Consider the following 115,343-nt stretch of genomic DNA (forward strand, 5'->3'; position numbering starts at 1 on the left):
TCTTCGGCCCGGGTCTGCGCGTCCACGTAGCGCCAACCGCCGCTGATGGCCACCAGGGTGTCGCGCACGCCAGCGTCCGGAACAAAGACCCCGCCGGACGCCGCAAACGAGACCCAGCGGCCCAAGCCGCGTGAGGCCTGCATGCCGTCAAGCGTGCCCGACTGGTAGATCAGCCGCTTGTGCAGGTTGCTCTCCACCAGCAGGCCAAAGGACGCCAGCGCGGTGTTCGGATACACCAGGTCCGGGTTATCGCTGGGCAGCTTCCTGCGCATGTCGTAGCGCAGCTTCAGGCCGCCAAGGCCCGCGTCAAGGTCGACGTCGTAGCTGCTTGAACCGATCAACGGGTAGATCGGGTCTCCCACTCCGAACAGGCTTGCCTTCTTGCCGGGGCAGGAAGGGGGCTTGTCGTGATAAATAGTTGGGCCAGGCACGCACAGAACGGCATGCGAATCGGGAACTAGATCCGAGGTCGACTGATACCCATCCCGACAGTTTGAGCTATAATCAAGCAATCGCGGGGTATATCCATACTCATGCGGGAAATTGGGGCAGTAGCTTGTGATCGAAACATATGGCCACGGGAGAGGGTCCCCCGCTGCGGCAAACTGAAGCATCGACGTTAGACGGCCATCGTTTATCCGTTCGCCATCCTCGCCTGTAAACAGGTTACAGTTAGTTTTCGTATCGATATCAAAGACTCCAGCCACGGGAGCCGGATTGTCTGTTGGAATGCACGCCCTAGTTCCGCCATACTGAACACAATCCGAAACCCAATAGGCAAACGAGTTATTCGATAGAAACAACGCAACACCAAAAGCGACCGCGGCTGAGATATTTTCAAAGGGGAATTTCGGACCGGATTTCAAATATTTCGTCGGGCATTCCCTACGCAAATAGTTTCCAATAAGCTGCGCCAATGCAACTTGCAGTGGCATGCGCCTTCGTCGAGGCGACAGATGCGTAAAACCGTTTGCAACGCGCCCGCCACGCCACTGACTTGCTGACTCAACATTGGCTTTATTTGTCATTGGATTCCTCCGCATGTGATTGTTGGGGCGGCTCATTGCAGGCCCGAGACGCTCTGCAGGCGGCCCAGTGCGTCGTAGCGTCGCGTGACCGTTCGCACCAGCGTGCGGGTGGCCAGGTCGGTGCCCTTGCAGTCGCTCTCGGTTGTCCGGTTGCCAACGTTGTCGAGCTCATAGTGTTCGCTGTTGCCGTCCAACCCCTTGCCATGGCTTGGCTCACCTAGCGTGGCCCTTGCTGTGCCATATGAACCGCGCTGCTCCTCGCGCTCCAATATGCCAGCCCAATATCCATGCGCTTCGGAAGCATCTCGCTGGCGTTGGAACATGGACAAAGAGTCATCGGCTCGATGCCTCGCATTCATCAGACACCTCATTGGCCCTTCCCAGAGCCAATGCAGATTGCGTCCGAGCGGTGATGGTTCTCATGTCGCGAACCATGCTCGCGCAGCCTTGGACGAAGCTCTGCTCCGTCTTGCTGCGCACCGCACACCCCTCCCTGCGAAGACCCTTATTGTTCGTTGGTGTCGGTGGCTATTCGAGCAGACTTCGCGGCGGGAATCAACCGCCAACTTTGACAAGATCACGGCCGACTCTCGAGACGCGACAATGCGTGTTCGCGCAGGAACCGGGCGTGATGGGCAATCCGCTCAGGCGAACTCGGCCATCAGCTCACAGGCCGCGTCATACAGCACGAGATCGTCGGCATTGCTGGCTTCCAGCAGGGCGTAGACCTCATCGCCCAGGGTCTCGCGCAGCTGCGCCAGGCGGGCGGCCAGATCCAGGTCGGCGCCGCGTGAGCTGTTTTCCATCACCGAGAAGCTGCGGAATTCGGGAAAGGCCGGCGCAATCAGCTGGGTCAGCTGCGCCATCGAGGCATCGAAGTGCTCGACGATGCCGACGAAGGGCAGGCGCTGAAGCGCGGCCACCGCGCGCTCGCGCTCACTGCCAGCCTCCGCGGCATACATCGGGGCCAGGCGGGCCGTCTGGAAATTGCGGCATTGGCGGTCCTGCGGCATGGTCAGCCGGGTCCGGATGTAGCCGGCCAGCGAGGTGCTTTGGGCCAGCGCGGCGCCAAAGCCGTGGTCGCCCAGCTGCTTGCGCTCGAAGCTGTAGGCCGACGCAATGCGGTCCAGCGGATGGCGCAGGAAGACCAGCGGAAAGACCTGCAGGCCGGGCTGCCGAGGCGGCGGCAGTAGCGCGGTGTGCGAAGAAAAGGCCAGCGCGTCGGGTGACGCTTCCAGCCAGTCCTGCACTTCCTGCGCATGCTCTTCTGCCGGCCTGTCCTCGAACTCGCGGGTCAGCCAGCGGCTGCCGAAGTTCTCGTGCAGGACCTTGTCAAGCGAGGTGCCTGCGTTCTTGAACAGGTGGTAGTGAAACAGGACCAGGCGGGGGCGCATACAGCGGGCAAACCTTCCCTCAAAGGCAATGGAATGCCGGATGCGCTGCGTTGTGCTGCCGGCCGGCAGGCGCTCCTCTCACGGCGCCACCTGCGTCCGGATCTTCAACGGGGTTCCCGTCTGCAGGCGAAGCCGAACTTGTATGCCGAGCATACCCGTCGGAAACCTGTCCGTTACGACGCCAAGCCGACAGATACCTTCTGTTTCAGCTGGATTGCGGGTTTACCGCCTCAGGCCCTTCCCGCTTGACTTTCGTCCGACGCTGGCACGGGTGCCGCAGGGGCTTCATCGACGGCTTCAGGGCCGCCTTCGGCAGCGGCGGCTGCCACCCCGCGCCGGCCGCGTTCGGTGGCGGCCTGGTGCAGCAGCAGGTCGTCGGTGTTGGCGGCGATCAGCTGGTCGTAGACCTCGTCGCCCAGTTCAGCCTGCAGCTCGGAAACCCGTTGCGCCAGGCTGCGGCTCACGCCGCGGCTGACGTTGGCAGCCACCTGGGCGCCGCGGAAATCCGGAAAGTCCAGCTGCAGCAGCGCGGCCAGCTTGTCCATCGAGACATCGAAGTCTTCGACCACGCCGACAAACGGCAGCGTGCGCACCGCCTTCAGCGAGCGCTCCAGCTCGCTGCCCTGTTCGTGGGCGAACATGCGCGAGAAGCGCGAAGCCTGGAAGTTGCGGCACTGGCGGTCGCGCGGCATCGACAGTCGCACCTCGCAATAGCCGCCCAGCGTGGTGTGACGCGCCAGCACCGAGCCAAAGCCCTTGCCGCCCTGCTTGCGCTCGAAGCTGTAGGCCGAGGCCACGCGGTCGATCGGGTGGCGCACGAAGATCAGCGGCACGATCTTGACGCCCGGCATCTCGGGCGGCGGCAACTCCATGGTGTGCGAGGAAAACGCCACCGCGTCGGGGTTGGCCTTGATCCACTGCGCGACTTCCTGCGCATGCGTTGCGGCATTCGCCCTGGCCTCGAATTCGCGCGTGACCCAGCGCGTGCCGAAGTTCTGCTTCAGCACCTGGTCCAGCGAAGTGCCGGCGTTCTTGAACAGGTGGTAGTGGAGGATGACGGTGCGGGACATGGCGCAAAAGGAAAACAGGAGCTCAGGCAGGAATGGCCAGCGCGGCCTGGATGGCGTGGTCGACCGCATCGTTGCTGTAGGCGGTGCTCATCATCGCCTGGCCCGCCTTGGCAGCCGCCGCCACCCGGTCCGGCTGGCTGTGCAGCAGCACGATCAGCCGCGCGAGGCCGGCAGCGTCTTCGGCCACCAGGCCTCGCAGGTTGGGCGTCAGCAGCACGCCTTCGGCGGCAGTCGGTGTCATCACACAGGGCACGCCGGCGGCAAACGCCTCCAGCACCTTGCCCTTGACACCGGCACCGTAGCGCAGTGGCGCAACCGAGATCAGGGCCGACTCGTAGACCTCGGCCACGTCTGGCACATAGCCGACTGCCTGCACGCGCGGGCCGGCCAGCTGCTTGACCTCGTCGGGCATGTTGCTGCCGACCAGCACGCAGGGCACGTCCGGCAGCGTCTGCCAGACCAGCGGCATGATCTCGCGCACCAGCCACAGCGCGGCGTCCACGTTGGGCGTGTGGCGGTAGCCGCCAACGAAGACCACGCCGCGGCGCTGGGCCGCCGGCGTCTGCACCGGTCGCAGCGGGTAGGCCCAGGGCACGACGTACACCGGCGCGCCGGGCAAGGCCTCGGCCAGCACTTCCTGTTCGGTGGCCGAATGCACGATGGTTGCGTCCACCGCAGCAATGGCCGCCAGCTCCTGCCGCTTGACGGCCTCGGCCTTGAAGGCCAGCGCGCTGTCGCAGGTGATCTGCGACTCGCGCTCCATGCGCAGGTAGTGCAGGTCGGCCACGTTGTAGAGCACCCGGGCCAGCGGCTGGTGGCGGCGGATCAGGCCGGTGTACTTGGTGCCGTTGTTGAAGCGGTGCAGGTAGACCAGGTCGATCGGCGCGGTGTTCTTGCGGAAGAACTCCTCCACGCTCCAGTAGTGCGGGTGGTACAGGCACTCCACACCCAGCGACTGCAGGGCCTCGGTATAGGGCGCGATGCGGGCCAGGTTGTCGGCCGGGATGAAGGTGACCTTGTAGCCCAGGCGCAGCAGCGACTTGATGTGCTGGATCGCGGCGTTCGAGCCGGCATCCTGGTCCGGCGTGGGCACGCTGTCGTCGATGAAGGCCGCGCGCTTCTTCACCGTGCGCTCGCACTCCAGCTCGGGCTGCTGGCCGTTGAAACGGTGCGTGGCCAGCACGGCTTTCCAGCGGTCGTAGAACTTGCGGTGGTTGACGGCCTGGAAGCGCTTCATGCCGCTGCCGGTCACGCTGGTGCCCGAGGTCTGGCCTTCCAGGTGGACGATGATCGAGGCTGGCTGCACGACGACACGCCTGCCCGCCTGGCGCACGCGGAAGCACAGGTCGGTGTCCTCGTAATAGGCCGGTGCGAAGTGCAGGTCGAAGCCGCCCAGTTCATTGAACAGCGCGGCCGGAATCATCAGCGCGGCGCCGGAGACGTAATCCGCGTCGCGCAGGTAGGAAAAGCGCGGCTCGTCCGGGTTGGCATTGCGGCCCCAGTTCCAGCCGTCACCCATGCGCCAGATGATGCCGCCGACTTCCTGCAGCGTGCCGTCGCCGAACAGCAGCTTGGAACCGGCAATGCCGACATCCGGCACATCGCGGAAGGTGCGCGTCAGCGTGTCCAGCCAGCCAGGGTGCACCAGCGTGTCGTTGTTCAGGAAGAACAGGTACTCGCCGCGGGCCAGCTCGGCGCCGCGGTTGCAACCCTTGACGAAGCCGAGATTGGTCTCATTGCGCACCACGCGCACCGTGCCGCCGAAGACCAGCGGCGCCAGCAGCGTCTCGTCCTTCGAGCAGTCATCCACCACGATGACTTCGAAGCTGTCTTCCGGCAGGTGCTGCTGGATCGAGCGGATGCAGTCGTAGGTCAGCTGGAACTTGCCGTAGACCGGGATGATGACCGAGACCTTGGGCTTTTCGAAGCTGGGCAGCAGCACGGCAGGGTAGCGCTGCGACATGGCCAGCTGGGTGGCGCCCATCCACTGCGCCGGCGCGGCCTGGTCCAGCAGTTCGCCCAGCACGCCCAGGTCCGGGCCCTGGCCAAGGGACTGGCCCAGTTCCAGCTGACGGCTGGTGACCACGCCCATCTGCTCGGCCAGCAGCGCCAGCGCGAAGCTCAGGTCCTCGGGCGTGCGGGCCACCGCGACCTCGGCCTGCATCAGCTGCTCGATGTAGATGCGGGTGCTGCGATCCAGCGCACCTCCGTCGCGCTCCAGCACCCGTGGCGAGCCGCTGAGGTCGCTGCCGTCGGACAGCCGGCGCACGCGCAGCGTGTGGCGGGCCAGCGGCAGGATGGTCGGGCCGAAGTTGAACGAGAAGCCGTGCCGGCCATTGCCCATGCCCAGCTTCTGCAGGTCGGGCCGGTAGAGCTCGGCCTGCACCACGGCCAGCTGGGTGTCGCCGTCCAGCACCTCGATCTGCACCGGCTCGTCGGGGCAGTCAGGGTTCCAGACCCAGCCGCTGATGTGGTTGAAGCTGATCGCGTCGACGATGCCCAGCCCGTGCTGGGCGGCCACGGCATGCGGTGCAACGGTGGGAGAGGTGCTCATTGAAAGCCGTGTTCAGGAAATGAAGGGCAGCCGCAGCCTGGTGCCGGCTGCCGGTGTCAGCCGAGCTGCAAGGTGATGCTTTGCATCGCCACGCCCAGGCGGCGCCGGTCCTCGCCCAGTTCCAGCTGCTCGGGCGAGGCCGACAGCGGCATCGTCAGCACCAGCACGTTGTGGCGCGGCTCCAGCCAGCTGTGGCGGATCGGCATGGCGACATCGAAGTTGTCGGCCGCGTCGAACATGCCGCAGTACAGGCCGTTCAGGTGCACCCAGACCTGCTGGCGCGGCAGCTTGCCGTTGCCCAGGAAGGGGATGCCCGTCAGCTGCAGCGTGATCGGCGAGGTGGTGGCCTGGGCGGTGAATTCGAGCTTGGCCTCCAGCGCCTGCGTCCAGCTCAGCGAGGCATTGCCTTCGTCCAGCGACCAGCCGCTGAGCGCGTAGTCGCGCACATTGCCTTCGCTGCCGAAGCGGATGGGTTCGTTGAAGCGCAGCAGTTTCATGTCGAGTCCTTCTTGACTACAGATCCCTCAGCGACCCCGCCGCGGCGTCCTTGCCGGAGAGCTGCGGCGGGCCGCCGACATCGGGCCAGGCGATCGCCAGGTCCGGGTCGTCCCAGCGCACCGCGCCCTCGGCCTGCGGGGCGTAATAGTCGGTGGTCTTGTACAGAAAGTCGGCCGTTTCGCTCAGCACCAGAAAGCCGTGCGCCAAGCCTGGCGGCACCCACATCTGGCGGTGGTTCTCGGCATTCAGCTCGGCGCCAACCCAGCGGCCGAAGGTCGGGCTGCCCTTGCGGATGTCGACCGCCACGTCGAACACCGCGCCGGCCGCCGCGCGCACCAGCTTGCCCTGGGCGTGCGGGGCGTGCTGGAAGTGCAGGCCACGGAGCACGCCGCGTGCCGAGCGCGAATGGTTGTCCTGCACGAAGCTGAAACCGCCGCCTGTGGCGTCGTCGAAGACCTTCTGGTTGAAGCTCTCGTAGAAGAAGCCGCGGCTGTCGCCGAACACCCTGGGTTCGAAGATCAACACGCCTTCGATTTCGGTCTGGATGACCTTCATGCTCAAAACACCTTGTCGGTCATGATTTGCTGCAAATACTTGCCGTAGCCGCTCTTGGCCAGCGGCGCGGCCAGCGCGGCAAGCTGTTCATCGCTGATCCAGCCATTGCGCCAGCAGATCTCCTCCGGGCAGCAGGCCTTCAGGCCCTGACGCTTTTCCAGCGTCTGCACAAAGGCGCTGGCTTCCAGCAGGCTGTCGTGGGTGCCGGTGTCCAGCCAGGCGTCGCCGCGGCCAAACAGCTGCACGTCCAGCTGGCCGGCTTCCAGGTAGCGCCGGTTCAGGTCGGTGATCTCCAGCTCGCCGCGCGGGCTGGGTGCCAAGGCCTTGGCATGGTCCACCACCTGCTTGTCGTAGAAGTACAGCCCGGTGACGGCGTAGCGGCTCTTGGGCTGCAGCGGCTTTTCTTCCAGGCTGATGGCGCGGCCCTGGTCGTCGAACTCGACCACGCCGTAGCGCTCGGGGTCGGTCACCGGATAGGCGAACACCGTGGCGCCGTCTTCGCGCGCCGAAGCGGCTTCCAGGCGGCGGCCCAGGTCATGGCCGTAGAAGATGTTGTCGCCCAGCACCAGCGCGCTGGGCGCGCCGGCCAGGAACTGCTCACCGATCAGGAAGGCCTGGGCCAGGCCGTCCGGGCTGGGCTGCACGGCGTACTGGATGTTCAGGCCCCAGCGGCTGCCGTCGCCCAGCAGCTGCTCGAAGCGCGGCGTGTCCTGCGGCGTGCTGATCAGCAGGATCTCGCGGATGCCGGCCAGCAGCAGTGCGCTCAAGGGGTAATACACCATCGGCTTGTCGTACACCGGGATCAGCTGCTTGCTGATCGCCAGCGTGGCGGGGTGCAGCCGGGTGCCGCTGCCGCCGGCCAGGATGATGCCTTTGCGTTGTTGCTTCATGGGAAGAGCCCTGTGAGGTGGGCAAAAGGAACAGAGGGGGCCGGCGCAAGAGGGCTGGCTTTTCAATCCAGTCGATGGTAGCGGCGAAACCAGGCCACGAACCGGGCAATGCCCTCGGCCAGCGGAGTCGCGGGACGCTCGCCAGTCCATTCGGTCAAGGACGTCACATCCGCATGCGTGGCCACCACGTCGCCCGGCTGCATCGGCAGGTAGACCTTGTTCGCCTCTCGGCCCAGCGCGGCCTCGATGGTGGCGATGAACTCGCCCAGCGGCACCGGGTCCTGGTTGCCGATGTTGAACACGCGGTACGGCGCCTTGCTGCGGCCCGGGTGCGGCGCCATCGCATCGAACGCCGGGTCGGGCTCTGCCGGGCGGTCCAGCACCGCCACCACGCCGCGCACGATGTCGTCGATGTAGGTGAAGTCGCGCTGCAGCTGGCCCTGGTTGAAGACCTGGATCGGCCGGCCTTCGAGGATGGCCTTGGTGAAGCTGAAGTAGGCCATGTCCGGCCGGCCCCAGGGCCCGTAGACGGTGAAGAAGCGCAGCCCGGTGGTCGGCAGCCCGTAGAGGTGGCTGTAGGTGTGGGCCATCAGCTCGTTGGCCTTCTTGGTCGCCGCGTAAAGGCTGACGGGGTGGTCCACCTCATCGGCTTCCGAGAACGGCGTCTTCAGGTTGCCGCCGTAGACGCTGGAGCTGCTGGCATAGACCAGGTGCGCGACAGGGTGCTGGCGGCAGGCCTCCAGCATGTTCAGGAAGCCGACCAGGTTGGCCTCGCCGTAGGCGTGCGGATGCGTGATGGAGTAGCGCACCCCCGCCTGCGCGGCCAGGTGCACCACGCGATCGAAACGCTCGCCGGCGAACAGCGCCATCAACTCGTCGCGGTCGGCAATGTCCAGCTGCTGGAAGCGGAAGCCGGGCAGCGGCGTGAGCAAGGCCAGCCGGTCACGCTTCAGCTGCACCGCGTAGTAGTCGTTCAGGTTGTCTATGCCGACCACCGCATCGCCACGCGCCAGCAGCGCCTGCGCGACGTGCATGCCGATGAAACCGGCCGCGCCGGTCACCAGGACTTTCATGCCGCCGGCTTGACGGCGGCGGGCCGGCCGATGGCCTCGTAATCCAGCCCGAACTCGCGCACCAGCGCCGGCTCGTAGAGGTTGCGGCCGTCGAAGATCACCGGCGTCTTCAGCGCGGCCTTCAGGCCTTCGAAGTCCGGGCTGCGGAATTCCTTCCACTCTGTGACGATGAGTAGCGCCTCGGCGCCGGCGGCGGCCTGCATCGGCCCGCTGGCATAGGCAATGCGGGGCTCGTCGCCGAAGATGCGCCTGGCCTCGTCCATCGCCACCGGGTCGTAGACACTGACCGTGGCGCCCCGCGCCAGCAGCTCGGCGATCACCACGCGGCTGGTCGCCTCGCGCATGTCGTCGGTCTGCGGCTTGAAGGCCAGGCCCCAGATGGCAAAGCGCTTGCCGTTCAAGTCGGCGCCGAAACGGGCCACGACCTTGTCGACCAGCACCCGCTTCTGCGCGTCGTTCGCGTCTTCCACCGCCTGCAGCACCTTCAGGCCCTGGCCCTGGTCGGCAGCGGTGCGGATCAGGGCCTTCACGTCCTTGGGGAAACACGAGCCGCCATAGCCTGCACCGGCATAGAGGAAGTGGTAGCCGATGCGCGGGTCCGAGCCAATGCCTTGCCGCACCAGTTCGATGTCCGCGCCCATCTTCTCGGCCAGCAGCGCCAGCTCGTTCATGAACGAGATGCGGGTGGCCAGCATCGCGTTGGCGGCGTACTTGGTCAGTTCGGCCGAACGCAGGTCCATCACGACCAGCTTGTCGCGCGTGCGCTGGAACGGCGCGTACAGCGCACGCATCAAGTTAACGGCGCGCTCGTCCTCGGCACCAACGACGATGCGGTCCGGCCGCATGAAGTCTTCCACCGCGGCGCCTTCCTTCAGGAACTCCGGGTTGGATGCGACCGAAAACGCCAGGTCCAGGCCGCGCCTGGCGAGTTCATCGGCAATGGCGGCCTTGACCTTGTCGGCCGTGCCCACCGGCACCGTGCTCTTGTCGACCACCAGCTTGTAGTCGGTCGCGAGGCGCCCGATGTTGCGCGCGGCCGCCAGCACGTACTGCAGGTCGGCCGAGCCGTCCTCGTCCGGCGGCGTGCCCACGGCGATGAACTGGATCGTGCCGTGTGACACCGCGGCGGGGATGTCGGTCGTGAACTGCAGCCGGCCGGCGGCGGCATTGCGTCGCACCACCTCGTCCAGCCCCGGCTCGTGGATGGGAATGCCGCCACTGTTGAGGATCTCGATCTTGCGGGCGTCCACATCCAGGCACATCACGTGATTGCCCATGTCGGCCAGGCAGGCCCCGGTCACCAGGCCCACATAGCCGGTGCCAACGACGGTTACTTTCATGGAATTCTCCTTGGGGCCTCAGGGCGAAACCGGAATTGTCGCGCAGCGTTTTCGGGCCACTGCACTGGCGACGGCACCGGCAGGGGCAATGCGGGCATCAGTGAGGCACTGCGTAGCGGGCAATGTCGTCTGCGTACAGCGCGCTCAAGCGCTCGCGGGCCAGCGGCGTCAGCAATTGACGCGGCCAGGGGCCGAACTTGGCATGCGCAGCGGTCAGCTCCACACGGTCGGCCGGCCGCCCGTCATCCACCCGGTTCGGCACGCGCGTGCTCTGCAGTTCATGCAGCCAGCGCAGCGCGGCAAAGTCGGTCACCGGCATGCCCTGGCGGCGCTCGAAGGCATTCAACTCGGTGTAAAGATCCTGCTGACTGACGTTGATCAGCACATCGGGCGCACGCATCCGCTCCAGCGCATGGCACTGGCGTCGATGGTGGCCATCACAGCGATCCAAGTCTTCCAGCACCAGGAAGTCAATGAACTGCTGGAACGACAGGCCCTGCGCCGCGATGTCGCGCCCCAATCGGGCGCGGATCTGGGCGCGGGCATAGCCAGTGCCCAGTGCATGGCGGAAGCTGGAAACGGCGCGCTCCAGCGGGTCGCGCACCAAGCGCAGCACCGTCAGTTGCTCGGGTGGGAGGCGCCGCGTCGCACGCTGGGCGTCGCTCTGCATGAGTTCGTGGATGCGGTACTGGTGCGGCCATTCATGGTACGCACGCGCCTGCTCGGCCAGGCCCAGCGTGTGCAGGAACCAGATCACCGCGCTGGAGCAGGCTGACTTCGGCGAGAACAGCAACACAAAACGGTGCTCGGGATGGATCAGCGCCGGCTCACTGCTGTTGCAGGCCTGGCGCCAGGCCCGCTGGCCGGGCGACAGCGGCACGGCGTCTGCGGCAGCCAGGGAGCGCACAGCCTGGCCTCCGGCCTGCGGGATGAAGCGCCAGCCTTGCCCCGGCGGCCCCACGCGCCGGAAGCGACCCAGAGCCGGCACCTGCACCGGCTCATCGACCGCGTCGGGCTGAGCAAGCAAGCCTTCCCGCAACTCACGCAGCGCGGCGCGCACCAGCCGCTGCGCCGTGCCCGCTGGCAGCCCGGCCAACGCCTCGGGTTCGCTGGCCTGGATGCGTGCCAGCAGGTCTTCCAGTGTCATGATTCAGACCTCCGGCATGCGCCATTCGCCCAGCAGCTGACCGGTTTCGGCCACTGCAACGCGCACGCTGTCGCCCGGCTGCAGCGGCTTGGCGAACCGGTGCTCGAAGCCGACACAGCCTTCTCGCGGCGCATTCAGCAGGCGCAGCCGGGCCAGGTGTTGCGTGGCCAGCAGGTTCACCACCGGTTGGCTGTTGCGCTGCAGCTCAAGCGCCACCGGCCGCGTTTGTTCGGCCCAAAACGCGAAGCCGGACACCTGCTGCGCCGAGCATTCGCTGACAGCGCCGTTGGCAAAGGGCTGGCCGGCATCCAGGATTGCAAGCCGGCTGTCCAGCAGGCGGTTGGCGCGTGCGTAGAGCTGGCGCTCATCGCGCAACAGCGCGTCCACCTGCGCAGCCTGGCCAGGCGGGAGTTCGTAGAGCGGCTGCGTGACGCTTTCGCGCTGCGGGTTCTGGTTCAGCTGCTGCGGCTGCAGGTCCAACCCCAGGCTGGCGTTGAGCACCCGCAGGCTGTCGTCGTAGCGCTCGGTGATGCCGATCACGCCCAGCGCCTCCAGCGGCACGTTGGTCAACATGCGAGCCTGCAGGCCCGCACCTTGCGGCCGGCGCATGAATTCCTCGAAGGGCCGCGGCGTCTGCTCGCGGTTGATGTGCGCATGGTGCGACAGCAGCTGCGCCAGCGGCTCGCGCAGGAAGCTGACGATGCGCGTGGCCGGGAACAGCGGTGCATAACGCGGCAGCGGCACATGGCCAGCCAGCATCGCCACCTGGTCCTGCTGCAGCCGCTCGCGCAGACGGAACAGGTCATTGGCCTGGTGCGACAGCTCGGCCACACGCGCGGTGGTGTGCGGGTTGCCGACGCCATAGTCGAACTCGCAACCGTCTTCACCAAAGGCCTGCAGCGCCGCCTGGGTCAGACTGGTGCCGGCCGTCTTCGGCACGTGCACGAACAGCCACGGCGCCACCTTGCGCTCGCTCACGCCAGGATCTCGGCCAGCATGCGATCCACGCCCACCTGCCAGCGCGGCAGGCGCAGGCCGAAGGCGGTTTGCAGCTTGGTGGTGTCCAGCCGCGAGTTCAGCGGACGGGGCGCGGGCAACGGAAATTCCTGGGTGGGGATGGCCAGCACTTGGTCCGGCGCGACACGGATCGCCTTGCCATGCCGTCGCGCCCATTCGATGACGTGCGCGGCATAGCCATGCCAGCTGGTTTCGCCGCTGGCGCACAGGTGGTACAGGCCGGGCAGATCGGGCTGGTGTGCCAGCCGGCGCAAGGCATGGGCGCTGATGTCGGCCAGCAGCTCGGCACCGGTTGGCGCGCCAACCTGATCAGCCACCACCTTCAGCTGATCGCGCTCGGCAGCCAGCCGCAGCATGGTCTTGGCGAAGTTGCCGCCGCGCGCGGCGTAGACCCAGCTGGTGCGGAAGATCAGGTGGCGGCAGCCGCTGGCCTGGATGGCCTGTTCGCCGGCCAGCTTGGTGGCGCCGTAGACGCTGAGCGGACCGGTCGCCGAGGTTTCGTCCCGCGGCTGGTCGCCGCTGCCGTCGAAGACGTAATCGGTGCTGTAGTGGACCAGTGTGGCGCCCAGCGCTAGCGCCAGCTCGGCCAGCTGGGCCGGCGCCTGGGCATTCAGCCGACTGGCCAGCGCGGGTTCGCTCTCGGCCTTGTCGACGGCAGTGTGTGCGGCGGCATTGACGATCACGTCGGGCCTGAGTTCACGCACCGTGGCAGCCAAGGCATCGGCATCTGCAAGGTCGCCGCCTTGATGGCGGTCGCGCAGGTGCAGTTCGCCCAATGGCGCCAAAGCGCGTTGCAGCTCCCAGCCAACCTGGCCGTTCGGCCCCAGCAGCAAGATGCGGTTCATTCGCTGCGTCCGGTGTAGTTGGTCGCCAGCCAGTCGCGGTAGCTGCCACTTTGCACCTGCGCCACCCATTCGGGGTGATCCAGGTACCACTGCACCGTCTTGCGAATGCCGGTGTCGAAGGTTTCGGCCGGTCGCCAGCCGAGTTCACGTTCGATCTTGCGGGCGTCGATGGCGTAGCGGCGGTCGTGGCCGGGGCGGTCGGTGACGTAGGTGATCAGGCGGCTGTAGGGGCCGGCCGGGTCGGGACGCAGCTCGTCGAGCAGCGCGCAGACGGTCTTCACGATGTCGAGGTTGGCCTTCTCGTTCCATCCGCCAATGTTGTAGGTCTCACCCAGCCTGCCGCCGGCCAGCACCGCGCGGATGCCCGAGCAGTGGTCTTCGACGTACAGCCAGTCGCGGATCTGCTGGCCGTCGCCATAGACGGGCAGCGGCTTGCCGGCCAGTGCGTTGACGATCATCAGCGGGATCAGCTTCTCGGGGAAGTGATAGGGGCCGTAGTTGTTCGAGCAGTTGGTCGTGACCACCGGCAGGCCGTAGGTGTGGTGCCAGGCGCGCACCAGGTGGTCGCTGGCGGCCTTGCTGGCCGAGTACGGGCTGTTGGGCTCGTAGGCGTTCGTCTCGGCAAACGGCGGGTCGCTGGGCTTGAGGGAACCGTAGACCTCGTCGGTGCTGACGTGGTGGAAACGGAAAGCCGCCTTCTCGTCGCCCTGCAGGCTGCTCCAGTGGGCACGCGCGGCTTCCAGCAGCGTGAAGGTGCCGTCAACATTGGTCTTCATGAACGCGCCGGGGCCGTGGATGGAGCGGTCCACATGGCTCTCCGCGGCGAAATGCACGATGGCCCGCGGCCGGTGCGAGGCCAGCAGCTGGTCCATCAAGGCACGGTCGCAGATGTCGCCCTGCACAAAGGTGTGGCGCGCATCGCCTTGCAGCGAGGCCAGGTTGGCCAGGTTGCCGGCGTAGGTCAGCGCGTCCAGGTTGAGCACTGGCTCCTGGCTTTGTGCCAGCCAGGTGAGGACGAAATTGCTGCCGATGAAGCCGGCGCCGCCGGTCACAAGAATCATGGAATCTCCCGTTGCATGCTGCGAGTGCGCCCAGCCGGCGCCGCCCCGCGTCAGACCGCGATTGTCGCCAGAAACCGGTGGCCGACGCGACAATGCCACCGTGCCTGCCCCGCAAGACCTCACACCGCCTGCCATTCGTTTCCAGCGCTACACCGCGGCCGACGCCGCGCGCTGGAATGCCACCGTGGCCGCCAGCCCGACACAGAGCTTCCTGTTCGACCGCGGCTACATGGAGTACCACGCCGAGCGTTTCGACGAACACTCGCTGCTGGCCTGGCAGGGCGAGACGCTGCTGGCACTGCTGCCGGCGCACCGCGTGGGCGAACGGCTCGTCAGCCACGGGGGCCTGAGCTACGGCGGCTGGCTGCTGGCGCGGCCGCTGGGTGCCGCCAAGGTGCTGGCGCTGATGCAGGCGCTGCAGCGCTGGCTGCCCTCGCAAGGCATTTCGTCCCTGCTCTACAAGACCCTGCCGCACATCTACCAGCGCCAGCCCAGCGAGGCCGACCGCTACGCGCTGTTCCGCTGTGGCGCCGAACGGGTGCGCTGCGACGTGATGAGCGCGATTGGCCCGACCGCCGCGCACTGGCCCAAGGCCCAGCGCCGGCAGATCACGCAGGCGATGCGCCAGCGGCCCGAGCTGAGCTTTGACGCGCTGCGCGGCGGCGAAGGCACCGGCTGGACCGAGTTCTGGGCGGTGCTGCAGGCCGAGCTGCAGGCCCGTCACGCCAGCCGGCCCACGCACAACGAGGCCGAACTGCGGCTGCTGGCCAGCCGTTTCCCTGCGGAGATCAGCCTGCAGCTGGCGCGCTGGTCAGGCGTGGTCTGCGCCGGGCTGGTGATGTTCGAGACCGCCACGGTCTGCCACCTGCAGTACATGGCGGCCGATGCGCAATCCCGGCGCTGCGCGGCGCTGGATCAGCTGGTGGAACGTGCCATCGTGCACGCACAGACACGTGGCAAGTGGTTCGACTTCGGCCATTCGAACGAAGATGGCGGATGGGTGCTGAACGAAGGCCTGGCTTTCTACAAGGAAAGCTTCGGCGCCACTGCGGTGGTGCACGAGCACTACCTGCTAACCTGCCCTGCGCCCCCCGAAACACACAACGGAGACTGATGCTTTGGCCCATGTGGACGACTGCCGCTTGGTGCAAATCCGCACCATCCACGACGAGCGGGGCTCCATCTCGTTTGCCGAAACCGGCGTCGACTTCGACTTCCCCATCCTGCGCGCCTATTGGACCTATGGCGTGCCGCCGGGCGCCTCGCGCGCCGGCCACGCCCACCTGCAGTTGCACCAGCTCTACGTGGCCGTCACGGGGGCCTTCGACGTCTCGATGGACGACGGCACGCACCAGCGCACCGTGCGCCTGACCCACCCCGGCGAAGGCCTGCTGATGACGCCCGGCATCTGGCGCGAGCTGCACCACTTCACGCCTGGCGCCGGCCTGCTGGTGCTGGCCTCGGCCTTGTTCGACGAGGCCGACTACATCCGCGAGCACGCGGACTTCATGCGCTGGGTGAACCGCTAGCGGCCGGAGCCGTCTCTTTCGGCGGGCCCAGTTCGCGCGCCGCCGCCATCAGCTCCTGCAGCCACACGGGCCGCGGCTGCGGATGCGGTTGCCACCAGGCCTGGTGCAAATGATTCACCAGCTTGCGCGCCTGGTGCACCGTGGCCTGCGGCTGCATCAGCTGTTCGCGCAGCGCGTCCCCACCTGGAAAGCTCAAGCCATGTTCGACGCAGAGCGCATCAATGCGCCAGGCCAGGTGCTGCAGCAGCGAGGGCCCGTGCGTCAGCGCCGCAGCGCAGTCGCCGCAGGCCTCGTGCGTCAGGCCGGCGGCCAGGTCTTCCCGGAACTGCCAGTAGCCAGCGCCGTTGTACAGGTCCAGCATGGACTGCTTGTCCATGTCGTGCAGGTCGTAGCGCGCGGCCAGCTCGGTGTTGGCCGCCTCGCTCATGTAGCAGCACAGCGTCGTGTGCCAGGCGGCCCCCATCTTGCGGATGCCGGGCGCCTGGGTCCACGGATACTGGCACTGGCGCACATGCGGCAGCGTCAGCTCGCCATCCGGCGAGCGGCGCCGCACGCCCACGCCGAGCTTGGCGACTTTCTCCTCGAAGGCCAGCGAAGGGCCGGCCTGCGGTTCGGTCGATTTTTCCTCCTCTTTCGGGCGCGGATACAGCCCGTCGGACGCCGCCACTTCCAGCCCCAGCTCGCGCCCCAGCGCCACCGCCTCGTCCACCCAGCGGGTGCGCTCGGCCGGGTCCATGTGGTCCAGGTGCAGGTGGCCGATGGCGTCGCGGATCGGCGCGATGTTCATCTCCATCGGCTGCGCGTAGACGGAGTTCACGCCCCAGGACTTGCCCAGGCGCACGACCTCTGGAAGCTGGTGCAGATTCATCGCGCAGGCAGTGAAGCAGAGCTGGATCTCTGCTGGCCGGCCGGTCTGGTCGCGCAGCGCAACCACGTCCTTGACTGTCTGCACAAAGCGTTCGAACGAGGCGCCCACGCGCACCGCCTCGAAGACCTCGGCAGTGGCACCATCGATCGACAGGCCGATGCTGTCCAGCCGCGCATAAGCGTCGCGGTACTTGCCGCGCACGGGAATCGTGCCGTTGGACACCACCGAGACAACGGCCTTGGGATGCAGCTCGTGGCAGATGTCGATCACCTCGCTCAGTTGCGGGTGCAGCAGCGGCTCGCCGCTGGTCAGGTCGATCTCGCTGAAGCTGGCCTGGCCGGCGCTGGCGCTGAGCAGCCGCCGCACATCGGCCGGCGCCAGGTATTCCTTGCGGAAGCCGGTGATGACGTCGTCGCAGCCGATGCAGCGCAGGTTGCAGTTTTCGCTGACCGGCAGCCAGAAGATTTCCGGATGCAGCCGCAGATGACCTGCCCGGCCGGCCGCGATGTTGCCGGCCACGGCCTGCTGGAAGGCCGCGGCAAACAGCGGGTCCACGGCCTCGGCCTGGTGCTTGCGCTGGGGCGCTTCCGGCAGGGGTGCTGCGGCGGCTGCATCCATGGGACTTGCTCAGCGCTTGCGTGCCACCAGGCAGATCTCGGCTGCCTGGTCCGGGAACTGGCGGCCCAGCTCGATCAGGCCTTGCAGCCCGGCCTGGCCCAGCTGCGGCATCAGCGGCGCCATCTGCGCATGCGTGAACGGCTTGAAGAGATAGCCCTCGAAGCCGGCTTCCTCCAGGCCCAGCCCCAGCACCAGCGCGCGCAGCTCGGCCGCGCCATAGACCATGGGCTGGCCCAGCAGGCGGTTGCGCTCGCCCAGCGTGTTGGCCGCCGGGATCAGCCCGATCTGCACCGCCAGCAACCGGTGGAACGAACCGGCATTCGGCACGCTGACCAGCAGGTGGCCGCCCGGCCTCAGCAGCGCCAGCGCGGCGCGCAGCAAGGCCTCAGGCTCGGCAGTTTCGTGGATCACGCCGGACACCAGCACTAGGTCGACTTCCGGTGTGCCGCCGCGCAGTGCGGCCAGCGTCCGCAGCGACTGGGCCGCGTTTTCGATGTAGTCCTGCACCACGCTGATGCGGTCGTCGCGCGCCGCGGCGCCGCGCGCCACCTCGGCCCAGCGCGCGGCGGGTTCAACCACGGCCCAGCGGCTGTCGGCCGGCTGCGTGGCCAGCCAATCGGGCGCCAGCAGCAGCGGGCCGCAACCCACTTCCAGCACCTGGCGCGGCTGCAGCCTGTCCAGCCAGCGGCGGTTGCATTGCTGGCGCGCCAGCAGGCAGACCGACTCGAAGTCGGCCGCCGCGGCGTCCATTTGCGCGTCGTGACGGCTGGCGTATTCGTCGGCGTCCAGCGGTTTGCCAAGCGGTTGAGTCATGCCTGCCCCTCGCCCCGCGAATACGCCGGCCGATCCCCCAAGGGGATGCGGGCCGGCTTGGGAGCGGCCCGGCGCTCGGCTCGCGGAAGGCCTGTCGTCTTCCAACCGTTCATCGCAGCGCCTCCGCCACACGGCGCACCGCTTCGACCACCTGCTCGACCTGGCCGTCGCTGAGGTGCGGGCCGATCGGCAGGCTCAGCACCTCGTCGCAAATCTGGTCGCTGAGGCTTCGCGTGGCTGGCGCCATCGCTGCAAACGGCGGGAACCGGTACACGGGTTTCGGGTAGTGGATCAAGGTTTCGATGCCTTCGGCCGCCAGGGCGGCCTGCAGCGCGTCGCGCCGGGCGCAGCGCAGCACGTAGAGGTGCCAGACCGGTTCGTTGCCGGCGGCAACCTGCGGCGTCTCAATGCCCGGCAGATCGGCCAGGCGCTGCTGGTAGAACGCGGCAATCTCGCGACGGCGCTGGTTGTGCGCCGGCAGCTTCTGCAGCCGGATGCGCAGCCAGGCGGCCTGCAGTTCATCGAGCCGGCTGTTCACGCCAACCGATGCGTGCTGGTAGCGCGCCAGGCTGCCGTAGTTGCGCCGTTCGCGCAGCGCCTGGGCAAGTGCCGGGTCGCGGGTCACGACGGCACCTGCGTCGCCGAAGGCACCGAGGTTCTTGCCGGGGTAGAAGCTGAAGCCGGCCAAGGCGCCGAAGCTGCCGGCCGGGCGGCCGTCGTGCAGCGCACCGTGGGCCTGCGCGGCGTCCTCGATCAGCAGCAGGCCGCGCTGGGCACACAAGGCCGCGATGGCCGCCGGGTCTGCCGGCTCGCCGTAGAGGTGCACCGGCATCACCGCGCGGGTGCGCGGCGTGATCGCAGCGGCCAGGCCTTCTGCGTCGACATTGAAGCTGCCGCCAGCCGGCTCGACCGGAACCGGCGTGGCGCCGCTTTGCTGCACCGCCAGCCAGGTGGCGATGAAGGTGTGCGCCGGCACCAGCACTTCGTCGCCCGCACCAATGCCGGCAACCTGCAGCGACAGCGTCAGCGCGTCCAGCCCGTTGCCCACGCCAACGGCATGCGGTGTACCGCAAAAGGCCGCGAACTCGGCTTCGAACGCGGCCAGCTCCGGGCCGAGGATCCATCGGCCACTGTCCATCACGCGGCGATAGGCGGCGTCGTAGGCTTCGGCGTCCTGCTGGTAGATCGCACGCAGGTCGAGAAAAGGGATCATGTCAGCCCCTCGTCCGACGGGTACGTCGGCCGGTCCCCCGAGGGGAGCGCGGGCCGGCTTGGGGCGGCCCGGCGCTCGGCCCGCCACGCGTCCACAGCGGTGCTCATGCGCCGGCCACCCAGGCCAGCTCGCGCTGCGTGAGTTCCAGCGACACGCTGAACGGCGCCGCGACGACACGTGTGCGATCAAAGCCAGGCAGGTTGTGGCCGAGCAGCCAGCGGTGTTGCTGGCCGCGCTGGACCGAGATGTCGACAAAGGTCGGCAAGTTGACTTCTTCCTTGAAGATGGACAGCACGCGGGTGCCGGGCTGGCACCAGCTGAGGTTGGTGTAGGCAGCACCGGGCGGGCCGGCGATGCCACGTGCGTTGGCAAACAAGCGCACCTGCTCCAGCAGGCTCAGCGTTTCCGGCGCCAGCAGCTCGAAGCCCAGCGCCTTGGCCTGCGCCATGATGGTTTCTTCGTGGACCAGCGGCCGACGGTGCGCGCTCAGGCGCGAAATGTAAAGCAGGCGCTGCGGCGCTGGCGGCTGGTCAGGGTCCAGCCCGGCTGCGCGCCACAGGTGGCGGCACAGGTCGTCCATCAGCGGGCGGCAGGCGTACTCCAGCGGCGAGAGCAGCAGCGCATCGGCCAGTTGCAGGGTCTCGCCGTCGGCGTATTCGACCAGTTGCTCCGGGCGCACGCCGATGTCCTGCAGCGAGCTGCGCATCCAGCCCGAGAGCTCGCGCGGCATCAGCAGTGGGCGCCGGTCCAGCCAGCCTTCAGCCTGCAGCCAGCGCACGCGCGACAGGATCAGCACCATCCAGTGGTAGTAGTTACGGTGGTAGGTGGCGTCCAGGTTGGCCAGCACCAGCACCGGCTCGGTGATGCGGCGGGTCTCGCCCGAGGGCTGCAGCGAACAGGCCAGGCGGCCACGGTTGAGCACCTGCAGGTGCTCGTAGGGGTAGTCGCCCATCGACAGGTGCCAGGGCTCGGGCAGCAGCATGCCGCCCTCGCGGGCGATCAGCAGGTACGAATTGCGCACCCGCAGCTCGCGCAGGGCCACCAGCGACAGCCGGGTGGCCACGGTGGCGTGCGGGAAGCGTTGCACCACGCCATCGGCCCGCACCGATTCGAAGTGGCCGGGCACCGCGGGCGCTTCCAGCACGCGCTGCTCGGCCGCGCCTTCGGCCGCCAGCCATGCGGGCCATGGCCTCAGCCTTTGCAGCTCGGCTTCGCGGCCCCAGCGCAGACCGGCCCTCAGTTCGGCCGCCGTGGCCAGGTCGCCCTCGGCCAGTGCGCAGCGTTCGCGCAAGGCCTGCAGGTAGGCCTCGGCCATCGTGCCAATGCGCTCGGCCAGCCGGTTCACGCTGGCCAGCGCGTCGGCCGGCCGGTCTTGCGACAGCGCGCCTTCGCAGCGCAAGCGCAGCAGCTCGATCAGCTGTCGCAAGCGCCCGCCGCCGCCGTGCAGCGGCGCCGGCCCGCGCAGCACATGGTCGGCCAATGCCACCAGGTGGCCACACAAGGCCTCTTGCAGCGCCAGGTAGCGCAACGGGTCGACCCGGCCGTACGCCGGCTCGAATTCGAACGGGAAGCTCTGCTGCCACATCGCGGCACTGGCGTGGGCCCGCTCCAGCAGGCGCAGCTGGCGCACGGCCACCAGCACATCGCCGACCAGCTGCGGCGGCAACGCGGCCAGCACCTGCGCAAAGGCCGGCAGGCTGGCGGCGCAGCGGCTGGCCCAGGCCTCTCGGCTGAGCGCGGGGTTGTGGAACGGGTCTTCGCCCAGCAGCGCGACCAGGCCGGCCAGCGCTTGCTGCAGCACCGGCGTCACGCCTTCGTCGAACAGCGGCGACTCGGGCGCGGCCTGGGTGTTCGGGTCATGCCTCGCCTGCAACTGGGCCAGGCGCAACTGGTCCAGGCTGCTGAGTGGCGCAACCGCCTCGATGCGGCGGTACCAGTCCATCGCCTGCGCTTCGGCGCCGGCCTGGGCCAGCTGGGAGGCGAACCAGCTGCAGGCCGCGTGGTAGCCGGGCAGGCCGGGGTCCATCGGCTCGAAGAAGGGCAACAGCGCCAACTCGTCCAGGCCGTCCAGCAGCGCACGCTTGGCTCGCTCCAGCGCCAGCACCGGGTGGCGTGGCAGCCTTGACGCGGCCAGCGCCAGCAGCGCTTCGGCGTCCTGCGCGGCGTCGAACTGGGCCAGCCGGCCCAGCATGTCGACCAGCATCGGCACGCAGATCGTGGGCAGCTGCGGGCGCCGGCAGAGCAACTCGCTGAGCTGGCGCAGCACCGGCAGGTCCAGCGTGCACAGGGCGATCACGGCCAGGTCGCGGTGCAGCAGCCAGTGCGGGGGCGGCGCGTCAGGGTCTGCGGCAGCGGGAGGGGGCGTCTCGGCCAGACGCGCCAGCAGCTTCGGCAGCAGGCGCGGCAGCCAGGCCTGGGCCCAGTGCAGCGTGTCCAGCGATTCGGCACCGCGCGCCACGGCAGCGATGCCGCCGGCCAGCTCCGCAGGCCAGTCGGCCATGGGCGGGTCCACCTGCCCGGCCGGCACGCTGGCCAGCCAGGTGCCCAGGTGTTCGACCAGGGCCTGGCAAGCCTGCAGGCGCTGCAGCCGCTTGAGCATGCGCAGCAGCACCAGCGCCGCGGCGGGCTGCTCGCCCGCTCGCCAGGCCTGCGCATGCGGCGTGACCTGCTGGTCCAGCCATTCGGTGTGCTGCAGTTCCCCGGCGCAGCGCAGCGCCTGTGGGTACAGGCCGTGCGCGCGGCGTTGGTCCTCGCTCAGGCCCACCCAGGCCAGCGCCAGCACTTCGAGGAAGGCCTGGCACCAGTGGGCTTCGGGGTGCGGCTTGCCGCGCAGCGGTCCGCCGTTGAGCGCATGCGCCAGGCGCATCCAGACCGGCGGCGCGGGCTTGGGCACCTGCAGGCGCTGCAGCAGCTCCAGGCCGCCCGGGAAGTCCTTGGGCGCGATGGCACCGGACTGCCTCAGGGCCACCTTCAGCGCGGGTGGCAGCGCCTCGGGCAGCCAGGCCGGGTCCGTCAGCGGCAGGCCAGGTTCGGCAGGATCGGCCAGTGACATGCGGCGCGGGCTCTCCAGAATCCTCCGCGGCCTGCACGAGGCGACCGGCCGGAGGATGCTCGGCACCGGCGCGACAGGCGCCGGGCGAGCGCAGCTTATTCAGCCGCGGGTTCGGCTTCAGCAGCCGCCTTGGGCTTGGGCGCCACATAGATCACGCGGCGGGTCGGCACCTTCTCGCCCTTGACGACCTTGTCGACATTGCGCACGGCAAAGCGGCCCAGGCCTTCGATCTGCACGTTGTCTTCGGCCTCGGCGACCGCGCTGCGGACCTGAACCAGCGCAATGCGCAGCAGGCGCTCCAGCGCCTTGTCGGCCAGCTTGCCAACGGCGGCGGGGTTCTTTTCCTTGATCTGGGCAGCGAGTTCAGCGATTTTCATGAGGGTACTCCGTCAGTGGGTAGGGCAAGACAAGCGCCCTGCTGGTGCCACGCAGTGGCCGGGCGCGATCGAATTCGGGTTCGCATCATCCCATCGAAACGGGCAAAGCCAATCCCATGTTGTGGCAACTCGGCCGCTAACGCAGGGCCGTGCCGGCCGAGGTCCAGCGACTCAGCGCCGGGTGCAGCCGGATGGCGGCCGTCATCTGTGGCCGCCAGCGGGCTTCCAGCGCGTCGCGTTCGTAGTTGGCGCGGCGCTGCTTGTCCAGGTCCTCGAAGTCGAAGCCGCGGCTCTTGGATTCAAGGTGGATCAGGCTGATGGCCGGCGCGTACAGGATGCAGGCTGCCGCCGAGGCATCCTGCGCCCGCAGGCACCACTGCACGTCGTTGAAGGTCACGGTCAGCTGGGTTTCGTCGAAACCGCCCACGGCCTCAAAGGTTTCTCGGGTACAGCCGATGAATGCGCCGGTGACGGCCTGGACGCGGCGCGTGAGCTGGGTGTTGAGCAGGTTGTCGGGTGCGTCCACCGCGGCGCCCATGTGTTCGTGGGCGACAAAATCCTCGGTGCCGAAGACCACGCCGGCGTGCTGCAGCGTCATGTCCTCGTACAGCAGCCGGGCACCGACCGCGCGCACCTCGGGCCGCGACAGGTAGCCGCGCAGCAGGTCGTCCCAGTGCCGGGTGAGCATGCGGGTGTCGTTGTTCAGGAACAGCAGCAGCGGGCCGCGCGCGGCGGCGGCCATCTGGTTGTTCAGCCGGCTCCAGTTGAACGGCTCGTCAATGCGCAACACGCGCAACTCGCCAGCCGCTTCGGCCTGGGCCAGGTAGGCCAGCGTGTCCGGGTCGGTGCTGCCGTTGTCGGCGATCAGGATCTCTAGCGCGTCCGGGTGACGCGCGAAGCTGCGCAGGCTGTCGACGCAGTCGCGCACCAGCTCGCCGTAGTCGCGGGTCGGGATCAGCACGCTGATCACCGCCTGCGGCTGCGTGGCCTGCCAGTGCACCAGCGGCTTGGCGCCCGGGCGCTGGGCCGCCAGCAGCGGGTCGGGCAAGCGGGTCCAGTTGCGCTCGCGCCAGCCAGGCGGCAGCAGCGGTGCGAGCGCCTGCGGTGTGGCACGGGCGATCAGGCGCGTCAGGTCCGGGCTGCTGTCTTCGGCCCGGCCGGCCAGCGGGCGACTGAGCAGCGGCTGCGCAATGTGCACCATCGGTCCGGTCAAGGCGATGGCCCAGACCAGGCGCTCGCGTTCGGCCAGCGCCAGGCCGGCCTCGGGTTCGGCCACATCGCCGCCCGGCGCCTTGGCGACCGCGCCCAGCGCGGCTTCCAGCGCGTCGACGCGCACCGCGAAGCTGGTGCCCACGACATTGAGCTCCAGCATCGCATCCGGGTCGAATGGCGCGCGCAGGATGGGGTTGACATGCCGAGGCACGCGCCGCGGCAGGCGGCCGCCCAGGTATTCGAGCTGGTCCTCGTCCCAGTACAGCGCCAGCGCGTCGCTGCGCTGCACCGTCTGCACCAGCCATGGCAAGGCCTGGCTGTTCAGCAGTTCGCCCGCTTCCAGCAGGACCGCCCAATGGTCGGGTTCGGCGGCGCGGCGATGCAGCAGGCCACGCAAGGCTTCACCGTCCGGCACGCGCTGCAGCCGGCGGTCGGCGGCACCAAGCAGGGCCACGACCTGGTCGATCAGGCTGTCACCGCCCAGGATCCAGGCCTGCCAGTTCGGCCAGCCCTGGTTGCGCAGCGCGTCCACGCTCTGGCGCACGGCGATCGGGTCGTTGGCACTGGCGTCCAGCAGCACGGTGAAGGCAGTGCGCCAGCCGGGCTTGCGCCCACCGGGCTGCTCGGCAGCCACGCGCCAGGGCGGCGGCGGCACGCGGTGGGTGCGGCGGTAGAGGTCGTAGTGTTCCAGCGGGAAGGCGCTGTAGCTCAGCGCTTGCGGCACCATGCCGGCCAGCGTGTCGAGCCGGCGCTTGATCTCTTCGAGTTCCTTGGCCAGCAGTTCGCCCACGCTGAGCTGGTCGACAAAGCTGTTCTTGAACTTGTAGGGCAGACCGACCGGCACGCCGGTGCTGGCTTCGTGCAGGCGCAGCTCCAGCGGCCGGCCGGCCGGGTGGCTGCCCGGGTGCCAGCGCACGCGAAAGCCCACCATGCCGTCGCCGCCATGGTGCTGGTGGATGTCGGCGCGGTAGCTGTGGGCACTGCCGGCGGCAATGAGCTTGCCGTCCAGGCGGATCTCCAGCGGCAGCTGGCCTTGGCCACTGTGGCGGTCCATCAGCCAGCCGGCAATGAACTCGCGGTTGGCAAACTCGATCTTGCCGGTCAGGTCCCGGTGGCCAGCCTGGACCAGCAGCGCGAGGTCCTCCAGCGCCTGGGTGTGCAGCCCGCCATGGGCCAGCAGCATGTGCGGCGCCACCTGCGGCAACTGATAGAGCGCCAGCAGCAGCGCCGGCAGGCTGCGTGGCGCTGCGTCCGCCGCGGGCTCCAGGCCCAGGCGGTCCGCCAGCCAGGCCTCCAGCGCAGCCAGGGCCTCGGTCGACAACAAGCGGTGCGGCAGCGGGCGTTGTTGCACCAGCGCATGCAGCACCTGCTGGTTGACCTCGGCACTGGCTGCCATTTCTCGCACCAACCCGCGCAGCGGCCGCGTGCCGCCGCGCTTGATCAGCTGCGCTTCTGGATCGCGCCCGAGGAATGCGCGGTAGAGCTGGCGCAGGTCTTCGCCGGTGGCCAGGGCTTCGAGCGAGGGCGGCGGGCTGCCCGCAGCGGCGGAAGCCGGACTCGCAGCGTCTGGCAGCGGTGCAGCAGAGCTCAGGTCGGCAGGTCCCGGCTCATTCATAGCTGATCGATGAAGTGCAGGTACGCCGCGGCCGAGTGCTGCACCGAGCAGTGGTGCCGCATGTACTGCTCGGCCCGCCGGCCTCGGGCGGCCCGCAGCTCGGCGCTGTGCATCAGCATTTCCAGCGTGGCCGCCAGTTGGCGCGGCTCGCCGAGTTCCAGCGGCACTTTCAGCACCACGTCATCCGGAAATTCGGAGGACGGGCCGAAGTTGTGGACCACCGCCGGCAAGCCCAGCGCCAACGCACGCGCCAGCGTGCCGGAGCTTTCGCCGACCGTGGGGTGGCGCAGGTTGACCAGGCAGTCGGCAGCGACGATGTACTGGAAAAACGCCGATTCCGGCACATAGCCGGTGACGACGACACGCTCTTCGAGCCGGTGCTGCCGGATGACGGCGTCGATGTCGAAGCCGGCATTGCGTTCTCCGGCAATGACGAAAAAGAAGTTCAGGCCCTGATCACGCAGGCGGGCCAGCGCAGCCAGCGTGGCCTGGATCTGCTTGGGCGGCGTGATGAAGCCCAGCGAGAGCACCATGAAGCCTTGCCCGGGCAGCTGGAGCTGAGCCCGGGCCTGGGCGCGCTCCAGGCCTTCGACCTCGATCACCAGCGGCGAGAAGTGGTGCGGGATGACCAGCGTGCGGGCCTTCACCTCGTTTGGCAGCCGGTCATAAACCCAGTGGTTGTGCACGATCACACCGGTGGCCAGGTGCAGCAGGTGGCGGTTGACTGGCAGTGTCTGCTTCTGCGCCTCGGAGAACACGCCGATGCGGCGCAGGTCGGCCAGCACGGCGCCCGGTTCGCCGTATTCCTCGCGCAGCACATCGCGATAGCCCACGGCATCGCCGCGCGCCAGCGTCGCGTCCTCGACCAGGTAGTGCAGGTTGAAGTCGTGCTGGACCAGCACGCCGGGGCGCTTCTTGAAGGCTTCGTAGGCGAAGACGTGATCGCGGTTGTTGCCGATCTGGTAGACGTGCGGCAGCGCGGCCAGGCTGCTGTCGGCTTCGTATTCGGCTGGCGAGATCACGCGCAGCGCGTCGCCGCAATACGGCAGCTCGGCCTGCACTTCGGGTGTCAGGCCTTCCTCGTTGACCAGCACCACGCGGCGCTTCAGGCACAACGAAGGCAACAGCTCGGCGGTGTAGGCCGCGATGCCGGACTTGCGCGGCGGCAGCGGCGAGAACATGACCAGGGTGTCAGTCTGCGCGGTGGTCGGGGGGTTAGAGGACATCGTCCACTTTCTGCGGGCTGGCGCCAGGGAAACCAGGCGGATCGAAGGTGGTGGCGTTGGCATGGGCCAGCACCAGCGCGTTGACGTAGTCCGCCAGGTGGCGCTTCAGGTCCACCGTGGTGAACTGGTGCAGCGGCATCAGGACGTTGCGCAGGTCGGCGAGATCGCCTTCCAGCCGGCCGATCTGCGGCACGCTGGCCTGAGGCGCAGCAGCGTCAGGCGCGCCAGCCGGGGACACCACGCCGCCCTGCTGCTCCAGCATGTGCAGCCGCCGGCCCAGCCTGAGCACCTCGTGCCGCAGCCAGGCCCGCTCGGGATCATCGCCACCCGCGAGCGCCGCCGGCGCCACCCGCGCTTCGGGCGATTCCCCGATGGCCGCCCCGGTCACCACCTGGCGCAGCGCAGCCACGTCGGCTTCGGCTTGGGCAATGCGGGAGTCCATCTGCGCAAGCGAAGCCATGGCCGTTTCGACCACCAGCTGGACTGCCTCCGAAATGCCTTCCAGCGTGATGCGCGACACCGCTTCGCGCAGGTCGCGCGCGTCGTGGATGACATGCAGCAACTGCAGCTTCTGCGTCACGCGCAGGTAGGTGCTCAGGTCGTTGTTGGCCGGGTCGTAAGGCAGGTCCGGCGGCAGGTCGTCTTCCAGCTCGGTGCCGATGCGCTTGGCACTGGTGGACAAAGCCAGTTCGCGCAGCACCCGCGGGCGGGCCTCGGGCTGGGTGACCAGCAGGTAGTGGTAGTGGCGAAAGCCGCCCTCGTCCGGCCACTGGTGCTGGATCGCCAGGTAGGCATTGATGATGAAGCCGTTGATGTCGCCGTGAAGCAGCTCACTCAAGGTGAAGCGCTTCACGCGTTCCGGCAAGCGTTGTGGTTTCAAAGCCAGGATCCTGTGCAAGCGTGTTGCCGTTGCCGGCCGGCGGGCCCGGCAGGTCGGCACAGGCGAAGGGCCAGCCTCAGCTGGTACGGCCGTACGTATCTTCGAAGCGCACGATGTCGTCTTCGCCCAGATAGCTGCCGGACTGGACCTCGATGATTTCCAGATCGACCTTGCCAGGGTTGGCCAGCCGGTGCACCTCACCCAAGGGGATGTAGGTGCTTTGATTCTCTGTCAGCAACACTTTTTTGTCACCGCAGGTAACTTCTGCTGTGCCGGTCACGACGATCCAGTGCTCGGCGCGGTGGTGGTGCATCTGCAGGCTCAGCGAAGCGCCCGGGTGCACCATGATGCGCTTGACCTGGAAACGGCCGCCGTTGTCGATGCTGTCGTACCAGCCCCAGGGCCGGTGCACCTTGCGGTGCAGCGTGTGCTCGCCGCGGCCTTTTTCGGTCAGCCTGTTGACGATGCGCTTGACGTCCTGGCTGCGCGAGCGGTCGGCCACCAGCACGGCGTCCGGCGTCTCGACGACGACGATGTTGGACAGGCCCACGGTGCTGACCAGCCGGCTGGTGGCATGCACCAGCGTGTTGCGGGTATCTTCCAGCATCACGTCGCCGGTGGTGGTGTTGCCGGCCGCGTCCTTGGTACCGGCCTGCCAGACGGCGTCCCAGGCACCCAGGTCGTTCCAGCCGGCGTCGAGTGCGACCATGCGGATGTCGAACTCGCTGCCCGGGCATTGCTCCATCACCGCATAGTCGACCGATTCGGACGGCACGTGGGCGAACTCTGCCTTGCCGGGGCGCACAAAACAGGCGTCGTGCTGGCGCACGGCCCAGGCGGCGCGGGTGGTCGTGGCGATGTCGGGGCGGAACTTGTCCAGCGCCTTCATCCAGGTCGAGGCGCGCAACACGAACATGCCGCTGTTCCAGGTGTAGTCGCCTTCGGCCAGGTAGCGGCGGGCGGTTTCCTCGTCCGGCTTCTCGACGAAACGCGCCACCTTGTGCAGGCCATCGGCACACGCCTCGGCGCGAATGTAGCCATAGCCGGTTTCAGGCCGGTCCGGCGTGATGCCCAGGATGACGATGGCGCCATCGGCCGCAGCGCGCACCGCGTCTTGCAGTGCAACGGTGAAGGCGGCGCCATCGGCCACGGTCTGGTCGGCCGGCGTGACAACCAGAACCGGGTCGACGCCCCCTTCCAGTGCCTGCAGCGCACCCAGCGTCAACGCGGGTGCGGTGTTGCGGCCAGACGGTTCCAGCAGCACGGCGGTCGGCTCGTGGCCGATCTCACGCAATTGCTCCAGCGTCAGGAAACGGTGCTCGGCGTTGCCGACCACCACCAGCGGCGCCACGGCGATGTCATCTGCTGCCAGGCCGGCCAGGCGCTGCGCCGCTTGCTGGAAAAGACTGTCGTCTCCCGAGAGCACCAGAAACTGCTTGGGAAAGCCTGCTCGCGACAGCGGCCACAGCCGCGTGCCGCTGCCGCCAGCCATGATCACGGGCAGGACAGGAATGGGAGATGACATGAAAAAACTCGCTGTGGATTTATGTACACGGCCGGCATGGGCTCGCACGACCTGGCCGGCAGCACGCCGGCGGGAGAAAACTATCGAACAAATCAAAGCCGCGCGCCATCCCTTTGGACGCTGAATAACAGCCGATGTTGTCGAGTATGGCGCAGACTTGACCATACCATGAGGCCCCCTCGCATCCGCAGCGAGCCCCTGCCCTGCCGCGCTTGGGCCGCGCAACTTCGTGGACACCAGCCCACAAGAAGGGACAGCGACGGGCAGCGGTCGCGAGCATCCGTCCTGTCCTGTTCTGTTCGCAAGCGCGCGTTTTTCACGGAACCTGCCTGCAGCGGCCAGCACATGCCTGCCGCAGGGGAAGCCACACGCCCACCCGCGGCTCGCTCACGTATAGTCACCATGTGGCCCCTGCCGGCGGTCCGCGTGTCAATCTCTTGTTGCAGCTGAATTCTCCATGTCCGACATCATTTTGCACATCGGCCTGAACAAGACGGGCACCTCGTCGATTCAGGATTTCATGAACATGAATGCGGCCAAGCTGCTGCGTCATGGCATGTGCTATCCGACCACCGGCCGCGATGGCACGGCCCATCACGCGCTGTCACGCTGGATCAAGGTCAACAAGGACGATCCGGCGGCGCTTGAGAGCGAAATGGTGAAGTCGCTTCGCAAGGAAATCGAGGGCACCAGAATCACCGTGCTGTCGTCAGAAGATTTCCATACCTTGACGGACCGTGGCGTGGAAATGATGAAGGAGATCCTGAAGGATCATCGCGTGAAGGTCGTTGTGTACCTGCGCGAGCATTTGAATTACCTGGCGAGCTGGTATCAGCAGAACGTGCAGGGTACTCATCTTTCATGCGCCTTTGACACCTTCTGCTATTTCAACAAAAAACCCTTGCACGCCATCGTCGAACGTTGGGCCGCGGTTTTTGGAAAGCAGCATGTTTCGGTGCGCGTCTATGACCGTGCGCAATTGCTGGGCGGTGACATCGTCCAGGACTTTCTCGAACAAGTTAATCCACGGCTGGACGTCGCGAAATTGAAGAGAAAGCCGTATGAAAGCAATCCGTCGGTCTCCGGCAACCTGCTGTTTGCCAAGCGCCTGATCAACAACTTCTGCGACAAGTCGCAGGCTGCCTCGTATGTCCACGAGGTGTCGGCGCTGTCCAAGCTGAAGCCCACTTTTGCTGGCCACATGCTGGTCGCAGGTGATGTGGTCGACGCGGTGGTGCAGAGCTACAAGCAGGACCGCCGGATCCTGGCGCACAAATACGGTGCAAAGATTCCCGAACTCAGCGGCGTGCGCGCAGGCCATGCCACCCCGGACCTGGACGCTTTCGCCGAAGACTGGGCCTTGATCATGCATACCGCGGAAGTTCGCGGCTTCGGCTTTGCCACGGCCGCCAGGGTGCTGTCCAAGGGTGTGGCGCTGAAGGCGCCCATGCATGTGCCAGGACTCAGCCATCCCGGCAGCCTGCACGCACCCAATCCGATGTCCCTGTCCTGAGTCCCCATGGCTGACGTTTATTTGCACATTGGCCTGAACAAGACCGGCACCTCGTCGATCCAGGATTTCTTCTTCCTCAACATCGAGGCCATGGCGCAGGAGGGCATCTGCTATCCGCGCGCAGGCCTGGATGGCGCCGCCCATCACGCGCTGTCTTATTGGCTGGGCACACCTGAGCCGGACCGAAACTTCGAGCAATCGCCCATGGTGCTGGCGATGCGCAAGGAGATCGCAGGCGCCAGCAAGGTGGTCATTTCTTCCGAGGACCTGCATACCCATGGCGCGCGGGGAGCGCGCATCCTCAAACGCCTGTTTGCGGGTCATCAGGTCAAAGTGGTGTTCTATGTGCGCGAACACCTGAGCTACCTGGCAAGCTGGTACCAACAGAATGTGCAGGCCTCGCACTTGTCATGCAGCTTTGATACGTTTTGCCACTTGACGCGAAAGCCGCTGCACACGCTGGCCGACGCCTGGACCGAGTCCATGGGTCGCGAGAACATGTTCTTGCGCCTCTATGACCGAAAGGCCCTCACCGGTGGTGATGTATTGCTGGATTTCGTGCGAATCGTCGGCGTGCCGGGCGATCTCGAACGCTTCCAGCGCAAGCGTTATGAAAACAACCCGTCCGTCACCGGCAATCTGCTGTTCATCAAGCGCCTGCTGAACAATCTGCTGGACAAGGCCACGGCCTCCAACATGGTCAACGAGACCACCGAACTGGCCAAGCTCAAGCCGGAATTTCTCGGCGCGATGCAGGTCGATGCCCCGCTGGTGGCCTATGTGGCGGGCATGTACAAGGGGGATCGCAAAGTCCTGCTGGACCGATATGGCGTCGAGATTCCAGAGCGCAGCGGCGCCATGGCGGGCTCGCTTTTTCCCGATTTCGCCACCCTGCGGGAAGATTACGACCTGATCCTCGACACCGCCGCGGCGCGCGACTACGACATCGCCAAGGCGATGCGCATGATCACGCTGGGTGATTTGAGCTACCTGAACGGCAAGCACTGAGCGCTGCGAAGCAGCATTTCCCGCTGCGGTGCTCCATGCAGCCGCCTGTCACCCTGGTGCGGTTCAAAATCACAAGCTGTGGTATGGCCAGCCAAATTGCTGCCATATGCCACGAAATCGTGTCAAGCCCCGTTTTGTCCTTTGTTCAAGGACTGATAAGCTGACACTTTTAACGTTAACGCCTGCGCGTGGCCGGGTACCAGGCACCCGCTGCGCCAGACTTGCTGCGAAGCCACCACCGGTCAGAAGGTGAGAGCGCGACGCACATCGTGTGAATCAAGGGACGTAGGAATGAGGACTTTGCAGGACATCCGCGCCTGGGCTGTTCATGCGCAGCCGGTATTTATTTGCGGGCTGGAGCGCTCGGGCACTTCGATCTTGCAGGTGTCGTTTTCGCGTCATCCGCAACTGTTCCCGGTGAAGGATGTCTACGAGACCTTCATCTTCGCGAATCCGCGCTCGGCACTGGAAGTGCGTGCACCGGCGATGACCAAAGCCTATCTCCAGGGCGATGAACATGCCAAGCGCTTCCGCGAACTGTGCGCCGGTTTGCGCGTGGGCAACGCGGAGTTGTCCGAGGCGGACATCATCCGGGCCTTCTTCTGGTACTGCGCCCACCAGGTCTACCCGGGGCGGCAGCCGCTGGAAAAGACGCCTTCCCACGTCAGAAGGCTGGCCCGGATGCTGGAGATCTTCCCGAGAGCTCGGGTGATTGTCTGCACGCGCGACCCAGTGGACGTCGTGGCCAGCTATCGCAAGCGCCTGAAAAAGGAACAGTCCCTCGGCCGCTCGCGCGATGAGTGGGGCTGGCTGGACCGAACGGCCGAACAATTGCTGGCCCATTTCCACACCGTGTCCGAACACATCAGTGCCGCCCGGCAGCGCTGGCCCGAACAAGTGTTTGTGGCACCTTATGCCTGGATCACCAACGATCCGGAAACCGCCATGCGGCGGCTTTGCGAGTTCGCCGGCCTGCCTTTTGTGGACGCAGTCCTGAAGCCCCAGGAGGTACCGGACCGCAAGGTGGACGAAATGCTCTCCAGGCCCATCTCCAAGCGGGCTTCAGAAAGCGATCAATTTGTCGATGCACAAACGCAGGCCATGATTCGGCAGCAGATGGCAAAACAGATGCCGCTGTGGGACACACCTGGCACAAGCACCGGGATTGCCGCCCCTGGCGCGATAATTGCAGGAGGCGGTTAACGCGCTATGTGAGCTGTTTGCGCCATGATCCTCTCCCTGAATCGTCGTTTCGTCTTTGTCCACGTCCACAAGTGTGCGGGCACCAGCATCGAGGTAGCCCTGGCGCCGCTGTTGGCAGCCAATGACCTGATCATTGGCTCCACCTCAGAAGGGGAAAAGCACAAGAAGCTGCTTGGGGAAATGGTAGGGCTTCACAAGCACTCGGGCGCGGCAGCAGCGCGCGCGCTGATCGGTGCCGAGCGCTGGAAGAACTTCTACACCTTCGGCTTCGTCCGCCATCCGATCGATCGCTTGTATTCGCTCTACACCTATGCGCTGGGCCAGCTTGAACGCAAGCCGATGACCCTGACCGAGGCCGAGGCCTACGCACTCAACGGCGCGTTGCCAGACCGTCCGCCGTATTGCTTCAAGGCCGCTCAGGCTGCCTTCGCCAGCAAAAATTTCGACGCGTTCCTGCGCGATCCTCGCTGTTGGCAGGACGACGGCGCCAAACCGCAGTGGCAGAGCCTGTGCGACGAGCACGGCCAGCGCCTGGTCAAGTTCGTGGGCCATGTCGAGCGCATCGACAAGGACTGGCAAAAGGTTCAGAACCGCATGGGCATCACGGCGCCCATCGGTGTCCAGAACAAGAGCCTGGGCACGGGCCAGGAAGCGGCCCCGCAACCGATCAAGGTCGCCGCGCCGCGCCGCGGCTGGCATGAGGACGACCTCTCGTCGCTGGCCTGGGCCATGATCAAGCGCCACTGCCTGCGGGATTTCCGGATCTTCGGCTACACCCTGCCTGCGCCCCTGCAACGCCACGTTGACCGCAAGTCTGCCGTGCAGCAGGAAGCGGCTGCTGCCCTGCAATCCGCGCAATTGCTCATCAGTACGTCCACCGAAATTGCTGCCCCCATCGCCGCGTCTGTGGTTTGATGAGTCATGGCCGTCTACTCAGCCAAGCGCAACTACCTTTTTCTCGCCAGCCCGCAAACCGGCAGCAAGGCCATCGCCAAGACCTTGCTGGAGAAGCTCGACGGTCAACAAATCCCCTCGCAAGGCATTTTGCGCAACGGCAAGATCGTGTTGAGCAAGCATCACACGACGACCAAGATGCTGATCCACCACAAGCTGCTGACCGAGTCGCAAGTGCAGCAGGCCTTCAAGTTTTGCGGCGTACGCAATCCGTTCGACCTGCTGGTCAGCCGTTACGAGAAACTGCGCGGCCGGCACACCGAAGCCAGCAAGATTTCGGGCCACATCCGCAAGAACACCCGTGCCCGCGAGGTTGTCGGTCTTGCAGCCGAGCTGGCCTTCCCTGAATGGGTGCGCCAAGCACACGAACAATACCTGGCGGCGGACAAGCCCGTCATGGGGCCGATGGTCTTCGTCGACAGCGTCGATCATGTGATCCGCTTCGAGGCCCTGACCCAGGGCTTTCAAGAGGCATTGGCGCGACTCGGCATCACGGAGGACATCCCGGTGGCCGAGCACAACGTCACTGCGCAAAGACTCGACGGCGGCCAGAAGCGCGACTACCGAAGCTACTATGACGATGCAACGGTGGCGTTGGTGCAAAAGCTGTATGCGCCGGTGATCGAACGCTTCGGTTACGGGTTCGACCCCAACTGAGCCACCGGCAGCGGACACGCTGCCGCCGCCATTTCTGCCGCAGCGCCCAGCTGCGGCCCCGCCCTCTCTGCACGCCGCCTTTTTTCATGCGCACCTGCTACCTTCACATTGGCATGCCCAAGACCGGCACGATGTCGATCCAGGCCTCGCTGGGCCGGGCGACTTCGCTGGGTGACAAGTTCAAGTACATCGTGCTGGACAAGCAGGTCAACTGCAGTGCCGCCTTGCTGGAGATCTTTGCCGGTGAAGTCACCCAGCGTGAGCAGGAACTGCGGACCGGCTGGACGCCCGAGCAGGGGCTCGCCAACAGGAACCGTTTGCTGGCTCAACTGCACAGCAGCTTCGATGACCAGCACGAGGTGTTCATCCTGTCAGGCGAGCGACTGCACAACCTGACGGTGCCTCAGCTGCAGGAGCTGCGCAAGGCGCTGTCTCGGCATGTCGACCAGGTCAAGGTCCTTGCCTATGTGCGCGGCGCGGCCAGCTGGATCGAAAGCGCTTTCCAGCAGCGCCTGAAGACCGGCTCGCCGGCCAACTTCAACAACCTGCGCAACGTGCTGCCGAAGTACCAAGCCAAGTTCCTGCGCTTCGACCGGGCCTTTGACCGCGAAAACGTGGTGCTGTGGCCGTTCAATCCGGCAGAATTTCCGGGCAAGGACGTGGTGCTGGACTTCTGCCACCGCCTGGCCATTCCGTTCGACGCCTCGCGGGTCATCATCGACAACGAGGGCGTGTCGGTCGATGGTCTGGCCTTGCTCTACCTGTATCGCCGACTGGCCAAGCAGGGCAAGCTGAGCCCGCAGGACAAGCTGGACGTTCGCCTGCTGACACGGCAGTTGCGAGACATCGAGGGCGACAAGATGCGCCTGGCGCCCTCGGTGCTGAAACCCTACCTGGAACTCACCGCGGCCGACATGGCCTGGATGGAAGAGCGTCTGGGCAGCTCGATCTCGGCACTGCCGCCCGAACGGCCAGGCGCGCTGCGCACCGAAGCCGACCTGCTGCAGCTCACGCCGCGCGCGCTGATCTGGCTGCAGCGCACGCTGGGTGATGCCTTGCCCGACTCGCCCACCCACGAGCAGGTGGTCGTAGCAATGGACATCTGGCTGGCCGGACTGCGCAGCAAGGCTGCCAGGGCGGGTGCCGCCGGTGGCCAACCCGCGGCCAAGACGGCTCGCGCCAACCGCCTTGCTGCCGCACGCGCCACGCCCAAGGCCTGAACTCGCCCCCGTCGACGAAAAAGGCCGGCATCACTGCCGGCCCTTTTCATGTCCAGCGGCCAGGCCGCTTCAAGCTCACTGCTTGACGGCTTCGACCTGGATCACGACGCGAACGGCGTCGGGGAAGCCGTAGTTCAGGCCGTAGTTGACGCCGAACTGGCTGCGAGTGACCGTGGTCTCGAAGTCACCGCCGCACACTTCGCGCTTGTTCATCGGGTTGACGTAGCAGTTGAAGTTGGTGGCCTTCAGCGTGACCGGGTTGGTCTTGCCCAGCAGCGTCAGCGAGCCGCCGATTTCGGTGACCTTGTCACCAGCGAAGGTGAACTTGTCGCCGACGAACTTGGCGGTCGGGAAGGCTTCGGCGTTGAAGATCTCGGCGCTCTTCAGGTGCTTGTTGAAGGCCTCGAAGCCGGAGTTGACCGAGCTCATGTCGATGGTCAGGTCGACCTTGCCGGTCTTGGCTGCCTTGTCCAGCGTGACCGAGCCCTCCTTCTTGTCGAAGCGGGCGCGGTTGGTCGAGGTGCCGAAGTGGGTGATCTCGAAGGTTGCGTAGGTGTGCGCGGGGTCGATCGCGTAGGTGGCCGATTCGGCTTGGGCAGCGGTGGAGGCCAGCAGGGCGATGGCGGCAGCGATCAGGGCGGTTTTCATTCGGAAACTCCGTGGGATGACAGGTGAGGGAAAAGGATGGTGGCGGGCGCCAGGCTCACAACGGCGCAACGCCGGTGACCGCCAGCTTGAACTTCACGACCACGTCGTTGGCGACCATGGACGTGTCCGCCCATTCGCCTTCGCCGATCTTGAAGTCCAGGCGCTTGATGGTGAAACTGCCGGCGGCCGTGGTGGTGGCGCCGGCCTGGGTCAGGGTGACGGGCACGACCACGTCATGCACGGCACCCTTGATGCTCAGCTTGCCGGTGACTTCGACCTTGCCCGGGCCGGCGGCCTTGATGGCGCTGGACTGGAATGTGGCTTGCGGGAACTTGGGCACGTTGAACCAGGCAGCCTTGGGCACTTCGGCATCGGTCTCGGCGGCGCCGAAAGTGGCGCTGCCGGTGTCGATCGTGAAGCTGACCTTGCCGGTCTCGGGCTTCTTCGGATCAAAGGCGATCTGCGCGTCCCACTTCTTGAACTTGCCGTCCACCGGCACGCCCATCTGGCGCGAGGTGAAGCTGATGTCGCTCTGGGCCGGGACGATCTTCTGGTCGGCCAGCGCGGCGCCAGCGCCCAGCACGAGCAGGCCGGCAGCCAGGGTCTTGAAGAACTTGGAGGAGACGGAGGCGGTGTTCATGATGCTTGGTGAGGTCCGGAGTCTTGCGAAGTGCCGCGATTGGACGGCGCAACAGAGAGTCTTGGTTGGCATGAGGGCTTTCAGCCGCGGCCGGGGCGCATGCGGTTGATCAACCCGTCGCGGTCGATGAACTGGTGCTTCAGCGCGGCGGCAATGTGCAGCCCGGCCAGCACGATCAGCGCCCAGGCCAGCGCGCCATGCCAGGGCTCGATCATCTCGGCCAGCGCCTTGTCCTTGGGCACGAAATCCGGCAGCTGCAGCACGCCGAACCAGACGATGGGGAAACCCGCCGCCGAGCTGTAGGCCCAGCCGACCAGCGGCACCGCGAAGAACAGCGCATACATCAGCCAGTGGGTCAGGTGCGCCACCGTCAGCTGCCACTGGGGCGCTGGCAAGTCGGCGGGCGGCCGGTGCGTGGCACGCCACAGCAGGCGCAGGATGGACAGCGCGAGGATGGTCATGCCGGCCCACTTGTGCCAGTTGAACAGCTTCAGCCGGGTCATGGAGAACGGCAGGTCGGCCATGTAGAAACCCACGCCGAACACGCCAAGAATCAACAGCGCCAGCAGCCAGTGAAGGCCGATGGCCACACCGCTGTAGCGTTCTGACTGATTGAATGATGACCGGGTCATGTTGCTCTCTCTGTCGGCCCGGTGCGGGCCATGTGGCGTGATGCAAGGACTGCAGTGTCCGCAGCGCGAGCCACGGCGCGGTTCAGGCCGATTGAAGGCAGCACTTCAGTTTTTCTGAATGACGATTCGTTACCAACTTCATCGCCAGCCTTCTCAAAGCCTGGTTTTCAGACGGGCGGATCGAACCGCGCCGCATGTTCGGGCGAAACCAGCAAGGTCGCCAGTGGCTCCGCCAGCCGCTCGGCCTGGTCCGCAGGCAGCAAGCGGTGGCGCAGCGCGAAGTCCAGCGTGCACAAGGCCGCGTCCACCGTCATCTCGCCATTTGCGGCCCGGGCCAGGGCCTCGGCCACCGACATCAGGCTGAACTCGGCCACCTCGCCGTCCTGGTTCCGCGGCTGCAGGCCACGCGGCATTGCAAGATCGTAGACATGCAGCCATTCGACCTGCCGGCCCTCGGGCAGGTCGCAGTCCAGCGCCAGCACCCGACCAGGGCGCAGCACCGCCATCTGCGCCGGCAACAAGCCTGCTTCTTCCCAAGCTTCGCGCAGCAAGGCCTCGCGTGGCGTCTGGCCCAGCGGCACGCCGCCACCGATCAGGTTGTCCAACATGCCGGGGTCGGTGGCCTTGTCGAAAGAGCGGCGGGCGATCCACAGCTGCGCCGGCCGGCCGGTGGCATCGGCCACGAAACCATTGCAATGCGCACCAAAGGTCCGCGTGCCCCAGAAGCGCGCCGAGGCACGTTCGATGGTCGCGCAAAGCCTGTCCTCGTCGTCGAGCAGCGGATACGGCTCGTCGCGCCAGGCGCGGATCAGGCCTTGCGCCCGCAGTGCATGGTTGACCTCGGCCAGCACCACGCTGAGCGCTTCGGCCGGTGCGGTCAGCGCCACGCCTTGCGCGTCCACCTGCAGCCACTGCGGCCAGGCAGCGAGCGCGGCAAGGTCCGCTTGCGCGACCGATCCGGCCACCACGCCATCCACCCACAACGGCGCCCGCGGCCGGCCTGTCCGGGCGCGCGCTTGGGCGATGCAGGTCCAGTCGGCGGACCACCAACGGGCAGCAGCAGGGGCGGTGTGCTTGGGCATGTGGCGGCGATCTTAGACTGCCTCGCCAGGCAACCGGCATCGCCATCCGGCTCCTGCCTGGCCCAATCCGAATGGGAGTGGCGCGACAAGCATGGCCTGTGTCAGAGTCGCCCCGCTGCCCCATCCATTTGCCCCACCCCACAGCCCACCGGAGCCCGACCGTGACCACTGCCTCGCCCCCATCGCCCCAGGCCTGCGCCGCGTTGCGCAAGGCCTTGCTGCACCTGCACCGCACGCTGGTCGAGCAAGAGCGCATTGCCTACGAAAAGCGCCACGGCCGGCAGTCCGCCGGCGAGTTCCTGCAGGTGATGGCCTATGCCGACGAGATGCGCTGGCTGGAACCGCTGAGCCGCTTGATCGTGATGTTGGACGAGGCGATGGATGCCGACGGCGACGCCGCGCTGGCGCCGCAGGCCGTGGCCGAGCGTGCACGTGCACTGCTGCGACTGGACCGCGACAGCAGCGACGCTTTCGCAACCCGCTACGCCATGTATTTCGATGCATCGCCGGACCTCGCCCACGCACATGCCGCTGCACTGGCGGCCTTGAAAGTCCAGGACTAGACCCGCTCGACCTGGCGCTGATTCAAACGCTGCCGCAGGCGCGCCCACCAACCCGCCGGTCGCTCGAAAGCCGCCTTGCACGGCCAGCACAACCAGACCTCGGTGCCCTGCCCGGCCTCGCTGCGGATGTGCAAACGCCCGCCGGATTTCTCGGCCCGCTCGCGCATGCCGACCAGTCCCCAATGGCCGGGCCGGCTGCCGCGGCCGAGCGTGTCGGCGTCCAGGCCTTTGCCGTCGTCACGCACGCGCAGGTGGAGGTGGCGCAGGTCGTGGCGCAGCTCAAGCTGCACCGTCCTGGCCTGGGCATGGCGGAAGGCATTGGTAAGCGCCTCTCGGCCCGCCATGAAAGCCTCGCCCAGCATCTCGGGGCGCAGCGCCGGCAAGGCCTCGTCGGCCTGCACCTCGAAGCGCACGGCGCTGGCCGCACTGGCCGCCGCCAGGTCTTCGCCAACGGCCGTCAGCGCGCACACCAGGTCCTGTTCGGACGGGTCCGGGTTGCGCAGGTCGTGCACCCGGTCGCGCGCCTCGGCAACGACAAGGTCGGCGCGGTCCAGGATGGTTTCCATCTCCTGGCGCCGCGGGTCGGTGCGCGGCAGCTTGCCGGCCGCGAGCTGGAAGCTCAGCACCAGGCCTTGGGTGCCTTGCAGCAAGGTGTCGTGCAGCTCGCGGGCAATGCGCTCGCGCTCGCGCAACCGCTCCTCGAAACGCATGCGGACCCGGCGCGTCAGCGTGCCCAGCCGCAGGCGGTACAGGCTCCAGGCCATCAGTGCCACGGCCAGTGCACACAGCGCCATGAACCAACCGGTCTGCCAGAAGCTGGGCGGGATCTCGAAGCTGACGGTGGCATCCGTCGCAGCCGGCACGCCGTCCTCGTTGGTCGCGGCCACGTGGAACTGGTAGCGGCCGGGCTGCAGGTTGGTGTAGAAGGCCTGGCGCCTCGCACCGGCGACCTGCCAGTCGGCGTCCACGCCGTCGAGCCGGTAGCGGAAGCGCACCAGCTCGGGCACGCTGAGGCTGGTGGCCGTGTAGTCGATCTGCAGCGTGTGCGTACCGGCGGCCAGGGACAGCTTGGCTTGCAGCGCCTGCGTCTGGCCGTCGGCCGCCAGCGCCAGCACATGCACCTGCGGCGCCACGCGGTTGCGCGGGATGTGGCGCGGCTCGATCCAGAACAGCCCGCTGGTGGTCGCAAACCAGAGTCGGCCGTCCGGCGTTTCGGCGGCCGTGGGCATGGGCCGCAGGTTCTCCGGCAGACCTTCGACACCGGCATGCGCGCCGAAGGTCTCGGCTTCCAGCGCAACACTGCCGCCGCCCGCGGCCACACGCCTCAGTGCGTCAGCCGACACGCGCATCACACCCGAAGCAGCGTTCAGCCACAGCTCACCATCGGCGCTGTGCACCAGGCCCGAGACGCCCGCAATGGGCTCGCCGCTGGCGCTGGTGACCATGCGGAAACGCCCTGCCTGGTACAGCGCCAGGCCGGTTGCGCCGGCCACCCAGGTGCCCGGGCCATCCTGCAAAAAGGCCAGCACGTTGCCGACCGCCAGACCGTCGGCCGCGCCCCAGCGCCGCACGCGGCCGCCCTGCAGCTGCGCCACCTCGCTGCCGGGATAGCCCAGCCACAGGCCCTGCCCTTCGTCGGACGCCAGCGACAGCGGCGGCTGGTCCGGCAGCCCGGCCAGCCCGCCATTGCGCAGCCATCGGCCGTCCTTCCGGCGGTACAGCCCGCTCAGCGCGGCCGAGACCCAGAAGCCACCATCGCGGTCCTCGGCCATGGCCTGGACTTCGTAGTTCTCACCCGCGGCCAGGAAGGGCTCGCGCTCGTAGCCACGCGGGCCGCTGCGATGCAACTCGCCGTCGCCGCCCACCCACAGCGTGCCGTCTCGGGCGCGGTAGAGGCTGGTGATGAAGTTGTCGTCGGCCTTGCCAAACGGCTCGCGGAGGGTGCCGGCCGCGCCGGTGCTGAACAGGCCCGAGGCGTGTGTGCCGGCCATCAGGCGGCCATCCGGGCCGGTCGCGATGGCCACGTCCGCCAGCGGCATGCCATCGGCCAGCGCGCGCTTGAACTTGTGCGGGCGGAAGCGGTCCAGCCCGCCATTGGTGCCAATCCACAGGTTGCCTTCGCGGTCCTCGAAGAAGCTGAGGAACTGGCTGCCGCTCAGCTCGCGGTCGCGCGGCCATCGCTTCAGCGCCAGCGGGCCCGGCGTGCCGTCGCCCGCACAGGCGGCGCATGGCAGGCGCAGCAGGCGGCCGTCGCTGTGGCCCCAGAGCACGCTGTCGCCGTCCAGGAAGCGCAGCACCGAGGTCGCCTGCCGGCCACTGCCCAGGCGCGCCAGCGAGCGCTGCGCAATGCCGCGTGGTGGGCCGCTCAACGCGGCCACGCCCATGTCGTCGGCAATCCATGCGGCGCCGGTCTTGTCCAGCAGCAGGTTGCCGCTGACTTCGCTGGCCGCTCGCTGCTTGACGAAGGCGTTGGCGCCGGGTTCGAGGGAAAACACCCCGGCCTCCGAGGCCACGGCCCAGAGTCGGCCCTCGCCATCAGCCAGGAAGGCACGGAAGCCCAGCACCTGCAAGGTCGCGCCGTTGGCCGCCTTCACTTCGTGCCAGCGTTCACCGTCCAGGTAGAACACGCCAAAGCTGGTGGCGGCCCAGATGCGGCCGCGTGGATCCGTGGCGAGGCCGAAGATCGAATGCGCAGGCAGCCCGGAGGCCGGGCCGTATTGCTTCAGTTGGCCATCGCGAATGGCATAGACGTTGCCGAAGCGTGTGCCAGCCCACAGTTCGCCCGAAGGCAGGGCCAGCAGGTTCATCACGTCGGCGTCCGGCAGCGCCTGGCCACCGGGCGCGCGGTACGGCAGGAAGCGCTGGCCGTCGAAGCGGAACAGGCCTTCGGAGGTGCCCAGCCAGAGGAAACCGTCGGGTGTCTGGGCCAGCGCATTGACGTTGCCCGGCGCCCCCTGGCGCGGCGTGTACATCGTGTGGCCGAGGTCGTCGAAACCGGCAGTGTCTGCCGGCTGGGCCTGCACGACGCAGGCCACACAGGCGAGCAGCCAGGCCAGGCACAACAGCGCAAATCGGGCAGTCGCACGGCGGCCGGGCGACCGCAGCAAGACCAACAACATGGGAGGCGCGGCAACGGCAGGGTGACGGTCCGCGGCCAGGGCCACGGGAGGCAGCCGGCAGCATAGTCAAACCCACGCGCAGCGAGCGTCGCGCCCCCCACCTGCAGCAGGCCCACATCGCCCAAACGGGAGAGGCTCAACCCCTCCCTTCGGCTGTCACTGTTGCGCCCCGGCGACCGCGCTTTTCGCCGGGGAAGCCGCGCAACTCAGGCCGGCCGCGAGATGTGGCGCCAGACGAACCAGCTCTGCAGCTCGTGCAGCCGGATCAACTGGCTGACGATCAGGTCGTTGGTGCCGTCATCGCCCAGCTCGGCCGCGGCGCGCGCCAGCGGCCGAGCCTCGCCGAGCACGAACTCGTGCGCATCCAGCAGTCGTTCGAGCTGATGGTGCGCGGTCTCGATGCCACGCGGCGCACGCGACAGGCGCGACTCGCTGACCACATCACCGGCCAGCGCATGCGCCACGCCGCCCAGGGTCTGCACGCGCTCTGCGAGTGCGTCCATCAGCACGACCTGCTCTTCGTAGTGCTTGTCGAACAGCTGGTGCAGTTCGAAGAAGACCAGGCCGGCGGTCTGCCAGTGCGACTTCTTGTACAGGTCGCGCAAGGCCATGGTGTGCGCCAGCAGGCGATTGAGCGCGGCCACGCTGGCATGGCGTACGTCGGCCGACAGGCCGATGCGCACGTCTGCGAGGCTGCCAAAGGCTTGGGACACTGGTGCGGTTTCGGGCGTGAGGGGGTGGGACATGTGGATCCTTTCTGCGAGAAGCCCATTGGAGGGCCGGCGCGCCGCGGCGGCATCGGGCGGGCAGCCGAGCCCCGTTCACCCATCCGGGACAGCGCGGCCTCTGCCATCTGGCCAGGGCCTCACGGCCCTACCTCTTTTTGGATATCGCTTTTCCGGCACGGCTGCCTACAGTGGCCACATCCTGCGACCTCCATTTCCATGCCCCAAGAAAGACACGGTCCGGCGAGCCGATCCCGATCGCCCCGACCACGGCTTTCCCAGCGCCTGGTCGCTTGCGCCCTGCTGCCTGGCCAGGCCTTTGGTGCTGCCATGCAGACTGCGCCCTTGTCCGCCCCCCGCGATGCGCCGGCCAGCGTGCAACTGCTGGCATGGAGCGCCGTGGTGCTGGCCGTGGTCGGCCTGGCCTGGGCCTGGCACGTCCGGCAGCGGAACCGGCGCAGGCGCGCCCGCACCGAGGACAGGCTGCGCGAGCGCGACCGGGTCGCCCTGGCGCTTTACGACGACCTGTTGCAGAGCACGCAGGGCCTGGTGCTGAACCTGCAGGTCATCGCCAGCCGCCTGCCGCCGGCCGAGGCCCCGCGCCACCAGCTGGAGGCTTTGCTCGACGACGCCGACGCCATCATTGCCGGCGCACGCGACCGGCTACCCGAGCTGGGCGACCTCGGCGCCGACGAGCCGGACCTGGTCCAGGCCCTGGTGCGCCTGGGCGCGGACCTCGCGCTGCGCCACGGCGTGCAGTTCAGCTTCCACGGCGACCCACGCCTGCCGCCGCTGCGCCCGGCCATGCGCCGCGAGGTCTTCTACATCGCCCGCGAGGCCCTGGCCAATGCCTGCCGGCATGCGCGCGCAGGCACAGTCGAGCTTGAAGTTCGCCACCGGCGACATTCACTGGTGTTCGAGGTGCGCGACGATGGCCGCGGCATCGACGAACTCGCACTGGCCGGCCCCGCCCGGCTCGGCCACTGCGGCATCATCCGCATGACGGAACGCACGGCGCGCATCCACGGCCAGCTGCTCATCCGCCGCCGCGAGACGGGTGGCACCGAGGTCTGCCTGCAACTGCGGCCGCAGCGCGTCTTCCGCCACACCCTCCCGCGCTGGCTGGCGGCGCCGCTGCAGCGGCTGCGCAAACGGCTCGCCGCGCACAGCGCCAGCCACCACCAGAAAGACAGTCCATGAACCCTGCCCCGCAGCCCGCTGCGCCCATCCGCCTGCTGGTGGCCGATGACCACATGGTCGTGCGCACCGGTATCGTCGGCCTGGTGGACGCCGAGGACGACATGACCGTGATCGCCCAGGCCGACGACGGCCACGCCGCGGTGGACGCCTTCCGCCAGCACCGGCCCGACGTCACGCTGATGGACCTGCAGATGCCCGGCATGGACGGCATCGAGGCCATCACCGCGATCCGAGCCGAGGCGCCGGACGCCCGCATCGTCGTGCTGACCACCTATGGCGGCGATGCGCAGGCAGTGCGGGCGCTGCGCGCAGGCGCAAAGGGCTACCTGCTCAAGACGATGATCCGCAGCGAGATGCTGAGCGCGATCCGCGCGGCGCACCAGGGCCAGGACTTCATCCCGCCGGCGATGGCCGCCGCCATCGGTGCACACGCCGGCCAGCAAGCGCTTTCGCCACGCGAGATCGAAGTGCTGCGCATGGTGGCCAACAGCGGCCGCAACAAGCTCGCCGCGGCCGAGATGGGCATCACCGAAGGCACCATCAAGGTCCACATGAAAAACATCCTGGCCAAGCTCGAGGCCAAGGACAGGGTGCAGGCCGTGATGATCGCGCTGCGCCGCGGCATCATCGACCTGGATACCTGACCCCGCCTGCGCACCTTGGGAGCACCGCTACCTCTTTTTGTGTACAGCCTTGAGACGACACAGTCCCTACGATCCTGATCAAGGACTCAGACATCTCATCACTGTTCAGGAAAAAGCCATGCCCCAATTCGCCGCCCTCGCCCAACGTGTCATCGTCAAGCACACCGAACCCATCCTCGCGATGGGCCTGATGTCCGCGCTGGGCCAGGTGCCGGAATTCGAGGTGTCGGTGGACACCACGGGCTCCGCGCAGATCGAACACGGCCGCGGCGCACGCGTGATCGTCTGCGACCACCAAGCCGCCATGCAGCTCGACAATCCCGGCCGCGCCGGCATCGTCGCCATGGCCGGCAAGCCGCGCGAATTCGAGATCCAGCGGGCGATGGAGAAAGGCGTGCTCGGCTATGTCGCCAGCGGCTGCAGCCTGGCCGAGCTGCAATGCGCCGTGCGCGCCGCGGCCCAAGGCCGGCGCTACCTCTGCCCGGTCGCTGCTCAGGAACTGGCCAACAGCCTCAGCACCGAAGCCCTCACCTCGCGCGAACACGACGTGCTGACCCTGCTGGCCCAGGGCTGCTGCAACAAGACCATCGGCAACCGCCTGGCCATCGCCGCCGGCACCGTCAAAGCCCACGTGCGCGCCATCCTGGCCAAGCTCGACGCCAGCACCCGCACCGAAGCCGCCAACATCGCCATCGCCCGCGGCTTGCTGCCGGAACCGACGGTGGCTTCGGCGGACACCGGCGCGTGGCGTGTGCCGGCGTTCATGCCGACGCGACAGGCTACCCCACATCGGATCATGGCGGCCTGAGGAGAAGCCTGAAGCTGGACGCGCACGGCCCTTTTCGTCCGTCGGCCACCTGGAGGGTCTTCGATGCCAAGCCCCACTGGCAGTTCTCGCAAGGATCGGTGGGCAACCACTTTTTGGATCTCGTTGCCCCTGCTTGTCCTGACGATAGACGTTTGCCTGGCGCCGCAACTCTTCGAAACTCGTTTGGTGGTCGGCCAAGTCAACGTGAACGATCTGCTCGCCGATCCTCCCTACCTGATGGGTACCCTCAAAGGCCACGAGGTCTTGGTGTCGATTGACGATTTCGAAGAAGCGCTGCCTCTCGGCGACTGGGACAAAAGAGAAACCGGTCTGGCGATTTCGGCTTTTGTCGACAACGGGAAAATCAAGCCTGCCGCACTGGCGCGCGCGGTTCTTCTTAAGCTGCAGCAGGTTTCGCCGCAAGATGCACAGGCGCTGCTCACGTTGCTCGGGCGGAAGCACGCTGCAGGTGAAGTGATCGCCTTCAGAGTGCCCCCTGGCCCGGAAATCGACAAGAGGTTCCCATTTCTCGGCCTCTACATCGCGCTTTTCGAGGAAGGTGAACACGTATCGACGGACGCTTTGGACAAGGTTCTGCCAAAACTCGTTTTGAAGGCAGGCGACGACGGCATTGAAAACCTTTTCATTCCGGCCATCGGAACGACCTGGAACAAACGGCAGGAGCTCGAGATCGGGGACTTCTACAAATCCTTCTTCTCCACACTTCCGCAATCTTCTCGCCCTTCACGCATCGACCTGTCTCTGTACAAACGGTGGCCGTCGTTCGAGATCGAAGGCGCTGCTCAATCCATCAACCTGTCCTGGCAAGACGCGTTTTCCCTGGGCAAACAACGAACATCTCTTGTTCACCACGACATTCGCACCTTGCTGTTGTTCATCGCGGTCGCCCTGTGGGCTTCATCCCGCAAGGTGCATTTGGGCACCAAGACCTTCTTGGTCATCACGTTCTTCTTTGGCGGCATTGGCTTGGCAGTGAATGCCGCCATCAGATCGGTCGCTGCCACATATCCCTCGGTCGAGTTGCCGGCCAACCTGTTCGTCCTGACCGTTGCCGCACTCGTCTACCCGATGGTCGTCACGTGGAACCCGAAGGACATCTTCGGCGCCTCTGCGCCGTGACTGCCAATCGCCGCCTCACGGCCCTCGATGGGTTGCCGGTGCAACTCGGCATTCGGCTGGCATTTGACGTGGTCTCGTACAGCAACGCATTGCCACCTTGGGTCGATCCTCTCGTGATCGACTACGGCGAGCGCGAACAAGCCATCGTCAGGCGCCTGAGGGATCTCTCACGAGGTCTGGTGGTTCCCAAACCATTCAGCATCCCGGTCCCCAAGCGTTCAGGGCAACTGAAAATTTGGAGCCAGCCATCGGTCAACGAGCAGATCATGCTGCAGACATGCGTGTCGGCGTTAGCGCCCGCCCTTGCGGCCGGGTGCCTTGATCCACGCGTCCACAGCTACCGCTACAACCGGGACCCTGACCTGCTGGCACTGATCGAGCCACAGCTGTTGGCCTGGGCCAGATTTCAAGGTGCAACCGATGCGCGCTGCAGGGCGGGTGATTGCCTGCTGCAGATCGATTTGCACGATGCTTTCGGTAGCATTGATCGCGCTCGATTTGCGCAATTCGTTTTCGCCAGAATCGGCCCCTCGCCAGCCGCGCACTTGCTCATGTCCTTGATCAACTCATTTTCGCCAGGGCCGGGCATTCCTTTGATAAACGATGCCGTCTTCTTCTTGGGCAATTGCTACCTCGGCGAGGTGGACAAGATCGTGGCCCGTTACGCCGGCGACTACATCCGCTTCGTCGACGACTACCGCATCTTTGGCTCCTCGACCGGTGCACTGGAGGCCGCACTCATCCAGATCAATCGCGATCTCGCCGAGCTCGGACTGCTAACCAACATCGCAAAGACCAAACTCGGTTCGGGCGAGGACTACTTGAACGCGACGCGCGGCACCAAGACGGCCAAGACCTCCGATGAGAACGGCTACATCAGTGCGGTCGTCCTGAGCGACGTGCCCACGCCCGAAGTCATGGCGGGCCTGTTGAACAAGGTCGTCCGCGACCCTGACGCCCAATTGACCGAAGGGATGGGCAGATACATCGTCGGGCTTCTGCGGCGCATGCTGAGCAATGAAGTAATCGCAAGGGACTCAGCTTACATGTCCAGTCCGCTGGCGGAGTTGCGCGAACTCCTGAGTGAAGATGGCAACTTCATGGATCTCTTCACAAGCCTGCTGCGTTCCTACGCAAATGGAGATCAGGACTGCCGAGCCATTTGGTTGCTGTACGTCAAACACGCCTGCCTCAGCCAAATCGACAACAAGCGCGTGCAAGCCAACGTCAATGAGGCTGCCCACGCCATCGCAATCGCATCCGCCGTCAGCGCTACGGTGAAGAACTGGGCTCGCGGGGTCTGCAGCAGCTTCACAGATGACCAGCTTGGCGCATTGCATGACTTGGACTATGCACGGCAGGGTGCGTCGTGCTGTGGAGGACGCCTTGCATAGAAGAACTGTCGTTCAGTCCGGCATCGCGATCTGCAGCGCCACCATCCTGGGCTCATTCGGGCCCCGCGGAGCGCACGCATTGAACCTGTCCTTCTATCTGGCCGGCGTCCGCTTCCACGCGATTGATGCATGCAACTTGCCGCACAGGCTCGACCCCGTCGTCTTGACCAGGGAAGATTGGCATCGAACACCTGCCTTTTCGGTGTCAACGGTCACCGGGAGCAGGCTGGGCCATGTGCCAATGGCGATCGCGCTTCGATTGCAAGGACGACCGATCGCTGAGGCGCATTTGACGGACGTTGATGTGCATGCGGTCACCTGGAAGCGCTACACGGTGGCCCTGCGCGCCTTGGCCGAAGGTTGATCGGCTTCCCCTCAAGCCCCCATGGGCGTGAGTTCCGCCGGCGCCTCGCCCCTGCAATCCGGCCTTGGCGTTGGTGTCGCATGCCAGGCAAGCTCGTTTCGGAATTTAAGGCGCGAGGCCGTCAGAGTCTGGGATTCGGTGTGAATTTCGGAATTTAGTGAACTACCGCGCCACCAAAGCCGAGTCATGGCACTATTTCGGAATTCCAGAAATTCCTCCTCCGGCCGCAAACCTGAGGCCATCATCCCGGGAATTCCGAAATGACTTCGAGCCTCACCGACCCCGCGCTCCTGCACATTACCGACGCGAGCACCCTTGGCCCAGCCATCCGAGCACGGCGTCGAGCACAGTCGCTCCGCATTGACGATGCGGCCTCCTTGAGCGGCGTTTCCGTCGACCTGCTCTCCCGCCTCGAAAACGGCAAGGGTTCCGTGCGACTGGACAAGCTGCTGGCGGTCTTGGACAGCCTGGGGCTCGCACTCGTGCTCGGCCCCAAGGACCATCCGATGATGCAGTCCGTCTTGCATCCCAGAGTCGAGCTTCCGGGGCAGCCATGAACTCGGCCACCGACGCCCCCATTGCGCCGCATGCGCTCACCCTCTGGGCGGATGACCAGAAGGTGGCGACGCTCGGCTACGAGGCCTTGAACGACCGGTGGTCACTGGACTACGACGCGGACTGGGTCGCGGCGCCGGGTGCGTTTCCACTGTCGCCCGCGCTGCCCTTCCAGCCCTCGGCCGACGGCCATGCCATCGGCGCAGTGAAGCGCTTTGTGGAGAACTTGCTCCCCGAAGGCCGCGCACTCGACATCACGGCCACGACCTACCGCGTATCGAAGTCGAACATCTACGCGCTCATCAGCGCACTGGGGACCGAGACCACCGGGGCGTTCCGCTTCTGGCGCTCGGATGAAGTGCCGCCCGTCGTCGCCGCCAAGCCGCCGCGTGAAGTGACCCGCGAAGAACTGGACAGACGAATCGCCGAGCGCGACCAGATTCCGCTGGCGGTTTGGGATGGCAAGGTCCGCATGTCGATTGCGGGCGTGCAAGACAAGTTGATGGTCTACCTGGACCGCCCGCTGAGCGACGGAGGACGCCTGTTGCTGGTCGAGCCGCCCCTGGCGTCGACCCACATCCTCAAGCCAGACCCTGCGCGTCAGGCAACGCCGCATCTGGTCGTCAACGAACACTTCTGCATGTCCTTGGCTAGTCGCATGCAGTTGCCGGTCGCCGAGGTCAGCATCTATCGGACACCAAGGCCGGTACTCGTCGTTCGCCGGTTCGACCGGCTTGTCGTTCAAGGCGTCGTGGAAGGTGCCGCGCATGGCGCCAACGAGCCCACCGTGAAGCGCCTGCACATCATCGACGCCTGCCAGGCCTCGGACCTGCCCGAGAGCTACAAGTACGAGCGGAACTTGGGGAGTGGCGAGCACGTGCGCAACATCCGGGAGGGCGTGAGCTTCGAAATGCTGTTCGAGCGCGTCGAGCAAACCGTCAACAAGGCCGCGGCGAGCATGACCTTGCTGAGGTGGGCCTTGTTCCAGTTCCTCATCGGCAACTCCGACGCGCATGGCAAGAACTTCTCATTCTTCGTGCGCCGCGAGGGACTGGACCCGGCGCCTTGGTACGACCTGGTCAGTGTGGTGCAGTACCCAGGCATCGCCCACGAGTTGGCCATGGCCTGGGGCGATGCCTTCTCGCTCAATGAGGTGAGTGCGTTTCAGCTGGCCGACTTTGCAAAGCGATGCGGGCTCGACAGGAACCTGCTCAAACGCGAGGCCGTGCGGCTGGCCAAGCTTGTGATGGCGCACGCGCCGACACAGGCCATGGCGGATGACTACATCGACGACGATGAGCGCGCCTTCGCAGGGCAACTCAGAGATTTCGTGGTGGGACAGGCCACCCGTTTAACCAGGCTTGCCGCCGAGTCGGCCAAGATAAAGCCAGAGTTTCTGTGACGCCTTGGTGCCCGTTGTACCCGCTCAAGCAGGTCAGGCATGCGCCGGAAAGCAAAAGCCCCTGCGCCCCACTGACGCTGGCAGCGCCGGCCCCGAAGGCAAACCGGACAGCCGCTGATGCCCGCCGAACTCCGTCGGCTCCAGCAGTTGGACAGGCATCTGCAGAAACAGCCCACAAGCAGTAGATTGCAAATACAGCTTTTAGCACGTAAGCTCCATTCACGCATCAAAGACTGTATGGCCCAGTTCACCGTACGCACCGCCGAGCAACTGCCATCGCTGCTGCAGGCCTTCCGAAAGGAAGCCGACCTGACCCAGGGCGAGGTTGCGTTGCGCCTGGGTGTCTCCCAGCAGACTTACTCGGCGATGGAGCGCAACGCCGACAAGGTGGGCGCCGCGCGGTTGCTGAAGTTGCTCAACATCCTGGGCGTCGAATTGGCGCTCGGGAAGCCCTCCCCCACGCCGGCACCCGACCCACCTGGTCAGCGCACCGCTACCGACAAGCCGGCTTGGTAGCCATGGGGCGCCGCTCTCACACCCGAACACTGGGCCTCTGGATGAACGGGGCCTACGTCGGCAACTGGAGCCTCGCGCCGAACGCGCCAGACACCCTCCAGTACGACGCGGCCTGGACCCAGTCCGAGCAAGGGCGCCCGCTGTCCCTGTCCTTGCCTTTCACGCCGGGCAATGCGCCGCATCGTGGCGACAAGGTCCGCGCCTATTTCGAGAACCTGCTGCCCGACAGCAAGGACATCCGGGAACGGCTGGCACGCCGCTTCAACACCGGATCCACCAGGGCGTTCGAGTTGCTGGCCGAGATCGGTCGGGACTGCGTTGGTGCGCTCGAAATCCTCCCTGAGGGCACAAGATCCACCGGCACCGCGCCCCTGCAGGCCGAGTCCTTGAGCGAAGCGCAAGTGGCCCAGGTCCTGCGCGGGACGACGACCCTGAATGCCATGGGCTGGGGCGGCGATGACGACGACTTCCGCATCTCGATTGCCGGCGCCCAGGAGAAGACGGCCCTGCTGCTGCGAGACGGCCAGTGGTGCCTTCCGCGTGGCAGCACGCCCACGACGCACATCTTCAAGCTGCCGCTGGGCCTCATCGGCGGAATGAAGCTCGACATGCGCGACTCGGTCGAGAACGAGTGGCTGTGCGCCTTGATCCTGCGCGAGTTCGGGCTGCCCGTTGCGACCTGTCACCCGCTGCAGTTCGAGGACGTGAAAGCCTTGGTCATCGAGCGCTTCGACCGCGCCTGGTGGACGCATCCTTCCGGGGAGAACCGCCTCGTCCGGCTGCCGCAGGAGGACATGTGCCAAGCCACCGGCGTGCCGCCCGAAGCGAAGTACGAAGCCGACGGCGGGCCGGGCATGGACCGCATCCTCGATGTGCTCGATGGCTCGACGACCCGCGAACAAGACCGCCGCGACTTCTTCAAGGCGCAACTGCTCTTCTGGATGCTGTGCGCCACCGACGGCCACGCCAAGAACTTCAGCCTGTTCCTGCGCCCCGGCGGCCGCTACCAACTGACACCGCTGTACGACGTGCTGTCAGCGTACCCGGTGCCGGGCAAGGGGCCATCGAACCTCCCACCGCTCAAGGCCAGGATGGCCATGGCCGTGCGGTCAACAAACGCGCACTGGAAGATGCGGGACATCCTGCGCCGGCACTGGCTGGCGCTCGGCAAACGGCATGGTGTGCTGACGGAAGATGGGCGGGAGATTGATTACCTGATTGAACAGATCGTCTCGCGAACACCGGAGGTCATCGCCAAGGTCGGCGCGGGGCTGCCGCAGGGATGGGACACCCAGGTGACCAACGCCATCTTTGCAGGGTTGCAAGACGCCGCGAAACGCCTCGCAGGCTGAATGCAAAAAGCCCTTGATCCGTTCGGAATCAAGGGCTTGCGATTTGGTGGCCTGGGGCGGAATCGAACCACCGACACGGCACCTCAGGAAGCTAACCCTATGAATTGGCAGAGTTTTTAAGTCTAGCGAACGGAGTTAAGTGTACCAAAAGAGGGTATCAATCAGGCCACCTCGCGCCAGTAGAGCCCTGTTGTCATCGGCGCGAAGACAGGGATCGAGCTGCTCAGACGCGCTCATCTCGGAACAATCCGGCGAAACGTCAGGTTGACCCGTGGGCCACAAGGCTTCGACTGCTTGTCGATGCCGTGCTTCCAGTTCTTCTGCGTGAGCCCCTTCATCAGCAGCAGGCTTCCCGAAGGCAGTTCCAAGCGGACGGGGCTCAGCTCAGGCCGAGTCTTGTGCTTGAGCACAAAAGTGCGAGTTGCGCCCAGGCTGACTGACGCAATAACCGGAGTCGGGCCCAACTCTTTCTCATCGTCGCTGTGAAAGCCCATGCTATCTCGATGATCGCGGTAGTAGTTCAACAGAACGCTGTTGAATCGCTCATTGACGAGGTCTTGCACGATGTCCCGCAACTTGGCGAGGGTGTCGGTCCAGAGCAGCGGCTCCAATGAGATGCCCGAGTACGAGTAAGTCCGCCCAACATCGCCATACCACGCGACCAGTCGAGGCTGCAGGTGCTTCTTCCCGTAGATAGTCACCGCCTCCTGCCGCCATGGGGTGCTGTCAATGAGCTCTCGCAGCACCTCATCAGTAGGCTCACCTAGATCAATCTGTCGGGCGAAACTGATCTCCGCATCCTCGATCTGAAGACGCTCAAGAGCCGGCTCGCTTGCGAACAGATCAAGAGTCATGGCTTGCGAAGGATGCGATAGCTCAGCGTGCTCTGAACCTTGGGAATCGCGTTGAACTTGGCGGTGTAGAAAGCGAGCTCGGACTTCTGCTCTGAACTGCGCGGGTACCACCGAACGTTCGATTCTTGCGAGAGGAGTTGCAACCCCGCAGTCTTCCACTGGTAGTCAAAGTAATTGTTGAAGGTGTCGCTACCGTTGTCGTCGTACAGAAAGATCGCACCCGACTTCGCCTCCTTAAACAAGCGCTGCCAGAACTGGGTGACGACACCGCTTCCGTCAAGCGCGTATACCTCAGATACGAAGTAGCTGAGGGTGAACACGTCAGCTTCAAGGAATTTGCGCTGTGACGTCCAGTCGGGATTGAGTACATCCATTTGCTGGAACGCCGTGTGGAGCTGAACGGTTGAGGAAGACAGCTTCATGTTTAGCTCGCTCCACGAGTCCGCCCAAGCCTGCTCCTTGTCGAGCAGATAGACCATCAACTTGTTGACAGCTTCCTTGCCAGCCGAGTCGGCAAGATACTTGACGACAGCTATGACGTCGCTCCCCGGCCCACCCCCGATGCAACTCACTCGCCCCACATCGGACTGGAAAATTTTACCACCGAGCGCCTGCGCTAGGATCGCCAGCAACTGAACAACGTAGTCTCCGTGACTTGCGGTGTACTTATAGACATACGCAAACCTAATCGCCGGATCTTTGTAGTCGATTGGAGCCCGTGTGGTCGACGAGAGCTGGGTGTAGCTCGTTGTCAGGTAAAGAAACCGGGACTTAATCTCGTCATCGACTTTAACCCCATATAGCTGGACCGCCTCCTTATAGAGTTCATCGAGCGTGATTTTGACCAACTGAAAAAGCGTCATCAGCAACCTCCCTTTAGTACCCAAGGATTGTCCACGAACACGGAGGACACTGAGGGAAAAATCAGAAAACCCTTGCTGCAAGAGAGCCGGCGACAGACCTAGCCAATCAGAGCTTGGTAACGGCAAGAAGCTCTTGTCGCAGCATCGCCAGCAACTGATCAATTTCCCCCCGTTCGCCTAGAGGCAGACAGTAGGCGAGGGCGAGGACCGCTAAAGGATGCAAGCCCATCCGCGCGGCTAGCTCGTCAACCTTGGGGAGGGTCGGCTGCTTGATCTTTCGTTCCAGCGCGCTGACATAGACCCGGCTGGACACCTCATCGAAGTCCTCCTGAGTGAGGCCCTGCGCCTTCCTGGCGAACAGAAACGCGGCGCCGAAGTCTGACTTGTTGTTGATGCTCACCAGCACAGTGGACCAATCCGCAACCTATAGGACTACAACCTAAAGGATTCATTGGTAGACTTGCTGTGCCCGCTTTTTTAGGAGCAGCCATGCGCGTCACAGCAATGTCCATGTTCGTGGACCTCGTCTTCTTCGGCATCCCTGGCATTGCTACAGGGGGCCTGGCCTACCGCAAGAACCGCAGCGCTCTCGCTTGGGGGACCCTTGGCTTTCTATCTCTCGGAATGGCGCTCATCGTCTTGGCGTTCATGCCCTTCAGATGCGAGCGGTGCTCCAACCCTCTGAGCAACAAACAGCGCCGGGAGAAAACATGCCCCGCTTGCGAGGAACTGGACCAGGAGGTGTACGCCTTCATAGACCCGATTCCGGATTACATCCCTGAGAGCACAAGAAAGCTCGCCTGAGTCGGCAACGGAAGCCCCCCGATTGGGCAACAAGGTCAGCCACTCTTATCCACCCAGATGGACTTCAGCAAAATGTTCGGACTCTTCAAGAAGAAGCAGCAGCCAGCCATGTCGCCGGGCGCTGTGTTGGGGCGATTCATATCGGGCGCCGCAGACACGCTCAGCGTGCAACTGGCCTTCTGCAGCCTCGACGCAAGCAGGTACCAAACATTCCTGCATGAGAAATTTGCACGCGGATACCTCACAGGGTTCTTCGACGCCGCGATCCAACTCAGCGGAATTCCAATAATGGACGGCGAAGACTATGCCCAACTCATCGCCGCGGGGCATGTTCGCCTGATGGGTGGCAGCAGGGCGAAGGCTGTGCCCTTCACCGTTGAATCACTGGATCTGCAGGGCGACCCTGACTTCGACTTGGGGCGACAGCATGGAGGAAGGGAATACTTTGACTTCATGGGAGAGAAAGTCAACCCAATGGGCTTAGCGAGGGTATACCACGCAAGCCAAGCCGAAGGCTGAGGCTGATACGCAGCGCCCCTGAAATTTCAAAAAAATTGTGGACTTAGGCGAGAGGGGATGTGACTCAATCGAGACGCCATATCCCCCCTGCCCGCCTGGACGAACCCATGCCCGATGGTTGTCGGAAATAGGGGCCTGCAATTCGGTACCCTACTAACAGAGAGAACCGAGTAAATCGAATAAAAGCACATCGCGCATCTATGTGCACTGTCCCCAGTGCAAAGCCTAATGAAGGCCTCTAAGAGCTTGATAGCCTGCCCGAGGCCAAGCGAGTAGCGCAGAAGCCTAGAAGTCCCTGAGCCCTTGAGAGTTCGAGAGTTCCAGAGTGTCCTCGTCCCCCGACTGCCAGAGGCCGTCCGGCTGGAAGCTCCGTAGTCTCAGATGTCCTTGAGTCTGCCCCGAGGCCCGCAGGCTTGGAAGAAGGCCCCGCAGGAAAGGGGCCTGTGCTCCGCGTAGGCCTTCAAGAAGCCTTCCTCTTGTTAGGCGCGCGCCTGCTGTGTAAGCAATGGCGGTTCAGACGGTTGGAGCTTCCGGGTACTTGGCGAGTTCTTCAGCCATCCGCCGCAGCGTCATAGAACCATAGTCCCGTGCAATGCCTCCGGTTCCCGCATGGCCTGTGATCGCGTCATGCACGTCTTCAGGGATGCCAACATCGCGGGATAGCGTCTTGAAGGTGTGGCGGAATCCGTGAATGGGACTGACTGAGCTATCCAGCTTCACAGTCTCTTTCAGGTATACCGCCCACCGTTTGCCGAAGTTCGCACCAAAGTAGCCACTAGGGCTTGGCTTCAAGTCTGGGAAGAGTTGCCCCTTTGTCGGCAACGACGATGCATAGTCAAGGAACCCTCGCTTGACCAAGTCCGGGTGTAGCGGAAGCAGACGCCGGCTGCCTTCAGTCTTGACCCCGCGGCTACCGTCCTCCTCGTCTTCTGCCGCAAGGATGTTCAGGTGCCAGATGCCATCAGGCGACTTCTTGACATCGGATGCCTTCAGCTGCGCAAGCTCTTCCCTGCGTGCTCCGGTGTAGTACAGCAACAGCGGCAGCCAGTACCAAGCCTTGCCGAACGCAGCACGCGGCGGTGCCCAATCTGTCTCCGTAAAGGCAGGGCTAGTGAAGATGGCCCGCAGTTCATCAGGCGAATAGTCCTTGCGCCGCCTGATCCCGGCCACTCGGCGTGTGGCAGCCTTGGCCGCACTACGACCGACGCCGCCAGCAATGATTGGGTTCTCGGGAAGCCGCTGCAGCCGCACACCATGACTCAGCACCGCCGACACCGCTCGAATGTGGTTGAGGATCGTCGGCTCAGACAGACGCGGCAGCCCCTCCTTCTCGGCCTTTGCTATCAGCTGAGAAGCATTGAGTCCCCGAGTCCCCTCCCCCTTGGCAGGCAAGCGAGCAAGCTCGGCACGATACCGGGCTACAACCTCGCGGTTGATGGCAGTGATGTCCAAGTCGCCCATCAACTCTGTGAAGCGCTGCACCGTCGCCTGAAAGCTCGCCAGGGTCTTGCGAGTTGCTCGCGTGTCGCCATCGTTGAGGGTCTTATCGGTGCTGTACTCATCGAACAGTGCCATGAGCTTCACCGCTTTCGACATGGACGGCTTGGGTCCCTCCGAGCGCAAGTGCTGTACAGGGGCCACGCCAAGCCCGAGCGCCAAATACCGCCCCTCGTATCGGCTCATGGCCCAATCAGAGAGCTTATGCAGATGCTCCAAGAATGCTGCGCTCAGATGTTCGGCTGCACGACTACCGGGCGCCGGTCGGGGCAACTTGTGCTTGCTGAGGGCCTTGGCAATGTGGGGAGCGACCACCGCAGCCCAATCGTCATTCGGCGGGCCATTCCCCTCCTCTGCAGCCGCTTCAAACGTGGAGTAGCTGGTAGCCCATTCACCCACCTCATCGCCACGCCCAGAGGCCGTTCTAGAGCCCTCCGCGAGCATTTCAGTGAACGCACCTTCCCGCTCAACGCGCGCCTGCTCCTCGCGAAACCATCTTGCGGCCAATTGATGCGCATCGCCGACGCCGATTGCTTCGACTCCGGCGAGCTGAGCCCGAGCGGCAGCAAAGGCAGCCTCAGCCTGCGCCCAGGCTTCTGCAAAACGGGCCTTGGCCTCCGCGGGCTCGCGGGTCTTCAGTGACTGCTTGAACTCACGCCCGAGAGACGCCCTCAATTCGGGTGGCACTTTGCGGCGCAGGTAGTAGATGCCGGAGGCGGGATGCTTGAACGGCTGAGCCATGAACGAACGACGACGCGGGATGCGGGTGCCAGCGAGTCTAGACGCAGTGGGAATTGATGCCACGGTGTACCTGCCTGGTGTACCAATCCAAGCGGGTTAGGCGTATGCCGGAAAGCAAAAAGCCCCTGATCCTGTTAAGAATCAAGGGCTTAGCGTTCCTGGTGGCCTGGGGCGGAATCGAACCACCGACACGCGGATTTTCAATCCGCTGCTCTACCAACTGAGCTACCAGGCCAATCACTTTGCTGTGCTGCAATCAAGCGTGTTGATGTGCGATCAGCGAAGTCAAACACTATAGCATGGTTTCAGGCGATGCTGCCGCGTTTGTTGCGGGTCAGGTCGACGCCAAGCTGCTTGAGCTTGCGGTAGAGGTGGGTGCGCTCCAGGCCGGTTTTTTCGGCGACGCGGGTCATCGAGCCATTCTCGCGGGCGAGGTGGAATTCGAAGTAGCTTTTCTCGAAGGCGTCGCGGGCTTCGCGCAGCGGGCGGTCGAGGTCGAAGCTTTGTTCGGGTTGCGGGCCGAGGTCCACCGGCAGCGCGGGCAGGCCGACGCCGCCAGTCATCGCGGATTCGACCGTCAACCCGATTTCGCCGCGGTAGGCGGTGGGCGCGCCCATCGGGGCCGGCGGGCGTGCAGGCGTGCGAGCCAGCGACTGCTCGACGGCACGCAGCAGCTTTTGCAACGTGATGGGCTTTTCGAGGAAGGCGATGGCGCCGTATTTGGTGGCCTCGACCGCGGTGTCTATCGTGCCGTGGCCACTCATCATGACCACCGGCATGGTCAGCTGGCCGCTGGCACCCCACTCCTTGAGCAAGGTGATGCCATCGACATCGGGCATCCAGATGTCGAGCAGCACCAGGTCCGGCCGCAGGCGCTCGCGCACCGCACGGGCCTGAGCGGCGTTTTCGGCCAGCTCGATGGCGTGACCTTCATCGGTGAGGATTTCCGACAGCAGGGCACGGATGCCCATCTCGTCGTCGACTACAAGTATCGTTGCCATGGATGTCCGAGACAGCGTTCAGGCGCCGGGTGGGTGGGCCGGGCCATTCACTGGAGGATCCTTCTGTTCAATGAAGCTGGAAAATGATAGCGAAACCTGCGCGCCCGACGGCGCATCGCTGCCTGCATTCTGGGGGGGCAGGTTGACGATGCGAACGCGCGCGCCGTGTTCGTCGGCAATTTTCTTCACCACCGCAAGTCCCAGGCCAGTGCCTTTGCTCTTGGTGGTGACGTAGGGTTCGAACGCACGTTTGAGCACCTTGTCGCTGAACCCAGGGCCATTGTCTGCCACTTTCAGGCGCACGGCCCGCACGCGGCCGTCTTCATGGCGCGCGATCTCGGTCTCGACGCAGACCTTGCCGTCTTCACGGCCGGCCAGCGCCTGCAAGGCGTTCTGTACCAGGTTGTGAATGACCTGGCGCAACTGGGTCGGGTCGCCCCGCACCAGCGGCAGCGCGGGAACGCAACGGGCCTGCAGCCGGCCGCGCTCCTGGTCGTCGCCATACAGGCCCAGTACTTCGGCGACCAGCTCGTTCAGGTCGGTGTCCTGCAGGCGCACCGCGGGCAGCCGCGCGTAATCGCGGAACTCATTGACCAACTGTTTCATCGCCTGCACCTGGTTGACGATGGTGGCCACCGAGCGCACCAGCATGGCCTGGTCGGTTGGCGATTCGAGCTTGGCTTCGAGCTTGTGCTGCAGGCGCTCGGCCGAGAGCTGGATCGGCGTCAGCGGGTTCTTGATCTCGTGGGCCAGCCGGCGTGCGACCTCGGCCCAGGCCTCGCTGCGCTGCGCCGAGACGACCTCGGTGATGTCGTCGAACACCACCAGGCGCGCACCGCCAACCAGCAGCGCGCCGCGCACCAGCAGCGTGATGCCGCCTTCGCGCTCGCTCTGGCGCAGCTCGAAGGACTCCTGCCAATGGTCGCGCTCGCCGTCTTCCGGGCTGCTCTGGTGCTGCGCGAAGCGCTGGTGGATCGCGGCGGCGAAGTCGGTCATGCCGGGCACCTCGCCCAGCCCGCGGCCCACGAAGACGGACAGCGGCGCGCGCAGGATGCGGGTGGCGCCAGGGTTCACGGTGTCGATCAGGTGGTCGCGGTCGAACACGATGACGCCAGCCGTCAGGCTGTCGAGGATGGTCTGCAGCCGCAGGCGTGCGCCTTCGAGCTGGCGCAGGCTGGCGTCGGCCTGCTGGCGGGCGCTGCCGAGCTGCTCGGTCATGTGGGCGAAGTTGCGTGTCAGCTCGCCGATCTCGTCGTTGGAGGTGAAGATCTGCTTGGCGGTCAGGTCGCCACGCGCGACCTGGCGCATGCCGTCGGCCAGCAGCAGCAGCGGCCGCGCCAGCTGGTTGCCCAGCACGACAGCCAGCAGCACCGCGCCGAAGACCGACAGCACCAGCGCCAGCGTCAGCGTGCCGATGTACATGCGGCGCAGGCCGTCGCGCGCGATGTGGCGCTGCTGGTATTCGCGGTAGGCGGCCTGCACGATCAGCGCATTGCTGGTCAGCGCGGTGGGCAGCGGCTGCAGCACCATGAGGTAACGGTCGGACTCGCCGGAGAGCTTGATGCGCGCATCCGGGATCAGCGCCAGCGCGCGAACCTGGGCCGGCTGCAGGCCGGCGGCGGCCGTGCCATCGTCCTCCAGGCCCTCCACCTGGCTGACCGACTGCACCGCCTTGGCCTGGCGCAGCAGTGCCGGTGCCGGCCGCTCGATGCCCAGGTCGGCCGTGGCGCTGGCATTGCTCTGCACCTGGCCATTGCCGTTGACGACCGCCACCTGCGTGGCGCCCAGTTGCTCGCGCAGGCGCTCCAGTTGCAGCAGGGCCGGGTCGCTGCTGCGCACCTCGGCCAGCCGGTCGGCCGCGGCGCGGGTCTTGTTGACCAGGTCCGAGGCCAGCGCTTCCAGCGTGCCCTTGCCCAGCGCCAGGCCGGCGTCCAGCGCGCTTTCGACGCTGGCATCGAACCATGCCTCGATGCTGCGGGAGACGAACTGGTAGCTGACGGTGTAGATGAGTGCGCCCGGCAGCACGCCGACCAGCGCGAAGATGCCCGCCAGCTTGATCAGCAGCCGGCTGCCGAACTTGCCGGCCTTGAGCCGGAACACCAGCCGGATGGCCGCCGCCAGCAGCACCAGCGCCAGCACGCCGGCCACGCCCACATTGACCCAGAACAACCAGACGAAGTGGCCGCCGTAGCCCAGCGGGCCCTGCACCACCAGCGACAGCACGACCGCCAGCACCAGGCCCAGGCCCGCTGCCACCAGCGTGGCAAGGCCCCAGCCCAGGCGCACGGAGTTTTTCATCGCGGGTCGGGTGGCAAGGCGCGTGGCGGGGGGCTGGATCAAAGGCTCAGTCGAGCTTCAGTGTGCGCTCGACGGACAGCCGCCAGTCGGACTGCACCGCCAGGTCCAGCTGCAGCGGGCGCGGCAGCATGCTGCTGTCCAGCCGGTAACTGAACTCGACGTAGTAGCGCTCGCTGGGGTCGATCTGCTCGGGTTCTGCAATGCGCCAGCGGGTGGCGCGCGAGATCATCGCCAGCGCGGCCTCGGCGCTGGGGTAGTTCTGGCTCAGCGCACCGAAGCTGACGCGCCAGCTGGAGGTGAGCGGCTGGTAGGAGATGCGCCAGGTGCGGGTGGCGCGGGCCACGCGCTCGTCGCGCCAATACCAGCGGGGGTGAAAGACCTGCGCGGAGGCGGTGAAATAAAGCGGCACGCCGCGCTGCAGCGCATCTTCGGTGGCACGGCTGAGCGCCAGCTTGACTTCAAAGTCCAGCGTCAGCCCGCCCTCCTGCCGGCTCAGCGAAAGCTGCGGCAGCTCGATGCCTTGCGCCCGCACCCCTGCCGTGTGGCCCAGCACGCCCAACCAAGCGGCCAGCAGCAGCCCGCGCACGCAGGCCGCAGCCGCGCAAGTCGCGCCGCGGCCAGTCGGGCCGGACATCCTCATGAGGAAACGCAGGGCCGCCCCAAGTTCCCTCACCCCCCACGGGGGGCGGACTGGGCGCAGCCCGGTCCTGGGGGCGCTTTCAAAACCCATCGGCATTCAGTCAGAGGCAGCAGCGGGCCGTTGCAGCAAGGCATAGTAAAAACCGTCGGCCAGCGAGGCTGACGGGAGATGCCTTGCATTGTCCGGCAGCGGCAGCAGGTGGCCGGGCGACTGGGCTGCGATGACCCCGGGTGCCAGCGAATGGCGTTGCAAAAATGCGTCGATCTGCCGAATGCCTTCGTCCTTGAACAAGGAACAGGTTGCATAAACCAGGCGGCCACCGGGCTTGAGCAGCGGCCACAGCGCGTCCAGCAGTTCGGCCTGGATGCGGGCCAGCGCCTGGATGTCGTCGGCACGGCGCAGCCAGCGGATGTCCGGGTGGCGCCGCACGATGCCCGACGCGCTGCAGGGTGCGTCCAGCAGGATCGCGTCGAACGGCCGGCCGTCCCACCACTGGCTGACCTGGCGCGCATCGGCCGCGCGGGTGCGCGCCTGCAAGCCCAGGCGGCGCAGCCCGTCGTCCACGCGGGCCAGGCGGCTGGCGTCGGTGTCCAGCGCCAGCAGGTCCAGCTCGGCCAGCTCCAGCAGGTGCGCCGTCTTGCCGCCGGGCGCGGCGCAGGCGTCCAGCACGTGGGCCCCGGCGGGCAAACCGCCAGCCCAGTCCCGCAGCAGCAGTGGCGCCGCACGTTGGGCCGACAGGTCCTGCACCGACACCAGCCCTTGTGCAAAGCCCGGCAGGCGGTCCACCGGACAGGGCTGGCGCAGCACCAGCGCCTGTTCCAGCCCGGGTCCTTCGACCGGGTCGGCTGCGATGCCGGCCTCCTGCAGTTGCTGAAGGTAGGCCTCGCGGCTGCTGCGGCGGGCGTTGACGCGCAGCGTCATCGGCGGGTGGCGCTGGGCTTCGCCCAGCAGCGCCTGCCAGTCGGCCGGCCAGTCGTGGCGCACTTTCTGGATCCACCAGGCGGGATGGTTCCACGCGCCTTCGGGCTGCTGCTCGGCCTGCGCCACCACTGCGGCACGCTCGCGGATGAAGCGGCGCAGCACGGCGTTGATGAAACCTGCGGCAGCCGGCACCTTGTGGCGTGCCGCGGTCACGGCCTGGTCGACCAGCGTGTGGTCCGGGTAGGGTGGTGCGTCGTCAGGCCACAGCAGCGCCAGCGCGCAGACCAGCAAGGCGTCCACCACCGGCGGCGGGTTGCGCGGGGCGAGCACGGCACGCGCCGCAGTGGCCGCGCCCAGCCTGCGCAGCACCGCAAAGGCCAGCGCCTGGGTGCCCGGCCGCGCGGCCGGCTGCACGCCGGCCAGCACATCGGTCAGGGAACGGCCGGCACGCACGGCCTGGACCGCGTCGGCACACAGTTCGAGCAGGCGGGACAGCGGAGGAGAGGGGTGGGCTGGGTTCACCCGCGGCAGTCTAACCACCCAACCCATCCAGAAGATTGCGACGGGCCGACCCCGCACGCGCAATGCGGCAGCCGCTGGCCGACAATGCGCTGGTCATAGAACCAGGCAAGGACCCCCCGGCATGGCCGAACCCAAGAGCCCGCGCGTTGCTGCGCCCATCCTGCAAGACGAAGCGCTGGCGGCGCTGCCGGTGTCGGAACGGGTGCGCTATCGCCTGGTCCAGGCCAGGCGGCGTTACCACGCCAACGACAACATTGCCGACTTCCTGCGCGAGGGTGAGTTGCAGGAACTGAAGGACGAGGTCAGCGCCAAGATGGCCGAGGTGCTGAAGGCGCTGGTGATCGACACCGAGAGCGACCACAACACCCAGGACACGGCGCGCCGCGTGGCCAAGATGTACCTGGAGGAAGTCTTCCGCGGCCGCTACCAGCCGATGCCGCCGGTCACCGAATTCCCGAATGCCTCCCGCCTGAACGAGCTGATGATCGTCGGCCCGATCACGGTGCGCTCGGCCTGCTCGCACCACATGTGCCCCATCCTCGGCAAGATCTGGGTGGGCGTGCTGCCCAATGAACACTCGAACCTGATCGGGCTGTCGAAATACGCCCGCATTGCCGACTGGATCATGACCCGGCCGCAGATCCAGGAAGAGGCGGTGATCATGCTGGCAGACGCCTTGCAGGAACGCGTCAAGCCCGATGGCTTGGCCATCGTCATGGAGGCGGACCATTTCTGCATGCATTGGCGCGGTGTGAAAGACAATGACACCGCGATGACCAACAGCGTCATGCGGGGCGCGTTCCTGAAGGACCCGAACCTGCGGCGCGAATTCCTGTCCCTGTTGTCCAAGAAGAGGTGAACCCCCGATGCTTGTGCGACTGATGTATGCCAGCCGGGCCACGGCAGAGATGGACCAGGATGCGCTGACCGGCATCCTGCAGCAGGCCCGCGCCACCAACCCGACGCAAGGCATCACCGGTGCGCTGTGCTTTGCGCACGGCACCTTCGTGCAGACGCTGGAAGGCGGCCGCGACGCGGTCAACAAGCTGTACCACCGCATCGCGGCGGATCCGCGCCACCAGCAGGTCGTGCTGCTGAACTATGCCGAGATCGCCGAGCGGCATTTCGCCGGCTGGGCCATGGGCATGGTGAACCTGACCCGGCTGAACCCTGGTCTGCTGCTCAAGTACTCCGAAACCGCGACGCTGAACCCCTACGCCGTGTCCGGCGCCGCGATGGCCGCGCTGTTCGACGAGATGGTCGCCACCGCGGCCATGATGGGCCAGGCCTGACGCGCAGGCACCGGCCCGGTGGCATTCAGAGCTTGGCCGCGGCGCGAAAACCGAACAGGCGGGTCAGCAGCCGGGTCGGAAACTCGGTCAAGGCCTGGTTGTAGGCCGCTGCAGCGTCGCTGAAGGACTGGCGCGCATAGACCAGCCGGGCGGCGAGCTCTGTCAGTTGCTGCCGCGAGGCATGCACGCCGGGCTGCTCGTCCAGCGTCGGCTGCTGCTCCAGCAGGGCATGCAGCCGCGCCATCGGCGAGGCCATGTCACGCTCGGCGGCCACCCAGGCCGCCACCAGCAAGGCACGGTATGGCCTGGGCCGCATGGCCAGGGCCGCCTGGCGCTGGCGCTCCTGCGCCTGCATCAGCACCTGCAGGCTGCCAGCCTCGTCGGCCAGCGGCTCGCGCACGGCGGCCAGCAACATGTCCAGGGCGGCGGCACGGCGCACCAGCAATTCATCGATCTGCACCCAGGCCTGGCCCAGCGCATTGCGCAGTCGCATCAGCCGGTTGTAGGCCCCCACCATCCAGAAGGCGATCACCAGGATCAGCGCGAGCTCCAGCAGCCAGCCGCCCACATGGCCAACATGCGTCAGCTGCAGCCAGCTCGGCCAGGCGGCACTGGTCGCCGGTTCGCTGGCCGGATCCGATGCCGCCAACGCGCCTTGCCAGATTTCCGGCGCGAACAGGCTCATGCGAACGCGCCCTGGCCGCCTTTGCTGGCGCGCCAGGCGGCAAAGCCCTGGGCCCGCAGCTCGCAGGCAGGGCACTGGCCGCAGCCGTAGCCCCATGCGTGGCGCTGGCTGCGGTCGCCGAGGTAGCAGGTGTGCGTGTGCTCGACGATCAAGTCGTTCAGCCTCTCGCCGCCCAGTTGCTCGCTCAGTTCCCAGGTCTGGGCCTTGGTCAGGAACATCAGCGGGGTTTCCAGCGTCATCGGCGTGTCCAGCCCCAGGCTGAGCGCGACCTGCATCGCCTTGAGCGTGTTGTCGCGGCAGTCCGGGTAGCCGGAGTAATCGGTCTCGCACATGCCGCCCACCAGCACCGAGGCGCCGCGCCGGTAGGCCAGCGCCGCAGCAAAGGTCAGGAACAGCAGGTTGCGGCCGGGCACGAAGGTGTTGGGCAAACCGTTGGCCTGCAGCTCGATGGCACGCGCATCGGTCAGTGCGGTGTCGGAAATCTGGCCCAGCAGCGCCAGGTCCAGCAGGTGGTCGTCGCCCAGCTTGCCAGCCCACTGCGGGAACTGTTCGGCGATCTCGCGCCGCACCACCTGCCGGCATTCGAGCTCGACCTTGTGGCGCTGGCCATAGTCGAAGCCCAGCGTCTCGACACGCGCAAAACGCGACAGCGCCCAGGCCAGGCAGGCGGTGGAATCCTGGCCGCCGGAAAACAGCACCAGGGCATGGCGGGAAGACGGCTCGCTCATGTCATCAGCCTCTGATTTCGCCCTGGCCCAGCACCACCCATTTCATGGACGTGAGGCCTTCGAGGCCGACCGGGCCGCGGGCGTGGAACTTGTCGGTCGAGATGCCGATCTCGGCCCCCAGGCCGTATTCGAAACCGTCGGCAAAGCGGGTGCTGGCGTTGACCATCACGCTGGCCGAGTCGACCTCGCGCAGGAAGCGCATCGCGTTCGGGTGGTTCGTCGTCAGGATTGCGTCGGTGTGGTGGGAACCGTAGCGGTTGATGTGGGCGATGGCCTCGTCCAGGCCCTGCACCACCTTCACGCTGACGATGGGCGCCAGGTATTCCTCGGCCCAGTCGGCCTCGGTCGCGTCCGCCAGCCTGGCGCCAGGCACGGCAGCGAGGATCGCCTTGGCGGCCGAGTCACAGCGCATCTCCACGCCCTTGGCCGCGAAGATCGCGCCGATCTGCGGCAGGAAGGCTGGCGCCGAAGCTGCATGCACCAGCAGCGATTCGGCCGCGTTGCAGGGGCTGTACTTCTGGGTCTTGGCGTTGTCGGTGACGACCAGCGCCTGCGCAATGTCGACCTCGGCGTCCACATAGACGTGGCAGTTGCCGTCCAGGTGCTTGATGACCGGCACCTTGGCCTCGGCGCTGATGCGCGCGATCAGGCCCTTGCCGCCGCGCGGGATGATCACGTCCACGTATTCAGGCATCGCAATCAGGCGGCCCACGGCGGCGCGGTCCGTCGTCTCGACGAGTTGCACCGCTTCGGGCGGCAGGCCGGCTTCGGACAGCGCGCGCTGCACCAGTTGCCAAAGCGCCAGGTTGGAATGGATGGCCTCCGAGCCGCCGCGCAGGATGCAGGCATTGCCGCTCTTGATCGCCAGCGACGCGGCCTCGATGGTCACGTTCGGCCGGCTCTCGTAAATCATGCCGAACACGCCCAGCGGCACGCGCATCTGCCCCACGCTGATGCCGGTGGGCCGGCGCTTCACGCCGGTGATCTCGCCGACCGGGTCCGGCATCGCCGCCAGTTGCTCGCAACCTTCGGCGACCGTGGCGATGACCTTGGGCGTCAGGCGCAGGCGGTCGACCATGGGCGCGGCCAGGCCAGCAGCTTCGGCGGCGGCGATGTCCTTGGCGTTGGCCGCGGCCAGCGGCTCGCCAGCTTCGCGCAGCAGCCGGGCCAGCGCGCTCAGCGCATCGTTCTTCACGCGGGTGCCGGCGCTGGCCATCGCGGTCGCGGCGGCGCGCGCCGCCACGCCCAGGTGGTCCATGTAGGCAGGAATGTCGTGCGGGGTCATACCGGGATTATCCCCGGCCGGGGCCGCTCGCGTTCAGCCCAGCCAGGCCAGCAGCGCCAGCCACAGCGGCGCGGTGCCCACGAAGGCAAGCGTGGACAGCACGTTGACCGCGGTGGTCTCGGCTTCCAGCGTGCGGTAGCGCTGGGCGAACATCATCGAATTGCTGCCGGCCGGCAAGGCCGCCAGCAGCACCAGCACCGCCAGCGGCGTACCGGTCAGGCCAAAGCCCCAGTGGGCGACGCCCAGCACCAGCGCAGGCTGCAGCCCCAGCTTCAGCGCGCTGACGGCGATGGCGCCATCCAGGCGCTTGGGCAGGCCCAGGTAGGCCAGTGACATGCCGATCAGCGTCAGGCACAGCGGTACCACGGCCGAGCCCAGCATGCGCAGCACTTCGTCGACCGCTTCGGGCAGCGGCCAGCCGATGAGGTTCCAGGCCAGGCCAGCCAGCACCGGCAGCACGACCGGGTGGATCACCGCGTTGCGCAGCGTGCCCAGCAGCACATGGCCGAGGTGCGCGTCGGGTGCAGCGTGGGCACGCGCCAGGTCCAGTTCGACCAGCGTGGTGCAGACCAGCAGCAGGATCAGCGCATGCACGCTGACCAGCGTCAAATGCAGGCCCAGGCCAGCTTCGCCGAGCACGCCGGCGGCCAGCGGAATGCCGATCTGCACCGAGTTGCCGAAGGTCACGGTGACGGCCCGCACCGCGGGCGCCGCAACGGCCTGGTCGCTGCGGTCGCGCCGGGCGCGCTGCACGCCGTAGACGGCCAGCATCAGCCCGGTCACCGGCACGAAAAACGCGGCCAGCATGGCCCAGGGCAGGTGCGCCAGGTCCACCCGCGCGGTGGTGCGAAAGAACAGCGCAGGCGCGAACAGGTAGAAGGCCGCGGCGGACAGGATGCGCGCCGGATCGTTGTCGGCCGTGCCTTCGCCCAGCCAGCGCAGGCGCCCCACGATCCAGCCCAGCGCCACCACCAGCACGATGGCCAGCAGCTTGTAGAGGATCGCCAGCGTCATGCCGCCGGCGTCATGCCTTGGCGGCGGCCTTCTTCGCCGGCGGCTTGGCTGCGCGCGGCTCGAACTCGAAGCTGACCTTGCCTTCCTTCTTGTCGTAGGCCAGGAAGGCCTTGAACTTGCGGCGGGTCTTGTTCGAGACGAAGTTCTCCAGCAGGTCGGTCTTGCCGGTCGTCAGCAGCTTGTGCACCTGCTCGCGCGCGACCGGCTGGGTCAGGATGACCTTGCCGGTCTTGAAGTCGCAGGTCACCGGCGCGCTGACCGCGTGTTCGCAGACATAGTTGCTGCCGTGCTCATAGACCTTGCCCTGGCACTTCGGGCAGGAACCCAGCGGCTCCTGGTCGCTGAAGTCCACCGCTTCGCCTTCTTCGGCCGCCTTGGCGTCTTCACCGAAGTCGAACTCCAGCTTCCAGTTCTTGGTCTCGTCGTCGAAGGCCAGCTTCAGCTCGGCAGTGAACGGCCAGCCGGCCTTGGAGCGGAAGCCTTCCAGCGGGCCGATCTTCTTGTCGGCCAGGAACTGCTCGACCTCGGCCAGCTCGAAGCTGCGGCCACCGGGGATCTTGGTGATGGAGAAACCGCAGCCTTCGCTGTCACCAGAGGCACCTGTGCAGGTGAAGCGGCGGTAGTTTTCCTTCACCACGCCGCCGCAGTTCGGGCACGGCGTCTTCAGCGTCGCATAGTCGCCAGGAATCGTGTCGCGGTCGTATTCCTTGGCCTTCTTGACGATGCGCTCGGCCATGTCGGCAATCGCCTTCATGAACTGTTCGCGCGAGAGCTTGCCCTGCTCCATCTCGGCCAGCTGGAACTCCCAGTTGCCGGTCAGCTCGGGCTTGGTCAGGTCTTCCACGCCCAGGCCGCGCAGCAGCGTCATCAGCTGGAAGGCCTTGGCGGTGGGCACCAGCTCGCGGCCTTCGCGCAGCATGTACTTCTCCAGGATCAGGCCTTCGATGGTCTGCGCGCGCGTGGCTGGCGTGCCCAGGCCCTTCTCGGCCATGGCCTCGCGCAACTCGTCGTCGTCGATCATCTTGCCTGCCCCTTCCATCGCGCTCAGCAGCGTGGCCTCGGTGTAGCGCGCCGGCGGCTTGGTGCGCAGCGCGACGACGTTCACGCCTTCGTTGCTGACCGTCTCGCCCGGCTGCACCGCGACCAGGTTGGCGTCCTCGTCCTGGGCTTCCTTGCCATAGACGGCCAGCCAGCCCGGGTTCACCAGCACCTTGCCGTTGGTCTGGAACGCATGCTCGGGGCCGGCGGCGGTCTTGACCTTGGTGATGCGGGTCGTGACCATGTATTCGGCCGCCGGATAGAAGACCGCGAGGAAGCGCTTGACGACCATGTCGTAGAGCTTGGCCTCGGCTTCGGTCAGCGCCTTGGGGGCCTGCAGCGTCGGGATGATGGCGAAGTGGTCCGAGACCTTGGTGTTGTCGAACACGCGCTTGAGCGGCTTGACGTAGCCTTCCTTCAGACCCTTCTTCGCATGCTGGGCCAGCGCCTGCAGCGGGCCCGGCAGGTCCTCGGTGGCGATCATCTCGAAGGTCTGCTTGACCACCGGCACATAGTCCTCGGGCAGGTAGCGCGAGTCGGTCCGCGGGTAGGTCAACACCTTGTGCTTTTCATACAGCGCCTGCGCCAGGCCCAGCGTGGTCTTGGCGCTGAAGCCGAAGCGCGAGTTGGCCTCGCGCTGCAGCGTGGTCAAATCGTACAGGCCCGGGCTGCTCTGGGTGCTGGGCTTGGCTTCCTCGGTGACCACGCCGGGCTGGCCGCGCACCGCATCGGCAATCGCCCTGGCCTCGGCTTCGTTCCAGAGCCGGTCAGGCCGGCGGTCGGACACGGGAATGTCGGCCAACGCGCCGCCACCGGCAGGGTCGTCCTTCTTGTACTTGGGGTCGAACCACTTGCCCTCGTAGTCGCCCGCAGCAGCGCCGAAGCCGGCCTTGATTTCCCAGTAGTCGCGCGCCACGTGCTTGCGGATCTTCTCTTCGCGCTCCACCACGATGGACAGCGTGGGCGTCTGCACCCGGCCGACCGTCGTCAGGAAGAAGCCGCCGTCGCGCGAGTTGAAGGCCGTCATCGCGCGGGTGCCGTTGATGCCCACCAGCCAGTCGGCCTCGGAGCGGCTGCGTGCGGCGTCGGCCAGACCCATCATCTGCTGGTCGCTGCGCAGCTTGTCGAAGCCGTCGCGGATGGCTTGCGGCGTCATGCTCTGCAGCCACAGGCGCTGGATGGGCTTGTTGATCGGCGCCTTGGCAGTGCCGGCGTATTGCACGATGAGCCGGAAGATCAGCTCGCCCTCGCGGCCCGCGTCGCATGCGTTGATCAGCGAGGTCACGTCCTTGCGCTTGACCAGCTTGACGACGGCCTGCAGCCGCGCCTTGGCCTTGTCGATCGGAGCGAGGTCGAAGTGCGGCGGCACGACAGGCAGGTTGGCAAAGCTCCACTTGCCACGCTTGACGTCGTATTCCTCAGGCGCCTTGATCTCCACCAGGTGGCCGACCGCCGAGGTGACGACGTACTGCTCGTTCTCGAAGTGGTCGGCGGCTTTTTCGAACTTGCCGGAGACCGGCGTCAACGCGCGCACGATGTCCTGCGCGACGCTGGGCTTTTCCGCAATGATCAGTGACTTGCTCATGTGTTCTTCGATTTCCACTCGGGCCGGATTCGGCCATGCCTACAATCCGGCGACTCGCGCGCCTGTGTGTACATGCGTATGCACGTGTACACGCGCGCACGCCCATGATTCCAATGTACCCAATGAAGCCACGCACGCAAGCCAAGCCCGCCAACAACCCTGCCGCCAAGCCGAAGGGCCGCTCGCAAACGGCCGCGAAGGCGACGGCAGGGCCCTCCGCGAAGAGCAGCGGCAGGCGCATCCAGGTGCGCCGCAGTGGCGTGCATGGCAAAGGGGTCTTCGCGCTGCAGCCCATTGAACCGGGCGAGCGCCTGATCGAATACACCGGCCAGGTGATCGACTGGCCAGAGGCGCTGCGCCGCCACCCGCACGACCCGTCCAACCCCGAGCACACCTTCTACTTCCAGATCGAAGGCGGCAACGTGATCGACGCGCTGTACGGCGGCAATGCCGCGCGCTGGATCAACCATGCCTGCGATCCGAACTGCGAGGCCGACGAGCAGGATGGCCGCGTCTTCATCAAGGCCTTGCGGCCGATCGCGCCCGGCGAGGAACTGTTCTACGACTACGGCCTCACCATTGACGAGCGCTACACCCCGAAGCTGAAAAAACGCTACGAATGCCGCTGCGGCGCAGCCGATTGCCGTGGCACGATGCTGAGCCCGAAGACGCGCCAGAAGGCGTCCCGCCCATGAACGACGCCCCGCTGATTCCGCCGCCTCCTGCGCCCAACCCGGCCGACCGCCACAGCCTGTGGGGCATCCACGCGCTGTGGGAACAGCTGCTGCCGATGCTGCCTGAGCTGTCGATCGAGGTGGTGGACCACATCGAGTCGACCAACCAGGCGCTGATGGACCGGCTGCGCCACGCCGCACTGAAGGCCCAGGGCCGCGAGCTGCGGGCAGATGACCTGGCGCCTTCGCTGCTGGTGGCCGTGCAGCAGACCCAGGGCAAGGGCCGGCTGGGCCGCAGCTGGGAATCGGCACCGGGCAGTTCCCTCACCTTCTCGCTCAGCCTGCCGATCCACCGCGCCGACTGGTCAGGCCTGTCGCTGGCAGTGGGCGTGGCAGCGGCCGAGGCGCTGGACCCGAACGGCCACGAGATCGGCCTGAAGTGGCCGAACGACCTGTGGCGCGTGGACGGCCCGGGCCGTGGCCGCAAGCTGGGTGGCGTGCTGATCGAGGCCTTGCAGGTCGGCGAACAGCGCTTCGCGGTGATCGGCATCGGCATCAACCTGCGGCCGCTGCACCTGCCGCAAAACGTGCAGGAAGCGATTGCCTCGGTCAGCGAATTCGAGCCGGACCTCTCGGCCCCGCAGGCACTGGCGCGCATCTGCCCCAGGCTGGCGCAACGCCTGCAGGACTTCGAGCGCGGCGGTTTCGCCGGCATCGCCGCCGCCTATGCGCAGCGCGACCTGCTGCGCGGCCATGCGGTGACGACCACCGATGCGGCATGCCCCGAAGGCGAATCGCTGGGCGTGGCGGAGGACGGCGCGCTGCTGGTGCGCTGCAACGGCGAAGTGCAGCGCATCGTCAGCGGCGAAGTCAGCGTGCGCCCGCTGGCCGCCGCGCCGCGCTGAGCGGCCGCCCCGGCGATGTTGCGCTGGCTGCTGGTCCTGCTTGTCGTGGCCAACCTGGCCGTCTGGGCCTGGACCCAACCGGTGATTGCCGAGAAGCTGGGCCTGCACGCACTGGACCCGCAGCGCGAGCCCGAGCGGCTGGCGCGCCAGGTCAATGCACAGGCGCTGCAGCTGTTGTCCAACGGCGCGGCCTCGGCCCCGGCACCCGCTGCGTCAACGGCGCCCGAAACGATTGCTGCGTCAGCGGCAACCATCGCCAGCGAACCGGCCAGCGCCAATGCGGTGTCGACTGCCGCGGCGGGCGCTGCCTGCCTGCAGGCCGGCCCGCTGAGCGACCAGGCCTATGGCGAGATGACGCGCCAGCTGCAGCAGCTCGGGCTGCGCAGCGACGGCTGGGTCGACATCCGACGCGAGCTGCCCGGCCGCTGGGCGGTCTACATGGGCCGCTTTGCCGACGCCGACGCGCTGCAGAAGAAACTGGAGGAAGTGCGCCGGCTGCGGCTGCCGCACGAGGAACTGGTCAACCACGCGACGCTGAGCCCGGGGCTGACGCTGGGCCAGTTCAACAGCCAGGCAGAAGCCGAGGGCCGGTTGAACCAGCTGCAGCAGCGCGGCGTGCGCACTGCGCGCGTGGTCGCGCTGATCGAACCCGTCGTGCAGCACCAGCTGCGCGTGGAGACGCTGACGGCCGAGCAGGTCGGCAAGCTCAAGACCCAGAAGGCGGCGACGCCCTGGAGCGCTTGCGCGCCGGCTTGAGCCGCTGCCCAAGCGCCTGCAGCAAGAGCAGCGCCGCGAGCGCCGCCAGCTCGAAACCGTCCAACGAACCGCCACCGGCCGAAGAACTGCCGGCGCTGTTGCCGGTGCCGCCACTGGTCGCGCCGTCTTCGCTGGTCGCGGCCTCGCGGTCCTGGCCCAGTGCCACCGCGGCGCGCAGCTCGCTGGTGTCGATCTGCACCGCGGCCCAGTTCGGCGCCTGGTAGGCCTGTGATTGGGTGGTGAGCTGGGCGTAGCGCAACGCCTGGTCGGCATCCAGGATGCCGGCGCCGCAGGTCGCGGTGGAGCAAACGCAGCGGCCCGGATTGGCCGCGCTGCAGACGGCCATCAGCGCCGAGCCCACGTGTGGCCGGGCGCTCGCGCTCAGGCCTTGCAGCAGGCCGGCCGCGTCCAGGCCGGGTGCCAGCGACAGCATCTGCGCCGCCACGCCCGCCACCACCGGCGCGGCAAAGCTGGTGCCGGTGTGCCGGCCGTAGCCGGGCAGGCCAGGCGTGGTGCTGCCGCCGTTGCCCAGCGTCAGCAGGCCGCCGTCGGTCAGCAGTGGGCCCCAACGGCCGCTCGTGTCGTCGCCGCCCACGGTGGCCAGCGCCAGCGCGCTGCCGAAGTTGGAATAGCTGGCCTTGAAGCCGTCGCGGTTCAGCGCGGCCACGCCCAGCACATGCTGGCAGTTGGCTGGCCGGCTGGGGCTGGCGTGGTCGTTGCCCCCGGCCGCGACCACCAGCACGCCCAGCGCCCAGAGTTCGTCGATGGCGCTTTGGTAGGCCGCGTTGCAGGCCGAAGCACCGCCGAAGCTGATGTTGACGACACGCGCTGGCGTCGGGTTGACCGGCGCCCATTCGGCGCAACCGCTGGCCATGTTGCCATCGGTCCAGCGTTTGCAGACCTGCAGGCCAGCGGCCCAGCGCATGCCGTCGACGATGTCGCTGACGGTCGCGCCGCACTTGCCGGCCACGCGCACCGGCAGGATGCGCACGCCCCAGTTCAGCCCGGCCACGCCCAGCGCGTTGTTGCTGCTCGCGGCAATGATGCCGGTCACCGTCGTGCCGTGCCAGCTGCTGCCTTGCAGGCTGCAGCTGCCAAAGCGGCCGGCGTCGGCCGATTGGTCCGCGCTGTCCACCCAGTCGCCTGGGTCGGACGGGTCGGCGTCGCGACCGTCGCCGTCATTGGCGTAACCGCGGCCGGCGCTGGCGTCCCAGTCCGAAACCATGTCGTAGCCAGGCAGCAAGCGGGCGCTGTCGAATTCGGGATGGGCCGTGAGGCCGGTGTCCAGCACCGCCACCACCGGGCCGGCGTCGCCGGTGCTGCGCGACCAGGCGGTCTGCACGCCCGGCACGCCGCGCAGCCGGGCACTGAGCGGCAGGCTGTTGCTGCCGCTGACGGGCTGCAGCCACCACTGCTGGTCCTGGCCGCCGAACAAAGGATCGTCCGGCATGGTCAACTCGGCCTGCAGCCGCGGCTCCAGGGTGTCCGGCACGACCCAGGCGACCTCCGGCCGGGCGGCCAGCGAGGTTTGCCAGCGCGCCAGCGTGGCCGCGTCAGGCGGCGTGTCCCAGCGCAGGCGCTGCGCCGCGCGGCCCACCGGCTGCAGGCTGGGCGCACTGCCCTGTCGCGTCAGCCCGGTTGCGCCCATCAGCCTGGCCCAGCGCAGGCCATCGGCGCGCTTGAGTTCGGCCGCGCTCGGTCCGCCAGCCGAGTTGGCGACCTGGGCATCCGGCACGTCCAGCATCGCCTGGTGCGCAGGCGCGTCGCGCAACTGCACGATCAGACCGCGCACCGGCAGCGCCGTATTGGCGGCTTGCGCCCCGGCAGACAAACCCATCAGCAGCAGCCCGGCCAGGGCCCAGCCCGCCGCACAGCGTCGACTTCCACTCATGCACAACCCCGACATCGTGTTTTTTGACAGATGTCGGGATATCGGCCGGCCGCGGCCAAAACAAAGGGGCGGCGCGACCTGCCCGGCCACGCCGCCCCTGAAGGCTTGTATTTCGTGAGTTCAGCCGCGGGTGCGGCGGCGCGGCAGGCCCAGGCCGATCAGCAGCAGCAGCGCTGCCCAGATCGGCGAGCCGGCAGCGCCGCCACCGCCGCCACCCGACGAGCTGGCCTTGGCAAAGGTCACTGTGCGGGTGGTGGTGCCTGTGAGGCCATTGCTGTCCGTCACCGTCAGCTGCACCGTGGCAGAACCCACCGCATTGCCCTGCAGGTCCACCTGGAGGCCGGTGCTGCCCTGCAGTGTGGCGATGGTCGAACCACCGACCAGCGACCAGGCATATGACACGATGGTCGCGTTGCCGGCGGCTGTCGAGCCGACTCCGTTCAGCGTCACCGCGTCACCCACCTCGGGGCTGCTGATGTCCGCGGCAATCGCCGCCGTGGGCGCCACGGCCGACACCGCCAGGGTCTGCGCCGCCGAAGCGGAAGCGCCCGAGCTGTCGGTCACGGTCAGCTGGACGGTGGTTTCACCTTCGTCCAATGCCGTCAGCGTCACGCTGGCATTGGTCGAGGTGGTGGCCTGGGCCCGGGCGCGACCGGTCGCCGAAGCGATGCTGGCCGACCCATCGGTAACTTGCCACAGATAGCTGGCAATCGAACGGCCAGCAGGCACCAACGTCCCGTTGGCCGTCAGTGTCACGGTCGAGCCCATCGCTGCCGAGACCTCGGATGGGAGCACCACTGGCACAGGGCGCGAACTCGCGTTCTGGGCGGCCAGCACGGCGGCGCCTGCGTCCAGCATGCCAGCGCCGCAAGTGCCGGTCGTGCAGGCGCACTCGGTCTGCTCGGTCGAGGTCGGCTGGGTGCAGGCTGCCACGCCGCTTTCAGTGGCCGTCGGGAAAGTCCGGGCCGAACTGCGGATCAGCGAGCGGATGGCTGCCGGCGTCAGGCTGGGGTTGATGGACACCATCAAGGCCGCAGTGCCGGCCACCAGCGGTGCCGAGAAGCTGGTGCCAAGCGCGTAGTTGTACGCGTCCGAATAGGTGTTGGTGCCCGGCCCCTGGGTACCCGAATTGGTCGTGCTCAGCATCGAATACAGGCAGGCGCCGGACGCGTTGACGCAGTTGCCAGCGGGCGCCGCGATGGAGACTTCCGGTCCCAGGTCCGAGAAGCCGGACTTGGTGCCGGCGTGTCGCAGGCCGGCGACGGCGATCACGCCCGCGCAGTTGGCTGGCGTGCCGACGGCGAGGCCGTCGTTGCCGGCAGCGACCACGATGGTCGCGCCCTTTGCAGTGACGTCAGCAATCGCGTCCTCATAGGCGGCCGTGCAACTGCCGGAGCTGCCGAGGCTCATGTTGATCACCTTGGCAGGGTGCGTGTTGTCCGCCACACCGCTGACCGAGATGCCTGCTGCCCAGCGCATCGCGTCGATGATGTCGGAGTCATAGCCGCCACACTTGCCCAGCACGCGCAGCGGCAACAGCAGCACGTTCGGCGCCATGCCGGCCATGCCGGTCGAATTGTTGGTCGCTGCGCCGATCAGGCCGGCCGTCTGCGTGCCGTGCCAGGAGCTGGTTTCGGCGCCGCAGCCCTTGAAGGTGCCGGAAGCGTCTTCCGCCGAGGTGATCCAGTCGCCAGGGTCGCTGGGGTCGCTGTCGCGGCCGTCGCCGTCATTGCCCGTGGCCGCGTCGCTGACGAAGTCGTAGCCGCTCAGCAGCTTGCCGGCAAAGTCCGGGTGGTCCGGGCGCACCCCGGTGTCCAGCACGGCCACGACCACGCTGCTGCTGCCCTGCGTGAGCGCCCAGGCGTTTTCGGCGTTGACCGCGGATTTGACGCTGCTGTCCGGCGCGTGCAGGTACCACTGCCCGGCGGCCAGAGAATTGACGTTGGCCGGCAGGCCGCTGGGGTACAGCGGGTCGTTCGGTGCAGCCAGCGCGCTGCGGCGACCGTCCACCACGGCCCATTCGACCTCCGAATCCGCCGCCAGCCTGGCCGCCAGCGCAGCGCTGCCCAGCGCGCTCGAGGTCATGATCTGCATGCGCTCGCTCATGACCCTGCCGTCAGCGAGCGAGGCAATGCCAAGGCGAGTGGCCAGCGTGGACGCGGCCTGCGGGCCGGCCTTGGCCGTCGCGCTGGCCGACAGGATGCCGCTGCGCGCCAGCACGCTGGCGCCGCTCTTGAACTTGACGATCACCCGGCCGGTGTCGGCCAGCGCTGCCGCGCCGACGCCGCGCGGCACACCCTGCTCGGCCGCGCGGGCCGGCAGCGTCGCCACCGCCGCCAGCAGCACCGCCGCGGAGCAGGCCAGCCAGGCCTTGTGTGTCCAGTTCGTCCAACCCGTGTGGTTCATGGCAGTCATCCGGCAAAGGGCAGCAGCGTGCCGCGGCAAAAGAGGGTGAAGTCTAGACGTTTCGAAGTAAACGACTCGTTGCTGATTGCGTCTACGGCGCCCACAAAAAAACCCCTCGCAAGGGGCTTTTTGACTTACAGCCGACATCATCGACGCAAGGCGGACCGCGGGGCCAGCGCCGGGCCGCTCCCAAGCGGCCCCGCTACCCGCCCGGCGGGTGGCTTCGCGTATTCGCGAAGCCGGGTGCTCAAGCCACCACGCGGACCATTTCGAGGCACTTGTTCGAGTAGCCCCATTCGTTGTCGTACCAGGCCACGACCTTGACGAAGGTCTTGTCCAGCGCAATGCCGGCGTCGGCATCGAAGACCGAGGTCATCGGCTCGCCGCGGAAGTCGGTCGAGACGACCTTGTCCTCGGTGTAGCCGAGCACGCCCTTCATCGCGCCTTGCGACGCGGCCTTCATCGCGTTGCAGATGTCTTCGTAGCTGGCTTCCTTGACCAGCTCGACGGTCAGGTCGATCACCGAGACGTCCGAGGTCGGCACGCGGAAGGACATGCCGGTCAGCTTCTTGTTCAGCTCGGGGATCACCACGCCCACGGCCTTGGCAGCGCCAGTGCTGGAAGGAATGATGTTTTCCAGGATGCCGCGGCCACCGCGCCAGTCCTTGTTCGACGGGCCGTCCACGGTCTTCTGCGTGGCGGTGGTGGCATGCACCGTGGTCATCAGGCCGCGCTTGATGCCGAAGCTATCGTTCAGCACCTTGGCGACCGGCGCCAGGCAGTTCGTCGTGCACGAGGCGTTCGAGATGATGGCCTGGCCGGCGTAGGTCTTGTCGTTGACGCCGTAGACGAACATCGGCGTGTCGTCCTTCGAAGGTGCCGACAGGATGACCTTCTTCGCGCCGGCCTTCAGGTGTGCCTCGGCGGTTTCCTTGGTCAGGAACAGGCCGGTGGATTCGATGATGACGTCGGCACCGACCTCGTCCCACTTCAGTTCGGCCGGGTTCTTCACCGCAGTCAGGCGGATCTTCTTGCCGTTGACGATCAGCGTGTTGCCGTCGACCGCGACCTCGCCCTTGAAGCGGCCGTGCACGCTGTCGTGCTTCAGCATGTAGGCCAGATAGTCGGGTTCGAGCAGATCGTTGATGGCAACGATTTCGATGTCACTGGCGAAGTTCTGCACCGCAGCGCGGAACACCATGCGGCCGATGCGGCCGAAGCCGTTGATACCTACCTTGATGGTCATGAGATGCCTCTTGATCTGAGTTGTGAAGAAGTGAACGTGAACGCAATGGGCAGCCCACCCCTGCCGGCTCGGGCAGGGGATGCTGCCGGTGTCACTTGCCCAGCACCTTGCGCACCGTCAGCGCAAGGTTGTCGGCGGTGAAGCCGAACAGCTTGAACAGCACGCCGGCCGGGGCGGATTCGCCGAAGCGGTCCAGGCCGACAACCGCGGCGCAGCCGTATTTCCACCATCCGTCGGTCACGCCGGCTTCGACGGCGATGCGCGGCAGCTTGGCCGGCAGCACCGAGAGCTTGTAGGCCATGGGCTGGCGGTCGAAGACGGTGGTGGACGGCATCGAGACCACACGCACCGCGATCTTGGCCTTGGCCAGCTCGGCCTGCGCGGCCATCGCCAGCTGCACTTCGGAGCCGGTGGCGATGATGACGGCCTGGGCGGCCTTCTTCATGCCGATGTCTGACGGCTCGGACAGCACATAGGCGCCCTGGGTGATGACGTCGGCGTCGACCTTCTGCGTGTACTGCAGGTTCTGGCGCGACAGCAGCAGCGCGCTCGGGCGGTGCTTGTTGGCCAGCGCCATGGTCCAGGCGACGGCGGTTTCCATCGTGTCGGCCGGGCGCCAGACGTCCAGGTTGGGGATCAGGCGCAGGCTGGCGGCGTGTTCGACCGACTGATGCGTCGGGCCGTCTTCGCCCAGGCCGATGGAGTCGTGGGTGAACACGTGCACCACGCGCAGCTTCATCAGCGCGGCCATGCGGATGGCGTTGCGGCTGTAGTCGCTGAAGGTCAGGAAGGTGCCGCCGTAGGGGATGTAGCCACCGTGCAGCGCCACGCCGTTCATGATCGCGGCCATGCCGAACTCACGCACGCCGTAGTTGATGTGGCGGCCCAGCTGGCCGGCTTCGTTGCGCGCCGGCTGGCCGTCCTTGCCAAAGCGCAGCGCGGGCGTGCTCTTGGTGTTGGTGAGGTTGGAGCCGGTCAGGTCGGCCGAGCCGCCCAGCAGTTCAGGCAATGCGGCGGTGAAGAATTCCAGCGCGATCTGGCTGGCCTTGCGGCTGGCCACGGTTTCGGCCTTGTCGTGGGCGGAGGCGACGGCGTCGACCGCGGTCTCGGCGAAGTTCTCCGGCAGCTCGCCGGCCATGCGGCGGGTGAACTCTGCCGCGGCTTCGGGGTAGGCGGTGGCGTAGGCCGCGAAACGCGCATCCCAGACGGCGTTGGCAGCAGCACCGGTTTCGGTGGCGTCCCAGGCGGCGCGCACGTCTTCGGGCACGCTGAAGGGCTCGTGGGGCCAACCCAGCGCTTCGCGGGTCAGCTTGATCTCGTCGCCGCCCAGCGGTTCGCCGTGGGCCTTGGCGGTGCCGGCGCGGTTGGGCGAGCCCTTGCCGATGGCGGTCTTGCAGATGACCAGCGTGGGCTTGTCGCTGCTGGCCTTGGCAGTGGCAATCGCCTTGTCGACCGCGCCGACGTCATGGCCGTCCACCGGGCCGACGACGTTCCAGCCGCAGGCCTTGAAGCGCTGGGCGGTGTTGTCGATGAACCAGGGCGCGACCGGGCCGTCGATCGAGATGCCGTTGTCGTCGTACAGCGCGACCAGCTTGTTCAGCTTCCAGGCGCCGGCCAAGGCCACGGCTTCATGGCTGATGCCTTCCATCAGGCAGCCATCACCCATGAAGACATAGGTGTGGTGGTCGACGATTTTCAGCTCGTCCTTGTTGAACTCGGCCGCCAGCAGCTTCTCGGCCAGCGCCATGCCCACCGCGTTGGTGATGCCCTGGCCCAGCGGGCCGGTGGTGGTTTCCACGCCTGGCGTCACGTCGACTTCCGGGTGGCCCGGGGTCAGGCTGTGCAGCTGGCGGAAGTTCTTCAGCTCTTCGATGGACAGCGCGTAGCCGGTCAGGTTCAGCAGCGCGTACAGCAGCATCGAGCCGTGGCCGTTGGACAGCACGAAGCGGTCGCGGTCGGCCCACTTCGGCGCCTTCGGGTTGTGCTTCAGGTGGCGGCCCCACAGGGCCTGGGCCATCTCGGCCATGCCCATCGGCGCGCCGGGGTGGCCGGAATTGGCCTGCTGCACCGCGTCCATCGCCAGCGCGCGGATCGCGTTGGCCATCTGGGGGTGCTCGGTACGGGCGCTGACGGGGGAGGTGTCGAGGGGCATGCTGGGTCCGTGTCGGGGGAAGGGCCGGGAAAATGCGAGGAGCGCCGGTATCAGCGGCGGGCCGCCTGGCGCCTTGGTGAGCGCGCTGATGGGCCTGTAAACGACGCGCTGGACTCCCGGATCTGTCGGGAGCGCCGAGCCGTGCAGCGGTGGATTTTAGCGGGGCCGGATAATCCCGACCCCATGCACGGCCTGCACCTGACCGCCGACCTGCGCGGCTGCCCCGCCAGCGCAGCCGCGATGACCGATCCCGACACCCTGCGCGCGCATTGCCGCGCCGCGGTGCTGGCGGCCGGTCTGCAGCCGGTCGGCGAGCTGTTCCACCGCTTCACGCCACTGCCGGAAAGCACGGCACCGCCTGGTGTCACCGGCGTGGTGCTGCTGGCCGAATCCCACCTCGCGGTGCACACCTGGCCCGAACTCGGCGCGGTGACGCTGGACGTCTACGTCTGCAACCTCGGGCAGGACAACAGCGCCCGCGCCGAGGCCTTGATGGCGGCGTTGATCGTGGTGTTCCAGCCGGCGCAGCAGGCGCTGCAACGCCTGCACCGAGGCGACGCCCGCTGACGCACAAGGCGCAAGTGCGCCGTCGTCCGACACGCGCGGGCCTGTTGGCCGCCTAGACTGGCGGATGGTGGCGCAGCAGTCAGGCGCCGGCTTCCCAATTGCGCTTCAGGAGTTGCCATGACGCTTTCGCCCCGTACCGCCTTCCGCCAGCTGCTGCCGCTGGCCTTGAGCGGCCTGTTCGCCGTGCAAGGCAGCGCGGCCCTGGCCGCCCAGGCCGAGGCCAGCTTCGACTTCGGCCAGTCCCACCCCTACCTCGGCTTTGGCGCGCAGGTCTGGCTGAACGACAACAAGCCCGAGCAAAGCACGCAGATGCTGCGCGACCTGCATGCGCGCTACGTGCGGGTGGGCCTGGCACCGAAGATCCTGCTGAATCAGCTGCGCCCCGGCATGTCGGTGCAGGATGCGCTGACGCTGATCAAGGCCAACGACAGCGAACAGCAGCGCCAGCGACTGACGCGTTTCGGCGAGCAGATGAAGCAGCTGGGCATCCAGATCCACCTGATCTTCTGGCGCATGCCCGAGCCCTGGGCCCGTTACGACACACAGCGCAAGAGCGGCTCCAAGGACCGCTCGACCTTTGCGGACCCGGCGCGGGTGGCGGACTACGCCAACCTGGTCACCGCGCAAATGGTCTACCTGCGCGGCCTGGGCATCACGGCCGACGCGGTGGAGCTGACCAACGAACCGCACGGCGCCTGGAGCACGCTCTACACCCGCGAGGACTATGCACGCCTGGTGCAGGCGGCCAGGGCCGCGATGCAGCAGAACGGCCTGGGCGAGGTCAAGATCGCCGGGCCGGGCGTGAACCTGAAGCAGTTCGACCACTACATCGGCGCGCTGCAGCAGGCCAAGGCGACCGACGACCTGGGCTACATCTCGGCCCACGTCTACGAGAACCCCGAGTTGCTCAGCGACCCGCGCCAGCCCGGCATGGCCAGCTTCCTGGGCCGCGGCCATTTCGGGCCCATCGTCATCACCGAATTCGGCGCGCAGGACGGCAAGGCCAAGGTCGGCGCGCGCAGCTTCGCGGTCACCGAGCCGGCCTACGGCCTGAGCGCCATCGCGCAGGCCGGGCTGCTGCTGAACAATGGCGCCAGCGCGCTGATCTACTGGCAGCTGAAGGACTTCAACTGGGGCACGCAAGGCCACGGCCTGCTCAGCGAAGACGGCCAGCGCCGGCCGGTGGCGCAGGCGCTGCAGACCATCGTCGCGCCGCTGCCGGCAGGGGCGAAGATCGCCGCGGTGCAAGGCCGAATGCCCGCCGGCCTGGTGGCCACCGCATTCCAGACCCCGCAAAACAGCTACCTGATGATCAGCAACAGCAGCGACGAACCCCACCAGCTCAATGCCCGCCTGCAGGGCGGCAGCGGCCACTGCGGCAAGATCGCGCAGACGCAGGTCTGGCGGACCGGTGGTGAAGGCGGCGGCGCGGTGAAGGCACCCGAGGTCAGCGACTGCACCGTCAAGGCCGGCATCGGGCCGGGCAGCGCGGTGCTCGTGGTGCTGCAGTGAGTTCGACGGCAAGCGCGCCCCGCGCCCTGATCCTCGCCGCCGGCCGAGGTGAACGCATGCGGCCCCTGACCGATGCCACCCCCAAGCCGCTGCTGCTGGTGCGCGGCAAGCCGCTGATCGAATGGCACCTGGCAGCGCTGGCCGCGGCCGGCGTGCGCGAGGTGGCCATCAACACCGCCTGGCTGGAGGACCAGTTCCCGGCCGCCCTGGGCGACGGCAGCCGCTGGGGCCTCAGGCTGCACTATTCGATGGAAGGCCGTGACCACGGCGGCGCGCTGGAGACCGCCGGCGGCATTGCCAAGGCCTTGCCGCTGCTGGCGCCGCAGGGCAACGAGCCCTTCTGGGTCGTCTCCGGGGACGTGTTCCTGCCCGGCTTTCCGTTCGACGCGGCCGATGCGGCGGCCTTCGCCGCCAGCGCGCTGTCCGCCCAGCTCTGGCTGGTGCCCAACGCGCCGCACCATCCGCGCGGCGACTTCGGCATCAGCCCCGAAGGCCTGGCAGTGGCCGATGCGCCGGAGCGCCACACCTGGGCCAGCGTCGGCCTGTTCCGGCCAGCCATGTTCACCGACATCCCGCCCGGCACCAGGCTGGCGCTGCGACCCAAGCTGGACGCCGCCATCGCAGACGGCCGCGTCGGCGCCCGGTTGTGGCCGGGGCCGTGGACCGATGTTGGCACGATCGAGCGGCTGGACGCGCTGAACCGCTGAGTTTGCGCGGCCGGCACCGGGCCGCCCGGCAGGTGGTCTTGCGTACCCGCGAGACCGGGTGCCCCAGTCACGCTCAGTCCGCCAGCTTGCCGGTGATTTCCTCGATGCGCGCCATCACCTCAGGCGTCAGCTTGTCGGCAATCGCCAGCGCACCCAGGTTGCTCTGCAGCTGCGAGACCTTGGACGCGCCGGTGATCACCGAGCTGACGTGCGGATTTTTCGTCGCCCAGGCGATGGCCAGTTGCGCGGTGGTGCCCCCGAGCTCGGCGGCAATCGGCGCGAGCTGCTGCACCGCGGCGTTCTTGGCGGCATCGGTCAGGCCCTCACGCAGGAAACCCATGTCCTGCAGCGCGCCGCGCGAATCGGCCGGTACGCCGGCGCTGTACTTGCCGGTGAGCAGGCCCGAAGCCAGCGGGCTCCAGGTCGTCAGGCCCAGGCCGATGTCGTCGTAGAGCCGGGCGTACTCATGCTCCACCTTGCGGCGGTGGAACAGGTGGTACTGCGGCTGCTCGACCACCGGCTTGTGCAGGTGATGGCGCTCGGCAATGTCCCAGGCGGCGCGGATCTCGGCCGCGCTCCACTCGCTGGTGCCCCAGTACAGCGCTTTGCCCTGGGTGATCATGTCGCTCATCGCGTGCACGGTCTCCTCGATCGGCGTGTTCGGGTCCGGCCGGTGGCAGTAGACGAGGTCCAGGTGCGCCAGGCCGAAGCGCTGCAGCGAGCCGTCGATGGCCTGCATCAGGTACTTGCGGTTCAGCGTGTTCTTGCGGTTCACCGGCCCATGCTGGCCCGGCAGGCCCCAGAAGAACTTGGTCGAGACGACATAGTCCAGCCGGTTCCAGCCCAGCTTCTTCAGCGCCTGCCCCATCACGGTTTCGCTCTCGCCGGCGGCATAGGCCTCGGCGTTGTCGAAGAAGTTGACGCCGGCATCAAAGGCCGCGGCCATCATCTCGACGGCGGCATTGACATTGACCTGGTTGTGGTACGTGACCCACGAACCCAGCGACAGCTCGCTGACTTGCAGGCCGGCGCGGCCCAGGCGGCGATAACGCATGAGGATCTCCTGATGGATTTGGAATGAGCTGCGCAGCTTATCCAGCCGCGCCAACCTTGTTCACTCCAGTGGCACCGAGAAAAACCGGTAGCCGCCCTCGCCAGCGGTCTTGGTGGCATACATCGCGCGGTCGGCATTGGCCATGATGTCGCTGGCGGTTTCGCCGTCATGCGGGTAGCGGGCGATGCCGATGCTGGCGTCGACCTGCAGCTGCTTGCAGCCGTGCGGCACCGGCAGGCGGATCTCGTCGAGCAGCTTCTCTGCGATCAGGGCCACGTGCAGCGGGTGGGCCGAGGTGTCCAGCAGCACGACGAACTCGTCGCCGCCCAGGCGGGCCACGGTGTCGGCCTGGCGCATCGCGGCGTGCAGCCGCTGGGCGATGATTTGCAGCACCACGTCGCCGGCATCGTGGCCGTGCTGGTCGTTGACCTGCTTGAAGTTGTTCAGGTCGATGAACAGCAGGCAGACCGCTTCGCCATTGCGCCTGGCCTGGGCCAACGCGTGCGCCAGCCGGTCCTGGAACAGCCGGCGGTTCGGCAGGCCGGTCAGCATGTCGTGGTGCGACAGGTGCTCCAGTTCCTGCTGCTTGGTCGTCAGGTCGGCCAGCTGGCGCGTGATCTGCACCTGCATCTGCTGGAAACGGCGCGCCAGCGAACCGATCTCGTCATTGCGGCGCAGCGGCAGGTCGCCCGGCGTCTCGCCGGCCGCGAAACGCCGCGCGGCCTCCGACACGGCATTGATCGGCCGGGTCAGCGCCTGCGCCAGCGCCGCAGCCACCAGCAATGACACCAGCCCCAGCCCCAGCACGATGCGGGTGATGGCCTGGCCCAGCGGCTGCGACTGGGCCAGCACCTGCGCCAGCGGCTGGGCCAGGCCCAGCACCAGCCGGTTCTCGTTGGCCGGGGACTCCAGCGGCAGCGCGACAAAGGCCGCGACCAGACCGGCCTGCGGCGGGCCGCCGGGCTCGGCGTCGCCATCGACATCGAACACCACATGCTCGCTGCGCCCGTTGACCACCGGCGCGGTGGCTGCAAACTCGTCCTGCAGCAGCACGCGGCGGCCGCGGTCGAAGCCGAAGGTCTTGCTGCTGTCGGGATGGATCAGGATGTCGCCGCCGCCATTGGCCAGGTACAGCGCGAAGGCCTCGGGCAGGTCGGCTGCCAGCAGCGCGAACATGCTGTTCAGGTCCACGTTGACGACGACCACGCCAATCGCCTTGCCGGCCGCATCGATCACCGGCATGGCCTGCTGCAGCGCCGGCTGGTCGAAGCCGGCCGCGGTGCCGCTCTCGTGGTTGATGGTGATGCGCGACAGGTAGGTCGCGCCGGCCGGCATCTGCAGGGTTTCGGCGACGTAGGCGTAATGGCCCTTCTCCTGCAGCGCATCGCCCAGCACGCGAACGGGCGATGCGCCGCGGCGGTCCATGCGCACCCGCTCCAGCCCATGCTCGCTGGCGGAAATGAGCCGCAGCTGCAGGTAGGACGGGTTGGCCGTCATCACGCCGCCGAACAGCGAGGCCAGGCGGTCGGCATCGGCCGCGTCGCCGCGCTGCAGCACGGTCAGCGTGGCCGGGTGGTTGACCAGAACCTGCAGGTTGCGCGTGATTTCTTCGCGCGTCTGCGTGATGCGGCGCGCCAGCACCTGGGTGGACGTGAGCAGTTCGTTGCGCGCCGAGACCACCTGCAGGTTGCGGCTGGCCTGGTAGGCGTAGAACCCGGTCAGGCCCGCGGCGCAGAGCCCCACCAGCGCGAGCACCAGCGCCAGCCGGCCGGCGATGCCCAGCCGCAGGCGCGATCGCCGTGGCGGCGCGGTGGCGGACGGTGGCGACGCGGCCGCGCCGAGCCCCGATGGCAGACCCGGCGGCTGCAGCACCGCGGGCGACGCCAGCGCCGCCGTCTCGCTTTGCGGTGACGGGTCTGCCGTCATGGGGCGAGCACCCGGGACGCCCGGTCGCCCGAGACGATGCGCGCCCACAAGGCATTGCGGCGCTCCTCGTTTTCCACGGGCTCCAGCCAAAGCAGCTTGTCGCCCGGCCGCTCCACCGGCGAGGCCTGCACGGTGCAGCCCAGGCCCTGGCGCGTCATCAGCAGGCGCGACGGTTCGGGCTCCAGCAGGTGGTCGATCCAGGCATGGGCCAGCGCCGGGTCGCGTGCGCCACGGGTCACGGCCCAGCAATCCAGCCAGGCCAGTGCGCCTTCCTTCGGAATGACGTAGCCCACGTCCAGCCCGGCCTGCCGCACCAGCTGCAGCTGCTGGCTGCCGTAATTGGCGAACATCAGCCAGGCCTGGCGGCGCTTGAACATGGCCACGGACTCCTCGGGCTGGGTGTAGAACCCGGCCACGTTGCGGCGCAGCGCGATCAGCCTGTCCACCGCCCTGGGCCACTGCGCCTCGCTGAGGTGGAACGGGGTCTTCAGGCCCAGCGCCTGCGCGGCCAGCGAGAAGTTGTGCGAGCCGTCGTTGTAGGCCAGCACCCTGCCCTGGTAGCGCTCGTCCCACAGCGCGGTGATGGAGCTGGGCGGGTCCAGCACGCGCACCCGGTCATAGATCAGGCCCATCTCGGCATAGGCATAGGGCACGCCGTAGAGCCGGCCGCCCTGCACCAGCCCGGGCAGCGAAGCGGCGTCGCGAAAGCGCGGCAACTGGCGGCGGCGGTTGGGCAGCGCGTTGGTGTCCAGCGGCAACACCAGTTCCTGGCGGATGTAGCGCTGCAGCTCGGCAGTGTTGGCGGCAAAGACGTCGAAGTCCTGCGCGTGGTTGTGGGTCAGGCGCTGCCACAGCACGGTATCGGAATCGACCACGCTCACCTCGACCCTGGCGCCGCTGCGCTGCTCGAAGGCTGCGACCACTTCCGGTTCGGCGTAGCCAGGCCATGCCAGCACCCGAAGCTGCCTGCCAGCGGCGCGGACCCGCGGCGACACGGCGGCGCCTAGCACCGCACCCGCCACACAGATCTGCCGACGACTCCACCCGCGCTTCGCCATGTGCACCTCGCCCGCATCCTACTGCTGGCGGATGCCGCTGCGTTTAGCCGACTTGCGCACTGCGCGATTCCGTGAACCACTCGCCTCTCTTCAATGCGTCACCGGGGTGACGCAAGGCGCGCGGCCGTCACCAACCCCCGCCCCGCCTGCCAGCCCAGCGTGAAGGCTTCCTCGAACACGGAGTAGCCGGCCAGGTCGGCATGGGCGAAGCGCAGGCGGCCGGCGGCCTGGCGCAGCGCCTCGCGGGCCGGCTGGCTGCGGGTGCCGGGCACGGGGATGCTCATCGCGTGGCCCCAGCGCATCAGGTCGGCCTGCTGAAGCTTGGACGCCAGGTCCGGGTGCGGCGGTGCGAGCTGGCGCACGATCTCTGCCGTCCAGTGCTCGGCACTGCCGGCCAGCATTTCGGGGCGACGGGTCTCGGGCAGCGCGCAGTAGGCTGTGAGCAGTTGCGGGCCGGCCAGGCCGGTGTCGGGACGCAGGCTCTGGTGCTGCGCGTCCACGTAGCCCAGCGACAGGCTGCTGCCGGCCGGCGCGAAAGCCACGTTGTCCCATGAAGACGGGGCGCCGAGGCGGTTCAGCAGTGGCGCTTTCAGCAACAGATTGGCCACCAGCCAGGGCGCGTAGCGGGTACCCGCCGCGGCCTGCTGCAGCGCGCTGACGAGCGGCGCGTCCAGCCCGGCCACGATGCGGCTGGCGATGAACAGCGGCAGCGCCAGCACCACCGCGTCGGCCGTCCAGGCTTCGGCCTGGCCTGCAGTTTCGTCCCAGGCCAGCACCTGCACGCCATGCTTCTGCAGCTCGACCCGCAGCACGGTGCGGCCGGTGCACAGCCGCGGCTTCAGCGGCTCGGCCAGTTCGCGCACCAGCCAGGCGTTGCCTTCAGGCCAGGTGAACACGGCGTCGCGCTCGGCACTGTCGTCGCCCGGCGCATGGAAGCCGTGGCGGCTGGCGAAGTAGTGCAGGCCGGCCCAGGCGGAGACGGTGTGGATGCCGGCGCCGTAGTCGTCGCGGCAGCAGTAGTCCAGGTAGCCGAGCAGGCGGGTGTCATCCAGTCCGTTGGCCGCAAGCCAGGCGTCGAAGCGTTGCTCGTCCAAGGCCGCGTGGCCGGGCGACCAGCGCACGCGGTGCGTGGGCAGCGCAAAGCCGAGTTCGCGCTGCGCGTGGTCCACCAGTGCGGCAAAGCGGCGGTATTGCGCCAGCGTCGCCGGCCGGCCTTGCGCGGAGGGCAGCAGGCCGTCCTGCCAGGCGCCGTCGATGAACAGCCGCTCCTGCGGGCTGTGGCAAAGGTATCGCTCGTTGGCATGCACCCCCGCCGAATCCGAGCGCAGCAGGCCGATGTCGTGCAGCCAGGCGCTGACCTCGTAGGTGCTCTCTCCCGGCACCGGCAGGTAATGCGCGCCCAGCGGGCAAGCGAGGCCGGCGACGATGTGTCCGCGGCTGTTGCCACCGGCCTGGTCTTCCAGCTCCAGCAGCTGCGCGTCCGCATGGCCGGCATGGTCCAGCGCGTGCAGCGCCGACAGCCCGGCCACGCCACCGCCGATCACCAGCACGCCTGCGCGGCGCTGCACCGCTGCCACCGGGAGCGAGCCGGACTTCAGCGTTCTCAAGCGGTGGCCACGCTCGAAGGACGCGCCGACCCAGCGGCTGACGGGCGCCTCTTGCGCGCGTTCGCAGCCTTGGAGCCACGGCAAGGCCGCGGCACCAGCCAACACCGCGCGACGCCGCATCAATGCACCTGCCCCCACTCTTCCTCGAAGGTCTGCACCAGCACCTGGTTGGACAGCCGGTTTGGTTCAGCTGGCACGCGCGCCATGTCGGGCGGGAAGTCGAACAGCGCGGGCAGGCCGGGCAGTGTCAGGAAACGCAGGCCGGCGGGCAGCGCGGTGGGCGTGTGCCACGGCCGGCGGCTGGCCAGGATGTAGCCCCATTCGCCGAAGCTGGGCACGTGGGCGTGGTACGGCGTGATGGTCAGGCCCGCTGCCTCCAGCGTGCTGGCCACCGTCCAGAAGCTCTTGCGCGCGATCAGCGGCGAGGTGGTCTGCACCACGGCGTAGCCGCCCGCGGCCAGGTGCTGGTCCACCAGCTCGTAGAAGCTGGTGGTGTAGAGCTTGCCGAGCGCGAAGTTGCTGGGGTCGGGGAAGTCGATGACGATGACGTCGAAGCTCTCATCATGCGCGGCCAGCCAGCCGAAGGCGTCGTCGTTGACGACCTTGAGCTTGGGCGAATTGAGGGCGTTGTGGTTCAGCGCAGTCAGCAGCGGCTCGGTGCGGAACAGCTGCGTCATCTTCGGGTCCAGGTCCACCAGCGTGACCTGCTCGACCGAGGGGTACTTCAGGATCTCGCGCGCGGCCATGCCGTCGCCCCCGCCCAGCACCAGCACGCGCCTGGGCGCACCCTGCGCGGCCATGGCCGGGTGCACCAGTGCCTCGTGGTAGCGGTACTCGTCCTTGGAGTGGAACTGCAGGTTGCCGTTGAGGAACAGCCGGATGCCGGCGCGACTGCGGGTGACGACCACGCGCTGGTAGGCGCTGGTCTCGCGCAGCAGGATGGCCTCACCGTAGAAGCGGTCCTCGGCCCAGGTGGTCAGCTGCTCGGCGCCGGCCATGGCCGCGAGCAGCGCCAGCAGCACGCCGGCACAGGCCAGCGCATGCGCGCGCCAGGCCCGCAGCTGGGCGCGGAACATCCACAGCGCCCAGACGGCCACCACCGCGTTCAGCAGGCCGAAGAAGATGCCCGTGCGGATCAGCCCCAGGTGCGGCACCAGCAGCAGCGGGAAGGCCACGGCGACGACCAGCGCGCCCAGGTAATCGAAGGTCAGCACCTGCGAGACCAGGTCCTTCAGGCCGTAGCGCTGGCTGAACTGGCGCTTCAGGATGCGCATGACCAGCGGGATCTCCAGCCCGACCAGCACGCCCACCAGCCCGACCAGGCCGTACAGCAGCACGCGGAACGAGGCGCCGGCCGTGGGCGGCAGGCTGGCATGCGAGGCGAACAGCGCCGCCGGCATCAGCCCGCCAACCAGGCCCACCAGCAGCTCCACGCGCAGGAAGTTCGCCACCAGCTGGCGCTCCACGTACCGGCTCAGCCACGAGCCCAGCCCCATCGCGAACAGGTAGCCGCCAATGATGGTGGAGAACTGCAGCACCGAGTCGCCGAGCAGGTAGCTGGCGAGCGCACCAGCGGCGAGTTCATAGACAAGACCGCAGGCCGCGATGACAAAAACGGATGCGAGCAGCAGCACTTCGGCCGGCTGCACACGGCCCGATTCAGGCACCTCTTCGTGCAGAGGCTCCAGAACGTTCATCCGTGGATGGCGGCGGCCACGATTTGCCCGATCGCGATGAACATGCCCGCCACGACGATGCCCAGCGCCACGTTCTTGTGCTCGACGATCTCTTCCCACAGCTTGTACGGGGTGAGCTTGTCGATGACGGCAAAGCTGATCCACAGCACCAGCACGCCGATCACCGCGTACAGCACCGAGCCCAGCACCACGTCCGGGTGCAGCCATTCGAGGTTCATCGTGTTTTCTCCAAGGAAGTGAGGACGGCAGTGGTCATTTGTGACCGCCTCCGCCGCTGGAATAACCGCCAAACGAACCGCCCCCGCCGCCGACGAACACGCCGCCATGGCTGCGCTGGTTCTGCCGGCATTGCTGGTACTCGGCACTGGCCTCGCCAAAGGTGGCGCGCTGCTGGGCGCAATCGTCGCTGCTGCTGCAGCGGGTCATCAGCAGGATCACGACGATCACCACCACCAGGATGATCACGCCCTGGCTGAGCCCGCCAACGCCTTTGCTGCCGGTGAGGCTGGACAGCGGCGAGGCATCGCTGCGCAGCGCCGCGGCCTGCGGGCCGGTCAGCCCAAAGGCCTTGGCGACCGCATCCGCCGGCAAGGCCTTGCCCAGCGACCAGACGACCTCGTTGGCCGTGCGCTCGCTCGAGAGCATGGCGCCACCGGGGCCGTCGTAATCGGTGACCTCGGCGCGCTCCTCGCGCTGCACGCGCCAATAGAACTCGCCCAGCACCCAGGTGACCTTGGCCTGGTAGCGGTAACGCTGCTTGAAGCGCGTCGCTTCCAGACGGGCGGTGCTGCCCTGCACCACCGGCGCGCCGGTCAGCGGTCGCACCCAGCTCCAGCCGTCTTCGGCATCGACCAGGAAGGCGAAGCCTGCCGTGCGGTGATAGAGCAGGTACTCGCGCCAGAAGGTCTGCTCGTCGTCGTCGCCCGGCGCGGGCAGGTCGCAGCGCTCCTGGTAGCCGACGACCTGCCAGTCCAGTTCGCCCTCGGCGCCCAAGGCCAGCTTGCCGATGCGGCCCAGCGGGATCTGCGGCTGCAGGTTGCCGGGGCCGCTGTTGTTCTGCGCGTAGAAGGCCAGGTCGGCACCCGGCCCCTTGGACACGTCCACCACGGCCTTGCACTGCGGACAGCTCACGCTTTGCGTGGTCGACAGGCTCAGCGTGATCGCAAAGCCGCAGCTGGGGCAGCTGAAGCCCTTGCTGCCGAGCGTCTTCTCGTTTTCCTCGCGCAGGCCGCGCAGCTTCAGCTCGGACAGCGCGACCGAGCGGCCGATGGACCATTGCAGCTGGCCGGCCTCGGCGTCGTCCAGCGTGCCGACCTCGCCGCGCTCGCTGCGCAGGTCGGCGACCGTGAATTCGCCTTCGAGCTTGGGCGGCCGCGGCAGCTCACCCTGCGCGGCCAGCAGCGACGCGCGCTGCACCGAGGCCACGCTCCATGCCTGGCCGGCCAGCAGCCGGCGCTCGCCGGGGTAGAGCTCGTTCAGTTGGGGAGTGTCGGGCGGCAGCGGCTGATCGAAAGCCAGCACGTAGGCGCCGTTGTCCTCGCTGAGCCAGGCCACACGCGGCGTCGCATCGGCGCCCGCATCGAACAGCGCATGCCACTCGTTCCAGGTGCCGGCTTCATAGCGGTACTGCAGCCGCCCGACCAGCGTGAACGGCACGCCCTGGTACTGGCCGCAGGCGCCGAGCTGAAGGGGAGAGTGGTCGTCGAACAGCTCGGCGCTGACGCCGATGCGGCGCAGCGCCTCGCCGTCGCGCACCAGCGTGCTGCGGCAGAAGCTGCAAACCGCGCTGGCCGACGCGGCCGACGCAAACTCGACCGGCGCACCGCAATTCGGGCACGCGGCACGGTAGACGCGCTGGGACCGCCCAGGCGCCGCGGGAGGACTGCCGGTTGCCACGAACTCAGGTCAGCTTTTTGAGCAGTTCCGTCTTCTTGGCAAGGAACTCTTCGTCTGTCAGGATGCCCTTGGCCTTCAGGTCGCCCAGTCTTTCCAGCAGCGCCATCACGTCGTCTGCCGAAGCCGCGACGGCAGGCGATGCCGCGGCCACCGCTGGCGCCCCGGTGACCGCAGGGCCAACGCCGCCCAGGCCCTGGCCCAACTGCTGCGCCAGCACCTGGCCCAGCGCCACGCCGGCGCCCAGGCCCATCGCGTCGCCAGCAATGCCGCCGCCCTGGCCGGCGCCTTCGGCAAATTTCGGAATCGCCTGCGCCGTCTGGTACTGCATGAACTTGCCCATGTCGTTGCCGACCATGCCCATGCCGATCTTCTGGTCCAGGATCTTCTGCAGCTCCTCGGGCAGCGACACGCTTTGCAGCGTCACGCCTTCCAGCTTCAGGCCCAGCGCCTCGAAGGACGGAGCGGTTGCATCTCGCAGTTGCTTGGCAAACTCGATCTGGTTGGCCGCCAGGTCCAGGAAGGGGATGCCGCTTTGCGCCACCGCGTCGCTGATGTGCTGCAGCATCAGGCCGCGCAGCTGACCATCCAGGTCTTCAACCGTGTAGCGGTCGCGCGTGCCGGAGATCTCGGTGTGGAACAGCTTCGGGTCCGCGATGCGGTAGGCGTAGTTGCCGAAGGCGCGCAGGCGCACCGCGCCGAAGTCCTTGTCGCGGATCGTGATCGGCTGGCTGGTGCCCCAGCGCTGGTCGATCTGCTGGCGGGTGCTGAAGAAGTAGACGTCGCTCTTGAACGGGCTCTGGAACAGCTTGTCCCAGTTCTTCAGGTAGGTCAGCACCGGCAGCGTCTGCGTGGTCAGCTTGTGCATGCCGGGGCCGAAGACGTCGGCGATCTTGCCTTCGTTGACGAACACCGCCATCTGGCTCTCGCGCACCGTCAGCGAGCCGCCGTACTGGATTTCGTTGCCCGCCATCGGGTAGCGCCAGGCCAGCGTGCCGTCGCCGGACTCGGTCCACTCCAGGATGTCAATGAACTGTTTCTTGATGAAATCCATCAAACCCATGACAGCACCCCCTTCTGGCTTCGCAGCACGGCCCGATTGCCGGCGCGGCGAATAATACGCGCGAGGGCGCTGCCGTCCAGCGCCCTCGCTCGATTGCCTGTTGTTCGCTTGACCTGATTGACCCGCCGCTCATGCACGACCCCGCCGAAACCGCCCCCCTCGAAGCACTGAGCCCCACATCGCCGCAAACGGTACCTTCCCAGCCTGTGCGCCTGGCGGTGATCGGCGCCGGGCCGGCCGGGCTGACGCTGGCCTTGCTCGCCAGCACGCGCTGGCCGGAGGTGCAGGTCACGGTGTTCGATGCCCGAGCAGCCGACAAGGACGTCTCGGCCGATCCGCGCACGCTGGCGCTGTCGCTGGGCAGCGTGCAGCTGCTGCAGCAGCTTTGCACCTGGCCGGCCGAGCTGGCGCAGCCGATCACGCAGGTGCATGTCTCGCAGGCGGCGCCCAACCTGCTGCGCGGCCTGCTGCCCAAGCTGAACCTGCCCCAGGCCGAGGTGCGCATTCGCGCCGACGAGCAGGCCGTGCCGATGCTGGGCGCGGTGCTGGCCTATGGCCAACTGGTGGCACCGCTGCAGGCGGCGTGGGCGGCACGCTGCGCGGCCGAGCCTGCCCGCCACCGCATGTGCTTTGGCACACCGGTGCAGGCGCTGAAGGATGTGGCCGGCGGCGTGGAGGTGGACGCTGGCACGGCAGAGACCTTCGACCTGGCGGTGGTGGCCGAAGGCGGCGTGTTTGCCGAGCAAGCGCGCAAGGCCGTGAGCCGCGATTACCAGCAGACCGCCTGGGTCGGCAGCGTGACGCTGGACGGCCATGCGCCGACCGGCGCTGCCTTCGAGCGCTTCACGCGCCACGGCCCTGTCGCCCTGCTGCCGCTGAAGCCGGCGGCGGACGGCACGGCGCGCGCGTCGCTGGTCTGGTGCGTGGACAGCCGCGACGATCCGGTCGCCCCGCTGGACGCGACGCAGCGTCGCATCGTGCTGAACACCTTGCTGTCGGATGCCGCGGGCCAGGTGCTGTTGGTGGGCCCGCTGAAGTCGTTTGCGCTGGGCTTGAATGCCGAGCGTGGGCTGGTGACCGGCCGGCAGGTGCGCATTGGCAATGCGGCGCAAACCTTGCACCCGGTCGCCGGCCAGGGCCTGAACCTGGGCCTGCGGGACGCCTGGTCGCTGGTGCACACCTTGCGCGGCGCGGCCGACCTGGACGCCGCGCTGCGCCGTGTCGCCTGGGCCCGCGCGCCGGACCGCTGGAGCATGATCGCCGCGACCGATTTCCTGGCCCGCAGCTTCACCTGGCAACTGCCAGGCCTGGCCACCGCGCGCGGCCTGGGCCTGGCCGCGCTGCAGGCCTTGCCGCCCATCAAATCGGCACTGGCCCGGCAGATGATGTTCGGCCGCCGCTGACCGCCGCCTGATCAAGGCATGGCGCGGACCAGCGCCGGGCCGCTCCCAAGCGGTCCGTGCACCCTCTCGGAGGGTGGCTTCACGTACCCGTGAGGCCGGGTGTCCCGCTCCAACGCGGACCAGCGCCGGGCCGCCCCAAGCGGTCCGTGCACCCTCTCGGAGGGTGGTCTCACGTACCCGTGAGACCGGGTGCGCCATCTACATCAGTCCACTCGGAACATCAGGCGCAACCAGCTGGTCGTGCCTTCGGACTTGTTGCGCACCAGGAATTCCGGCAGCACCTTGACCTCGGCACCCCAGCGGCCGTCTTCGGACGAATAGCCCACCGCCGGGCCTGCGGCCAGCACCTGGGCCTTGTTGCCATCGGCCGCGACGCCCTCGCCCTTGTCCTTGGTGAACTGCTTGAGGAAGTAGCCTTGCAGGCCGGCGCGCCAGCTGTCGTTGACGCGGTACATCAGCGAGTAGTCGGCATGCACGTACTGGCCGGACTTGTAGTCGGTCGCGGTGTTTTCGGTGTTGATCGAATAGGTCACGCGGGTGCCGAATTCCAGGCCGTTTTCCCAGGCGCGGCCATACAGGAAGCCGGGGCGGATCGTCCAGAACTTGCCGGCGCCTGGGTTGATGGCGCGGCTGGACTTGTAGTCGCCGGTGGGCGCCACCAGCGCGGCCAGCAGCACCAGGCGCGACTCGTCGTCCTGGAAGTCGACAAACGGCGCGATCTCGGTGTCGCCCAGGCCGGTCTGCGAACCGGAATTGGCCGCGGCCACGCCGTTGAGCTGGGCCTGGATGGCGCTGGCCATCGAGCTGGGGAAGCCGGCCGGGAAGCGGCCGGTGGCTGTCGTGTGCACGTCCAGGTCAATGATGGGCAGCGTGACCGACACGCCCAGCCTGCCGTCGCCCAGGTGCGCTTCGCTGACCCAGGTCAGGCGCGGCACGAGCACGTTGGCGCTGATCTTGCCGCCGCGCACCGCGGACACACCATTGCCGAGATCGGTGACCTGGTCGTCGCCGTCGCCGTTGCGGAACTTCGTGGCCTCGTAGTGCTGGGCCCAGACCTGCCCATACAAGCCCGGCAACTGGGGCAGCGTCATTTCCTGGCCTGGTGCGCCCAGCAAGGCGCGCAGCTGCTGATTTTCCGTGGCCTGCGCGGACAAGCCGATGGCCGCCAAAGTCAGGATGAATGCAGATCGCACCGGTTGATAGCGCATATGGAAAGCTCTGTGGTGTTTTAAAAGCAAGGGCGAGAAGATACCTTGGGATGTGTCATTGCGTTAGTGGTTGTGACACCGGTTGTATTGAAGTTGCCACTTGTTGCCGTGACGCACGCCGCATCTCCATGAAGTTGACGGATGAACGCCGTCGCGACGCGGCCCAAAACCAGACATGATTCGGGACATGAGTACTTTCACGCGCAGGGATTGCATGGGTTTGGCGCTGACCGGGCTGGCCGGCTGGCCGGTGTTGGGCCATGCCGCTGATGCGCCAGCGGCCTCTTCCGCCGCGCCGACCGCGCCGGTGGAAATCGAGGGTTTCAAGTTCGAGCCCAGCGCCACCGTCGCCGGCAAGCCCTTGCTGCTGAACGGCGCCACCGTCTCGCTGATCCTCTCGGTGCGCACCACCGTGGTCGCGCTGTACCTGCCGCACAAGCAGACCACGCCCGAAGCCGCGCTGGCCGAACCCGGCGCCAAGCGCCTGTGCTTCTACAGCATGCGCGAGGTCTCGGCCAAGGACCTGTCCAACACCTTCCTCGACCGGCTGCGGCAGAACGCGGCCAGCGAGGAAATCGCCGCCAACTTCATCGCCATCGCCCAGTTCGGCTCGGCCTTCAGCAACCGCAGCAAGCTGGTGCGCGGCGACTTCGTGGTGATGGATTTCAATCCCACCACCAACCTGACCGAGATGACGCTCAACGGCCAGAAGGTGGGCGACGCGATGCAGGGCGAAAGCTTCTTCCGCATGCTGATGAAGATCTGGATGGGGCCGAAAGTGCGGCCGGCCACGCGCCGCGGGCTGCTGGGCGACAGCAACGCCACAGCCGCCTGAAGCGGGCACTCAGCTTCGCCACGCACGCCGGGCCTGTCCCGGCGTTTTTCATGGTGGCCGCGATCTCCGTGCAGATTCGCACACCGGCCGCAGCGCATCGGGATTTGCGCGCATCAACCCGGCCCCGGTGCGACCGAAAGCAAGGGAATCCCTTTCCGTGCCGGAGGCCGCCTTGTCCCATTTCGATCTCTATGTCCAGCAAGCCACCACCTTGCCGGCAATGCCGGAAGTGGCCCGCAAGCTGCTGAACTCCTTCGACCGCGACGACCTGTCGCTGGGCGAGTTGTCCCAGCTGATCGGCCGCGACCAGTCGCTGGCCGCCAAGGTGCTGCGGCTGGCCAACTCGGCGCGCTACTCGCCTTCGCACACGGTCAGCACGCTGAACGACGCCGCCGCCTCGCTGGGCCTGCGCACGCTGCGCGACCTGACCCTGTCGGCCTGCATGACGGGCGCGTTCCCGAAGATGGACGGCTTCGACCGCGTGGGCTTCTGGCGCTCGACGCTGGCGGTGGCCGCGTATTCGCAAGCCCTGGCACCGGCGCTGGATGCGGACCCGGACACGGCCTACCTTGGCGGCTTGGTGGTGCGCACAGGGCAGATCCTGATGACGATGGCCGAGCCGGCTGCAATGGCCGAAGTGACGCGCCATGCCCGCGCGCCGGACAGCCGCATCGGCTTCGAGGCCACGCTGCTGGGCTGCAGCCATCCGCAGGTCAGCGCCGAGCTGGCCCGCCACTGGCAGTTCCCGCAAGCGCTGGTCGCCGCCTTCAGCGCGGCAGCCGACCCGATGGCCGCCCGCCCGTTCTGCCGCCTGGGTGTGGTGCTGCGCCTGGCCAGCGTGGTCTGCGACGCCGCCGAAATCCAGGTCGACCCGATCGAGAGCCTGCGCACCACGCAGGCCGCACTGATCAACCATGTGAACCTGGACCTGGCATGGGTGAAAGCGCATCTGCCCGATCATCGCCTGGCCACTGCCGGCGCAGACGCGCTGATGCACTGAAGGGACGCCAGCTGCACGGCCGCCTTGGACGGCCTGCCACTGACCGTTCGCCCTGATTGCCTGCTTCCTGATGGCCTGAAACCAACTCGGCCGGCGAGATTGATCGATTTGCCACCTACTCTTGGCAAATTGCGCCGAAGACCGAGCGTTATGGGCGCAATGCCTGCTTCTTGTTGGCCGCCGGCCTGCGGAAAATTCAACCACCCCGGCGCTCCCCGCGCCACCGGCAGGCCCGCACGCCCCGCGCTGCGAGGCCAATGACGCGCCCATCGCGCGCGTCCGGGCGCCTGCTTGCAACCTCTGCAGCCAGCCCGTTTCCAAAGCCGGCAAAGCAATCGAGACAAGGCAGAGACATCATGGTGAACTACATCGGCGTGGCCGACATCCAGCAATTGGTGCGCGCCATCGGCGCTGCGTCCTTCATCGAACAACTGGCTGGCGAGATCGAGACCGACTACCGGCGCTGGGCCCAGTTCGAGAAGTCGGCCCGAGTGGCCAGCCACTCCTCGGTCGGCGTGATCGAACTGATGCCGGCCAGCGACGGCCAGCTCTACGCCTTCAAGTACGTCAACGGCCACCCCAAGAACACGGCGGAAGGCCTGCTCACCGTGACGGCCTTTGGCGTGCTGGCGGACGTGAACACCGGTTATCCGCTGCTGCTCTCGGAGCTGACGGTGACCACCGCGCTGCGCACCGCGGCCATGTCGGCGCTGGCGGCCAGGTGGATGGCCCGCCCGGACAGCCGCTCGATGGCGCTGATCGGCAACGGTGCGCAGAGCGAATTCCAGGCCCTGGCCTTCCACCGCATGCTGGGCATCCGCGAGCTGCGGCTGTACGACGTAGACCCGCTGGCCACCGCCAAGCTGGAGCAGAACCTGCGCTCGCTGCCCGAGCTGGCCGGCCTGCGCCTGGTGCGCGCAGCCAGCGTGGCCGAGGCAGTGCGCGGCGCCGACATCGTCACCACCGTGACGGCCGACAAGCGCAACGCGGTGATCCTGACCAAGGACATGATCGAGCCGGGCATGCACCTCAACGCGGTGGGAGGTGACTGCCCCGGCAAGACCGAGCTGGCGCGCGAAATCCTGCTGCGGTCGGACGCCCGCGTGATCGTCGAATACGAGCCGCAGTCCCGCGTCGAAGGCGAGATCCAGCAGCTGCCGGCCAACTTCCCGGTGATCGAGTTTGCCAACGTGGTCGCCAGCGGCCAGACGGCGCGCCGAAGCGCCGCCGAAGTCACGATCTTCGACTCGGTCGGCTTTGCGCTGGAAGACTTCTCGGCGCTGCGCTTCCTGCACCAGTTGCTTGGCAGCGGCCTGCACGGCACGCGCCAGATCGACCTGGTGCCGCGGCTGGACGACCCGAAGGACTTGTTTGGCGGCACGCTGGGCAGCGCCGCAGCCGGGCCGGCGCGCCTGCGTCGCGTCGCCTGAGGACGGGCCGGCCCGCCTGCTCGACGGCCTGCCGACAGCTTCGTGCCGAATTCCATATGCAATCCATATGGGTCCGGTTTCAGAATCTGTCGCACTGCAGCAATACCGCTGTAAGCGACAACATTGACTGGAGGGCCCCATGGCTGCTCTGACCGGATTCCACGCCCTGCCGCTGTCGGCAGTCAGCGCCCCGCCGCTGCGCGACGAAGGCTTCACCACCGCCAAGCTGACCGATCCCGCGCTCAGCCTGCTGACCGACCTGTCGCACGCGCCCTGCGTGATGGCCGACCACCTCGACGGCCTGGATTCGACCATCCACACAATGGTGCGCGCCCATGTGCACATGGCCTTCGTGACCGGCGTGGACGAGCAGGTGGTGGGCATGATTACCACCGACGACCTGCAGGGCGAGCGCCCGATGCAGCGCGCCCAGGCCGATCATGTGCGCTTCCAGGACCTGACGCTGGAACAGCTGATGACCCCGGTCTCGCAATGGCAGGTGCTGACCTCCGCACAGGTGGCTCACGCCCGCGTCGGCGACATCGTCTCGACGCTGCGCGAACACGGCCTGCGTTACCTGCTGGTGGTGAACCCCGGCACGCCGCGCCCGGTGCTGCACGGCATCTTCTCGGCTCGCCGCCTCGAAACCGCGCTGGGCATGGACCTGCGCAGCGACCTGCACGCCCGCAGCTTCGCCGAGCTGGAATCGCTCATCGGGCATTAGGAATGGGGCACCCGGTCTCGCGAATACGCGAGACCACCCGCCGGGCGGGTTGCGGGGCCGCTTGGGGCGGCCCGGCGCTGCCCCCGTGACATGGGGCACCCGGTCTCGCGAGTACGCGAAACCACCCGCCGGGCGGGTTGGCGGGGCCGCTTGGGGCGGCCCGGCGCTGGCCCCGTGACATGGGGCACCCGGTCTCGCGAGTACGCGAGACCACCCGCCGGGCGGGTTGCGGGGCCGCTTGGGGCGGCCCGGCGCTGGCCCCGCGTGACATGGGGCACCCGGCCTCGCGACTACGCGAGACCACCCGCCCGGCGCGCGAGACGCGCGGGCGCCACAGCCGGCATTCACCGTCGATTTGCATGATCGCAAAACGGGTTCGATGCCTTACGCTTCGGCCATGCCCATACGCCGCATCACCGGCCCGTACGCGGGCCACTACGTCGCCGCCCGGGCCGAGTACCGGCACGGTGGCTGGCAAGGTTTCGCCAAGGTGTTCGACTACCGCCCGGTGGCCGGTGCCGACTTCGACACCGCGCCCGGCGCGGTGGCAGACGTGGTCGGCAGTTGGGTCGAAGCGCCCAGCGAGCTGGACGCGGTGCAGAGCGCCGAACGCGTCGCCCGCAACTTCATCGCACAGCTGACCGAAGACGACGCCTGAACGGGGCTCCGCTCAGCCCGGCAGCTGGTACTCGAAGCACCAGTAGTAGCTCAGCCCGGCCAGCGCTGTCGGGTTCGGCAAGGGCCTGCCCATGCCATCGATCAGCGCGACCAGCTCTTCACGGCTCGGGAAGTTCTTCAGCACCCGGTGCGTCGAGCCATCGGCCAGCCGACGCGCCTGGTAGCTGTCGCCAGCGGCATCGATCTCGCTGATCGCATGGTTGCTGCCGGCGACAAACTGGTTGTCGATCAGCAGCACGCGGGCGCCCGGCGCCAGGCAGCAGTGCAGGCCTTGCAGGAATTCGCGGCGGCGCGCGATGGGCACATGCGAGAACCAGAAGCCTGCAAACGCCGCGTCCAGCCCGCGCCAGTCTTCGGGCAGCGCATAGGCATCGCCCTCGCGGAACGTGACCCGGTCCGGCGCCACGCGCTGCTGCGCGATCGCCATCGTCTCGGGTGACGCATCCAGCGCCAGCACATGCTTTGCCGCCGGCGCGATGAACTGGGTCCAGAACCCGGTGCCACACGCCACCTCCAGCACCCGCAAGCCTTCGAAGCGCCTCGGCAGCTCGGCTTGCAGCAGGGCAATGTCGGCCTGCCGCTCCGGCTTCTCGTAGACCAGGTCGTACTCGGGCGCACGCGCCGCGTAGTAGCGCTGCATGCCTTGCGCGCTGCCATCGGTTTCGGCCGGTGCCATCAGGCACCTGTTTGACGGGCCGCCGTTCACAGCTTGCGATGCGCCAGTGCCGGCAATTGCACGCGCACGGTGTCGCGCCGGGTCTGCGCAAGGTCGGCGATGGCGATGCCGGGGCCTTCGTCGACGACGGACAGGACTTCGCCCCAGGGGTCGATGACCATGCTGTGGCCCCAGGTGCGGCGGCCGTTTTCGTGTTCGCCGCCTTGCGCACTGGCCAGCACGTAGCACTGGTTCTCGACCGCGCGGGCGCGCAGCAGCAGTTCCCAGTGGTCGCGGCCCGTGGTGTAGGTGAAGGCGGCGGGCACGACGATCAGGTCGCAGAGCGGCTGCATCATCGCGCGGAAAAGCTCGGGGAAGCGCAGGTCGTAGCAGATGGCCAGGCCCACGCGCAGGTCCACCCCGTCCACCTTCGCGTCGAAGGTGGCGGGCGTGTCGCCGGGCTCCAGCACACGCGCTTCGTCGTAGCGCTCCTTGCCGTTGTCGAACGAGAACAGGTGGATCTTGTCGTAGCGGATGACCCGCTCGCCATCCGGGTTCCACACGCAGCAGGCGTTGCGCACGCGGCCCGGCTGCGTGCCATGGATCGGCAGCGTGCCGCCCACCAGCCACAGCCCATGTTCACGCGCCATCGCGGCCAGCGCGTCCTGGATCGGGCCGTGGCCGTCGGCCTCGGCGATGGCCAGCTTGTCGTCGTCGCGCCGGCCCATCAGGCAGAAGTATTCGGGCAGCGCGGCAAGCCGGGCGCCTTGCGCTGCGGCCTGGGCGACCAGCTCGGCGGCAGCGGCGAGATTGCGGTCCACGTCGGGCGTGGCGACCATTTGCAGGGCGGCGATCTTCATGCCGTGCAGCATACCGCCGCGGCCGGTTCAGGGCGCGGCCGGGGCCAACGCGGCAGAGGCCGCAGGTGTCGGCAGCAGCGGCGCGTCCAGGTCCGGCAGAGGCTCGTTGGCCTTGCGTTCGACCGAGACGACATTGGGCTTGTCCCAGGGGCCGGTGACCTGGAACTCACGGGTGCTGGCCTGCATCAAGGGCTTGCGCAGGAACCATTGGGCCAGGAAGGTGCCCAGGCCGATCACTGGGTTGATCGCGGCGTAGGCCAGCGAGGCGGTACCGGCATTGATCTCGGGCACCACGACCACGCGCAGGTTCTGGGTTTCCTGGCGCATGTTGGCGCTGCCTTCCATCAGCACCACCGCCTGCGCGCTGCGAATGCGCAGGTTGTTGGTGCGCGCCACGCCATCGGCCAGCGCAATGTCGGCGCTGGCGTTGTCGAATGCAAAGCCTTCCTGGAACACATCGCGGAAGTCCAGCAGCAGCCGGCGCGGCAGGTTCTGAAGGCTGAGCACGCCCAGCAGCCGGCCGACGCCGGCATCGACTTTCAGGAACTGCCCGCTGTCCAGCGCCAGCTGCATCTGGCCGGTCATCTCGGCCCATTCCGGCGTCAGCGGCGAGCCGGTCCAGGCCAGCTGGCCCAGGATGTGGCCCTTGCCACCACGCATCACCCGGCCCATGCCCATGCGCTCCAGCAGGCCACCGCTGTCGCTGAGGTCCAGCCGGAAATCCATCGCCATGCGCCGGCGCGGGCCGGGCGACCACTGGCCGCTGCCCACGAGCTTGGCCTCGGGCGATGTCAGGTTCAGCTTGGAAAGCCGCCAGTCCGCCCCCTTGTAGGCCGCGTCCACCTCCAGCTTGCCCAGCTTCTTGCCGGCCAGCTCGAAGTCGTCGATCACGATGTCCAGCGCCGGCGGATGGTCGCCCGGGTCGTCGAGGATGTCGTCCACCGCATCGGCCTCGGACTGCGGCAGCGCCAGCCGCGTGAAGCGTGCGTGCACCAGGCCGGCCCGCTCGCCGGCTTGCGGGCGGTAGTCGATCTGGCCCTGCGCCTGGTCGGCCTGCAGGTTGGCGCGCCAGTGCTCGCCGTCCGCCCCGGCGCGGCGCTGGGCCTGCGCGCTGAGGCGGGTCAGCTTGCGCCCGCCCATGGCCAGCGACTGGGCACGCAGGCTGATGTCGGTCGGCTCGTAGGACGAATGTGCACTGGTGCCGGCGGCGTCCCCTGCCGCCGGGCCGGCCAGCTGGGCCGAAAGCTTGCGCCAGGCGTCGATGTCCACCGTGCCCAGCTTCAACAGCGCCTGCACCGTTCCCGGCGTCAGCGTCGGCAGCGTGTCGCCCACCGCCAGCGCGCCGCGCAGCACCACAGGCGTGGGCTGCGAAATGTCGCGCTGGTATTCGGCCTGCAGCAGGCTGCCCAGCTCGACGCGCAAGGTGTCGCGCGTGATCGCCGCGGCACCGCCAGCCGCCGGCACCGAAGGGCCCAGCGTGGTCTGGTAGCGCAGCGGCAGCGCGGCCTCGGCCGCCTTGCCCAGCGGTGCGGGCAAGGCGCTGGCCATGCCGGTCAGCGGGCTGGTGATCTGCAGCTCGGTCTGGCCATGCACGACACCGAGCTGCAGCTTGTACGGCGACTGGCCGCTGAGCTGGGTGCCCAGCTTGGCAACCCAGCCGAGTTCGGTGGCGCGGCGCAGCCCTTCGGCGGTGGCCGTCCCCTGGCCCTGGAAGCGCACGATGCCGTCCGGCCCCATGTTGCCCTCGAAGGTGGCGTCACCGCCCACCAGCCGCGCCGCGCCGCCGCTGACGCTGAAGCCGTGCTGGCTGAAGTCGACCCGGGCCTGGGTGTTGGCAAACACCGGCAGGTCCGGCCGCAGCCGGATCTCGTTGCCGGCCAGTTGCACCTGGCCCTTGACACTGGTGTTGTTGACGTCGTCCAGCGGAATCACGAGCCCCAGCTGCAGCGTCATCGGACCGGTGCCGGTGGTGTCGTGCAATGCGCCGCTGATCAGCTTGTCGACCGGCGATGCGGCGACGTAGCGCAGCCCGTCGGCCAGCGGGCCGCGCACCGTGCCGTCGATGCTCAGCGCCGGCTTGGACATCAGGTCACGGATGTCGCCGTTGACGTTGGTCAGCGCCAGCCCCCAGACCTTGGCCTGGGCATTGCGGATCTGCATGCTGACGCGGTCGAACACCAGGTCGCCGCTGAGCTGGCTGAAGGCCGGCCAGGCGGGCGCCGCGCCGGGCTCGGCCGGCACATACGCAAAGTCCAGGTTGTGCACCTTGGCGGCAATGTGGAACTCGCCCTCGGCGGCCTTGGGGAACGGGAAGTGCCACAGGTCACCGCGCAGCTTGAAGTTCAGCTGCGAAATGTCACCCCCCAGCACGGCACCGGACACATATTGCCGCGCGCTGGGGCCAACGCCCAGCGGCAGGTAGCGGGCGACGCGCGCCGCCTTCAGCTGCGTGGCATGGCCGCTGAGTTCCAGCCGACCGGGGAAGCGTGCGCCGGCACCGTGGTCAGCCAAGCTGCCCGGCGGCTCGCCGGCCGCGCCGACCACGCCTTCGCCGGTCTGCCAGCGGGCGGACACATCGCCCTGCCCATCTTCGTTGGCGAAACGGCCGTCCTGCACCAGGAGCTGGATGGCCGGCAGCAGGCCGGGACGCGGCTGCAGTTGCCAGACCAGCTTGGCCTGGAAACGCGCCAGCGGCACCAGCGGGTCTTCGAAAACGCCCGGCAGCTCCAGCGCGCCATCGGTCACGCTGAGCCGGGCTTCGCCGCCGGTTTCATTGGCCTGCAGGTCCAGGTCTGCGCCGCGCCAGCCTGGCCGGCCGGGACCCTGGCCAGCCTCGGGTGGCTGGGCCGACAGCGAACTGCCGCTGAGCCTGCCCTTGACGCGGTAATGCTGCGGCGCCTGCGGCGAGCCGCTCCAGCTCAGCTGCAGACCTTGCACCAGGCCTTGCGGCGCGCTGTCCTGCAGCGTGCGCAGCAGCGTGGCCGGCAGCGGCAAGCGGCTGGCCATGCGGGCGAGCAAGGCAAGGTCCAGCCGGTCGGCGCTGAACTCGCCACCGGTGATGGGCGCGGCATTCGCCGTGGCGAAGGGAATGGCGGAGCTGGCTGCGGCGGGCTCGGAAGCAGTCGGTTCGGGCGCGGAAGCCGATGTTTCGGGCGTCACTTCGGACGCCGCAGCAGCGGCCAGCGGCACGCGCTGCCGGTCCGGTTCGGCCAGGCTGGCGACCAGGTCCTGCTGCTGCAGCCAGCTGAGCGCAACCCGGCTGGCCGGCCAGGCCACGCCGTCTTCGGTCGCAAAAGCCAGCTCGCGGGCGTCCAGCCGCACCCGGTCCGGCTCGCGCTCGGCCTGCAGCCGGCCGCTGACGCTGCGCAGCGCCAGCGGCGCCAGTTCGCGGCCCAGGCGCAGTTGCAGCGTCTGCAGCGCCATGTCCAGCGTGGCGGCGCGCCACTGGCCTTGTGCCAGGTCCAGCCAGGCCCGCAGGCTGCCCTGGCCGGCCAGCAGCTCGAACGGCAGCTGCACGTGCTGGTGCAGGCTGGCGACATCGACATAAGGCAGGTCGGCGTGCAAGGTGCCGTTCCAGCGCTGCCAGTCGCCGGCCGGCGCCAGCAGCGGCTGGGTGAAGCGGCCGCGGGCACTGAAACGCTGGCCCCAGCCGGCCGGCGGCGTAGCGTCCAGCCGCAGGTCGTGGTGGCGCAGGCTGTTGCGCACGACGATGTCCACGTCCTCCAGCGCCAGCGGCGGCGCGTCGCGCTGCTCGTCGACCCAGCGCAGTTGGCCATGGCGCACCACGAACTCGGGCTGCGCGAAGAACCAGTTGCTGGCCAGACCATCGGCCCCGTCAGCACCGCTGTTGAAGGCCAGGCCGCCCACGTGCAGATGGCCACTGCGGTCTCGCCGCACCTCCAGCTGCGCGCCCTCGATGTAAAGCTGGGAGAACCGCAGCGACAGGACCAGCAGCGAGCGTGGCGACACCGCGGCCGAGACCAGCGGCAGCGTCAGCGCCGGCCGGCCTGCAGCGTCTGCGAGCTGCACGTCATGCAGCGCCAGCACCGGCACCCAGCCTGGCGAACGCGCCTCGATGCGACCGATGCGGACGGACACCCCCAATGCGCGTGAGGCATGCGCCTCGACCTGGGGGCGCCATTCGTCGATGTGCGGCAGAATCCCCCAGTGCAATATCAGCCACCCCAGAAGCAATAAGCTCCAGAGCGTGATCAGCATCAGCAGCACGGCACGGAAGGCACCGCGTGAGAGGGACACGAGCAAGTGACGGCGAGGCTTCGGGCCTCGCTCAGAATCAGACGGCATCAACGGCATGGAATCGATGTCCAGGCGCGCGATGCCCGGCCTTCGGCTGCCGGGAAATGGGCGGGCTGAAGGGCGGACGCTCCGCAACGTTGTCGCTCGCCTGAGTTCCAGCGCAATCTAGCACAGACATTTTGCTGCCTCGATGGGTTCCTTACATCCTGTGACCGCCACAGCGGCCGCGCTCGCCGAACACAGCCGCTTCGTGCAGCGCGTGCGCCGCCGCCATGCGGCTGAACTGGCCCTGCTGCCGCCGGGCGCGCCCGACCACGCCAGCATCACGGCGCTGATTGCGCAGTTGCAAGCCGCAGGCCGGCCGCTGGCCAGCGCCATGCGCGTGGCACGCCAACTGGTGCTGGAACGGCTGGCGGTGCTGGACGTGGAGCAGCAGGCGCCGCTGACCAGCATCACCCACGCGATGACCGCACTGGCCGAGGTCACGCTGGGCCTGGCGCTGGCACAGGCCCGGCTGGACGCCGACGCACGCCACGGCGCGCCGCGCGACGCCAATGGCGAGGCGATCGACTTCTGGATCATCGGCATGGGCAAGCTGGGCGCACGCGAGCTGAACGTGTCGTCCGACATCGACCTGATCTACGTCTACGAAGACGACGGCCAGACCGACGGCCCGCAGCCAATCTCGGCGCACGAATACTTCAGCGCGGTGGCGCGCCAGCTCTACACGCTGATCGGCGACGTGACCGACGACGGTTTTGTCTTCCGCGTGGACCTGGCGCTGCGGCCCAATGGCAATTCCGGCCCGCCGGTGGTCAGCCTGGCGATGCTGGAAGAGTATTTCCTGGTCCAGGGCCGCGAGTGGGAGCGTTTTGCGTGGCTGAAGAGCCGCGTGGTCGCGCCGCGCGAGGCGGTCACCAGCGGCCGGGCGCTGCAGTTGCGCGCGCTGGTCACGCCGTTTGTCTACCGCAAGTACCTGGATTACGGCGTGTTCGAGGGCCTGCGCCAGCTGCACCGGCGCATCCGCGAGGAAGCGCAGCGCCGCGCCGCCGGCCGGCCGGAGCGCGCGAACGACGTGAAGCTGTCGCGCGGCGGCATCCGCGAGATCGAGTTCATCGTGCAGCTGCTGCTGGTGGTGCGCGGCGGGCAGTTCCCCGAGATCCGCACCCGCTCCACGCTGAAAGCGCTGGACAAGCTGGCCGCTGGCGGGCTGATGAAGGTCGACACGGCGCAGAAACTGGCCGAGGCCTACAGCTTCCTGCGCCAGGTCGAGCACCGCATCCAGTACCTGGACGACCAGCAGACGCATGTGCTGCCGACGGCAGACGCCGACCTGGGCTGGATCGCCGCCAGCATGCAGCTGTCCTGCAGCAGCCTCGCCTGCCCGCTGACCGACAAGCTCTGCGAGGTGCGCGAGCTGGTGGCCACCGAGTTCGACACCTTGCTGCACGACGGCCAGGCGCCCGGTCGCGGCGGCTGCAAGGGCGGCACCTGCGGCGCACCGCTGCCGCTGGACAGCGAACAGCTGATGGCCAAGCTGCCCGAAGGCCTGGCCGAGCGGGTGCGCGCGCTGATCGCCAGCCCGCGCGTGAAGGCCTTGCGCGACGACAGCAAGCTGCGCCTGGGCAAGCTGATGCTGCGCGCGGCCGGCGCGGTGGCCCAAGGCCATTGCAGCCTCGCCGCGGCGCAGCGCTTTGTCGACTGGATCGAGCCGCTGCTGCGGCGCGAAAGCTACCTGGCGCTGCTGGTCGAGCGGCCCGGCGTGCAGCAGCGGCTCTTGAAGCTGCTGGGCCTGGCGCGCTGGCCGATGCGCTACTTGATGCTGCATCCCGGCGTGATCGACGAGCTGGCCGACGAGCGCCAGATGGCCGAGCGCTTCGACCGCGCAGCCTTCACCGCCGACCTGGACGAGCGCCACGCCGCCTGGCAGCGCTCCGGCGAAGCCGACGAAGGCGCGCTGCTGGACACGCTGCGCCGCGCCCACCACGCCGAAGTCTTCCGCACGCTGGTGCGTGACGTGGAGCAGCGCATCACCGTCGAACAGGTGGCCGACGACCTTTCCGCGCTCGCCGACGCGATGCTGGACTGCACGCTGCGCTGGGCCTGGCAACACCTGAAGCAGCGCCACCGCGACACGCCGCAGTTCGCCGTCATCGCCTATGGCAAGCTGGGCGGACTGGAACTGGGCTACGGCAGCGACCTGGACGTGGTCTTCGTCTACGACGATGCCGACGAGGCCGACCCCGACCTGGCGCAGGAAATCTACGCCAGCTTCGTGCGCAAGCTGATCAGCTGGCTGACGCTGCGCACCGCGGCCGGCGAGCTGTTCGAGATCGACACCGCGCTGCGGCCCAACGGCGGCTCCGGCCTGCTGGTCAGCTCGATCAACTCCTTCGACAAATACCAGCGCGGCCGCGGCGGCAACACCGCGTGGACCTGGGAACACCAGGCCATCACCCGCGCGCGCTTCTGCGCCGGCACCTCGCATTTGGGCGAACGCTTCGAGGCCACGCGGCGCGCGGTCATCAGCGCGCCGCGCGAGGCGCAGGCGCTGAAGGACGAGGTGCGCACCATGCGCGAGAAAGTGCGCGCCGCGGTGCCGGTGAAAAGCGGGCTGTTCGACGTCAAGCACAGCCCCGGCGGCATGATGGACGCCGAGTTCGCGGTGCAGTACCTGGTGCTGTCGCAAAGCGGCAGCCACCCCGCGCTGCTGGACAACGCCGGCAACATCGCACTGCTGCAGCGCGCCGAAACCGCCGGCCTGCTGCCGGCCGGCGTGGGCAGCGCGGCGGCCAATGCCTACCGCGAGCTGCGCCGCGCCCAGCACCGGGCCAGGCTGGACGAACAGCCCACGCAATTCGACCCCGCCAGCCTGGCCAGCGAACGCGACGCGGTGCTGGCGCTGTGGCGCGCGGTGTTCGAGGCTTGACGGCGCGACTCGCGCGCAGCGCCTGGCCCCTGCTTGCGCTGCTGCTGGCATTGGCGGCCTGGCTGCTGCAGTCCCAGCCCACCGAACGCTGGGACTGGCAACCCGCCCTCGTCTGGCAACAGCCCTGGCGCTGGTGGAGCGCTGCCGCGGTGCACTGGAGCGCCCGCCACCTGCAGATGAACCTGGCCGGCGCCGCGCTGCTGGCCTGGCTGGGCTGGCGTGCCGCAGCCGGCTGGCGCGCCAGCGCGGCCTGGGCGCTGGCATGGCCACTGACGCAACTGGGACTGCTGGCACAACCCGCGCTGGCGCACTATGGCGGGCTGTCCGGCGTGCTTCATGCCGGCATGGCGGTGCTGGCAATGCAGTTGCTGCGCCGGCCCGGCCGCGAGCGCTGGCTGGGCGGGCTGATCGCCGCCGGACTGCTGCTGAAGATCGCCACCGAACAGCCCTGGGCCGGGCCTCTGCGCCAGGTGCCGGGCTGGGACTTTGCGCTGGCACCAGCGGCCCACCTCAGCGGCGCGCTGGCCGGCCTGTTGTGCGGCCTGCTGCTGACGCGCCGGGACACTGCGCGACCCGCCTGAACCCTCGGCTTCGGCCACGTCCTCTCCGTTCCAGGGATTTCCGATGACTGATCGCAAGACCCAGCTCGACACGCTGGCCGTGTGCTGTCTGGTGGGCTGCGCGCTGCTGTGGGGCGTGAACCAGACGGCCACCAAGATTGCGCTGCAGGAAGTGCCGCCGCTGCTGCAGGCCGCCGGTCGCTCCCTCGGTGCCGCGGTGCTGCTGGGCCTTTGGGCCACGCTGCGCGGGCTGCCACTGAAGCTGGCGCGCGGCACCTGGGCGCCGGGGCTGCTGGCGGGCCTGTTGTTCGCGGCCGAGTTCGGCTGCATCTTCATCGGCCTGCAGTACACCAGCGCCTCGCGCATCGTCGTCTTCATCTACCTGGCGCCGTTCGTGGTTGCGCTGGGCATGCCGCTGGTGGCACCGGGCGAGCGGCTGGGCGCGGTGCAGTTCGCCGGGCTGATGGTCGCGTTTGCCGGCGTGGTGTGGGCTTTTGCCGAGGGCTGGGGCACCGCCGCGGCGGGCCCGCGCCAGTGGCTGGGCGATGCGCTGGGCGTGCTCGCCGCCACGCTGTGGGCCGGCACCACGCTGACCATTCGCGGCTCGTCGCTGTCGCAATCGCCGCCGGAGCAGACGCTGATGTGCCAGTTGCTGGTCTCCAGCCTGGCGCTGGGTGCAGCGGCCTGGGTCAGCGGCGAGGCCTGGCCGGCCGGGCCGCTGCGTGCGGTGACCTGGGCCGCGCTGGGTTTCCAGACCGTCATCATCACCTTCGCCAGCTACCTGCTGTGGTTCTGGCTGGTGCGGCACTACCCGGCCACGCGGATCTCGGCCTTCACGCTGCTGACGCCGGTGTTCGGCCTGCTGGCCGGCGTGTGGCTGCTGGACGAACCGCTGACCGCGCGGCTGCTGGTGGCGCTGGCCGCGGTGGTGCTGGGCACGGCGCTGGTCAGCCGGCCTTCGCCGCCGCGCGTTGTCGCGCAGGCGCCAGGGCCCGCCCCGCGGGCTGACTAGACTGGCGCTTTCGCCCACAACATCAGGAGACACCCCGTGATCACGCTCTGCGGCTTCGCACTTTCGAACTACTACAACAAGGTCAAGATGGTGCTGCTGGAAAAGCAGATCCCGTTCGTCGAGGAACGGGTCATGGGCGCCAAGGGGGAAGACGTGCTGAGCTGCTCGCCGCTGGGCAAGGTGCCGTTCATCCGCACCGCGCAGGGCAACCTCTGCGAGAGCCAGACCATCGTCGAATACCTCGAAGCCACCTACCCTCAGCCGGCCCTCGCGCCGGCCGATGCCTGGGGCCAGGCCAAGGTCCGCGAGCTGACGACCTTCATCGACCTGCACCTGGAACTGGTGGCGCGCGAGCTGTACCCGCAGGCGTTTTTCGGTGGCACCGTCAGCGAAGGCAACCAGGCACGGCTGCGCAAGCTGCTGGTGCGCAACATCGCAGCCTTCCAGCGCCTGGCGAAGTTCGCGCCTTACGTGGCCGGCGAACAGTTCACCACGGCGGACTGCGCCGCCTTTGTCTCGCTGCCCCTGGTGGCGCTGTCCACCAAGCTGGTGCTGGGCGAAGACCTGCTGGCTGCCGGCGGCGTCAACTGGAAAGCCTATGTGCAGCTGGTCGGCCAGCGGCCCAGCGCGCAGCGGGTCACGGCCGACCGCGTGGCCGAGCAGGAGTCGCAGCTGGCCGCACTGAAGGGCAGCAAGCCGGCCTGAGTTTTCCGAAGCGCTGCCAAAGCCGGGTACGCCCGGCTTTTTTTCGCCCCTACCGCCGGCAATACTTATCAGTAGACAAATTGAACTGATCAGTATCAAAATTGAACCAGTCAGTTTTATGCCGCCGGGTCCGCCTGGGCGGGTTCGCTGCACCGCGTCATTTGTTACAACTCCGGGGTGAAAAAAGATGGAACCAACCGAACACGGGCCTGTCAGACAGACGTGGGTTGGGTTTTGGCACTTCGGTGCCTACCCCGGTCTCAGGCTGGCAACACCTGGGGCTGTCTTCTTAAAGCCGCGCAGCCTGTCAGTTGATCTGGCTGTCACCCGGGAGGGCCTCTCCTCCTCCCTCCCTCCCTGTTGCGCTCCCGGGCGCTGCGCGGCTTCCTTCTTCTCCCCACCCGAGCCCCCCTGGCCCGCAAGCGCGGTGTCCCGGCTCCCGGCTCGACCACACACCCCGTCTTCCGCCTTGCGCCTTGTGTGCAGGAGTCGTTCGTGAGCGCCCGCATCGCCGTCGTCGGCGCCGGCGTCTCCGGTCTGTGTGCGGCCTGGCAGCTGCAACGTGAATTGCCCCAAAGCCGGGTCACGCTGTTTGAAGCCGAAGCCCGCTGCGGCGGCCACGCCCACACCGTGGACCTGGCGCTGAACGGCGTGCGCCACGGCGTGGACACCGGCTTCCTGGTCTACAACGAGCGCACCTACCCGGGCCTGATCGCGCTGTTCGAGGCGCTGCAGGTGCCAACCGCAGCGGCGGAGATGTCGTTTTCGGTCCAGTCCGCCGGGCTGGAATGGAGCGGCAGCTCGCTCAACACCGTGTTCGCCCAGCGCCGCAACCTGGTCTCTCCGGCGTTCTGGGGCATGCTTGCCGACCTGCTGCGCTTCAACCGCCTTTGCACCGCGCTGGCCCAATCCGGTGACGATGCGGCGCTGGCCATGCCGATTGCCGAATTCCTGGCGGTGCATCGCTTCGGTGAGCGCTTCCGGCTCGACTACCTGCTGCCGATGGTGGCCTGCATCTGGTCCTGCCCGGTCGAGCAGATGCTGCAGTTCCCGGTCGGCACGCTGATCCGCTTCTGCCACAACCACGGCCTGCTGCAGGTGCAGGACCGGCCGCAGTGGTACACGGTGCGCGGCGGCTCCCGGGTCTATGTGGACAAGCTGCGCGCGCAGCTGGCCGATGTGCGCACCGGCCACACGGTGCAGGCGGTGCGCCGGCTGCCCCCCGGCTCCGGCCTGGGCGGCGTGATGCTGGATGGCCTGCGCGCAGACGGCACGGCCCACAGCGAGCGCTTCGACGAAGTCGTGCTGGCCTGCCACAGCGACCAGGCGCTGGCGCTGCTGCCAGACGCCAACGGCGACGAACGCCAGTTGCTGGGCGCCATCCGCTACCACGCCAACCGCGCAGTGCTGCACACCGACGCCTCGCTGCTGCCGCGCCGCAAGCTCGCCTGGGCCGCCTGGAACTACGAACGTGCCGCGGGGCAGGACCAGGAACGCAGCCACGTCTGCCTGCACTACCTGCTGAACCGGCTTCAGCCGCTGCCCTGGCAAGCGCCGGTGATCGTTTCGCTGAACCCGGTGCGCGAGCCGCACCCGGCCACCGTGCATAGCGAGTTCGACCATGCACACCCGGTGTTCGACCAGGCCGCGGTGGCGGCCCAGCAGGCCTTGCCGCGCATCCAGGGCGCCAGCCACGTCTGGTTCTGCGGTGCCTGGACACGCTACGGCTTCCATGAAGACGGCCTGCAGTCCGGCCTGGCCGTGGCCCGCGCGCTGGCAGCCACGCAGGGCGCCCAGTCCTGGCCGCTGAGCGCCTGAAAGCCGCATGTCGACCGCCAAGCTTCCCGACTCACAAGCCCTGCTGGGCATTGGCGAGGTGCGGCACCAGCGGCTGCGGCCGGTCGCCCATGGTTTTGCCTACCCCAGCTTCTTCCTGCTGCTGCCGATGCGCACGCTGCGCCGCCAGCCCTGCACCGCCTTGCCCCGCAACCGCTTCGGCCTGATCGCCTTCCATGACCGCGACCATGGCGACGGCGGGGCCGACAGCCTGGCCTGGGTCGAGGGCTTGCTGGCGCGCGAAGGCCTGCTGGCCCAAGCGGACGGTGAGGTCTGGCTGCACTGCCTGCCGCGCGTGCTGGGCTATGCCTTCAAGCCAGTGAGCTTCTGGTACGCGCACAGTGCGGGCGGCGCGCTGGTGGCCGTGGTCGCAGAGGTTCACAACACCTTTGGCGAGCGACATTGCTACGTGCTGCACGGCGAGCCTTGTGAGCGCCCCCAGGGCCGGGCTGCGCCCAGCCCGCCCCCCGAGGGGGTCAAGGAAACTTGGGGCGGCCCTGCGTTTCCTTGCGACACCTTGCCCTGGGGCCGTGAGCTGCAGGCGCGCAAGCAGCTGCACGTCTCGCCGTTCTGCGAGGTCACCGGCGGCTACCGCTTCCGCTTCCTGCGCAACGACCTCGGCCCGCGACCGGCAGCCCAGCCGCGCACCGTCGTGCGCATCGAACACGACGACGCCGATGGCCTGCTGCTGCGAACCAGCGTGAGTGGCGCGCTGCAGCCGCTCACGCGCGCCGCGCTGCTGGCCGTCTTCTGCCGCATGCCGCTGTTGACGCTGGGCGTCACCGCACGCATCCACTGGCAAGCCTTGCTGCTGTGGCGCAAGCGCGTGCCGTTTTTCCGCAAACCCGAAGCGCCCGCGGCCGTTGCCTCGCGCGGCGCCCCCTGGCCTGACCCTGGTGCCCGCCCATGAATGTGTCCACTGCGCCCACCGCCTCGTCTGCCCAACATGCAAGCGCCACCAAGCGCGCACAAAAGGCCAGGCCGCCGTTTGCCGCACGCCAGGTGCTGCGGCTGCTGCAAGGCCTTGGCCACGGCAACCTGACGCTGCACACGCCCGACGGCGAGCAGCTGCACTTCGGCCCGCGCGACGCGCCCGGCGCGGTGCTGCGGC

Annotated in this window: 100 protein-coding genes and 1 tRNA gene (1 of these 101 running past the window's edge); 42 read left to right on the forward strand and 59 right to left on the reverse strand. The window is 67.6% G+C overall.

What is annotated here, in order from left to right; genetic code table 11:
• From LRH25_RS04675 to rfbB, 14 genes are all read right to left on the reverse strand, one after another.
• Positions 1-935, reverse strand: a 935-nt coding sequence (locus tag LRH25_RS04675) for a hypothetical protein (protein ID WP_231010268.1), incomplete at its 3' end; no start/stop codon positions are given.
• A 125-nt stretch (positions 936-1,060) separates the two neighbouring features.
• Positions 1,061-1,222, reverse strand: a complete 162-nt coding sequence (locus LRH25_RS04680; protein WP_170200843.1) for a hypothetical protein — start codon at positions 1,220-1,222, stop codon at positions 1,061-1,063.
• A gap of 450 nt (positions 1,223-1,672) precedes the next feature.
• Complete coding sequence (locus LRH25_RS04685) at positions 1,673-2,422, reverse strand: sulfotransferase family 2 domain-containing protein (protein WP_141287504.1); 750 nt, start codon at positions 2,420-2,422, stop codon at positions 1,673-1,675.
• A gap of 230 nt (positions 2,423-2,652) precedes the next feature.
• Positions 2,653-3,492, reverse strand: a complete 840-nt coding sequence (locus LRH25_RS04690; RefSeq protein ID WP_141287503.1) for a sulfotransferase family 2 domain-containing protein — start codon at positions 3,490-3,492, stop codon at positions 2,653-2,655.
• 22 nt (positions 3,493-3,514) lie between these two features.
• On the reverse strand, positions 3,515-6,046 hold the full coding sequence (locus LRH25_RS04695) for a glycosyltransferase (protein WP_141287502.1): 2,532 nt from the start codon (positions 6,044-6,046) through the stop codon (positions 3,515-3,517).
• A 56-nt stretch (positions 6,047-6,102) separates the two neighbouring features.
• Positions 6,103-6,543 carry a hypothetical protein gene (locus LRH25_RS04700; protein WP_141287501.1) on the reverse strand — a complete coding sequence of 147 codons (441 nt, stop codon included), beginning with the start codon at positions 6,541-6,543 and terminating at the stop codon, positions 6,103-6,105.
• Between the two features lie 16 nt (positions 6,544-6,559).
• Positions 6,560-7,099, reverse strand: coding sequence for a dTDP-4-dehydrorhamnose 3,5-epimerase (gene rfbC, locus LRH25_RS04705; protein ID WP_141287500.1), 540 nt, complete (start codon positions 7,097-7,099; stop codon positions 6,560-6,562).
• Between the two features lie 2 nt (positions 7,100-7,101).
• Positions 7,102-7,989, reverse strand: a complete 888-nt coding sequence (gene rfbA, locus LRH25_RS04710) for a glucose-1-phosphate thymidylyltransferase RfbA (protein WP_141287499.1) — start codon at positions 7,987-7,989, stop codon at positions 7,102-7,104.
• Between the two features lie 62 nt (positions 7,990-8,051).
• Positions 8,052-9,062, reverse strand: a complete 1,011-nt coding sequence (locus LRH25_RS04715; RefSeq protein WP_141287498.1) for an NAD-dependent epimerase — start codon at positions 9,060-9,062, stop codon at positions 8,052-8,054.
• Positions 9,059-10,402 (reverse strand): UDP-glucose dehydrogenase family protein, encoded by a 1,344-nt coding sequence (locus LRH25_RS04720; RefSeq protein ID WP_141287497.1) that lies wholly within the window; start codon positions 10,400-10,402, stop codon positions 9,059-9,061. The genes LRH25_RS04715 and LRH25_RS04720 overlap by 4 nt, the downstream gene beginning before the upstream one ends.
• A 97-nt stretch (positions 10,403-10,499) precedes the next feature.
• Positions 10,500-11,549, reverse strand: coding sequence for a sulfotransferase family 2 domain-containing protein (locus LRH25_RS04725; RefSeq protein ID WP_231010269.1), 1,050 nt, complete (start codon positions 11,547-11,549; stop codon positions 10,500-10,502).
• Between the two features lie 3 nt (positions 11,550-11,552).
• Positions 11,553-12,527 (reverse strand): hypothetical protein, encoded by a 975-nt coding sequence (locus LRH25_RS04730; protein ID WP_141290313.1) that lies wholly within the window; start codon positions 12,525-12,527, stop codon positions 11,553-11,555.
• Positions 12,524-13,411, reverse strand: a complete 888-nt coding sequence (gene rfbD, locus LRH25_RS04735) for a dTDP-4-dehydrorhamnose reductase (protein WP_141290312.1) — start codon at positions 13,409-13,411, stop codon at positions 12,524-12,526. Before rfbD ends, LRH25_RS04730 begins: the two co-directional genes overlap by 4 nt.
• Positions 13,408-14,472 (reverse strand): dTDP-glucose 4,6-dehydratase, encoded by a 1,065-nt coding sequence (gene rfbB, locus LRH25_RS04740; RefSeq protein WP_141290311.1) that lies wholly within the window; start codon positions 14,470-14,472, stop codon positions 13,408-13,410. The genes rfbD and rfbB overlap by 4 nt, the downstream gene beginning before the upstream one ends.
• Before the next feature lie 100 nt (positions 14,473-14,572).
• Here rfbB and LRH25_RS32975 point away from each other — a divergent pair, with 100 nt between their 5' ends.
• Positions 14,573-15,586 carry a GNAT family N-acetyltransferase gene (locus LRH25_RS32975; RefSeq protein WP_231010270.1) on the forward strand — a complete coding sequence of 338 codons (1,014 nt, stop codon included), beginning with the start codon at positions 14,573-14,575 and terminating at the stop codon, positions 15,584-15,586.
• Between the two features lie 13 nt (positions 15,587-15,599).
• A complete protein-coding gene (locus LRH25_RS04750) occupies positions 15,600-16,001 on the forward strand; it encodes a sugar 3,4-ketoisomerase (protein ID WP_231010704.1) in 402 nt (133 codons plus the stop codon).
• Here LRH25_RS04750 and LRH25_RS04755 read toward each other — a convergent pair.
• The 9 genes from LRH25_RS04755 to LRH25_RS04795 all read right to left on the reverse strand — a co-directional run bounded on the left by LRH25_RS04755 (position 15,979) and on the right by LRH25_RS04795 (position 29,400).
• Entirely contained in the window at positions 15,979-17,487 is a 1,509-nt protein-coding gene (locus LRH25_RS04755; protein WP_141290847.1) for a radical SAM/SPASM domain-containing protein, read from the reverse strand. The genes LRH25_RS04750 and LRH25_RS04755 overlap by 23 nt on opposite strands.
• 9 nt (positions 17,488-17,496) lie before the next feature.
• Positions 17,497-18,300, reverse strand: coding sequence for a class I SAM-dependent methyltransferase (locus tag LRH25_RS04760; protein ID WP_231010271.1), 804 nt, complete (start codon positions 18,298-18,300; stop codon positions 17,497-17,499).
• Between the two features lie 109 nt (positions 18,301-18,409).
• On the reverse strand, positions 18,410-19,513 hold the full coding sequence (locus tag LRH25_RS04765; protein ID WP_231010272.1) for a DegT/DnrJ/EryC1/StrS family aminotransferase: 1,104 nt from the start codon (positions 19,511-19,513) through the stop codon (positions 18,410-18,412).
• A 103-nt stretch (positions 19,514-19,616) separates the two neighbouring features.
• Positions 19,617-22,565, reverse strand: a complete 2,949-nt coding sequence (locus tag LRH25_RS04770) for a glycosyltransferase family 61 protein (RefSeq protein WP_231010273.1) — start codon at positions 22,563-22,565, stop codon at positions 19,617-19,619.
• A 95-nt stretch (positions 22,566-22,660) separates the two neighbouring features.
• Positions 22,661-22,942 (reverse strand): HU family DNA-binding protein, encoded by a 282-nt coding sequence (locus LRH25_RS04775; RefSeq protein WP_141291881.1) that lies wholly within the window; start codon positions 22,940-22,942, stop codon positions 22,661-22,663.
• Positions 22,943-23,078: 136 nt separating this feature from the next.
• Complete coding sequence (locus LRH25_RS04780) at positions 23,079-25,769, reverse strand: glycosyltransferase (RefSeq protein ID WP_231010274.1); 2,691 nt, start codon at positions 25,767-25,769, stop codon at positions 23,079-23,081.
• Entirely contained in the window at positions 25,766-26,995 is a 1,230-nt protein-coding gene (locus LRH25_RS04785; RefSeq protein WP_170200777.1) for a glycosyltransferase family 4 protein, read from the reverse strand. The genes LRH25_RS04780 and LRH25_RS04785 overlap by 4 nt, the downstream gene beginning before the upstream one ends.
• On the reverse strand, positions 26,985-27,875 hold the full coding sequence (locus LRH25_RS04790; protein ID WP_141286257.1) for a hypothetical protein: 891 nt from the start codon (positions 27,873-27,875) through the stop codon (positions 26,985-26,987). Before LRH25_RS04790 ends, LRH25_RS04785 begins: the two co-directional genes overlap by 11 nt.
• 76 nt (positions 27,876-27,951) lie before the next feature.
• Entirely contained in the window at positions 27,952-29,400 is a 1,449-nt protein-coding gene (locus tag LRH25_RS04795) for a mannose-1-phosphate guanylyltransferase/mannose-6-phosphate isomerase (RefSeq protein WP_231010275.1), read from the reverse strand.
• A 457-nt stretch (positions 29,401-29,857) separates the two neighbouring features.
• Here LRH25_RS04795 and LRH25_RS04800 point away from each other — a divergent pair, with 457 nt between their 5' ends.
• The 6 genes from LRH25_RS04800 to LRH25_RS04825 all read left to right on the forward strand — a co-directional run bounded on the left by LRH25_RS04800 (position 29,858) and on the right by LRH25_RS04825 (position 35,955).
• Complete coding sequence (locus tag LRH25_RS04800) at positions 29,858-30,913, forward strand: sulfotransferase domain-containing protein (protein WP_141286259.1); 1,056 nt, start codon at positions 29,858-29,860, stop codon at positions 30,911-30,913.
• 6 nt (positions 30,914-30,919) lie between these two features.
• A complete protein-coding gene (locus tag LRH25_RS04805) occupies positions 30,920-31,921 on the forward strand; it encodes a hypothetical protein (protein ID WP_231010276.1) in 1,002 nt (333 codons plus the stop codon).
• Between the two features lie 300 nt (positions 31,922-32,221).
• On the forward strand, positions 32,222-33,124 hold the full coding sequence (locus LRH25_RS04810; protein WP_170200779.1) for a sulfotransferase family protein: 903 nt from the start codon (positions 32,222-32,224) through the stop codon (positions 33,122-33,124).
• 24 nt (positions 33,125-33,148) lie between these two features.
• Positions 33,149-34,039: a sulfotransferase family 2 domain-containing protein gene (locus LRH25_RS04815; RefSeq protein WP_141286265.1), complete on the forward strand. Its 891-nt coding sequence runs from the start codon at positions 33,149-33,151 to the stop codon at positions 34,037-34,039.
• Positions 34,040-34,045: 6 nt separating this feature from the next.
• Positions 34,046-34,735 (forward strand): sulfotransferase family 2 domain-containing protein, encoded by a 690-nt coding sequence (locus tag LRH25_RS04820; RefSeq protein WP_141286267.1) that lies wholly within the window; start codon positions 34,046-34,048, stop codon positions 34,733-34,735.
• Positions 34,736-34,821: 86 nt separating this feature from the next.
• Positions 34,822-35,955, forward strand: coding sequence for a hypothetical protein (locus LRH25_RS04825; RefSeq protein ID WP_141286269.1), 1,134 nt, complete (start codon positions 34,822-34,824; stop codon positions 35,953-35,955).
• A gap of 75 nt (positions 35,956-36,030) precedes the next feature.
• On the opposite strand, the gene LRH25_RS04830 is transcribed toward LRH25_RS04825, so the two are convergent.
• The 4 genes from LRH25_RS04830 to LRH25_RS04845 form a co-directional block, all read right to left on the reverse strand.
• Positions 36,031-36,603: a YceI family protein gene (locus tag LRH25_RS04830; protein ID WP_141286271.1), complete on the reverse strand. Its 573-nt coding sequence runs from the start codon at positions 36,601-36,603 to the stop codon at positions 36,031-36,033.
• A gap of 55 nt (positions 36,604-36,658) precedes the next feature.
• Complete coding sequence (locus tag LRH25_RS04835) at positions 36,659-37,243, reverse strand: YceI family protein (protein ID WP_141286273.1); 585 nt, start codon at positions 37,241-37,243, stop codon at positions 36,659-36,661.
• An 80-nt stretch (positions 37,244-37,323) separates the two neighbouring features.
• Positions 37,324-37,875, reverse strand: coding sequence for a cytochrome b (locus LRH25_RS04840; RefSeq protein ID WP_141286275.1), 552 nt, complete (start codon positions 37,873-37,875; stop codon positions 37,324-37,326).
• A gap of 167 nt (positions 37,876-38,042) precedes the next feature.
• Positions 38,043-38,957: an NUDIX hydrolase gene (locus tag LRH25_RS04845; RefSeq protein ID WP_141286277.1), complete on the reverse strand. Its 915-nt coding sequence runs from the start codon at positions 38,955-38,957 to the stop codon at positions 38,043-38,045.
• A gap of 161 nt (positions 38,958-39,118) precedes the next feature.
• On the opposite strand from LRH25_RS04845, the gene LRH25_RS04850 reads away from it, so the two are divergent.
• On the forward strand, positions 39,119-39,520 hold the full coding sequence (locus LRH25_RS04850) for a hypothetical protein (RefSeq protein ID WP_231010277.1): 402 nt from the start codon (positions 39,119-39,121) through the stop codon (positions 39,518-39,520).
• Here the strand turns inward: LRH25_RS04850 and LRH25_RS04855 are convergent.
• Complete coding sequence (locus LRH25_RS04855) at positions 39,517-42,639, reverse strand: sensor histidine kinase (protein WP_231010278.1); 3,123 nt, start codon at positions 42,637-42,639, stop codon at positions 39,517-39,519. The two genes, LRH25_RS04850 and LRH25_RS04855, sit on opposite strands and share 4 nt — an antisense overlap.
• Before the next feature lie 206 nt (positions 42,640-42,845).
• Entirely contained in the window at positions 42,846-43,385 is a 540-nt protein-coding gene (locus LRH25_RS04860) for a Dps family protein (protein WP_141291522.1), read from the reverse strand.
• Between the two features lie 324 nt (positions 43,386-43,709).
• On the opposite strand from LRH25_RS04860, the gene LRH25_RS04865 reads away from it, so the two are divergent.
• From LRH25_RS04865 to LRH25_RS04910, 10 genes are all read left to right on the forward strand, one after another.
• Positions 43,710-44,564, forward strand: a complete 855-nt coding sequence (locus LRH25_RS04865; RefSeq protein WP_231010279.1) for a sensor histidine kinase — start codon at positions 43,710-43,712, stop codon at positions 44,562-44,564.
• On the forward strand, positions 44,561-45,208 hold the full coding sequence (locus LRH25_RS04870; RefSeq protein ID WP_141285769.1) for a response regulator: 648 nt from the start codon (positions 44,561-44,563) through the stop codon (positions 45,206-45,208). Before LRH25_RS04865 ends, LRH25_RS04870 begins: the two co-directional genes overlap by 4 nt.
• Positions 45,209-45,326: 118 nt before the next feature.
• Positions 45,327-46,016 carry a response regulator transcription factor gene (locus LRH25_RS04875; RefSeq protein WP_141285771.1) on the forward strand — a complete coding sequence of 230 codons (690 nt, stop codon included), beginning with the start codon at positions 45,327-45,329 and terminating at the stop codon, positions 46,014-46,016.
• A 63-nt stretch (positions 46,017-46,079) separates the two neighbouring features.
• Positions 46,080-47,156, forward strand: coding sequence for a hypothetical protein (locus tag LRH25_RS04880; protein WP_141285773.1), 1,077 nt, complete (start codon positions 46,080-46,082; stop codon positions 47,154-47,156).
• Positions 47,153-48,550, forward strand: coding sequence for an RNA-directed DNA polymerase (locus tag LRH25_RS04885; RefSeq protein ID WP_141285775.1), 1,398 nt, complete (start codon positions 47,153-47,155; stop codon positions 48,548-48,550). The genes LRH25_RS04880 and LRH25_RS04885 overlap by 4 nt, the downstream gene beginning before the upstream one ends.
• 79 nt (positions 48,551-48,629) lie before the next feature.
• A complete protein-coding gene (locus LRH25_RS04890; RefSeq protein WP_141285777.1) occupies positions 48,630-48,914 on the forward strand; it encodes a hypothetical protein in 285 nt (94 codons plus the stop codon).
• A gap of 260 nt (positions 48,915-49,174) precedes the next feature.
• Positions 49,175-49,471 carry a helix-turn-helix domain-containing protein gene (locus LRH25_RS04895; RefSeq protein ID WP_141285779.1) on the forward strand — a complete coding sequence of 99 codons (297 nt, stop codon included), beginning with the start codon at positions 49,175-49,177 and terminating at the stop codon, positions 49,469-49,471.
• Entirely contained in the window at positions 49,468-50,871 is a 1,404-nt protein-coding gene (locus LRH25_RS04900; RefSeq protein ID WP_141285781.1) for a HipA domain-containing protein, read from the forward strand. Before LRH25_RS04895 ends, LRH25_RS04900 begins: the two co-directional genes overlap by 4 nt.
• Positions 50,872-51,108: 237 nt before the next feature.
• Positions 51,109-51,387 (forward strand): helix-turn-helix domain-containing protein, encoded by a 279-nt coding sequence (locus tag LRH25_RS04905; protein ID WP_141285783.1) that lies wholly within the window; start codon positions 51,109-51,111, stop codon positions 51,385-51,387.
• Between the two features lie 2 nt (positions 51,388-51,389).
• Positions 51,390-52,739 carry a type II toxin-antitoxin system HipA family toxin gene (locus LRH25_RS04910; protein ID WP_170200754.1) on the forward strand — a complete coding sequence of 450 codons (1,350 nt, stop codon included), beginning with the start codon at positions 51,390-51,392 and terminating at the stop codon, positions 52,737-52,739.
• 233 nt (positions 52,740-52,972) lie between these two features.
• Here LRH25_RS04910 and LRH25_RS04915 read toward each other — a convergent pair whose 3' ends face one another.
• From LRH25_RS04915 to LRH25_RS04925, 3 genes are all read right to left on the reverse strand, one after another.
• On the reverse strand, positions 52,973-53,593 hold the full coding sequence (locus LRH25_RS04915) for an alpha-ketoglutarate-dependent dioxygenase AlkB family protein (protein WP_141285787.1): 621 nt from the start codon (positions 53,591-53,593) through the stop codon (positions 52,973-52,975).
• Positions 53,590-54,456 carry a hypothetical protein gene (locus LRH25_RS04920; protein ID WP_141285789.1) on the reverse strand — a complete coding sequence of 289 codons (867 nt, stop codon included), beginning with the start codon at positions 54,454-54,456 and terminating at the stop codon, positions 53,590-53,592. The genes LRH25_RS04915 and LRH25_RS04920 overlap by 4 nt, the downstream gene beginning before the upstream one ends.
• Positions 54,457-54,562: 106 nt before the next feature.
• Entirely contained in the window at positions 54,563-54,856 is a 294-nt protein-coding gene (locus LRH25_RS04925; RefSeq protein ID WP_375140559.1) for a helix-turn-helix domain-containing protein, read from the reverse strand.
• Between the two features lie 110 nt (positions 54,857-54,966).
• On the opposite strand from LRH25_RS04925, the gene LRH25_RS04930 reads away from it, so the two are divergent.
• Both LRH25_RS04930 and LRH25_RS04935 read left to right on the forward strand, forming a co-directional pair.
• Positions 54,967-55,260 (forward strand): hypothetical protein, encoded by a 294-nt coding sequence (locus LRH25_RS04930; protein WP_141285791.1) that lies wholly within the window; start codon positions 54,967-54,969, stop codon positions 55,258-55,260.
• Between the two features lie 57 nt (positions 55,261-55,317).
• Positions 55,318-55,779, forward strand: a complete 462-nt coding sequence (locus LRH25_RS04935) for a hypothetical protein (RefSeq protein WP_141285793.1) — start codon at positions 55,318-55,320, stop codon at positions 55,777-55,779.
• 513 nt (positions 55,780-56,292) lie between these two features.
• On the opposite strand, the gene LRH25_RS04940 is transcribed toward LRH25_RS04935, so the two are convergent.
• From LRH25_RS04940 to rsmB, 6 genes are all read right to left on the reverse strand, one after another.
• The gene (locus LRH25_RS04940; protein ID WP_141285795.1) at positions 56,293-58,017 is read right to left on the reverse strand and encodes a site-specific integrase; all 1,725 of its coding nucleotides are present in this window, start codon (positions 58,015-58,017) and stop codon (positions 56,293-56,295) included.
• Positions 58,018-58,176: 159 nt separating this feature from the next.
• Positions 58,177-58,252: transfer RNA gene (locus LRH25_RS04945), tRNA-Phe, on the reverse strand.
• 70 nt (positions 58,253-58,322) lie between these two features.
• Positions 58,323-59,018, reverse strand: coding sequence for a response regulator (locus tag LRH25_RS04950; protein WP_141285797.1), 696 nt, complete (start codon positions 59,016-59,018; stop codon positions 58,323-58,325).
• A gap of 18 nt (positions 59,019-59,036) precedes the next feature.
• Positions 59,037-61,316, reverse strand: coding sequence for a sensor histidine kinase (locus tag LRH25_RS04955; protein ID WP_141285799.1), 2,280 nt, complete (start codon positions 61,314-61,316; stop codon positions 59,037-59,039).
• A gap of 46 nt (positions 61,317-61,362) precedes the next feature.
• A complete protein-coding gene (locus LRH25_RS04960) occupies positions 61,363-61,950 on the reverse strand; it encodes a DUF4390 domain-containing protein (RefSeq protein WP_231010280.1) in 588 nt (195 codons plus the stop codon).
• A gap of 102 nt (positions 61,951-62,052) precedes the next feature.
• Positions 62,053-63,426: a 16S rRNA (cytosine(967)-C(5))-methyltransferase RsmB gene (rsmB, locus tag LRH25_RS04965; protein WP_231010281.1), complete on the reverse strand. Its 1,374-nt coding sequence runs from the start codon at positions 63,424-63,426 to the stop codon at positions 62,053-62,055.
• Positions 63,427-63,520: 94 nt separating this feature from the next.
• On the opposite strand from rsmB, the gene folE reads away from it, so the two are divergent.
• The gene (gene folE / locus LRH25_RS04970; RefSeq protein WP_141290132.1) at positions 63,521-64,258 is read left to right on the forward strand and encodes a GTP cyclohydrolase I; all 738 of its coding nucleotides are present in this window, start codon (positions 63,521-63,523) and stop codon (positions 64,256-64,258) included.
• 7 nt (positions 64,259-64,265) lie between these two features.
• Positions 64,266-64,691, forward strand: coding sequence for a BLUF domain-containing protein (locus LRH25_RS04975; RefSeq protein ID WP_141290131.1), 426 nt, complete (start codon positions 64,266-64,268; stop codon positions 64,689-64,691).
• 25 nt (positions 64,692-64,716) lie between these two features.
• Here the strand turns inward: LRH25_RS04975 and LRH25_RS04980 are convergent, their stop codons facing one another.
• From LRH25_RS04980 to LRH25_RS05000, 5 genes are read right to left on the reverse strand one after another with little or no spacing between them, the layout of a single operon-like run.
• Positions 64,717-65,376, reverse strand: coding sequence for a LemA family protein (locus tag LRH25_RS04980; RefSeq protein ID WP_170201040.1), 660 nt, complete (start codon positions 65,374-65,376; stop codon positions 64,717-64,719).
• Entirely contained in the window at positions 65,373-66,104 is a 732-nt protein-coding gene (queC, locus tag LRH25_RS04985) for a 7-cyano-7-deazaguanine synthase QueC (RefSeq protein WP_141290129.1), read from the reverse strand. The genes LRH25_RS04980 and queC overlap by 4 nt, the downstream gene beginning before the upstream one ends.
• A gap of 4 nt (positions 66,105-66,108) precedes the next feature.
• A complete protein-coding gene (locus LRH25_RS04990) occupies positions 66,109-67,389 on the reverse strand; it encodes a glutamate-5-semialdehyde dehydrogenase (RefSeq protein ID WP_231010282.1) in 1,281 nt (426 codons plus the stop codon).
• Positions 67,390-67,422: 33 nt separating this feature from the next.
• Complete coding sequence (locus LRH25_RS04995) at positions 67,423-68,403, reverse strand: AEC family transporter (protein ID WP_141289561.1); 981 nt, start codon at positions 68,401-68,403, stop codon at positions 67,423-67,425.
• A 10-nt stretch (positions 68,404-68,413) separates the two neighbouring features.
• Entirely contained in the window at positions 68,414-71,026 is a 2,613-nt protein-coding gene (locus LRH25_RS05000) for a DNA topoisomerase III (protein ID WP_141289560.1), read from the reverse strand.
• Positions 71,027-71,148: 122 nt separating this feature from the next.
• Here LRH25_RS05000 and LRH25_RS05005 point away from each other — a divergent pair, with 122 nt between their 5' ends.
• The 3 genes from LRH25_RS05005 to LRH25_RS05015 are packed head-to-tail and all read left to right on the forward strand — an operon-like array spanning position 71,149 to position 73,361.
• Positions 71,149-71,721, forward strand: a complete 573-nt coding sequence (locus LRH25_RS05005) for an SET domain-containing protein (RefSeq protein WP_141289559.1) — start codon at positions 71,149-71,151, stop codon at positions 71,719-71,721.
• Positions 71,718-72,605, forward strand: a complete 888-nt coding sequence (locus LRH25_RS05010) for a biotin--[acetyl-CoA-carboxylase] ligase (RefSeq protein ID WP_231010283.1) — start codon at positions 71,718-71,720, stop codon at positions 72,603-72,605. The genes LRH25_RS05005 and LRH25_RS05010 overlap by 4 nt, the downstream gene beginning before the upstream one ends.
• A 15-nt stretch (positions 72,606-72,620) precedes the next feature.
• Entirely contained in the window at positions 72,621-73,361 is a 741-nt protein-coding gene (locus tag LRH25_RS05015) for an SPOR domain-containing protein (RefSeq protein ID WP_231010284.1), read from the forward strand.
• On the opposite strand, the gene LRH25_RS05020 is transcribed toward LRH25_RS05015, so the two are convergent.
• The 4 genes from LRH25_RS05020 to tkt all read right to left on the reverse strand — a co-directional run bounded on the left by LRH25_RS05020 (position 73,312) and on the right by tkt (position 81,056).
• Entirely contained in the window at positions 73,312-75,252 is a 1,941-nt protein-coding gene (locus tag LRH25_RS05020) for a S8 family serine peptidase (protein WP_231010285.1), read from the reverse strand. The two genes, LRH25_RS05015 and LRH25_RS05020, sit on opposite strands and share 50 nt — an antisense overlap.
• 120 nt (positions 75,253-75,372) lie before the next feature.
• Complete coding sequence (locus tag LRH25_RS05025; protein ID WP_231010286.1) at positions 75,373-77,658, reverse strand: S8 family peptidase; 2,286 nt, start codon at positions 77,656-77,658, stop codon at positions 75,373-75,375.
• Positions 77,659-77,905: 247 nt separating this feature from the next.
• Positions 77,906-78,904 carry a type I glyceraldehyde-3-phosphate dehydrogenase gene (gene gap, locus LRH25_RS05030; protein WP_141289115.1) on the reverse strand — a complete coding sequence of 333 codons (999 nt, stop codon included), beginning with the start codon at positions 78,902-78,904 and terminating at the stop codon, positions 77,906-77,908.
• A 91-nt stretch (positions 78,905-78,995) separates the two neighbouring features.
• Positions 78,996-81,056, reverse strand: coding sequence for a transketolase (gene tkt / locus LRH25_RS05035; RefSeq protein WP_141289117.1), 2,061 nt, complete (start codon positions 81,054-81,056; stop codon positions 78,996-78,998).
• Positions 81,057-81,239: 183 nt separating this feature from the next.
• Between tkt and speD the strand changes: the two genes are divergently transcribed.
• The 3 genes from speD (at position 81,240) to murU (ending at position 83,842) form a co-directional block, all read left to right on the forward strand.
• Positions 81,240-81,623: an adenosylmethionine decarboxylase gene (gene speD / locus LRH25_RS05040; RefSeq protein ID WP_141289119.1), complete on the forward strand. Its 384-nt coding sequence runs from the start codon at positions 81,240-81,242 to the stop codon at positions 81,621-81,623.
• 117 nt (positions 81,624-81,740) lie between these two features.
• On the forward strand, positions 81,741-83,135 hold the full coding sequence (locus LRH25_RS05045; RefSeq protein ID WP_141289121.1) for a glycoside hydrolase: 1,395 nt from the start codon (positions 81,741-81,743) through the stop codon (positions 83,133-83,135).
• Positions 83,132-83,842, forward strand: coding sequence for an N-acetylmuramate alpha-1-phosphate uridylyltransferase MurU (gene murU / locus LRH25_RS05050; protein WP_310742409.1), 711 nt, complete (start codon positions 83,132-83,134; stop codon positions 83,840-83,842). Before LRH25_RS05045 ends, murU begins: the two co-directional genes overlap by 4 nt.
• Before the next feature lie 73 nt (positions 83,843-83,915).
• On the opposite strand, the gene LRH25_RS05055 is transcribed toward murU, so the two are convergent.
• From LRH25_RS05055 to LRH25_RS05090, 8 genes are all read right to left on the reverse strand, one after another.
• Complete coding sequence (locus LRH25_RS05055) at positions 83,916-84,896, reverse strand: potassium channel beta subunit family protein (protein ID WP_141291559.1); 981 nt, start codon at positions 84,894-84,896, stop codon at positions 83,916-83,918.
• Positions 84,897-84,956: 60 nt separating this feature from the next.
• Positions 84,957-86,822 carry a diguanylate cyclase domain-containing protein gene (locus tag LRH25_RS05060; protein WP_231010288.1) on the reverse strand — a complete coding sequence of 622 codons (1,866 nt, stop codon included), beginning with the start codon at positions 86,820-86,822 and terminating at the stop codon, positions 84,957-84,959.
• A complete protein-coding gene (locus LRH25_RS05065) occupies positions 86,819-87,778 on the reverse strand; it encodes an ABC transporter substrate-binding protein (RefSeq protein WP_231010289.1) in 960 nt (319 codons plus the stop codon). Before LRH25_RS05065 ends, LRH25_RS05060 begins: the two co-directional genes overlap by 4 nt.
• 200 nt (positions 87,779-87,978) lie before the next feature.
• Complete coding sequence (locus LRH25_RS05070; RefSeq protein WP_310742410.1) at positions 87,979-89,571, reverse strand: flavin monoamine oxidase family protein; 1,593 nt, start codon at positions 89,569-89,571, stop codon at positions 87,979-87,981.
• Between the two features lie 35 nt (positions 89,572-89,606).
• Entirely contained in the window at positions 89,607-91,184 is a 1,578-nt protein-coding gene (locus LRH25_RS05075) for a polyamine aminopropyltransferase (protein ID WP_231010291.1), read from the reverse strand.
• Positions 91,181-91,402, reverse strand: coding sequence for a DUF350 domain-containing protein (locus LRH25_RS05080; RefSeq protein ID WP_141291541.1), 222 nt, complete (start codon positions 91,400-91,402; stop codon positions 91,181-91,183). The genes LRH25_RS05075 and LRH25_RS05080 overlap by 4 nt, the downstream gene beginning before the upstream one ends.
• A gap of 34 nt (positions 91,403-91,436) precedes the next feature.
• The gene (locus LRH25_RS05085) at positions 91,437-93,080 is read right to left on the reverse strand and encodes a DUF4178 domain-containing protein (protein ID WP_231010292.1); all 1,644 of its coding nucleotides are present in this window, start codon (positions 93,078-93,080) and stop codon (positions 91,437-91,439) included.
• 4 nt (positions 93,081-93,084) lie between these two features.
• Complete coding sequence (locus LRH25_RS05090) at positions 93,085-94,140, reverse strand: SPFH domain-containing protein (protein WP_231010293.1); 1,056 nt, start codon at positions 94,138-94,140, stop codon at positions 93,085-93,087.
• Between the two features lie 131 nt (positions 94,141-94,271).
• Between LRH25_RS05090 and LRH25_RS05095 the strand changes: the two genes are divergently transcribed.
• Entirely contained in the window at positions 94,272-95,543 is a 1,272-nt protein-coding gene (locus LRH25_RS05095) for an FAD-dependent monooxygenase (RefSeq protein ID WP_231010294.1), read from the forward strand.
• 203 nt (positions 95,544-95,746) lie between these two features.
• On the opposite strand, the gene LRH25_RS05100 is transcribed toward LRH25_RS05095, so the two are convergent.
• Entirely contained in the window at positions 95,747-96,751 is a 1,005-nt protein-coding gene (locus LRH25_RS05100) for a SphA family protein (protein ID WP_141289459.1), read from the reverse strand.
• Positions 96,752-96,938: 187 nt separating this feature from the next.
• On the opposite strand from LRH25_RS05100, the gene LRH25_RS05105 reads away from it, so the two are divergent.
• From LRH25_RS05105 to LRH25_RS05125, 5 genes are all read left to right on the forward strand, one after another.
• Complete coding sequence (locus tag LRH25_RS05105) at positions 96,939-97,586, forward strand: chalcone isomerase family protein (protein ID WP_170200976.1); 648 nt, start codon at positions 96,939-96,941, stop codon at positions 97,584-97,586.
• Between the two features lie 172 nt (positions 97,587-97,758).
• Positions 97,759-98,586: an HDOD domain-containing protein gene (locus LRH25_RS05110; protein WP_141289461.1), complete on the forward strand. Its 828-nt coding sequence runs from the start codon at positions 97,759-97,761 to the stop codon at positions 98,584-98,586.
• Between the two features lie 356 nt (positions 98,587-98,942).
• Complete coding sequence (gene ocd, locus LRH25_RS05115; RefSeq protein ID WP_141289462.1) at positions 98,943-100,016, forward strand: ornithine cyclodeaminase; 1,074 nt, start codon at positions 98,943-98,945, stop codon at positions 100,014-100,016.
• A 139-nt stretch (positions 100,017-100,155) separates the two neighbouring features.
• Positions 100,156-100,740 (forward strand): CBS domain-containing protein, encoded by a 585-nt coding sequence (locus LRH25_RS05120; RefSeq protein ID WP_141289463.1) that lies wholly within the window; start codon positions 100,156-100,158, stop codon positions 100,738-100,740.
• Positions 100,741-101,137: 397 nt separating this feature from the next.
• The gene (locus tag LRH25_RS05125) at positions 101,138-101,398 is read left to right on the forward strand and encodes a hypothetical protein (RefSeq protein WP_141291766.1); all 261 of its coding nucleotides are present in this window, start codon (positions 101,138-101,140) and stop codon (positions 101,396-101,398) included.
• A gap of 12 nt (positions 101,399-101,410) precedes the next feature.
• Here the strand turns inward: LRH25_RS05125 and LRH25_RS05130 are convergent, their stop codons facing one another.
• Genes LRH25_RS05130 through LRH25_RS05140 form a run of 3 tightly spaced genes read right to left on the reverse strand, consistent with a single transcriptional unit; the run spans position 101,411 to position 107,247 of the window.
• Positions 101,411-102,094 (reverse strand): class I SAM-dependent methyltransferase, encoded by a 684-nt coding sequence (locus tag LRH25_RS05130; RefSeq protein WP_141291768.1) that lies wholly within the window; start codon positions 102,092-102,094, stop codon positions 101,411-101,413.
• A gap of 26 nt (positions 102,095-102,120) precedes the next feature.
• On the reverse strand, positions 102,121-102,933 hold the full coding sequence (locus LRH25_RS05135; RefSeq protein ID WP_231010295.1) for a carbon-nitrogen hydrolase family protein: 813 nt from the start codon (positions 102,931-102,933) through the stop codon (positions 102,121-102,123).
• A gap of 27 nt (positions 102,934-102,960) precedes the next feature.
• Positions 102,961-107,247, reverse strand: coding sequence for a YhdP family protein (locus LRH25_RS05140; protein WP_310742411.1), 4,287 nt, complete (start codon positions 107,245-107,247; stop codon positions 102,961-102,963).
• Between the two features lie 133 nt (positions 107,248-107,380).
• On the opposite strand from LRH25_RS05140, the gene glnE reads away from it, so the two are divergent.
• The 7 genes from glnE to LRH25_RS05175 form a co-directional block, all read left to right on the forward strand.
• Positions 107,381-110,119, forward strand: a complete 2,739-nt coding sequence (glnE, locus tag LRH25_RS05145) for a bifunctional [glutamate--ammonia ligase]-adenylyl-L-tyrosine phosphorylase/[glutamate--ammonia-ligase] adenylyltransferase (RefSeq protein WP_231010296.1) — start codon at positions 107,381-107,383, stop codon at positions 110,117-110,119.
• Positions 110,116-110,700, forward strand: coding sequence for a rhombosortase (rrtA, locus tag LRH25_RS05150; protein WP_231010297.1), 585 nt, complete (start codon positions 110,116-110,118; stop codon positions 110,698-110,700). Before glnE ends, rrtA begins: the two co-directional genes overlap by 4 nt.
• Positions 110,701-110,743: 43 nt before the next feature.
• A complete protein-coding gene (locus LRH25_RS05155; protein ID WP_231010298.1) occupies positions 110,744-111,691 on the forward strand; it encodes a DMT family transporter in 948 nt (315 codons plus the stop codon).
• Positions 111,692-111,727: 36 nt separating this feature from the next.
• A complete protein-coding gene (locus LRH25_RS05160) occupies positions 111,728-112,396 on the forward strand; it encodes a glutathione S-transferase (RefSeq protein WP_141289415.1) in 669 nt (222 codons plus the stop codon).
• Positions 112,397-112,891: 495 nt separating this feature from the next.
• Positions 112,892-114,214 (forward strand): NAD(P)/FAD-dependent oxidoreductase, encoded by a 1,323-nt coding sequence (locus LRH25_RS05165; protein WP_141289414.1) that lies wholly within the window; start codon positions 112,892-112,894, stop codon positions 114,212-114,214.
• Positions 114,215-114,221: 7 nt separating this feature from the next.
• Positions 114,222-115,142: a DUF1365 domain-containing protein gene (locus tag LRH25_RS05170; protein WP_141289413.1), complete on the forward strand. Its 921-nt coding sequence runs from the start codon at positions 114,222-114,224 to the stop codon at positions 115,140-115,142.
• Positions 115,139-115,343, forward strand: partial view of an SAM-dependent methyltransferase gene (locus LRH25_RS05175; protein ID WP_141289412.1) — the 5' portion only. The gene runs 1,043 nt beyond the window's last position; 205 of the gene's 1,248 nt are visible here — the first part of the coding sequence; it begins with the start codon at positions 115,139-115,141; its stop codon lies off the right edge, out of view. Before LRH25_RS05170 ends, LRH25_RS05175 begins: the two co-directional genes overlap by 4 nt.

This window comes from Ideonella azotifigens, from assembly GCF_021043325.1.
Lineage (GTDB): Bacteria > Pseudomonadota > Gammaproteobacteria > Burkholderiales > Burkholderiaceae_C > Ideonella > Ideonella azotifigens.

Coding starts and splice junctions, on each gene's coding strand:
- LRH25_RS04800 (WP_141286259.1), top strand. CDS start 29,858: ATGTCCGACATCATTTTGCACATCGGCCTGAACAAGACGGGCACCTCG.
- LRH25_RS04815 (WP_141286265.1), top strand. CDS start 33,149: ATGATCCTCTCCCTGAATCGTCGTTTCGTCTTTGTCCACGTCCACAAG.
- LRH25_RS04725 (WP_231010269.1), bottom strand. CDS start 11,549: ATGACACTGGAAGACCTGCTGGCACGCATCCAGGCCAGCGAACCCGAG.
- LRH25_RS04900 (WP_141285781.1), top strand. CDS start 49,468: ATGAACTCGGCCACCGACGCCCCCATTGCGCCGCATGCGCTCACCCTC.
- LRH25_RS05075 (WP_231010291.1), bottom strand. CDS start 91,184: ATGAACGTTCTGGAGCCTCTGCACGAAGAGGTGCCTGAATCGGGCCGT.
- rfbC (WP_141287500.1), bottom strand. CDS start 7,099: ATGAAGGTCATCCAGACCGAAATCGAAGGCGTGTTGATCTTCGAACCC.
- LRH25_RS05025 (WP_231010286.1), bottom strand. CDS start 77,658: ATGAACCACACGGGTTGGACGAACTGGACACACAAGGCCTGGCTGGCC.
- LRH25_RS04860 (WP_141291522.1), bottom strand. CDS start 43,385: ATGTCCCACCCCCTCACGCCCGAAACCGCACCAGTGTCCCAAGCCTTT.
- tkt (WP_141289117.1), bottom strand. CDS start 81,056: ATGCCCCTCGACACCTCCCCCGTCAGCGCCCGTACCGAGCACCCCCAG.
- LRH25_RS04845 (WP_141286277.1), bottom strand. CDS start 38,957: ATGCCCAAGCACACCGCCCCTGCTGCTGCCCGTTGGTGGTCCGCCGAC.
- LRH25_RS05155 (WP_231010298.1), top strand. CDS start 110,744: ATGACTGATCGCAAGACCCAGCTCGACACGCTGGCCGTGTGCTGTCTG.
- LRH25_RS04830 (WP_141286271.1), bottom strand. CDS start 36,603: ATGAAAACCGCCCTGATCGCTGCCGCCATCGCCCTGCTGGCCTCCACC.
- LRH25_RS05005 (WP_141289559.1), top strand. CDS start 71,149: ATGAAGCCACGCACGCAAGCCAAGCCCGCCAACAACCCTGCCGCCAAG.
- LRH25_RS04720 (WP_141287497.1), bottom strand. CDS start 10,402: ATGAAAGTAACCGTCGTTGGCACCGGCTATGTGGGCCTGGTGACCGGG.
- LRH25_RS04955 (WP_141285799.1), bottom strand. CDS start 61,316: ATGAAAAACTCCGTGCGCCTGGGCTGGGGCCTTGCCACGCTGGTGGCA.
- LRH25_RS04760 (WP_231010271.1), bottom strand. CDS start 18,300: ATGACTCAACCGCTTGGCAAACCGCTGGACGCCGACGAATACGCCAGC.
- LRH25_RS04835 (WP_141286273.1), bottom strand. CDS start 37,243: ATGAACACCGCCTCCGTCTCCTCCAAGTTCTTCAAGACCCTGGCTGCC.
- LRH25_RS05000 (WP_141289560.1), bottom strand. CDS start 71,026: ATGAGCAAGTCACTGATCATTGCGGAAAAGCCCAGCGTCGCGCAGGAC.
- LRH25_RS04910 (WP_170200754.1), top strand. CDS start 51,390: ATGGGGCGCCGCTCTCACACCCGAACACTGGGCCTCTGGATGAACGGG.
- gap (WP_141289115.1), bottom strand. CDS start 78,904: ATGACCATCAAGGTAGGTATCAACGGCTTCGGCCGCATCGGCCGCATG.
- LRH25_RS04920 (WP_141285789.1), bottom strand. CDS start 54,456: ATGACGCTTTTTCAGTTGGTCAAAATCACGCTCGATGAACTCTATAAG.
- LRH25_RS04935 (WP_141285793.1), top strand. CDS start 55,318: ATGGACTTCAGCAAAATGTTCGGACTCTTCAAGAAGAAGCAGCAGCCA.
- LRH25_RS04990 (WP_231010282.1), bottom strand. CDS start 67,389: ATGACCCCGCACGACATTCCTGCCTACATGGACCACCTGGGCGTGGCG.
- LRH25_RS05010 (WP_231010283.1), top strand. CDS start 71,718: ATGAACGACGCCCCGCTGATTCCGCCGCCTCCTGCGCCCAACCCGGCC.
- LRH25_RS05135 (WP_231010295.1), bottom strand. CDS start 102,933: ATGAAGATCGCCGCCCTGCAAATGGTCGCCACGCCCGACGTGGACCGC.
- LRH25_RS04950 (WP_141285797.1), bottom strand. CDS start 59,018: ATGGCAACGATACTTGTAGTCGACGACGAGATGGGCATCCGTGCCCTG.
- LRH25_RS04980 (WP_170201040.1), bottom strand. CDS start 65,376: ATGAGCCTGTTCGCGCCGGAAATCTGGCAAGGCGCGTTGGCGGCATCG.
- ocd (WP_141289462.1), top strand. CDS start 98,943: ATGGTGAACTACATCGGCGTGGCCGACATCCAGCAATTGGTGCGCGCC.
- rsmB (WP_231010281.1), bottom strand. CDS start 63,426: ATGGGTTGGGTGGTTAGACTGCCGCGGGTGAACCCAGCCCACCCCTCT.
- LRH25_RS04940 (WP_141285795.1), bottom strand. CDS start 58,017: ATGGCTCAGCCGTTCAAGCATCCCGCCTCCGGCATCTACTACCTGCGC.
- LRH25_RS04870 (WP_141285769.1), top strand. CDS start 44,561: ATGAACCCTGCCCCGCAGCCCGCTGCGCCCATCCGCCTGCTGGTGGCC.
- rfbA (WP_141287499.1), bottom strand. CDS start 7,989: ATGAAGCAACAACGCAAAGGCATCATCCTGGCCGGCGGCAGCGGCACC.
- LRH25_RS05055 (WP_141291559.1), bottom strand. CDS start 84,896: ATGCGTTATCGCCGCCTGGGCCGCGCCGGCCTGCAAGTCAGCGAGCTG.
- LRH25_RS05100 (WP_141289459.1), bottom strand. CDS start 96,751: ATGCGCTATCAACCGGTGCGATCTGCATTCATCCTGACTTTGGCGGCC.
- LRH25_RS05060 (WP_231010288.1), bottom strand. CDS start 86,822: ATGACGGCAGACCCGTCACCGCAAAGCGAGACGGCGGCGCTGGCGTCG.
- LRH25_RS05095 (WP_231010294.1), top strand. CDS start 94,272: ATGCACGACCCCGCCGAAACCGCCCCCCTCGAAGCACTGAGCCCCACA.
- LRH25_RS05120 (WP_141289463.1), top strand. CDS start 100,156: ATGGCTGCTCTGACCGGATTCCACGCCCTGCCGCTGTCGGCAGTCAGC.
- LRH25_RS04915 (WP_141285787.1), bottom strand. CDS start 53,593: ATGACTCTTGATCTGTTCGCAAGCGAGCCGGCTCTTGAGCGTCTTCAG.
- LRH25_RS04825 (WP_141286269.1), top strand. CDS start 34,822: ATGCGCACCTGCTACCTTCACATTGGCATGCCCAAGACCGGCACGATG.
- LRH25_RS04840 (WP_141286275.1), bottom strand. CDS start 37,875: ATGACCCGGTCATCATTCAATCAGTCAGAACGCTACAGCGGTGTGGCC.
- LRH25_RS04895 (WP_141285779.1), top strand. CDS start 49,175: ATGACTTCGAGCCTCACCGACCCCGCGCTCCTGCACATTACCGACGCG.
- LRH25_RS04755 (WP_141290847.1), bottom strand. CDS start 17,487: ATGGATGCAGCCGCCGCAGCACCCCTGCCGGAAGCGCCCCAGCGCAAG.
- LRH25_RS04995 (WP_141289561.1), bottom strand. CDS start 68,403: ATGACGCTGGCGATCCTCTACAAGCTGCTGGCCATCGTGCTGGTGGTG.
- LRH25_RS04690 (WP_141287503.1), bottom strand. CDS start 3,492: ATGTCCCGCACCGTCATCCTCCACTACCACCTGTTCAAGAACGCCGGC.
- LRH25_RS04780 (WP_231010274.1), bottom strand. CDS start 25,769: ATGAATGAGCCGGGACCTGCCGACCTGAGCTCTGCTGCACCGCTGCCA.
- glnE (WP_231010296.1), top strand. CDS start 107,381: ATGGGTTCCTTACATCCTGTGACCGCCACAGCGGCCGCGCTCGCCGAA.
- LRH25_RS05020 (WP_231010285.1), bottom strand. CDS start 75,252: ATGAGTGGAAGTCGACGCTGTGCGGCGGGCTGGGCCCTGGCCGGGCTG.
- speD (WP_141289119.1), top strand. CDS start 81,240: ATGCACGGCCTGCACCTGACCGCCGACCTGCGCGGCTGCCCCGCCAGC.
- LRH25_RS05130 (WP_141291768.1), bottom strand. CDS start 102,094: ATGGCACCGGCCGAAACCGATGGCAGCGCGCAAGGCATGCAGCGCTAC.
- LRH25_RS04695 (WP_141287502.1), bottom strand. CDS start 6,046: ATGAGCACCTCTCCCACCGTTGCACCGCATGCCGTGGCCGCCCAGCAC.
- LRH25_RS05125 (WP_141291766.1), top strand. CDS start 101,138: ATGCCCATACGCCGCATCACCGGCCCGTACGCGGGCCACTACGTCGCC.
- LRH25_RS04795 (WP_231010275.1), bottom strand. CDS start 29,400: ATGTCATCTCCCATTCCTGTCCTGCCCGTGATCATGGCTGGCGGCAGC.
- LRH25_RS04700 (WP_141287501.1), bottom strand. CDS start 6,543: ATGAAACTGCTGCGCTTCAACGAACCCATCCGCTTCGGCAGCGAAGGC.
- LRH25_RS04770 (WP_231010273.1), bottom strand. CDS start 22,565: ATGTCACTGGCCGATCCTGCCGAACCTGGCCTGCCGCTGACGGACCCG.
- LRH25_RS05080 (WP_141291541.1), bottom strand. CDS start 91,402: ATGAACCTCGAATGGCTGCACCCGGACGTGGTGCTGGGCTCGGTGCTG.
- rfbB (WP_141290311.1), bottom strand. CDS start 14,472: ATGATTCTTGTGACCGGCGGCGCCGGCTTCATCGGCAGCAATTTCGTC.
- LRH25_RS04875 (WP_141285771.1), top strand. CDS start 45,327: ATGCCCCAATTCGCCGCCCTCGCCCAACGTGTCATCGTCAAGCACACC.
- LRH25_RS05170 (WP_141289413.1), top strand. CDS start 114,222: ATGTCGACCGCCAAGCTTCCCGACTCACAAGCCCTGCTGGGCATTGGC.
- LRH25_RS04855 (WP_231010278.1), bottom strand. CDS start 42,639: ATGTTGTTGGTCTTGCTGCGGTCGCCCGGCCGCCGTGCGACTGCCCGA.
- LRH25_RS04685 (WP_141287504.1), bottom strand. CDS start 2,422: ATGCGCCCCCGCCTGGTCCTGTTTCACTACCACCTGTTCAAGAACGCA.
- LRH25_RS04905 (WP_141285783.1), top strand. CDS start 51,109: ATGGCCCAGTTCACCGTACGCACCGCCGAGCAACTGCCATCGCTGCTG.
- LRH25_RS05045 (WP_141289121.1), top strand. CDS start 81,741: ATGACGCTTTCGCCCCGTACCGCCTTCCGCCAGCTGCTGCCGCTGGCC.
- LRH25_RS04715 (WP_141287498.1), bottom strand. CDS start 9,062: ATGAAAGTCCTGGTGACCGGCGCGGCCGGTTTCATCGGCATGCACGTC.
- LRH25_RS05105 (WP_170200976.1), top strand. CDS start 96,939: ATGAGTACTTTCACGCGCAGGGATTGCATGGGTTTGGCGCTGACCGGG.
- queC (WP_141290129.1), bottom strand. CDS start 66,104: ATGAGCGAGCCGTCTTCCCGCCATGCCCTGGTGCTGTTTTCCGGCGGC.
- LRH25_RS04785 (WP_170200777.1), bottom strand. CDS start 26,995: ATGTCCTCTAACCCCCCGACCACCGCGCAGACTGACACCCTGGTCATG.
- rfbD (WP_141290312.1), bottom strand. CDS start 13,411: ATGAACCGCATCTTGCTGCTGGGGCCGAACGGCCAGGTTGGCTGGGAG.
- LRH25_RS04930 (WP_141285791.1), top strand. CDS start 54,967: ATGTTCGTGGACCTCGTCTTCTTCGGCATCCCTGGCATTGCTACAGGG.
- LRH25_RS04775 (WP_141291881.1), bottom strand. CDS start 22,942: ATGAAAATCGCTGAACTCGCTGCCCAGATCAAGGAAAAGAACCCCGCC.
- LRH25_RS05015 (WP_231010284.1), top strand. CDS start 72,621: ATGTTGCGCTGGCTGCTGGTCCTGCTTGTCGTGGCCAACCTGGCCGTC.
- LRH25_RS05090 (WP_231010293.1), bottom strand. CDS start 94,140: ATGGGTTTGATGGATTTCATCAAGAAACAGTTCATTGACATCCTGGAG.
- LRH25_RS04880 (WP_141285773.1), top strand. CDS start 46,080: ATGCCAAGCCCCACTGGCAGTTCTCGCAAGGATCGGTGGGCAACCACT.
- LRH25_RS05140 (WP_310742411.1), bottom strand. CDS start 107,247: ATGCCGTTGATGCCGTCTGATTCTGAGCGAGGCCCGAAGCCTCGCCGT.
- folE (WP_141290132.1), top strand. CDS start 63,521: ATGGCCGAACCCAAGAGCCCGCGCGTTGCTGCGCCCATCCTGCAAGAC.
- LRH25_RS04975 (WP_141290131.1), top strand. CDS start 64,266: ATGCTTGTGCGACTGATGTATGCCAGCCGGGCCACGGCAGAGATGGAC.
- LRH25_RS04765 (WP_231010272.1), bottom strand. CDS start 19,513: ATGATCCCTTTTCTCGACCTGCGTGCGATCTACCAGCAGGACGCCGAA.
- LRH25_RS04805 (WP_231010276.1), top strand. CDS start 30,920: ATGGCTGACGTTTATTTGCACATTGGCCTGAACAAGACCGGCACCTCG.
- LRH25_RS04820 (WP_141286267.1), top strand. CDS start 34,046: ATGGCCGTCTACTCAGCCAAGCGCAACTACCTTTTTCTCGCCAGCCCG.
- LRH25_RS04960 (WP_231010280.1), bottom strand. CDS start 61,950: ATGTCCGGCCCGACTGGCCGCGGCGCGACTTGCGCGGCTGCGGCCTGC.